The organism is Mycobacterium sp. NGS56, assembly GCF_059812425.1.
In genome coordinates this window covers 1-113,468 of the sequence record NZ_JCALCQ010000007.1, presented here as the reverse complement: position 1 = coordinate 113,468, position 113,468 = coordinate 1, and the positions used below count along the sequence as shown (strand labels likewise).

At 67.4% G+C, this 113,468-nt stretch carries 113 protein-coding genes, 3 tRNA genes and 3 pseudogenes (1 of these 119 running past the window's edge); 34 read left to right on the top strand and 85 right to left on the bottom strand.

Features of this window, described 5'->3' with window-relative positions; translation table 11 throughout:
- The 7 genes from AC5Y4F_RS17855 to secY form a co-directional block, all read right to left on the bottom strand.
- Positions 1–101: the 5' end (the start) of an FAD-binding oxidoreductase gene (locus AC5Y4F_RS17855; RefSeq protein WP_499997745.1), read on the bottom strand. The gene continues 1,240 nt to the left of window position 1, outside the view; only the first 101 of its 1,341 coding nucleotides appear in the window; it begins with the start codon at positions 99–101; its stop codon lies beyond the left edge, outside the window.
- Positions 102–110: 9 nt separating this feature from the next.
- Positions 111–1,301: a flavin-containing monooxygenase gene (locus AC5Y4F_RS17850; RefSeq protein ID WP_499997744.1), complete on the bottom strand. Its 1,191-nt coding sequence runs from the start codon at positions 1,299–1,301 to the stop codon at positions 111–113.
- 45 nt (positions 1,302–1,346) lie between these two features.
- A complete protein-coding gene (locus AC5Y4F_RS17845; protein ID WP_067929776.1) occupies positions 1,347–2,066 on the bottom strand; it encodes an anti-sigma factor family protein in 720 nt (239 codons plus the stop codon).
- A 31-nt stretch (positions 2,067–2,097) separates the two neighbouring features.
- Positions 2,098–2,643, bottom strand: coding sequence for a sigma-70 family RNA polymerase sigma factor (locus tag AC5Y4F_RS17840; RefSeq protein ID WP_082947394.1), 546 nt, complete (start codon positions 2,641–2,643; stop codon positions 2,098–2,100).
- 185 nt (positions 2,644–2,828) lie between these two features.
- Positions 2,829–3,629, bottom strand: a complete 801-nt coding sequence (map, locus tag AC5Y4F_RS17835) for a type I methionyl aminopeptidase (RefSeq protein ID WP_067929778.1) — start codon at positions 3,627–3,629, stop codon at positions 2,829–2,831.
- 2 nt (positions 3,630–3,631) lie between these two features.
- Positions 3,632–4,177, bottom strand: coding sequence for an adenylate kinase (locus AC5Y4F_RS17830; protein WP_067929779.1), 546 nt, complete (start codon positions 4,175–4,177; stop codon positions 3,632–3,634).
- Positions 4,174–5,499 (bottom strand): preprotein translocase subunit SecY, encoded by a 1,326-nt coding sequence (secY, locus tag AC5Y4F_RS17825; protein ID WP_067929807.1) that lies wholly within the window; start codon positions 5,497–5,499, stop codon positions 4,174–4,176. Before secY ends, AC5Y4F_RS17830 begins: the two co-directional genes overlap by 4 nt.
- A gap of 291 nt (positions 5,500–5,790) precedes the next feature.
- Here secY and AC5Y4F_RS17820 point away from each other — a divergent pair, with 291 nt between their 5' ends.
- Positions 5,791–6,705 carry an SAM-dependent methyltransferase gene (locus AC5Y4F_RS17820; protein ID WP_499997743.1) on the top strand — a complete coding sequence of 305 codons (915 nt, stop codon included), beginning with the start codon at positions 5,791–5,793 and terminating at the stop codon, positions 6,703–6,705.
- A 3-nt stretch (positions 6,706–6,708) separates the two neighbouring features.
- On the opposite strand, the gene AC5Y4F_RS17815 is transcribed toward AC5Y4F_RS17820, so the two are convergent.
- Entirely contained in the window at positions 6,709–7,374 is a 666-nt protein-coding gene (locus AC5Y4F_RS17815) for a GNAT family N-acetyltransferase (RefSeq protein WP_499997742.1), read from the bottom strand.
- A gap of 9 nt (positions 7,375–7,383) precedes the next feature.
- Positions 7,384–8,754 carry a xylulokinase gene (locus AC5Y4F_RS17810; RefSeq protein ID WP_499997741.1) on the bottom strand — a complete coding sequence of 457 codons (1,371 nt, stop codon included), beginning with the start codon at positions 8,752–8,754 and terminating at the stop codon, positions 7,384–7,386.
- 30 nt (positions 8,755–8,784) lie between these two features.
- On the opposite strand from AC5Y4F_RS17810, the gene AC5Y4F_RS17805 reads away from it, so the two are divergent.
- The 4 genes from AC5Y4F_RS17805 (at position 8,785) to AC5Y4F_RS17790 (ending at position 12,449) form a co-directional block, all read left to right on the top strand.
- Positions 8,785–9,765: an NAD(P)-dependent oxidoreductase gene (locus tag AC5Y4F_RS17805; protein WP_499997740.1), complete on the top strand. Its 981-nt coding sequence runs from the start codon at positions 8,785–8,787 to the stop codon at positions 9,763–9,765.
- Positions 9,762–10,415: an L-fuculose-phosphate aldolase gene (locus AC5Y4F_RS17800; RefSeq protein WP_067929784.1), complete on the top strand. Its 654-nt coding sequence runs from the start codon at positions 9,762–9,764 to the stop codon at positions 10,413–10,415. The genes AC5Y4F_RS17805 and AC5Y4F_RS17800 overlap by 4 nt, the downstream gene beginning before the upstream one ends.
- On the top strand, positions 10,415–11,332 hold the full coding sequence (locus AC5Y4F_RS17795; protein WP_499997788.1) for an MBL fold metallo-hydrolase: 918 nt from the start codon (positions 10,415–10,417) through the stop codon (positions 11,330–11,332). The genes AC5Y4F_RS17800 and AC5Y4F_RS17795 overlap by 1 nt, the downstream gene beginning before the upstream one ends.
- 82 nt (positions 11,333–11,414) lie before the next feature.
- Positions 11,415–12,449: an NAD(P)H-dependent amine dehydrogenase family protein gene (locus AC5Y4F_RS17790; RefSeq protein WP_499997739.1), complete on the top strand. Its 1,035-nt coding sequence runs from the start codon at positions 11,415–11,417 to the stop codon at positions 12,447–12,449.
- Here AC5Y4F_RS17790 and AC5Y4F_RS17785 read toward each other — a convergent pair.
- Together AC5Y4F_RS17785 and AC5Y4F_RS17780 are read right to left on the bottom strand one after the other, a co-directional pair.
- Positions 12,446–13,678 (bottom strand): zinc-dependent alcohol dehydrogenase, encoded by a 1,233-nt coding sequence (locus tag AC5Y4F_RS17785; protein WP_499997738.1) that lies wholly within the window; start codon positions 13,676–13,678, stop codon positions 12,446–12,448. The two genes, AC5Y4F_RS17790 and AC5Y4F_RS17785, sit on opposite strands and share 4 nt — an antisense overlap.
- Positions 13,675–14,451, bottom strand: a complete 777-nt coding sequence (locus AC5Y4F_RS17780) for an SDR family NAD(P)-dependent oxidoreductase (protein WP_499997737.1) — start codon at positions 14,449–14,451, stop codon at positions 13,675–13,677. The genes AC5Y4F_RS17785 and AC5Y4F_RS17780 overlap by 4 nt, the downstream gene beginning before the upstream one ends.
- A 97-nt stretch (positions 14,452–14,548) precedes the next feature.
- Between AC5Y4F_RS17780 and AC5Y4F_RS17775 the strand changes: the two genes are divergently transcribed.
- From AC5Y4F_RS17775 to AC5Y4F_RS17765, 3 genes are read left to right on the top strand one after another with little or no spacing between them, the layout of a single operon-like run.
- Positions 14,549–15,499: a class I SAM-dependent methyltransferase gene (locus tag AC5Y4F_RS17775; RefSeq protein ID WP_499997736.1), complete on the top strand. Its 951-nt coding sequence runs from the start codon at positions 14,549–14,551 to the stop codon at positions 15,497–15,499.
- 11 nt (positions 15,500–15,510) lie between these two features.
- Positions 15,511–16,425, top strand: a complete 915-nt coding sequence (locus tag AC5Y4F_RS17770; RefSeq protein ID WP_499997735.1) for a class I SAM-dependent methyltransferase — start codon at positions 15,511–15,513, stop codon at positions 16,423–16,425.
- A 22-nt stretch (positions 16,426–16,447) separates the two neighbouring features.
- A complete protein-coding gene (locus tag AC5Y4F_RS17765; protein WP_499997734.1) occupies positions 16,448–17,377 on the top strand; it encodes a class I SAM-dependent methyltransferase in 930 nt (309 codons plus the stop codon).
- Here the strand turns inward: AC5Y4F_RS17765 and sppA are convergent.
- A complete protein-coding gene (gene sppA, locus AC5Y4F_RS17760; protein WP_499997733.1) occupies positions 17,351–19,123 on the bottom strand; it encodes a signal peptide peptidase SppA in 1,773 nt (590 codons plus the stop codon). The two genes, AC5Y4F_RS17765 and sppA, sit on opposite strands and share 27 nt — an antisense overlap.
- Before the next feature lie 39 nt (positions 19,124–19,162).
- On the opposite strand from sppA, the gene AC5Y4F_RS17755 reads away from it, so the two are divergent.
- A complete protein-coding gene (locus AC5Y4F_RS17755; protein WP_499997732.1) occupies positions 19,163–20,089 on the top strand; it encodes an LLM class flavin-dependent oxidoreductase in 927 nt (308 codons plus the stop codon).
- Here the strand turns inward: AC5Y4F_RS17755 and rplO are convergent, their stop codons facing one another.
- From rplO to rplN, 10 genes are all read right to left on the bottom strand, one after another.
- Positions 20,090–20,533: a 50S ribosomal protein L15 gene (rplO, locus tag AC5Y4F_RS17750; RefSeq protein WP_499997731.1), complete on the bottom strand. Its 444-nt coding sequence runs from the start codon at positions 20,531–20,533 to the stop codon at positions 20,090–20,092.
- The gene (gene rpmD, locus AC5Y4F_RS17745; protein WP_067929794.1) at positions 20,530–20,748 is read right to left on the bottom strand and encodes a 50S ribosomal protein L30; all 219 of its coding nucleotides are present in this window, start codon (positions 20,746–20,748) and stop codon (positions 20,530–20,532) included. The genes rplO and rpmD overlap by 4 nt, the downstream gene beginning before the upstream one ends.
- A complete protein-coding gene (rpsE, locus tag AC5Y4F_RS17740) occupies positions 20,745–21,428 on the bottom strand; it encodes a 30S ribosomal protein S5 (protein WP_067346345.1) in 684 nt (227 codons plus the stop codon). Before rpsE ends, rpmD begins: the two co-directional genes overlap by 4 nt.
- A 49-nt stretch (positions 21,429–21,477) precedes the next feature.
- Positions 21,478–21,846 carry a 50S ribosomal protein L18 gene (gene rplR / locus AC5Y4F_RS17735; RefSeq protein ID WP_082947397.1) on the bottom strand — a complete coding sequence of 123 codons (369 nt, stop codon included), beginning with the start codon at positions 21,844–21,846 and terminating at the stop codon, positions 21,478–21,480.
- A gap of 41 nt (positions 21,847–21,887) precedes the next feature.
- On the bottom strand, positions 21,888–22,427 hold the full coding sequence (gene rplF / locus AC5Y4F_RS17730) for a 50S ribosomal protein L6 (protein WP_066999330.1): 540 nt from the start codon (positions 22,425–22,427) through the stop codon (positions 21,888–21,890).
- 23 nt (positions 22,428–22,450) lie between these two features.
- Positions 22,451–22,849 (bottom strand): 30S ribosomal protein S8, encoded by a 399-nt coding sequence (gene rpsH, locus AC5Y4F_RS17725; protein ID WP_008260619.1) that lies wholly within the window; start codon positions 22,847–22,849, stop codon positions 22,451–22,453.
- A 140-nt stretch (positions 22,850–22,989) separates the two neighbouring features.
- Positions 22,990–23,175: a type Z 30S ribosomal protein S14 gene (locus AC5Y4F_RS17720; protein WP_067929796.1), complete on the bottom strand. Its 186-nt coding sequence runs from the start codon at positions 23,173–23,175 to the stop codon at positions 22,990–22,992.
- A 4-nt stretch (positions 23,176–23,179) separates the two neighbouring features.
- Positions 23,180–23,743, bottom strand: coding sequence for a 50S ribosomal protein L5 (gene rplE / locus AC5Y4F_RS17715; RefSeq protein ID WP_067122532.1), 564 nt, complete (start codon positions 23,741–23,743; stop codon positions 23,180–23,182).
- Complete coding sequence (gene rplX, locus AC5Y4F_RS17710; protein WP_067929797.1) at positions 23,743–24,060, bottom strand: 50S ribosomal protein L24; 318 nt, start codon at positions 24,058–24,060, stop codon at positions 23,743–23,745. The genes rplE and rplX overlap by 1 nt, the downstream gene beginning before the upstream one ends.
- Positions 24,061–24,429 (bottom strand): 50S ribosomal protein L14, encoded by a 369-nt coding sequence (gene rplN / locus AC5Y4F_RS17705; protein ID WP_003403649.1) that lies wholly within the window; start codon positions 24,427–24,429, stop codon positions 24,061–24,063.
- Between the two features lie 329 nt (positions 24,430–24,758).
- On the opposite strand from rplN, the gene AC5Y4F_RS17700 reads away from it, so the two are divergent.
- Entirely contained in the window at positions 24,759–26,072 is a 1,314-nt protein-coding gene (locus tag AC5Y4F_RS17700; protein ID WP_499997730.1) for an adenylate/guanylate cyclase domain-containing protein, read from the top strand.
- A gap of 15 nt (positions 26,073–26,087) precedes the next feature.
- On the opposite strand, the gene AC5Y4F_RS17695 is transcribed toward AC5Y4F_RS17700, so the two are convergent.
- The 15 genes from AC5Y4F_RS17695 to AC5Y4F_RS17625 all read right to left on the bottom strand — a co-directional run bounded on the left by AC5Y4F_RS17695 (position 26,088) and on the right by AC5Y4F_RS17625 (position 37,731).
- Positions 26,088–27,551 carry an HNH endonuclease signature motif containing protein gene (locus tag AC5Y4F_RS17695; RefSeq protein WP_499997729.1) on the bottom strand — a complete coding sequence of 488 codons (1,464 nt, stop codon included), beginning with the start codon at positions 27,549–27,551 and terminating at the stop codon, positions 26,088–26,090.
- An 88-nt stretch (positions 27,552–27,639) separates the two neighbouring features.
- The gene (locus AC5Y4F_RS17690; RefSeq protein WP_067936506.1) at positions 27,640–28,530 is read right to left on the bottom strand and encodes a formylglycine-generating enzyme family protein; all 891 of its coding nucleotides are present in this window, start codon (positions 28,528–28,530) and stop codon (positions 27,640–27,642) included.
- Between the two features lie 102 nt (positions 28,531–28,632).
- A complete protein-coding gene (locus AC5Y4F_RS17685) occupies positions 28,633–30,996 on the bottom strand; it encodes an arylsulfatase (protein ID WP_499997728.1) in 2,364 nt (787 codons plus the stop codon).
- Positions 30,997–31,084: 88 nt separating this feature from the next.
- Positions 31,085–31,462 (bottom strand): 30S ribosomal protein S17, encoded by a 378-nt coding sequence (gene rpsQ / locus AC5Y4F_RS17680; RefSeq protein ID WP_156750113.1) that lies wholly within the window; start codon positions 31,460–31,462, stop codon positions 31,085–31,087.
- Positions 31,459–31,701, bottom strand: coding sequence for a 50S ribosomal protein L29 (gene rpmC / locus AC5Y4F_RS17675; RefSeq protein WP_067936512.1), 243 nt, complete (start codon positions 31,699–31,701; stop codon positions 31,459–31,461). The genes rpsQ and rpmC overlap by 4 nt, the downstream gene beginning before the upstream one ends.
- Entirely contained in the window at positions 31,701–32,117 is a 417-nt protein-coding gene (gene rplP, locus AC5Y4F_RS17670) for a 50S ribosomal protein L16 (RefSeq protein WP_067936515.1), read from the bottom strand. The genes rpmC and rplP overlap by 1 nt, the downstream gene beginning before the upstream one ends.
- A 3-nt stretch (positions 32,118–32,120) precedes the next feature.
- The gene (rpsC, locus tag AC5Y4F_RS17665; protein ID WP_067936517.1) at positions 32,121–32,957 is read right to left on the bottom strand and encodes a 30S ribosomal protein S3; all 837 of its coding nucleotides are present in this window, start codon (positions 32,955–32,957) and stop codon (positions 32,121–32,123) included.
- Positions 32,957–33,526, bottom strand: coding sequence for a 50S ribosomal protein L22 (rplV, locus tag AC5Y4F_RS17660; RefSeq protein ID WP_067936520.1), 570 nt, complete (start codon positions 33,524–33,526; stop codon positions 32,957–32,959). The genes rpsC and rplV overlap by 1 nt, the downstream gene beginning before the upstream one ends.
- The gene (rpsS, locus tag AC5Y4F_RS17655; RefSeq protein WP_008260806.1) at positions 33,523–33,804 is read right to left on the bottom strand and encodes a 30S ribosomal protein S19; all 282 of its coding nucleotides are present in this window, start codon (positions 33,802–33,804) and stop codon (positions 33,523–33,525) included. The genes rplV and rpsS overlap by 4 nt, the downstream gene beginning before the upstream one ends.
- A 17-nt stretch (positions 33,805–33,821) precedes the next feature.
- Complete coding sequence (gene rplB, locus AC5Y4F_RS17650; RefSeq protein ID WP_007773586.1) at positions 33,822–34,664, bottom strand: 50S ribosomal protein L2; 843 nt, start codon at positions 34,662–34,664, stop codon at positions 33,822–33,824.
- Between the two features lie 81 nt (positions 34,665–34,745).
- The gene (gene rplW, locus AC5Y4F_RS17645; protein ID WP_067936522.1) at positions 34,746–35,048 is read right to left on the bottom strand and encodes a 50S ribosomal protein L23; all 303 of its coding nucleotides are present in this window, start codon (positions 35,046–35,048) and stop codon (positions 34,746–34,748) included.
- Positions 35,049–35,732, bottom strand: a complete 684-nt coding sequence (rplD, locus tag AC5Y4F_RS17640) for a 50S ribosomal protein L4 (RefSeq protein WP_156750114.1) — start codon at positions 35,730–35,732, stop codon at positions 35,049–35,051.
- A complete protein-coding gene (rplC, locus tag AC5Y4F_RS17635) occupies positions 35,729–36,382 on the bottom strand; it encodes a 50S ribosomal protein L3 (protein WP_067350602.1) in 654 nt (217 codons plus the stop codon). The genes rplD and rplC overlap by 4 nt, the downstream gene beginning before the upstream one ends.
- Positions 36,383–36,395: 13 nt before the next feature.
- A complete protein-coding gene (gene rpsJ / locus AC5Y4F_RS17630; protein ID WP_003873519.1) occupies positions 36,396–36,701 on the bottom strand; it encodes a 30S ribosomal protein S10 in 306 nt (101 codons plus the stop codon).
- A gap of 427 nt (positions 36,702–37,128) precedes the next feature.
- A complete protein-coding gene (locus AC5Y4F_RS17625; protein ID WP_197520608.1) occupies positions 37,129–37,731 on the bottom strand; it encodes a TetR/AcrR family transcriptional regulator in 603 nt (200 codons plus the stop codon).
- A 143-nt stretch (positions 37,732–37,874) separates the two neighbouring features.
- Between AC5Y4F_RS17625 and AC5Y4F_RS17620 the strand changes: the two genes are divergently transcribed.
- Positions 37,875–39,464, top strand: coding sequence for an MFS transporter (locus AC5Y4F_RS17620; protein ID WP_067936528.1), 1,590 nt, complete (start codon positions 37,875–37,877; stop codon positions 39,462–39,464).
- Here AC5Y4F_RS17620 and mftG read toward each other — a convergent pair.
- From mftG to mftA, 7 genes are all read right to left on the bottom strand, one after another.
- Entirely contained in the window at positions 39,458–40,897 is a 1,440-nt protein-coding gene (gene mftG, locus AC5Y4F_RS17615) for a mycofactocin dehydrogenase MftG (RefSeq protein WP_067936529.1), read from the bottom strand. The two genes, AC5Y4F_RS17620 and mftG, sit on opposite strands and share 7 nt — an antisense overlap.
- Positions 40,898–40,905: 8 nt before the next feature.
- On the bottom strand, positions 40,906–42,318 hold the full coding sequence (mftF, locus tag AC5Y4F_RS17610) for a mycofactocin biosynthesis glycosyltransferase MftF (protein ID WP_067936532.1): 1,413 nt from the start codon (positions 42,316–42,318) through the stop codon (positions 40,906–40,908).
- Positions 42,315–43,046 carry a mycofactocin biosynthesis peptidyl-dipeptidase MftE gene (gene mftE / locus AC5Y4F_RS17605; protein WP_499997727.1) on the bottom strand — a complete coding sequence of 244 codons (732 nt, stop codon included), beginning with the start codon at positions 43,044–43,046 and terminating at the stop codon, positions 42,315–42,317. Before mftE ends, mftF begins: the two co-directional genes overlap by 4 nt.
- A 164-nt stretch (positions 43,047–43,210) precedes the next feature.
- Positions 43,211–44,398 carry a pre-mycofactocin synthase MftD gene (mftD, locus tag AC5Y4F_RS17600; RefSeq protein WP_067936538.1) on the bottom strand — a complete coding sequence of 396 codons (1,188 nt, stop codon included), beginning with the start codon at positions 44,396–44,398 and terminating at the stop codon, positions 43,211–43,213.
- A 2-nt stretch (positions 44,399–44,400) separates the two neighbouring features.
- Positions 44,401–45,612: a mycofactocin radical SAM maturase gene (gene mftC, locus AC5Y4F_RS17595; RefSeq protein ID WP_067936540.1), complete on the bottom strand. Its 1,212-nt coding sequence runs from the start codon at positions 45,610–45,612 to the stop codon at positions 44,401–44,403.
- Positions 45,609–45,935, bottom strand: a complete 327-nt coding sequence (mftB, locus tag AC5Y4F_RS17590) for a mycofactocin biosynthesis chaperone MftB (protein ID WP_197520607.1) — start codon at positions 45,933–45,935, stop codon at positions 45,609–45,611. The genes mftC and mftB overlap by 4 nt, the downstream gene beginning before the upstream one ends.
- On the bottom strand, positions 45,920–46,009 hold the full coding sequence (gene mftA, locus AC5Y4F_RS17585; protein ID WP_067936546.1) for a mycofactocin precursor MftA: 90 nt from the start codon (positions 46,007–46,009) through the stop codon (positions 45,920–45,922). The genes mftB and mftA overlap by 16 nt, the downstream gene beginning before the upstream one ends.
- Positions 46,010–46,110: 101 nt before the next feature.
- Between mftA and mftR the strand changes: the two genes are divergently transcribed.
- Together mftR and AC5Y4F_RS17575 are read left to right on the top strand one after the other, a co-directional pair.
- Entirely contained in the window at positions 46,111–46,704 is a 594-nt protein-coding gene (gene mftR, locus AC5Y4F_RS17580; RefSeq protein ID WP_067936587.1) for a mycofactocin system transcriptional regulator MftR, read from the top strand.
- A complete protein-coding gene (locus AC5Y4F_RS17575) occupies positions 46,701–47,747 on the top strand; it encodes a DUF2332 domain-containing protein (RefSeq protein ID WP_499997726.1) in 1,047 nt (348 codons plus the stop codon). The genes mftR and AC5Y4F_RS17575 overlap by 4 nt, the downstream gene beginning before the upstream one ends.
- A gap of 54 nt (positions 47,748–47,801) precedes the next feature.
- On the opposite strand, the pseudogene AC5Y4F_RS17570 reads toward AC5Y4F_RS17575, so the two are convergent.
- Positions 47,802–48,062: pseudogene (locus tag AC5Y4F_RS17570) on the bottom strand (aldo/keto reductase); the annotation flags it as partial.
- 197 nt (positions 48,063–48,259) lie between these two features.
- Here AC5Y4F_RS17570 and AC5Y4F_RS17565 point away from each other — a divergent pair.
- Positions 48,260–49,087, top strand: coding sequence for an inositol monophosphatase family protein (locus AC5Y4F_RS17565; RefSeq protein ID WP_499997725.1), 828 nt, complete (start codon positions 48,260–48,262; stop codon positions 49,085–49,087).
- Between the two features lie 21 nt (positions 49,088–49,108).
- Here AC5Y4F_RS17565 and AC5Y4F_RS17560 read toward each other — a convergent pair whose 3' ends face one another.
- The 9 genes from AC5Y4F_RS17560 to AC5Y4F_RS17520 form a co-directional block, all read right to left on the bottom strand.
- Positions 49,109–50,296, bottom strand: a complete 1,188-nt coding sequence (locus tag AC5Y4F_RS17560) for an NAD(P)/FAD-dependent oxidoreductase (protein WP_067936554.1) — start codon at positions 50,294–50,296, stop codon at positions 49,109–49,111.
- Positions 50,297–50,321: 25 nt separating this feature from the next.
- Positions 50,322–51,149, bottom strand: coding sequence for a mycofactocin-coupled SDR family oxidoreductase (locus AC5Y4F_RS17555; protein ID WP_067936557.1), 828 nt, complete (start codon positions 51,147–51,149; stop codon positions 50,322–50,324).
- Between the two features lie 90 nt (positions 51,150–51,239).
- A complete protein-coding gene (locus tag AC5Y4F_RS17550; protein WP_067936560.1) occupies positions 51,240–52,088 on the bottom strand; it encodes an SHOCT domain-containing protein in 849 nt (282 codons plus the stop codon).
- Between the two features lie 90 nt (positions 52,089–52,178).
- The gene (locus AC5Y4F_RS17545) at positions 52,179–52,940 is read right to left on the bottom strand and encodes a PE family protein (RefSeq protein WP_067936562.1); all 762 of its coding nucleotides are present in this window, start codon (positions 52,938–52,940) and stop codon (positions 52,179–52,181) included.
- A gap of 162 nt (positions 52,941–53,102) precedes the next feature.
- Positions 53,103–54,293, bottom strand: coding sequence for an elongation factor Tu (gene tuf, locus AC5Y4F_RS17540; protein WP_067936564.1), 1,191 nt, complete (start codon positions 54,291–54,293; stop codon positions 53,103–53,105).
- Positions 54,294–54,456: 163 nt separating this feature from the next.
- Positions 54,457–56,562: an elongation factor G gene (fusA, locus tag AC5Y4F_RS17535; RefSeq protein ID WP_067936567.1), complete on the bottom strand. Its 2,106-nt coding sequence runs from the start codon at positions 56,560–56,562 to the stop codon at positions 54,457–54,459.
- An 85-nt stretch (positions 56,563–56,647) separates the two neighbouring features.
- The gene (rpsG, locus tag AC5Y4F_RS17530) at positions 56,648–57,118 is read right to left on the bottom strand and encodes a 30S ribosomal protein S7 (protein ID WP_007767793.1); all 471 of its coding nucleotides are present in this window, start codon (positions 57,116–57,118) and stop codon (positions 56,648–56,650) included.
- On the bottom strand, positions 57,118–57,492 hold the full coding sequence (gene rpsL, locus AC5Y4F_RS17525; protein WP_007767794.1) for a 30S ribosomal protein S12: 375 nt from the start codon (positions 57,490–57,492) through the stop codon (positions 57,118–57,120). The genes rpsG and rpsL overlap by 1 nt, the downstream gene beginning before the upstream one ends.
- Positions 57,493–57,750: 258 nt before the next feature.
- A complete protein-coding gene (locus tag AC5Y4F_RS17520) occupies positions 57,751–58,395 on the bottom strand; it encodes a TetR/AcrR family transcriptional regulator (protein ID WP_067936569.1) in 645 nt (214 codons plus the stop codon).
- Positions 58,396–58,591: 196 nt separating this feature from the next.
- On the opposite strand from AC5Y4F_RS17520, the gene AC5Y4F_RS17515 reads away from it, so the two are divergent.
- From AC5Y4F_RS17515 to AC5Y4F_RS17505, 3 genes are all read left to right on the top strand, one after another.
- On the top strand, positions 58,592–58,969 hold the full coding sequence (locus AC5Y4F_RS17515; RefSeq protein WP_067936572.1) for a DUF3060 domain-containing protein: 378 nt from the start codon (positions 58,592–58,594) through the stop codon (positions 58,967–58,969).
- Between the two features lie 42 nt (positions 58,970–59,011).
- Entirely contained in the window at positions 59,012–59,503 is a 492-nt protein-coding gene (locus AC5Y4F_RS17510; protein WP_067936575.1) for a DUF3060 domain-containing protein, read from the top strand.
- Between the two features lie 170 nt (positions 59,504–59,673).
- Positions 59,674–60,402, top strand: a complete 729-nt coding sequence (locus tag AC5Y4F_RS17505; RefSeq protein ID WP_067936593.1) for a DUF732 domain-containing protein — start codon at positions 59,674–59,676, stop codon at positions 60,400–60,402.
- A gap of 19 nt (positions 60,403–60,421) precedes the next feature.
- Here the strand turns inward: AC5Y4F_RS17505 and AC5Y4F_RS17500 are convergent, their stop codons facing one another.
- From AC5Y4F_RS17500 to AC5Y4F_RS17455, 10 genes and pseudogenes are all read right to left on the bottom strand, one after another.
- Complete coding sequence (locus AC5Y4F_RS17500; protein ID WP_499997724.1) at positions 60,422–61,189, bottom strand: crotonase/enoyl-CoA hydratase family protein; 768 nt, start codon at positions 61,187–61,189, stop codon at positions 60,422–60,424.
- Complete coding sequence (locus AC5Y4F_RS17495; RefSeq protein ID WP_067931461.1) at positions 61,186–61,905, bottom strand: PaaX family transcriptional regulator C-terminal domain-containing protein; 720 nt, start codon at positions 61,903–61,905, stop codon at positions 61,186–61,188. The genes AC5Y4F_RS17500 and AC5Y4F_RS17495 overlap by 4 nt, the downstream gene beginning before the upstream one ends.
- A 2-nt stretch (positions 61,906–61,907) precedes the next feature.
- Positions 61,908–62,846, bottom strand: coding sequence for a crotonase/enoyl-CoA hydratase family protein (locus tag AC5Y4F_RS17490; RefSeq protein ID WP_067931459.1), 939 nt, complete (start codon positions 62,844–62,846; stop codon positions 61,908–61,910).
- Positions 62,843–64,471: an acyl-CoA dehydrogenase family protein gene (locus AC5Y4F_RS17485; protein WP_499997723.1), complete on the bottom strand. Its 1,629-nt coding sequence runs from the start codon at positions 64,469–64,471 to the stop codon at positions 62,843–62,845. The genes AC5Y4F_RS17490 and AC5Y4F_RS17485 overlap by 4 nt, the downstream gene beginning before the upstream one ends.
- A gap of 48 nt (positions 64,472–64,519) precedes the next feature.
- Positions 64,520–64,749, bottom strand: a pseudogene (locus tag AC5Y4F_RS17480) (hypothetical protein); the annotation flags it as partial.
- A 42-nt stretch (positions 64,750–64,791) separates the two neighbouring features.
- Positions 64,792–65,547, bottom strand: a complete 756-nt coding sequence (locus tag AC5Y4F_RS17475; protein WP_067931452.1) for a deoxyribonuclease IV — start codon at positions 65,545–65,547, stop codon at positions 64,792–64,794.
- 147 nt (positions 65,548–65,694) lie between these two features.
- Complete coding sequence (locus AC5Y4F_RS17470; protein WP_067931450.1) at positions 65,695–69,645, bottom strand: DNA-directed RNA polymerase subunit beta'; 3,951 nt, start codon at positions 69,643–69,645, stop codon at positions 65,695–65,697.
- Positions 69,646–69,704: 59 nt separating this feature from the next.
- Entirely contained in the window at positions 69,705–73,211 is a 3,507-nt protein-coding gene (gene rpoB / locus AC5Y4F_RS17465; protein ID WP_499997722.1) for a DNA-directed RNA polymerase subunit beta, read from the bottom strand.
- 400 nt (positions 73,212–73,611) lie between these two features.
- Positions 73,612–74,622, bottom strand: a complete 1,011-nt coding sequence (locus tag AC5Y4F_RS17460) for an ABC transporter ATP-binding protein (protein ID WP_067931446.1) — start codon at positions 74,620–74,622, stop codon at positions 73,612–73,614.
- Between the two features lie 171 nt (positions 74,623–74,793).
- A complete protein-coding gene (locus tag AC5Y4F_RS17455; protein WP_499997721.1) occupies positions 74,794–76,275 on the bottom strand; it encodes a carotenoid oxygenase family protein in 1,482 nt (493 codons plus the stop codon).
- A gap of 71 nt (positions 76,276–76,346) precedes the next feature.
- On the opposite strand from AC5Y4F_RS17455, the gene AC5Y4F_RS17450 reads away from it, so the two are divergent.
- Entirely contained in the window at positions 76,347–77,030 is a 684-nt protein-coding gene (locus AC5Y4F_RS17450) for a TetR/AcrR family transcriptional regulator (RefSeq protein ID WP_067931467.1), read from the top strand.
- A gap of 49 nt (positions 77,031–77,079) precedes the next feature.
- Here AC5Y4F_RS17450 and rplL read toward each other — a convergent pair whose 3' ends face one another.
- The 6 genes from rplL to AC5Y4F_RS17420 form a co-directional block, all read right to left on the bottom strand.
- Positions 77,080–77,475: a 50S ribosomal protein L7/L12 gene (gene rplL, locus AC5Y4F_RS17445; RefSeq protein WP_007767831.1), complete on the bottom strand. Its 396-nt coding sequence runs from the start codon at positions 77,473–77,475 to the stop codon at positions 77,080–77,082.
- A 45-nt stretch (positions 77,476–77,520) separates the two neighbouring features.
- On the bottom strand, positions 77,521–78,150 hold the full coding sequence (gene rplJ, locus AC5Y4F_RS17440; RefSeq protein WP_499997720.1) for a 50S ribosomal protein L10: 630 nt from the start codon (positions 78,148–78,150) through the stop codon (positions 77,521–77,523).
- A gap of 246 nt (positions 78,151–78,396) precedes the next feature.
- A complete protein-coding gene (locus AC5Y4F_RS17435; protein WP_067931439.1) occupies positions 78,397–78,837 on the bottom strand; it encodes an anthrone oxygenase family protein in 441 nt (146 codons plus the stop codon).
- 33 nt (positions 78,838–78,870) lie between these two features.
- Positions 78,871–79,791 carry an ROK family protein gene (locus AC5Y4F_RS17430; protein WP_499997719.1) on the bottom strand — a complete coding sequence of 307 codons (921 nt, stop codon included), beginning with the start codon at positions 79,789–79,791 and terminating at the stop codon, positions 78,871–78,873.
- 5 nt (positions 79,792–79,796) lie between these two features.
- Positions 79,797–80,414 (bottom strand): DUF7158 domain-containing protein, encoded by a 618-nt coding sequence (locus tag AC5Y4F_RS17425; protein ID WP_499997718.1) that lies wholly within the window; start codon positions 80,412–80,414, stop codon positions 79,797–79,799.
- Positions 80,411–84,607, bottom strand: a complete 4,197-nt coding sequence (locus AC5Y4F_RS17420) for a glycoside hydrolase family 38 N-terminal domain-containing protein (protein ID WP_499997717.1) — start codon at positions 84,605–84,607, stop codon at positions 80,411–80,413. The genes AC5Y4F_RS17425 and AC5Y4F_RS17420 overlap by 4 nt, the downstream gene beginning before the upstream one ends.
- A gap of 88 nt (positions 84,608–84,695) precedes the next feature.
- On the opposite strand from AC5Y4F_RS17420, the gene AC5Y4F_RS17415 reads away from it, so the two are divergent.
- The 7 genes from AC5Y4F_RS17415 (at position 84,696) to AC5Y4F_RS17385 (ending at position 91,669) form a co-directional block, all read left to right on the top strand.
- Positions 84,696–85,289, top strand: a complete 594-nt coding sequence (locus AC5Y4F_RS17415; protein WP_067931465.1) for a DinB family protein — start codon at positions 84,696–84,698, stop codon at positions 85,287–85,289.
- A 41-nt stretch (positions 85,290–85,330) separates the two neighbouring features.
- Positions 85,331–86,674, top strand: a complete 1,344-nt coding sequence (locus tag AC5Y4F_RS17410; protein ID WP_067931430.1) for an ABC1 kinase family protein — start codon at positions 85,331–85,333, stop codon at positions 86,672–86,674.
- Entirely contained in the window at positions 86,674–87,591 is a 918-nt protein-coding gene (locus AC5Y4F_RS17405) for an alpha/beta fold hydrolase (RefSeq protein WP_067931428.1), read from the top strand. The genes AC5Y4F_RS17410 and AC5Y4F_RS17405 overlap by 1 nt, the downstream gene beginning before the upstream one ends.
- A gap of 88 nt (positions 87,592–87,679) precedes the next feature.
- Positions 87,680–88,540, top strand: a complete 861-nt coding sequence (locus AC5Y4F_RS17400; RefSeq protein ID WP_067931427.1) for a cyclopropane mycolic acid synthase family methyltransferase — start codon at positions 87,680–87,682, stop codon at positions 88,538–88,540.
- Between the two features lie 221 nt (positions 88,541–88,761).
- A complete protein-coding gene (gene mmaA4 / locus AC5Y4F_RS17395) occupies positions 88,762–89,658 on the top strand; it encodes a hydroxymycolate synthase MmaA4 (protein WP_067931425.1) in 897 nt (298 codons plus the stop codon).
- A gap of 91 nt (positions 89,659–89,749) precedes the next feature.
- Positions 89,750–90,448 (top strand): YciI family protein, encoded by a 699-nt coding sequence (locus AC5Y4F_RS17390; RefSeq protein WP_499997716.1) that lies wholly within the window; start codon positions 89,750–89,752, stop codon positions 90,446–90,448.
- Between the two features lie 3 nt (positions 90,449–90,451).
- Entirely contained in the window at positions 90,452–91,669 is a 1,218-nt protein-coding gene (locus AC5Y4F_RS17385; RefSeq protein WP_499997715.1) for an RNA polymerase sigma factor, read from the top strand.
- 25 nt (positions 91,670–91,694) lie between these two features.
- Here AC5Y4F_RS17385 and rplA read toward each other — a convergent pair whose 3' ends face one another.
- The 12 genes from rplA to AC5Y4F_RS17325 form a co-directional block, all read right to left on the bottom strand.
- Positions 91,695–92,402: a 50S ribosomal protein L1 gene (rplA, locus tag AC5Y4F_RS17380; protein ID WP_067931419.1), complete on the bottom strand. Its 708-nt coding sequence runs from the start codon at positions 92,400–92,402 to the stop codon at positions 91,695–91,697.
- Positions 92,403–92,478: 76 nt separating this feature from the next.
- Complete coding sequence (rplK, locus tag AC5Y4F_RS17375) at positions 92,479–92,907, bottom strand: 50S ribosomal protein L11 (RefSeq protein WP_066907205.1); 429 nt, start codon at positions 92,905–92,907, stop codon at positions 92,479–92,481.
- A gap of 47 nt (positions 92,908–92,954) precedes the next feature.
- A complete protein-coding gene (gene nusG / locus AC5Y4F_RS17370) occupies positions 92,955–93,752 on the bottom strand; it encodes a transcription termination/antitermination protein NusG (protein WP_499997714.1) in 798 nt (265 codons plus the stop codon).
- A gap of 61 nt (positions 93,753–93,813) precedes the next feature.
- On the bottom strand, positions 93,814–94,263 hold the full coding sequence (secE, locus tag AC5Y4F_RS17365) for a preprotein translocase subunit SecE (RefSeq protein ID WP_499997713.1): 450 nt from the start codon (positions 94,261–94,263) through the stop codon (positions 93,814–93,816).
- Positions 94,264–94,357: 94 nt separating this feature from the next.
- A tRNA-Trp gene (locus AC5Y4F_RS17360) sits at positions 94,358–94,430 on the bottom strand.
- Between the two features lie 144 nt (positions 94,431–94,574).
- The gene (gene hadC, locus AC5Y4F_RS17355) at positions 94,575–95,075 is read right to left on the bottom strand and encodes a (3R)-hydroxyacyl-ACP dehydratase subunit HadC (RefSeq protein ID WP_067931415.1); all 501 of its coding nucleotides are present in this window, start codon (positions 95,073–95,075) and stop codon (positions 94,575–94,577) included.
- A 3-nt stretch (positions 95,076–95,078) separates the two neighbouring features.
- The gene (gene hadB / locus AC5Y4F_RS17350) at positions 95,079–95,507 is read right to left on the bottom strand and encodes a (3R)-hydroxyacyl-ACP dehydratase subunit HadB (RefSeq protein WP_067931413.1); all 429 of its coding nucleotides are present in this window, start codon (positions 95,505–95,507) and stop codon (positions 95,079–95,081) included.
- Positions 95,494–95,973, bottom strand: coding sequence for a (3R)-hydroxyacyl-ACP dehydratase subunit HadA (gene hadA / locus AC5Y4F_RS17345; protein WP_067931411.1), 480 nt, complete (start codon positions 95,971–95,973; stop codon positions 95,494–95,496). Before hadA ends, hadB begins: the two co-directional genes overlap by 14 nt.
- Before the next feature lie 47 nt (positions 95,974–96,020).
- Positions 96,021–96,188 (bottom strand): 50S ribosomal protein L33, encoded by a 168-nt coding sequence (gene rpmG / locus AC5Y4F_RS17340; RefSeq protein ID WP_003898538.1) that lies wholly within the window; start codon positions 96,186–96,188, stop codon positions 96,021–96,023.
- A gap of 46 nt (positions 96,189–96,234) precedes the next feature.
- Positions 96,235–96,308: transfer RNA gene (locus tag AC5Y4F_RS17335), tRNA-Met, on the bottom strand.
- A 51-nt stretch (positions 96,309–96,359) separates the two neighbouring features.
- Positions 96,360–96,432: transfer RNA gene (locus tag AC5Y4F_RS17330), tRNA-Thr, on the bottom strand.
- Positions 96,433–96,584: 152 nt separating this feature from the next.
- Positions 96,585–96,791 carry a type II toxin-antitoxin system VapB family antitoxin gene (locus tag AC5Y4F_RS17325; RefSeq protein WP_067931409.1) on the bottom strand — a complete coding sequence of 69 codons (207 nt, stop codon included), beginning with the start codon at positions 96,789–96,791 and terminating at the stop codon, positions 96,585–96,587.
- A 90-nt stretch (positions 96,792–96,881) separates the two neighbouring features.
- Here AC5Y4F_RS17325 and AC5Y4F_RS17320 point away from each other — a divergent pair, with 90 nt between their 5' ends.
- From AC5Y4F_RS17320 to AC5Y4F_RS17300, 5 genes and pseudogenes are all read left to right on the top strand, one after another.
- Positions 96,882–97,595 carry an MBL fold metallo-hydrolase gene (locus AC5Y4F_RS17320; RefSeq protein WP_067931407.1) on the top strand — a complete coding sequence of 238 codons (714 nt, stop codon included), beginning with the start codon at positions 96,882–96,884 and terminating at the stop codon, positions 97,593–97,595.
- 69 nt (positions 97,596–97,664) lie between these two features.
- Positions 97,665–98,515 (top strand): annotated as a pseudogene (locus AC5Y4F_RS17315) (DUF8453 domain-containing protein).
- The gene (locus AC5Y4F_RS17310; protein WP_067934918.1) at positions 98,512–99,207 is read left to right on the top strand and encodes a crotonase/enoyl-CoA hydratase family protein; all 696 of its coding nucleotides are present in this window, start codon (positions 98,512–98,514) and stop codon (positions 99,205–99,207) included. The pseudogene AC5Y4F_RS17315 and the gene AC5Y4F_RS17310 overlap by 4 nt, the downstream one beginning before the upstream one ends.
- Positions 99,208–99,267: 60 nt before the next feature.
- The gene (locus AC5Y4F_RS17305) at positions 99,268–101,715 is read left to right on the top strand and encodes a molybdopterin oxidoreductase family protein (protein WP_499997712.1); all 2,448 of its coding nucleotides are present in this window, start codon (positions 99,268–99,270) and stop codon (positions 101,713–101,715) included.
- Positions 101,712–102,191 (top strand): hypothetical protein, encoded by a 480-nt coding sequence (locus AC5Y4F_RS17300; protein WP_067934922.1) that lies wholly within the window; start codon positions 101,712–101,714, stop codon positions 102,189–102,191. The genes AC5Y4F_RS17305 and AC5Y4F_RS17300 overlap by 4 nt, the downstream gene beginning before the upstream one ends.
- Before the next feature lie 90 nt (positions 102,192–102,281).
- Here the strand turns inward: AC5Y4F_RS17300 and cynS are convergent, their stop codons facing one another.
- Together cynS and AC5Y4F_RS17290 are read right to left on the bottom strand one after the other, a co-directional pair.
- A complete protein-coding gene (cynS, locus tag AC5Y4F_RS17295; protein WP_499997711.1) occupies positions 102,282–102,755 on the bottom strand; it encodes a cyanase in 474 nt (157 codons plus the stop codon).
- 94 nt (positions 102,756–102,849) lie between these two features.
- Complete coding sequence (locus AC5Y4F_RS17290) at positions 102,850–103,365, bottom strand: nitroreductase family protein (protein WP_067934925.1); 516 nt, start codon at positions 103,363–103,365, stop codon at positions 102,850–102,852.
- 121 nt (positions 103,366–103,486) lie between these two features.
- Here AC5Y4F_RS17290 and recC point away from each other — a divergent pair, with 121 nt between their 5' ends.
- Genes recC through recD form a run of 3 tightly spaced genes read left to right on the top strand, consistent with a single transcriptional unit; the run spans position 103,487 to position 111,800 of the window.
- Positions 103,487–106,783 (top strand): exodeoxyribonuclease V subunit gamma, encoded by a 3,297-nt coding sequence (gene recC / locus AC5Y4F_RS17285; RefSeq protein WP_499997710.1) that lies wholly within the window; start codon positions 103,487–103,489, stop codon positions 106,781–106,783.
- A complete protein-coding gene (gene recB, locus AC5Y4F_RS17280) occupies positions 106,783–110,085 on the top strand; it encodes an exodeoxyribonuclease V subunit beta (RefSeq protein ID WP_499997709.1) in 3,303 nt (1,100 codons plus the stop codon). The genes recC and recB overlap by 1 nt, the downstream gene beginning before the upstream one ends.
- Positions 110,082–111,800 carry an exodeoxyribonuclease V subunit alpha gene (recD, locus tag AC5Y4F_RS17275; protein ID WP_499997708.1) on the top strand — a complete coding sequence of 573 codons (1,719 nt, stop codon included), beginning with the start codon at positions 110,082–110,084 and terminating at the stop codon, positions 111,798–111,800. The genes recB and recD overlap by 4 nt, the downstream gene beginning before the upstream one ends.
- Here recD and AC5Y4F_RS17270 read toward each other — a convergent pair.
- A complete protein-coding gene (locus tag AC5Y4F_RS17270; protein WP_067934932.1) occupies positions 111,787–112,356 on the bottom strand; it encodes a phospholipase D-like domain-containing protein in 570 nt (189 codons plus the stop codon). The two genes, recD and AC5Y4F_RS17270, sit on opposite strands and share 14 nt — an antisense overlap.
- Positions 112,357–112,508: 152 nt before the next feature.
- Between AC5Y4F_RS17270 and AC5Y4F_RS17265 the strand changes: the two genes are divergently transcribed.
- Positions 112,509–113,243, top strand: a complete 735-nt coding sequence (locus AC5Y4F_RS17265; protein WP_067934933.1) for a TVP38/TMEM64 family protein — start codon at positions 112,509–112,511, stop codon at positions 113,241–113,243.
- Positions 113,244–113,468: the final 225 nt, after the last annotated feature.

Below are 113,468 nucleotides of genomic sequence, written 5' to 3'. Positions count from 1 at the left end.
AACCGTTCTGGCACAAGACCGTTCCATACGGTATCGAGGCGGGCCGCTTCGTAGCCCGCTTCGCCGCGGAAGAAGGTGTGTTCGGTGGTGAGCAGAGCCATTCGCGTTCCTTAAACCGCCGCCAGTTGTTCGCTGTTCTGCGACTGCCTGAGATAGCCCGCCACCTTCGCGGCCAGGGGCGTGGCGGCCAGCCGGATCGCCCGCAGCGGACCGTTCGGCGGAATCCCGTATCCGATTGCGAACATTCCCTCGCCGACGTGGCAGGCGAAGCCGCCGCGCGGGTTGCCGTGCTCGTCGAGGACTCCGAGGTGGCCGACCATACCGCGCAGGTTCGTCTCGAACCCGGTCGCGGTGATGATCACCTCGGGCGTCACGGACGTGCCGTCGGCGAGGACGACGGAGTCGGGTTCCAGCCTCGTGACGGCGCCGACGACTTCGACGCGCCGCGCTCGCACCACGCTGACCAGTCCGTCCGCCAGCGTGGGAATGCGGCCCCGTGTCTCGACGGTCGCTTTGAGACCGACCGTTGGCCGCTGAAAACCGTAGGGGGACAGGTCGCCCCACATCAGGCCAGTCACTCGGGCGATCAGCGGATCGACCATGCGGGCGGGCACTCGCGCGGACAGCTCGAGGAAAATGTCCGACGGGAACCCTCCGACGGCTCGCCGCACCAGGTGCGGCGGTGTGCGCACCGCCAGCCAGATCCGACGGGCACCGTCGTTGGCCAGCTGCACCGCGATGTCGGCCGCGGAGTTACCCGCCCCGACGACGAGGACGTCTCGGCCCCGGTAGGGCCACGCGTTGACGAACTCCCCGGAGTGAACGATCTCACCTTGAAAGCTTTCCAGCCCCGGCCAGCGTGGGGCGGTCGGCGCGCCATAGTTACCCGTGGCGAGAACTATTGTCCGGCTTGTGATCTTGCCCGACGATGTGTCGAGCTGCCACACTGCGCCATCCCGATCGATCGAGTGGACTTCGCACCCGAGCAGGACCCGGATCTGTTGCCGCACGACGTAGCGATCGAAGTAGCGGACCATGTCCTCCTTGGTGGGCCACCGGCCGGCACTCAACGGGATGCGTTGTCCCGGTAGGTGAGACAAGAAGCCGGTCGTGTTCAGGCGGAAGTCGTCATAGCGTGTGCGCCAGGAGATCGCCGGGGCCGCCGCGCGGTCGAGCACGAGCGCTTTGACACCGTGCCGATGATCAAGTTGCCGCGCGACGGCCAGACCCGCGGGCCCGGCTCCGATGACAACGGCATCGGCGCTGTCCCGAAGCCCGGGCGCGAGGTGGGTCCTTGGCATGCCTGTGTAACGACACGCGAGGGCGTACGGTTCACCGCCCCGTGTTTACAGCGAACGCTGCAACAAAACCTGTCCGGTGTCGGCGGCAACCACCTGCACGGCGGCGATCTGGTCGACCGGAGTCGAGATGGCACCCGCGGGCGTCGCCGTGTGGCCGGGCACGGCCACCCATGTCGCCAGCCGGGTCTGGCTGCCGTCACGCCCCAACACGACCATCGCGAGCGTGTCATGGTGGGCGTTCAGCGGAGCCAGGCACACGCAGCGCAGGTTGATCGACGTCCCCCAGTGTTGGCTGCTGACGGCGACCGTCGACGTCAGCAGGCTGGTGTTCACCTGCGCCATCGGCTCCGACGACGCAGTCACCTGCTGGGGCGGCGTCGACGACCACCCGTGCAGACCGACGAACACCGCGATGGCCAGCACCGCGGCCGCGGCCGTCGACGCCACCCAGGTCACCACCCGGCTGCGGCGCCGGCGCCAACGAACCGTCGACAAAAGCGACGGCAGCAATTCGGCAGACATCTCCGGGGCCGGACCGGATTGGTCGATCGCGGCCACTTCGTCACGGTCGAGCTGTGACAGCAGGGCCGGCACACCACTGAGATCTGCGACGGCGGACCGGCAGGCCGGGCAGTGCGCCATGTGCGTCTCGAATTCGCGGCGCTGCGCGGCCGACAGAGACCCCAACACGTATGCGGCATCCCACATCGCGTAACCGTCTTCGGGAGGGCCGACATCGCGCACCGGCGTCCTCATTTCATCCATTTCTTCTCACCCCTCGAGTATTCGGAGCCCCTCATCGGGTAACCCCAAGTTCTTGCAGAGTGAGCCGCAACGCGCGCACAGCATAGTGTAGTCGCGACTTCACCGTTCCCTCTGCGATACCGAGGTCTGCAGCAGTCTGTGCGGTGGTCCAACCGCGGTAATAGGACCGTTCGATCACCGCTCGGTGCTCGGCGGACAACTGGGCCATCGCGTCCGCTATGAGCAACCGGTCCAGCGCCGCATTGACCTCGTCCGGCGTGGACTGTTCGGGCGCACCCGAGACGTCTGTGGAGGCGACGACGTTGCGAAACCGCGCGCTGCGCCGGTCGTCGATGATCATGTTCCGGGCCACGGTGAACAGCCAGGCCCGCGCCGAGCGCTCGGAGTCGCCGATGACCTCGGGATGTTGCCATGCCCGCAGCAACGTTTCCTGCACCACGTCCTCGGACTGGCTCGCGTCCCCCGTCAGCCGCAGCGCGTAGCGCCACAGCACCGCGGCGTGTTCGTCGTAGAGCGCCTTCATCAGAGCGACTTCGGCAGCTCCGGACGCTCTCCCAGTTCCAGCCACACGAGCCACTCGATCACCTCCTGCCGGGGAAACGAGGCGAGTGGGTGCTCGGTTCAATGGCCGTTCAATGGCCGTTTCAATGGCCGTTTCAATGGCCGTTCAATGGCCGTTCAATGGCCGTTCAATGGCCCCGACCCGCTGCGCCCGGCTTCGCCGCGCTTGCGATCGCGGCTGGTTCAAGGTTAGACCGACCACTAAGCCGCGGTCAGGATGCGTGGCCCGGCGTCGGTGACGGCGACGGTGTGCTCCCAGTGCGCCGCCCGCGACCCGTCGGCCGTGGTGACCGTCCACTTGTCGTCGAGCACCACGGTCTTACCGGTTCCGAGCGTCAGCATCGGTTCGATGGCCAGCACCGAGCCGGCGGTCAGCAGGGGGCCGCGTCCCGGCGAACCCTCGTTCGGCAGGAACGGATCCATGTGCATCTCGCGGCCGATGCCGTGGCCGCCGTAGCCCTCGACGATCCCGAACGCCCGCGAATGGCGGGCCTCGGCGTCGCGCGTGCCCATCTCGATGGCGTGCGATACGTCGGTCAGCCGGTTACCGGGCACCATGGCCGCGATCCCGGCCTCCAGCGATTCCCTGGTCGCCTGCGACAGCGCTTCGTCGGCGGCATCCAGCTTCCCCACTCCGAAGGTGATCGCGGCGTCACCGTGCCAGCCGTCGAGCACCGCGCCGCAGTCGATCGATACGAGGTCACCGGGCGCCAAAACCTCGGCGGCCGAGGGAATCCCGTGCACCACGCGCTCGTTGACCGACGCGCAGATCGACGCGGGGTAACCGTGATAGCCCAAAAACGACGGCACCGCGCCGGCGTCCCGGATCACCGATTCGGCGATTTCGTCCAGGCTCAGCGTCGACACCCCGGAGACAGCGGCCGCGTGGACCGCCTGCAACGCGGCCGCCACCACCGCGCCCGCCGCGGCCATCGCGTCGAGTTCGCCGGCACTGCGCTGCGGCACCACCTTGCGACCCCGCAGCCGCGCCCGGGGGTTCATCCCTACTTGCCCAGCGACCGCAGCGCGCGGGCGAACACTTCGTCCATGGAGCCGACGGCGTCGACCGTCTTGAGCTGGTCGCTGTAGTAATCCAACAGCGGAGCCGTTTCGGCACGGTAGATCTTCATCCGGTTGAGAATGACCTCGTCGGTGTCGTCGGCGCGCCCGCGGCCCTTCAGCCGCTGCAGCAACTCGTCCTCGGAGACCCGGAATTCCAGCACCGCGTCGATGTCGGTGCCGCGGCGTCCCAGCATCTCGTGCAGCGCTTTGGCCTGCTCGATCGAGCGTGGATACCCGTCGAGGATGAAACCGTTGGCCGCGTCCGATTCGTTCAGCCGGTCGTCGACGAGCTGGTTGGTCAGCTCCGAGGGCACCAGGTCACCGGCGTCCAGGTAGCGCTTGGCCTCCAAGCCGAGCTTGGTGCCGTTCTCGATGTTGCTGCGGAACAGCTCTCCGGTGGAGATCTGCGGGATCCCCAGCTTTTCCGAGAGCTTCTGGGCCTGCGTCCCCTTGCCCGCCCCCGGCGGGCCCAGCAAAACGACTCTCACTTGAGGAACCCTTCATAGTTGCGCTGCATGAGCTGGCTCTCGATCTGCTTGACCGTATCCAATCCCACGCCGATCATGATCAAGACCGCGGTACCGCCGAACGGCAGATTCTGCACCGCTCCGCTGTTGCCGATCTGCAAGAACAAGTTGGGCAGCACCGAAATTGCGCCGAGGTAGATCGAACCCGGCAGGGTGATCCGGCTCAGGACGAAACGCAGGTAATCCGCGGTCGGCTTGCCCGGCCGAATGCCGGGAATGAACCCGCCGAACTTCTTCATCTCGTCGGCACGCTCGTCGGGATTGAACGTGATCGAGACGTAGAAGTAGGTGAAGAAGATGATGAGGCCGAAATAAATGGCGATGTACACCGGATCGCTCGGGTCGGACAGGTAGGTGCCGACGAACTTGTCCCACCAGGTGTTGCCCACGCCGCCGGCGCCGCTCCGGATCAGCTGGGTGATCAGGTGCGGGATGTAGATCAGCGAGGACGCGAAGATCACCGGAATGACGCCGGCCTGGTTGACCTTGAGCGGCAGATACGTCGACGTGCCGCCGTACATCCGGCGACCGACCATGCGCTTGGCGTACTGAACCGGGATCCGGCGCTGGCCCTGCTCGACGAACACCACGCCGACGATGATGACCAGCGCGGCGACCAGGACGGCGGCGAAGATCATCCCGCCACGGCTGTCCAGGATCGTCTTGCCCTCGGCGGGGATGCGCGCCGCGATGCCCACGAAGATCAGCAGCGACATGCCGTTGCCGATGCCGCGCTCGGTGATCAGCTCACCCATCCACATCACCAGCGCCGCACCGCTGGTCATCACCAGCACGATGACGACCAGCGTGAAAATGCTCTGGTCGGCGATGATGTCCAGCGAGCAGCCCTGCAACAGCCCCCCGTTGGCCGCCAGGGCCACGATGCTGGTGGCCTGCAGGACCGCCAGCGCGATCGCCAGATAACGGGTGTACTGCGTCATCTTGGCCTGGCCGGATTGGCCTTCCTTACGCAGCTCCTCGAACCGAGGGATGACCACGGTGAGCAGCTGCACGATGATGCTGGCGGTGATGTAGGGCATCACCCCCACCGCGAACACCGTGAGTTTGAGCAGCGCACCACCGGAGAACAGGTTGATCAGCGAATAGATCTGCCCGGCCGCGCCCCCGCTGGCCTCTTTGATGCATTGCTGGACGTTCGGATAGTTGACGCCGGGGGACGGTAGCGCGGCGCCGACCCGATACAAGACGACGATGCCAAGCGTGAAGAGGATCTTCCGTCTCAGGTCGACTGTCCGCAACGATGAGATGAAAGCGGAAAGCAACTCTTCCTCCTGCGCAGCCGGGGTTTCCTGCATCACGCGCCCAACACCCGCAGGCCAGGACGTACGGCCGACTTCTTCTACAGCGCGTCAAACCGTGTACGAGACTAACAGCTGGTCCGCCCATGTCCGGTCAGGGCCTTTGCGTCGGCGCTTTCGAGGGCCCGCGCGGCGCCGGGCAGCGGGTGTCCGCGCCACCGCCGCGACGCGGGCGGACCAACACAGGAAGCCGTCAGCCGCCGGGCGTAAAGTCCGTCGTGACTCGTTGCATTTGCTAAGTAAGTTGGGAGCAGCATGACGCGCACTGACCAGGACAGCTGGGACTTGGCCTCGAGCGTGGGTGCCACGGCCACGATGGTCGCCGCGGCCCGCGCACTGGCCAGCAAGGCCACCAACCCGATCATCAACGACCCGTTCGCCGCGCCCCTGGTGCGCGCCGTCGGCCTGGACTTCTTCCGCCGCCTGGTCGACGGTGAGGTCACCGAACCCGAGGGCCGGGAGGGCCGCGTCAAGGATCTGGGCCTAGAGACCGACTCCATGGCCGTGCGCACCCGCTTCTTCGACGACTTCTTCCTCAATGCCGCCCGCGACGGGGTTCGCCAGGCGGTGATCCTGGCGGCCGGCCTCGACGCCCGCGCCTACCGGCTGAGCTGGCCGCCCGGGAGCGTGGTCTACGAGGTCGATCAGCCCGCCGTCATCGAGTTCAAGAGCACCACCATGTCCAGCCTGGCCGCCGCGCCCACCGCCGAGCGGCGCACGGTCAGCGTCGACCTGCGCGACGACTGGCCGGCCGCGTTGCGCGACAGCGGCTTTGACGTGACGCAACCGACTTCGTGGAGCGCCGAGGGACTGCTGATGTACCTCCCGCCCGACGCCCAGGACCGGCTCTTCGACAACATCACCTCCATCAGCGCTCCCGGCAGCATGCTGGCCACCGAATACCACCCCGCGACACCGGGCACGACGATGTCGCAACGCGCCCAGGCGTTCAACGACCGGTGGGCCAGGGTCGGCTGCGACATCGACCTGTCCGGGCTGTTCTTCGAAGGCGAGCGCAGCGACGTCGTCGACCACCTCACAGGCACGGGCTGGGCGGTCACCGCCCGTCCGCGCCGCGACCTGTTCGGCGATTACGGCCTGAAATTCCACGACGACGAGGCGATGGCGCAGTTACCCAACATCGTCGCCGTCACCGCCGTTCTGCGATAACGCTCAGCGGGGTTCGGCCGCCGGTGCGCGCACGACCATGGGCACCGCGGGAAAACACCACGCCATCTCCGAGCGCGACTTGCGCAGCGCGGCGGTGCCGTAGCCACGCTTGCGGTGCTCGGGGTGAATCCAGATCCGGACGTCGACCTCGCCGCGGACCAGCTCGCCGAACACCATGCCGACCTTCTCGCCGGAGTCGATGGCCACGAACCACGCGGCCTCTTCGTCGTCGACCCGGCGCAGCGCGGCTTTGATCTCGTCGTCCACGTTGCCGGCGGGTCCACCCGAGCCGTCGCCCGCAAAGCCGATGTCCTCGGTGCGCGCGGCGAAGATGTCGCGGTCGGCCACGGCGGAGAAGGGCCGCAGCTCCAGCGTCTCGCCCAGGCTCGCCGGACGCTCGCCCAGGGTGAAGCTGAGCTGTTTGTTCAGGTCTTCGAGTTCGGCGAGGATTTTGCGACGCGAGTCGACGGTGAGCTGATCGAACGACATGCTCATCACCGCTTCGGCGGCGACGTGCGAGGTGTCGAGCAAGCGGACGATGGCCTCCACCGCTGCCGCCTTGTTCTCCGATTCCACGACGACGTCAGCGATTTCGTGCCGTCGTTCAAGGGCTTTCAACAGTGCGTCCGCGATTTCGCGACGGGCGGCTTTGCGGTCTTGGTCGGTCATTGCACCAGCCTAGAACGCCGGCGGTGTCACCGCGCTACCTCCGCGGTCTCCCAGCTGCTGGAAGCGCTGATAGCGTTCTTCGACCGCACTCGCCCAGGCGGGGTCGGGCTCGACGATGCGCTCAATGCGCGCCCATCGGGCGGCATCGGCGATGGTCGTCTCCAGGCCGACCGCCATGCGCGCCAGGAAGGCCGCGCCCAACGCGGCCCCTTCCGCTATTCCGAACACCTCGACAGGCCGCCCGGTGGCGTCGGCGATGGCCTGCAGCCAAGGCCCCACTCGCGTGCCGCCGCCGGTGGCCACGATGCGCGATGCCGGCGCCCCGCCGAGTTCGATGATCCGGCGGACCACGAAGCCGGACGCCTCGTAGGCGGCGCGCCGCAGCGCCGCCGCGTCGTGGGTCAGATCCAGGGCCTCGAGCATCCCCCGACGGTCCCGGTCGTAAAACGGGCTGCGCTCACCGCGCAGATAGGGTGCCCACACCGGAATGCGTCCCGGTTCGACGGCGGTCGGGTCCGCCGCTGCCACAACACGATCCACCCAGTCCAGAAACAGCCCACCTGCGTTGCTGGCCCCGCCGATCTGGCTCTTGCCGGGCGTGGTGTGCGGAATGGTCCACAGGCCGGGCATCTGCCGGGCCTGTGCGATGGTCGTCCACACGATCAGCGTGGTGCCGCACATCACCAGCACGTCTCCGTCGTCGTCGGCGCCGGCGACGATCTGTTCGCACAGCGCGTCAATGGCGCCGGTGGCCAACGCGACGTCGGTGCCGCGCACCTGGCCGACGACGGCTCCCATGCTCGCCACCCGCGGCATCTGCTCGACGACCGCGCCGCGCTCGGCACAGGCTTCGGGATTCCAACCGGTCCCGTCGAACAAGGGGAACGCCGTGGCGGCGGTGGCGATGTCGATCACCGACTGGCCCGACAGCGCCTGGTTGGCCACCGCCGGCGCGGGCCAATAGCCGGCGGCGCCGGGCGCCTGCTGAGCCGTCCAGCGCAAGAACTCCGCGGCCTCGCCGAGCGCGGGCAGCGGCTGCGCTTGTTGTTCCGGGCCGCCGGGCGTGCGGCCCCGGCCGTCCCCGTAGAGAAGTCCCGGCGTGATGGGCGTTCCGCTGTCGTCGACTGCCGTCATCGACGGCACCATCGCCGCGACGGCCGCCGCGGCGATGCCGGGTTGGTGGACCAGCTCGTCCAGCGCAGCCGACGGGCCACGCCGCCACGCCGCCTCGGCGTCGTGCTCCAACCGGTCGGGTGCCGGTACGCGCAGCTCATGCGGGATGCGCACGCGCTGCGTCACGTTGCCGTCCGCGTCGGCGGCTATCGCCTTGACCGCGGTGCTGCCGACGTCGATGCCGATTGTGACGTCTTTGCGTGACACGGGCGTCACCGTACGCCAGCATTGGCACTCGTGGCGTCTAAACCGCGCGCGTTGGTGACCGCCCCGATGCGGGGGCCGGGCTTCACCAAACTGCGCGACCTGGCCGACGTGGTGTACGACCCCTGGATCGAGCAGACCCCGCTGCGCATCTACGGTCCCGAGCAGCTGGCCGAGCGGATCACCGGCGAATCCGCCGAAATCGTGGTGGTGGAAAGCGATTCGGTGCGCGGCCCGGTGTTCGAGAGGGGCGTGCGGGTGATCGCATCCACCCGCGGCGACCCCAACAATGTCGACATCCCGGGCGCGACCGCGGCCGGGATCCCGGTGCTCAATACACCGGGCCGCAACGCCGATGCCGTCGCCGAGATGACGGTGGCCCTGCTGCTGGCCGCCACCCGCCACGTGCTGACCGCGGACGCGGATGTACGCAGCGGCAACATCTTTCGTGACGGCAGCATCCCGTATCAGCGGTTCCGCGCCGCCGAGGTCGCCGGACTGACCGCCGGGCTGGTAGGCCTCGGTGCCGTCGGCCGCGCGACGCAATGGCGGTTGTCCGGACTGGGCCTGCGGGTCATCGCGCACGATCCCTACAACCCCGACGCCCGCCACAGCCTCGACGAGCTGCTGAGCGAGGCCGACGTGGTCTCGCTGCACGCCCCGGTCACCGACGACACCGCCGGCATGATCGGTGCACGGGAGTTCGCCGCCATGCGCGACGGCGTGGTCTTCCTCAACACGGCGCGCGCCCAGCTGCACGACACCGATGCCCTGGTCGACGCCCTGGCGGCGGGCAAGGTGGGCGCCGCGGGGCTCGACCACTTCGCCGGCGAATGGCTGCCGGTCGATCACCCGCTGGTGCGGATGGGAAACGTCGTGCTGACCCCGCATATCGGGGGCGCCACCTTCGACACCGAGGCGCGGCAGGCGCAGATGGTGGCCGACGACCTGGAGGCGCTGCTGGCCGGCAGGGCGCCCGTTCATATCGTCAACCCGGAGGTGCTGGGCCCATGAAGTACGTCGACAATCCGGAAAGCGCCGTGCTGGAAGCCGCCAAGGACATGCTGCGCCGCGGCCTGGTGGAGGGGACGGCAGGAAACATCTCGGCGCGACGCGCCGACGGCAGCGTCGTCATCACCCCGTCCTCGGTGGACTACCGCGACATGCAGCTCGACGATCTGGTGCTCATCGACGCGGACGGCTCGGTGCTGCGTGCGGCCGAGGGTCGATCACCGTCGTCGGAGATGCAGCTCCACCTGGCCTGCTATCGGGCCTTCGACGACATCGGCAGCGTCATTCACAGCCATCCGGTATGGGCGACCATGTTCGCCATCGCCCACGAGTCGATCCCGGCGTGTATCGACGAGTTCGCGGTGTACTGCGGCGGCGACGTCCGGTGCGCCGACTATGCCGCATCGGGCACGCCCGACGTCGGAACCAACGCCGTGCAGGCGCTCGAGGGCCGCGGCGCCGCGCTGATCGCCAACCATGGCCTGGTGGCGGTGGGGCCGCGACCCGACAAGGCCCTGCATATCACCGCCCTCGTCGAACGGACCGCCCAAATCGTCTGGGGCGCACGGGCACTCGGTGGCCCGGTGCCGATTCCCGCAGATGTCAACCGCAACTTCGCATCGGTCTACAGCTATCTGCGCGCCAACACATGATGCGTCCGGTTCGGTTCGGCCGCGCCGGCGTGACGCGGGTACTGGAACTCCAATTCGACTTGGGAACACGCTTTTTCCCGCAGACGCCGACGTCGGGTTGGCGGGACAACGCCGACCTGCTGGTGCCGGACTTCTTCGATCCCTGCACCGATCAGTGGCACATCGCGATCCAAAGCTGGGTCATCGAAGTCGACGGGTTGACCGTCGTCGTGGACACCGGTGTCGGCAACGATCGCCAACGCCCGCACATGCCGCCCCTGGACCACCTGAACACCGGCTTCCTGGCCGCGCTGCGGGCCGCCGGCATCGACCGCACCGACGTGGACGTGGTGGTCAACACCCACGTCCACTCCGACCATGTCGGATGGAACACCATGCTGGACAACAACGTCTGGGTGCCGACCTTTCCCAACGCCCGATACCTGGTGCCGGCCGCCGACTACCGCCACTTCGCACCCGATGGGGCCGCGGCGAGGCAAACGCCACGCAGCGACGAAGAAGCGGCTCAGCAGCGCGGCGACCAGCTCGTGTTCGCCGACAGCGTGTTACCCATCGACGAAGCCGGACAACTCGTCCAATGGTCCGAGGACTATCGGATCAGCCCGTCACTGCGGCTGCGCCCAGCCCCCGGGCACACCCCCGGCTCCGCGGTGCTGTGGCTAGATGCCGGTGTGCCGGCGGTTTTCGTCGGCGATCTCACCCACAGCCCGCTGCAGTTGCGCCGGCCGGCCGACGCCTGCGCTTTCGACGTCGACGCGCCCGGAGCCGCGGTCACCCGCAGGCGAATCTTCGCCGAGGCCGTTCAGGCGAAGGCCGCCATGATCCCGGCGCACTACCCCGGTCGCGGGGGCGCCACGATCCGCGCGACCGAGGACCGGTTCGACATCGACCAGTGGCTCGACATCGAATCAGTTTGAGCCACAATAACTCTCGACGCGCCCCACCCAGCGGCCCGCGATTCCCGCTCGCGGCCGGGCGGTGGGGTCTACGGTGTGAGGCATGGCGTCATACCGCGTAGTCCAGTGGTCAACAGGCAACATCGGCAGTCGAGCGCTCGGCGTCCTGCTGGACCGTGACGGCTTCGACGTGGTGGGGGTTCACGCCTTCGGTTCGGACAAGGTGGGGCGCGATGCGGGTGTGCTGGCCGACCGCGCCGCAGTCGGTGTCGGCGCAACGGCCGACGTCGACGCGTTGATCGGGCTGCGCCCGGACTGTGTGAGCTACATGCCCCGCGTCATCGACTACGAGCTGGTGATCAGGATGCTGCGCTGCGGCATCAACGTCGTCACGACGGGAGATTTCCTGACCGGCACCCACCACCCGGTCGAACTCCCGGCGCTCGAGGAGGCGGCGCACCAGGGATGCGCGACATTCCTCGGCACGGGATTCGAGCCAGGCTTCATCAACGTCGTCGCCGGATTCCTCACCGGCGCCTGCCGAACGGTCGACAGCGTCAAGCTCGTCGAAACATTAGACTGCACAACCTATCCCGTACAGGACGTGTGGAAGGTGCTCGGATTCGGCAAACCACCCCGGGAGCGGGTGACCCAGCTCGACCCGGAGACGCAACGGTACGGCCTCGGCTACTTCGAGACGCTGGACATGATTGCCGCCATGCTGGGCACCGAGCTCGACTCCAAGGAGGCATTCGTCGAGCCCGCTGTGCTGACAAGGGATTTGGACCTGGGCTGGGTGGACTATGCCGCCGGCACCGCCGGGGGGCAGCGCCGCACCTATCGCGGCTATCGTGGCGGCCGACCGGTGGTCGAGCTGGCCATCTGCTGGACGATGAGCGACGACGCGCTGGACCCGAAATGGACCGACCCCAAGGGATTCAGTGTGGTCATCGAAGGTGAACCACGTGTCGACGCGACCATCCGGTTCGGCTTGCCCGGACAGGACGTGATGACCGTGTTGATGGACAGCACCGCCGTCGCGGCGGTCAACGCCATACCGTTCCTTTGTGAAGCTCCGCCGGGTGTGATCACCCCGATCGACCTGCCGATCACCGGATCCCGAGGGGCACTCGCCTAGCGCTGGTCGATCCCCACCTTCACCGCGCCGCTCTCGCCCTGGTTGGCGATCGCCAAGAAGGCGTCCCGCCACCGGTCTAGCCCGAACGTATGGGTGAGCATGGGGCGCAGGTCCACCCGTCCAGCGGCGGCCAGGTCGAGGTAGTGGGCGATGGCGTGCTTGCGCTGCCCGTCGACCTCTTCGACGCCGAAGGCGTTCGAGCCGACGTACGAGATCTCCTTGAAGTAGAGCGGGCTGTCCTCCCACCGCCCGGGCGCGTGAACACCGGCCTTCACCAACGTTCCTCGCGACCGCAGGACCCGGACGCCGACTTCGAAGGTCTCGGGCTTACCTACGGTGTCGTAGACGACGTCGACCGCGCCGGGGTGAGCCATCGGCAACCCCTGCAAGGGCTGGCGCAGCCGGCCACCGCCCCAGGCGACCAGTTCCTCGATGACGGCCAGGCGCGGTTCGTGCGCAAGGATTTTCGCGGCACCGAACCGGCGGGCCAGCTCGGCCTGCGCGGCGAACCGCGCCACCACCGCGACGGCCACGTCGGGATATAGCGCCCGCATGATCGCGACCGCGCACAATCCCAGCGAGCCGGCCCCGTACACCAGCGCGGCGCCCGAGCGCGGCGGCGGGTGGCGGTTGATGGCATGCAGCGACACCGAGAACGGGTCGGCGAACACGGCAAGCTCGTCGGGAATCGACTCCGGCACGGCGAACAGCATGCTGTCGTGGGCGGGCATCAGCTCGGCGTAGCCGCCCGTCACGTCGGCCGACACCCCGGTGTGGATGCCGGGCTTGATGTCGCCGTCGGTGAAGCTCCAGCACAGGCTGTAGTCGCCGGCTTCGCATGCGGGACAGCGTGGTTGGATGCCGCGCGGCCCGCAGGACAGCCACGGATTGAGCACCACCCGCTCCCCCACCTGCAGCCCCTGGGCCTTGGGGCCCAGCGCCACCACGTCGGCGACCACCTCGTGGCCCATGACTTGCGGGAACGAACAGAACGCCGCCATGGCGTTGTCGGTGTCGCCCCCGCCGAAATCCATCAGGATCTGCTTGGAATCCGACCCGCAGATGCCGGTCAGTCGCGGCCGGGTGATCACCCAGTCCTCATGGGGCAGTTCCGGATCCGGCAGATCGCGCAGGGCGGTCGGGGTGTGCGCCAGGTTCTGGGTCAATCGGTTGGCGTCGTCGCGAACCTCGAACGGCTCCGGCGGCACGCCGTACACGAGTGCCTTCATCGGAACGCCATCCCCGCCGCCCCGGCGATGAACGCGTCCAGGTCGGCGTTCTTGGCGTCGATCACGGCCTTCATGTCGGGCAGGTAGTGCTCGAAGCGCTCACTGCCCAGGGCCGCGATGATGCCGTCGGCCACCACGTGCGGGGCCACCTTCGGTCCCTGATAGAGCGGTTCCTCGCTGCCCGGGTGGTCCCAGATCTCGGTGTCGACCGGTCCCGGCTCGATCAGTTTCACCGAGATCGGCGTGTCGTGCAGGTCCACGGCTATCGCCTCGCTCCAGCCGCACAATGCGAATTTGCTCGCACAGTAGGCGGATTCGTGGACTATGCCCAGCCGGCCGCCGACGCTGGACACGTTGACGATCATGCCCGAACCGCGGCCCAGCATCCGCGGCAACAGCGCCAGCGTCAGGCGCATGGGCGCGAAGAAGTTGACCGTCATGACCTCTTCGGCCTCGCCCGGGTCGAGTGCGATGACGCTGCGCCGCTTGGGCATCGCGGCGTTGTTGATCAGTATGTCGATGCCGCCGAGCCCATCCCAGGCCCGCCGCGCCAAATCACCCAGCGCCGATGTGTCGGCCAGGTCGGCCACGAACATTTCCGATCCGGGTGAGGTGCGCCGGCACTCGGCCAGCACCTCGCCCAGCCGATCCCGCCGACGCGCTAACAGCCCCACTACCGCGCCCCGGGCGGCCAGCGCTCGCGCCAGGGCCGCACCCAATCCCGACGAGGCACCCGTGATGAGCACCCGTTTACCAGCCGCCGCGTACGCCATCAGTAAAGGTTGCCGCGAATTCTGGGAAGCGTACAGTGGGTGAAGCTTGTTATATTGGCTAAATATTAGATTGGCTACTTCCGATAGGGGCACAAACATGACTTCCACCAGGTATGAAGGCGACACCTGGGACCTGGCGTCCAGCGTCGGCGTGACCGCGACGATGGTCGCGGCGGCCCGCGCCATGGCCACCCGCGCCGACAACCCATTGATCAACGACCCGTTCGCCGAGCCGCTGGTCAAGCTGGTCGGCGTGGACCTGCTTTCCCGGTTGGCCGGCGGCGAGCTGGATCCCGCCGAGTTAAATGACGCGCACGACGGTGCCGCGGGGTCCGCCGGGGCGATGTCCCGGATGGCAGACAACATGGCGGTCCGCACCAAGTTCTTCGACGAGTTCTTCCTGGGCGCGACCAACGCGGGCGTCAAGCAGGCGGTGATCCTGGCCTCCGGGCTGGACGCCCGCCCCTATCGGTTGGCGTGGCCGGCCGGAACGGTGGTCTACGAGGTGGACCAGCCACAGGTCATCGAATTCAAGACTCGCGCACTGGCCGACCTGGGGGTCGCCCCCACCGCCGAGCGGCGAGTGGTGGCCGTCGATCTGCGCGACGACTGGCCGACCGCGCTACGCAACGCCGGCTTCGACCCGTGCCAGCCCACCGCGTGGAGCGCCGAGGGCCTGCTGGGCTACCTGCCGCCAGAGGCGCAGGATCGCCTGCTGGACACCATCACCGAGCTCAGCGCGCCGGGCAGCCGCCTGGCCACCGAAAGCGCACCCAACCCCGAGCCCGGCGACGAGGAGAAGATGAAGGAGCGCATGCAGACGATCTCCGAGCGCTGGCGTGCGCACGGTTTCGAGCTGGACATGGCGGGGCTGGTCTACTTCGGCGACCGCAACGAGGCGGCCCCGTACCTGGCCGATCGCGGTTGGCGGCTTAACAGCGCCAGCATCCGAGAATTGTTCGTGGCCAACGGGCTTGACCCGCTCACCGACGACGACATGCGCATGGGTGAGATGCTGTACACCAGCGGCACGCTCGGCGAGAAATAGGAGCCGGGAGGATGACCACCACTACTGGACGCACCGACGGCGACAGCTGGGGTCCGGCGCACAGCGTGGGAGCGACGGCCACCATGGTCGCCGCCTCGCGCGCCGTGGCGTCGCAGGGATCCGCGCCTCTGCTTGACGATCCGCTGGCCGAGCCGCTGGTGCGTGCCGTCGGGCTGGACCCCTTCATCCGCATCATCGACGGCGAAATCGACTTCGAGGACGACCCGCTGTTCAACCGCAAGGCGCGCGCGGAGCAGATCACGGTGCGCACCAGGTTTTTCGACGACTTCTTCACCGGCGCAACCAAAGGCGGTGTGCGGCAGGCGGTGATCCTGGCTTCCGGACTGGACACCAGGGCCTACCGGCTCTCGTGGCCGCCGGGCACTCTCGTCTACGAGATCGACCAGCCGGAGGTCATCGCCTTCAAGACCGACACGCTGGCCGGCCTCGGTGCCGCTCCGACCGCCGAGCGCCGTACCATCAGCATCGACCTGCGCGACGACTGGCCGGCCGCCCTGCGCGAGGCCGGATTTGACGTCACCCAGCCGACCGCGGTCAGCGCCGAGGGGCTGCTCCCCTACCTGCCTCCCGACGCCCAGGACCGCCTGTTCGACAACATCACGGCGCTCAGTGCGCCGGGCAGCCGGCTGGCGACCGAACACGTGCCCGACCCGCACGCGTTCTCCGACGAGCGCCTGGAGCGCATCTCCCAGCGCTGGCAGCGGTTAGGCTTGAATATGAGCGCCGCCGACCTGTTCTACCGGGGCGAGCGCAGCGTCGTCGTCGACTACCTCACCGAGAAGGGCTGGCAGGTAACGGCGACGCGCGCCCGGGAATTGTACGCCCACAATGGTTTCGAGTTCCCCGAGGACGAGATGACGGCCACCTTCGGTGAGCTGAGCTACGTCACCGCCACCCTCAAGTAATGCTGGGGTTAGGGTTCTGACTATGTCACGCACTCACGATGATGAGTGGGACCTGGCGTCGAGTGTCGGCGCGACCGCAACCATGGTCGCGACCGGGCGTGCGATGGCGACCAAGGATCCCCGCGGTTTGATCAACGATCCGTTCGCCGAGCCGCTGGTGCGCGCGGTCGGGGTGGATTTCTTCACCAAGATGATGGACGGCGAACTCGATGTGGATGGGATCGAGAATGCCTCGCCGGTGCGTATCCAGTCGATGGTCGACGGAATGGCCGTGCGCACCAAATACTTTGACGATTACTTCGCCGAGGCCACCGAGGGCGGGGTGCGCCAGGTGGTAATCCTGGCGGCCGGCCTGGACGCGCGCGCCTACCGGCTGCCGTGGCCGGCCGGCACGATGGTCTACGAGATCGACCAGCCGCGGGTGATCGAGTTCAAGAGCACCACCCTGGCCGACGTGGGTGCCGAGCCGACCGCATCGCGGCGCACCATCCCCATCGATCTGCGAGCGGATTGGCCCGCCGCGTTGAAGGCGGCGGGATTCGACACGGCGGCCCCGACGGCCTGGCTGGCGGAGGGACTGCTGATCTATCTGCCGCCGGAGGCCCAGGATCGGTTGTTCGACAACATCACCGCACTCAGTGCGCCCGGCAGCACCATCGCCACCGAATTCGTGCCCGGGATCGTGGATTTCGACGCGGAACGGGTGCGCGAGATGTCCGGCTCATTCCGGGAGCACGGCGTCGACATCGACATGGCGTCGCTGGTTTACGCCGGCGAACGCAACCACGTCGTCGACTACCTGTCCAGCATCGGATGGCGGGCCGAAGGGGTGACCCGTACGGAACTCTTCGAGCGCAACGGCATCGAAGTACCCGCACCGGAGAACGACGACCCCCTCGGTGAGATCGTCTTCATCAGCGCCACGTTAGAGCCGCCCGGGTCCCACCCATAGCGCGCTAGCCCCACCGTAGGACCGTTCGGCGTTGTCCACGATGCCGGCGAGGGTTCGGCTTAGCAGCGCGCCGAGCGCATCGGGCAGCGATGCCGCGCCAGGTTGCGAGGAGGCCCGGGGCCGCAGCAGGTCCAACAGCGATGCGCCCGGGTAGGTCACGGTGCGCACGTCGGTGTCCTCGTCCAGTCCGGCAAGGATTTTCGCCCGCCGCACGGCGGTTCGGAAGCCCCCCAGTTCGTCGACCAGGCCCCGCTCGCGTGCGTCTGCGCCGGTCCACACCCGGCCCCGAGCGACGCGTTCGACGGCGTCGGTGGTCATGTTGCGGCCGTCGGCGACCCGCTCCAGAAAGTCCCCGTACACCTGGTCGGCTTCGGCCTCGCGGTGAGCGCGCTGTTCCGGGGTGAACGGCGACTCGATCGACCACGCATCGGCATTGGCGTTGGTACGCACGGTTTCCAGCCCGACGCCCAGCCGCTCCAGCAGATCGCGAATCACCAGCTTGCCGGTGAACACGCCGATCGAACCGGTGACCGTTGCGGGGCTGGCCACGATCGCGTCGGCGGCCACCGCGATGTAGTAGCCGCCGGATGCGGCGACCGCACCCATCGACGCCACCACCGGCTTGCCGCGTTTGCGAGCCCTTTTCACTTCGCGCCACAGGGTTTCCGATGCGGTGACCGAGCCTCCGGGGCTGTTGACTCGAAGCACGATCGCGGACACCGATTCGTCGGCTGCGGCTTCCCGCACTGCCGCGGCGATGGTGTCGCCGCCGACGGTGGAGGCGCCGAACGGCAGGAACTGGGGCCCGCCACGGCCGTCGACGATCTCGCCGTCCACGTTGATGACCGCCACCGTGGGCTTGGCGCGGCGGCCGGGAACCGGGGGCACCGGCGGCGCCAGCCGCGACCTGGCCGCGCCCGCGTAGCGCGAAACGTACAGCCGCGGTGGTGTTGTATCGGAAACATCCTCCGCTCCAACCATTTCCGCGATACGTTCGTAGGCTTCGTCCCGGAAGCCGATCCGGTCGACCAGACCAGAGGACACGGCGTCCTCGCGCAACAGTGGGGCACGATCGGCGAGCGCGTCGAGCCCGGCGGCGTCGAGCTTGCGTGATTCCGCCACCTCTTGCCACACCTGCTCTTGCAGGCTCTGCAACATCCGGGTGACGGCCTCGCGATGGGCCTCGGTGAAGCCGTGCTCGGTGTATCGGTTCACCGCAGACTTGTATTCACCCCGCGCGACGAATTGGGGTTCGATGCCGGCCTTGTCGAACGCATCGCGCAAAAACGTGGCATTGCTGGCGAATCCGATCAGTCCCACGCTTCCGGCCGGCTGCATCCAGACCTCACCGAAGGCCGAAGCCAGGTAGTACGACAACGTGCCCGGGTAGGTCTCGGCCCAGGCCAGCGACGGCTTCGCGGCGGTGAAAGCCACGACCGCCGCACGCAGCTCCTGCACCGCCGCCGCCGGCGACGGCGTGAGTTGCACACGGGCGATCAGCCCGGCCACCCGCGGATCCTCGGCCGCCCGGTAGATGGCGGCCACGATGTCGCGCAGCGCTGTCGGTCGGCTCCCGCCGCTGATGATGGTCAGCGGGTCAAAGCCCGACGTCTCCGGTGGCATGGCGCGCAAATCCAATTCGAGCACGCAGCCGTTGGGCACGCCGTGATGGCGTGCGGTATCGACCCGTCCGGCCAGGGCCCGAACCTCGTCGACGCCGGGGATCGAAGGAAGGAAAGCGAACATGTCTGCAGACTACCGATGCACGGGCCGTACGGTGGTCGGGTGAGCTTTGCCATCGCGATCCCGCAGTTCGACTACGACGGCTTCGACCCAGCGGGGCTACGCGCTTTTCTCGCGCGCGCCGAAGAACTCGGATTCGAGGGCGGCTGGCTGCTCGAGCAGATCATCGGGCCCGCGCCGCTGCTCGCGCCGCTGGAGCTGCTGGCGTACTGCGCGGCCTGCACCGAGCGGTTGCGCCTGGGCGTCGCGGTCCTGGTGACGTCGTTGCACGACCCGCTGCAATTGGCCTCGGCCGCCACCGCTGTCGATCGACTGAGCCACGGCAGGCTCGACATCGGTGTCGCTCCCGGCGGCGGCAGGCGGAAATTCGCCGCCTTCGGCGTGGACAAGGACACCTTCATCTCGTACTTCACCGAGGGCCTGGAGCTGATGAAGGCGGCGTGGTCCGACGAGCCGAGGGTGACGTTTCACGGTCGATTCCGCGACGTCGACGACCTCCCGATCCAGCCCAAGCCGGTTCAGCGGCCGCACCCGCCGATCTGGTTCGGGGGCCAGGCGCCCAAGGCGCTGGCCCGCGCGGTGCGGCACGGCGACTCATTTTTGGGCGCGGGCTCCTCGACCACCGAGGCGTTCGCCAAGGCGGTGGCCGTCCTGCGCCGCGAGCTCGACGAGCAACGGAAGGACCCCGCGAACTTCACCATCGGCAAGCGGGTCTACCTGATGGTCGACGACGACGCCGCCAGGGCCCGCGAACGCGTGCTCGACGGGCTGGACCGCATCTACGGACGCATGCCCGGCGTGCAGGATGTACCGGTGTCCGGCACACCCGATGACGTGGTGCGCGGGTTGCGTGAGGTCATCGATGCCGGGGCGAAGATGGTGCTACTGAATCCCGTCGGCACCGATGTCGGCGAGAACCATGAGCAGATGGAACGCCTTGCCGCGGAAGTGATTCCGCAGCTGACCTAGCTAGGACAGCTCCGTCGCCGAACCGCCTGCGGCGGTGATCTTCTCGCGTGCACTGGCGCTGAACTTGTGCGCGGTGACCTCGACCTTGACCGTCAGCTTGCCGTCACCGAGGACCTTGACCAGCGAGTTGCGGCGAACCGCGCCTTTGGCCACCAACTCGTCCACGCCGATCGAACCCCCTTGCGGGAAAAGCCGATTGAGGTCGCCGACGTTGACAATCTCGTACTCGGTGCGGAACCGGTTACGGAAGCCCTTCAGCTTCGGGAGCCGCATGTGGATCGGCATCTGGCCACCCTCGAAGGTCACCGGCACGTTCTTGCGTGCCTTGGTGCCCTTGGTGCCGCGACCGGCGGTCTTGCCCTTGGAGCCCTCACCGCGACCGACGCGGGTACGCGCGGTCTTCGAACCGCGCGCGGGCTTGAGATCGTGGAGCTTGATCGTCATTTCGTGCTACCTCCGGTGCCCTTGGCCGTCGCCTCGGCCGGCTCCACCTCGACGAGGTGGCTGACGACCGCGATCAGGCCGCGGGTCTGCGCGTTGTCCTCGCGGATCACCGAGTGGCGAATCCGCCGCAGGCCCAGGGTGCGCAGGGACTCACGCTGCTTCCAGCGGGCCCCGATGGTGCTGCGCACCTGGGTGATCTTCAGTTGACTGCTCATGGTTGCGCCCCCGAAGTCTGGGCCTCTCGTGCCGCCGCACTGGCCATCGCGTCACTTTCGCGGCGCGCCTTGAGCATTCCGGCCGGCGCGACGTCCTCGATGGGCAGACCGCGACGAGCGGCCACTTCCTCGGGGCGCTGCAGCAGCTTGAGGGCGGCGACGGTCGCGTGCACCACATTGATGGCGTTGTCACTGCCCAGCGACTTCGCCAGGATGTCGTGCACGCCGGCACATTCCAGCACCGCACGCGCGGCGCCACCGGCGATCACGCCGGTACCGGGGCTGGCCGGGCGCAGCAGCACCACGCCGGCGGCCGCCTCACCCTGCACCGGGTGGGTGATGGTTCCGCGGATCAGCGGCACCCGGAAGAAGCCCTTGCGGGCCTCCTCGACGCCCTTGGCGATGGCCGCGGGAACTTCTTTGGCCTTGCCGTAGCCGACACCGACCATGCCGTGACCGTCGCCGACGATCACCAATGCGGTGAAGCTGAATCGCCGACCACCCTTGACCACCTTGGAGACACGGTTGATCGCGACAACCCGCTCCAGGTAGTTGCTCTTGTCGCCGTCGCGGTCGCGGCCGCCACGACCGCCGTCGCCACGGCGACCGCGGCTGTCGCGGTCACCGCGCGAGTCACGGCTGTCGCCGGCGCCTTGTCCGCCGGTCGGCTGCTCCGCCATTATGCGGTCCTTCCAGTCGTGTTCAATCTCTTCGTCATTCCGCTGTTCATCAGAATTGCAATCCGTTCTCGCGTGCGGCATCGGCCAGCGCCGCGATCCGTCCGCCGTAGGTGTATCCGCCACGGTCGAAGACCACGCTGTCGATGCCGGCGGCCTTGGCGCGCTCGGCGATCAGCTGGCCCACCCGCACGCTGCGGGCTTTCTTGTCTCCCTGCAGGCTTCGCACATCGTCCTCGATCGACGACGCGGCCGCGACCGTGGTCCCGTTCTCGTCGTTGACCAGTTGCACGTGAATGTGTCGCGCTGACCGATTGATCACCAGCCGCGGACGCTGCGGGGTACCGGCGATCTTTTTGCGCAGCCGCGCGTGCCGACGCAGCCGAGAGATGCGCCGGGTCGCAGAAACGCTCTGCCCCAGCGGCTTTCGCGCGGTGGTGCCAGCTTGTGTTTGCGCCATGATTACTTACCTGTCTTTCCGACCTTGCGGCGGATCTGTTCACCCTCGTAACGCACACCCTTGCCCTTGTACGGGTCGGGGCGGCGCAGACGGCGGATGTTCGCCGAGATCTGGCCGACCTTCTGCTTGTCGATCCCGGTGATGGAAAACTTCGTCGGCGACTGGACGGCGAACGTGATGCCGTCCGGAGCCTCGATCACCACAGGGTGGCTGTAGCCCAGCGCGAACTCGAGGTTGGAGCCCTTGAGCTGCACGCGGTAACCGACGCCGAAGATCTCCATCTTGGTGGTGTACCCCTGCGTCACGCCGGTGACCAGGTTGGACACCAGGGTGCGCGACAGTCCGTGCAGCGAGCGGTTGCGCCGCTCGTCGTTCGGACGGGTGACCACGATCGCGCCATCGTCGTTGCGCGACACGGTGATCGGCTCGGCCACTGTCAGATCGAGGACGCCCTTGGGCCCCTTCACCGACACCTTCTGACCATCGATCGTCACGTCGACTCCGGATGGAACCGGAACCGGCTGCTTACCAATGCGAGACATAGTGTTTCGTTACCTCCCCGCCCTTACCAGACGTACGCGAGGACTTCGCCGCCCACGCCCTGTCGGGCTGCCTGGCGGTCGGTCAACAGGCCCGAGGAGGTGGAGATGATCGCCACTCCCAGGCCGCCGAGCACGCGCGGCAGATTGGTGGATTTCGCGTACACCCGCAAACCGGGCTTGGACACGCGGCGCAGGCCGGCGATGCTGCGCTCCCGGCTCGGCCCGTACTTGAGCTGGACGATCAGCGACTTGCCGACCCGGGCATCCTCGGTCCGGTAGTCGCTGATGTAGCCCTCGCTCTTGAGGATCTGGGCGATGTTTGCCTTCAGCTTCGAGTGCGGCAACGTCACCTCGTCGTGATACGCCGAATTGGCGTTGCGCAGCCGGGTCAAGAAGTCTGCGATCGGGTCCGTCATCGTCATCGAGCGCCACTCCTCTTCATCGCTGCGCTCTGCATCGTCGTTGTCGCAGTCATGACAGTGTCTGTCACCTTCCTCGCGGTGGTTCCCGGTCCGGGCCTGCCGCGCACCTTTTCTCCGGTTGGTCTTGGGGGTTCGGGCTGTTACCAGCTGCTCTTCTGCACACCGGGCAGTTCGCCCGCGTGCGCCATCTCGCGCAGGCAGATCCGGCACAGGCCGAACTTGCGGTAAACCGCGCGCGGGCGGCCGCACTTGTTGCAACGCGTGTAGCCGCGCACCGCGAACTTCGGCTTGCGTGCGGCCTTGTTGACCAGTGCCTTCTTAGCCATGTACTCAGTTCTCCTTGAAGGGAAAGCCGAGAGCCCGCAACAGCGCTCGTCCTTCGTCGTCGTTCGTCGCCGAGGTGACGACGTTGATGTCCATGCCGCGGACCCGGTCGATCTTGTCCACGTCGATCTCGTGGAACACCGACTGCTCGGCCAGCCCGAAGGTGTAGTTACCGACACCGTCGAACTGTTTGGGCGAAAGCCCGCGGAAGTCGCGGATACGGGGCAGCGCGATCGAGGTGAGCCGGTCCAGGAATTCCCACATCCGGTCACCGCGCAGGGTGACCCGCGCACCGATCGGCATGCCCTCACGCAGTTTGAACTGCGCGATGGACTTGCGCGCGCGACGGATCTCGGGGCGTTGCCCGGTGATCAGACTCAGGTCGCTGACCGCGCCGTTGATTAACTTCGCGTCCCGCGCCGCATCGCCGACACCCATGTTGACGACGACTTTGGTCACCGTCGGGATCTGCATGACGTTGGCGTAGCCGAACTGCTGCTGCAGCGAATCACGAATCTCGCTGCGGTAGCGCTCTTTCAGGCGCGGCTGAACTTTTTCTGCAGTACTCATCAGATGTCCTTGCCATTGCGCTTGGAGATACGGACCCGCTTGCCGGTCTCGTCGTCGACCCGGTAACCGACGCGAGCGGGCTTACCGTCCGAGTCGACGACCATCACGTTGGAGACGTGGATTGGGGCTTCCTGGGTGACGATGCCGCCCGACCGCGCTCCGCGCTGGTTGGTCGAAATCGCGGTGTGCTTCTTGATCCGGTTGACGCCCTCGACCAGCACGCGGTCACGCTCCGGGTAAGCCTGCAGGACCTTGCCTTTGGCGCCCTTGTCCTTGCCGGCGATGACCAGCACGGTGTCGCCTTTACGGACCTTCATTTACAACACCTCCGGGGCAAGCGAGATGATCTTCATGAACCGCTTCTCGCGCAGTTCGCGGCCCACCGGCCCGAAGATGCGCGTCCCGCGCGGGTCGTTGTCGGGCTTGATGATCACCGCGGCGTTCTCGTCGAACTTGATGTAGCTGCCGTCGGGACGGCGGCGCTCCTTGACCGTGCGCACCACGACGGCCTTGACGACATCCCCACGCTTGACGTTGCCGCCGGGAATGGCGTCCTTGACGGTGGCGACGATGACATCACCGATGCCGGCGTAGCGTCGCGACGAACCGCCGAGCACACGGATGCACAAGATCTCCTTGGCGCCGGTGTTGTCGGCGACCTTCAGTCGCGATTCCTGCTGAATCACTCGATCTCCTGACCTGGTTGCGTGTGCACGGCAGGAGAACCCACCGGGGTGAGCATTCGGCGGGCATGGCCCACCAAAAAACCTGACGTGCGCGGTCTTCGTCACCGAAGGGCACGCGGGGCCGATTCGCACCGGCCGAGGTCTGCCCAAGGCAACCCCTAGAGTCTAGGGGACGACCAGCTCAGAGCCAAATTCTGCGCGAAGCCGGATGAGATGGGGAGCATCGTGCTCCGCTGAAGGCGTCGAATCGCCCAGGATCACAATCATGGCACCCTCTTGAACAGCGAAAACGCCTGGTGACGCCCTCCTTCGGGAACTACACTTCCGCCATGTTCTCGGAGACGCGTTATGCGATGAACGGGGACTTGCGCGTCGCCTACCGGGCGTCGGCACAGGGCGAGCGCGACATCGTGTTCGTCCCGAACTGGTTCACATGCTGCGAGACCTTTCCGGAGCTGCCGTCGATCCAGGGTTGGATCGACGCGATGACATCGCTCGGTCGGCTGATCTTCTTCGACCAGCCGGATACGGGAGCCTCCGATCCCGTCAGGTCGGGCGCGCAGCCGACCTTGGAGCAATGGGCCGACAGCATCACGGCGGTGCTTGACGATCTCGGAAGTCGCGAAGCGGTGCTCCTGGCAAGCGACGGCGGGTCCGCGACAGGGGCGCTGTTCGCAGCAACACATCCGTCTCGCACAAGCGCACTGGTCATGCTTGAGGGCTACGCGGATCCGGTGGCTGAGCGCGATACAGGGACCCAGAGAGTCCTGGCAGGCATGGTCGCCACGTGGGGAACGGGCGCGTCCGTACATGCAGTCAATCCGGACATGCCATGGAACGAGGAGATTCGGGCGACATGGGCGCGACACGAACGCCTGGCGGCGAGCCCAGGGACCGTTGCTCTCCGCCAACGGCTCGTGACCGAAGTAGACGTGCGGGCCGTGCTTCCCACGATCCGTGTTTCAACGCTCGTCCTCCATCACACTGACGACCCGATCATCCCGGCTGCTAGGGGCAAATACGTCGTCGATCACATGCCGGGCGCGAAATACGTTGAGCTGCCGGGACATAACCTGTACCACTTCGTGGAACCGTGGCGCGAGTCGTTTCAGGTAATCGCCGAGTTCATCACAGGCCAGCAGCCCGACGTGCCGGACGACCGGGTTCTCGCCACCGTGTTGTTCACCGACATCGTGGACTCGACTCGCCGGGCTGCGGAGATGGGCGACCGCGACTGGCGCGCGCTGCTTGATGCGCACGACGCGATTGTGCGGTCGCAGCTTGCCCGCTTCCGTGGCCGTGAGGTGAACAGCACGGGTGATGGTTTTCTGGCGATGTTCGACGGTCCGCAGCGAGCGATCCGTTGCGCCATGGCAATTCGCGATGCCATGCAGGCCCTCGGCATCCAGGTGCGCGCCGGTCTGCACACCGGCGAGTGCGAGGTCCGCGGCGATGACATCGGCGGGATCGGTGTCCACATCGGCGCGCGCGTGAGTGCGCAGGCCGGGCCGAACGACGTACTGGTGTCTAGCACGCTGCGCGACTTGGTGATCGGGTCGGGACTCGAGTTCGAGGACCGCGGCGCGCACCAACTCAAGGGGGTCCCGGGCGAGTGGCGTCTGTTCGCCGTTGCGTCCGCGTAAACGGTTGCCCGGCAATCAGAATGGCGGTGGATCCCCGTCGCCGTCGGCGGGGGGTGCTTGACCGAAGTACACGGCCTCGCGTTCTCGAAGTTTCGGTTGCCGGGCGTCGTGGTTTTGCCTGCGTTCGGTGGCGATCCGTGCGGCGCGATTTTGGGCGCGGGTGCGCGTGCGTCGGGGCATCATGGCGGTGCGCTCGGCGCAGCCCTCGGGTTTGGGTGCGACGGGTGCAGGCGCGTTGCCGGTGGGCGCGCATAGGGACGGAAACAGCAGCGCGCTGCCCGGGGTGGTGATGTAGGTATGTCCGTCAGGCAGCGTCCAAATCACGGTCCCATCCGGTAACTGTCGGTCGCGCCAGCCCCAAAACGTTTTCAAAAGGTGGTGTAGACGGCACAGCGCCTTGAGGTTCGAGGCGTGCGTAGCGCCGCCCTGGGCGTACGGGATCGTATGGTCGAGATCGCATTCGGTGGCCGGACGGTCACAGCCCGGGGCCCGGCACGTCAGATCGCGGCAGCGCACAAAGTCCGCCAGCTTGACCGAAGGGACGTAGCGGGATTCGGCGTCCGCCGGTGCGGTCAGCGGTACCAACCGTGCCGACTTGGCCAGCTCGGCCACTACCTCGGCCGGGATAAGACCCTCAACGCCGGGCAACACAGCCGGGGTGGACCCGCGACCCTCGAGGCTGGCTTGCTCGGCGACCACGTGGATCACCACGTTGCTCTTGAGCGCCACCGGGTCCGCAGCGCAGTCACCCCGCCCGCAGCCACACACCAGTCGCTGGGCACCGGCGGCCAACGCCCCCAACGCATCCGCGCGCCGCTGTGTGGCGGTCCGGGGATCGGAGGCGCACACGGTGGCCGCCAACGCATCAAGGCGGCGGTTCAAGGCCTGACCATCGGTGCCAAACACGCTGGCGCTCACATACGCCATTCCCGACTCGTTGGCCAGCACATCCACGTAGCGATCGCTGACCGCGTCCTTGGCGCGACGCACCGCGTCGGCATCGACCAAGGCGACCACCCGGTCCACCGCGGCGGCTAAGCCGCCGCGGGTCAGCGAGAGGCGCCGCGACACCAGCGCCGCAACCTGCGCATCGACGCGGGCCAACACCTCGGCATCCGTGACCAGGTCGGTGCGGAACACGATCGTCTGAAACGCCCGATAGTCGAGGTGGCCGGCCCGAAACGCCTTACCGACCTCCGGCAGCCGATCCCGCATCGCCATCGCATAGCGCAAATAGCTATGGCCCATCGCCACGCTGCATCCCAGCGCCGCACCCACCTGTGCGGCCACCGCATCCCACGCATCGGCCGACCAGTCCGCGCACTCCCCCGACTGCCGGCAGCGCAGGACCAGCAACTCACCGACGGCGACCAGCCGCTCGGCGGCCGCCTGCGCCTCCGCGCGCCCGGCCTCACGCGCCCGGTTCAGCAGCGCCGCCGACTCCGGCGTCTCCCGCGAGGCAGACCACCACTCGAACATACGTTCGATTATGCCAGCGGGGTACGACAACCTCCGTCGCCCTGCTGCATCTACGCGACGATGTACAAAGTCATCACGTGACCACTAGCTAGCGCGACGGCAAGTCCGCCACGCAGCGAAACCCGATGTGCGTCGTCGCGGAGTCCTGTGACTGCGGTGACCGGGCGGCAGGACGGTAGCGGTGGCAGTACTCCGGCGCGCACAGGTGGCTGCCGCCCTTCAACGTCTGGTTGACGGACGGATCGGCGGGACCCGACGGAGCACAGCAGGATTTGGGCGGCTCGTCGAGCCGGTGATGCGCGCCGTACTCGGTGGCCGTCCACTCCCACACGTTGCCGATCATGTCGAGGAGTCCAAAGGCGTTGGGGGCGAACGTCCCAACGGGCGATGTTCCCACCCAGCCGAGCGCCCCCTCATTGCGGTACGGGAAGTCGCCCTGCCAGGTGTTGGCCATCAGTCGGCCATCGCTGGTGGCCTCGTCGCCCCACGAGTAGGTCCTTGTGGATCCGGCCCGGGCCGCATACTCCCACTCGGCCTCGGTCGGCAGCCGCCGGCCGGCCCAGCGCGCATAGGCCGCCGCGTCCGGATACGCCACCTGCACAACCGGATGGTCGTCGCGTTCCGCGACGTCGCTGCCGGGGCCGAACGGGTGGCGCCAGCTCGCTCCCGGCACCCACTGCCACCACTGCCGCCAGTCGCGTAGGTCGACCGGCCCGGGTGTCGGCCGGAAAACCATTGCGCCGGGGCACAAATCGTCTGGGTTCGCTCCCGGGTACAGCGCCGGGTCGATCGGCTGCTCGGCCACCGTCACATACCCGGTGGCGTCGACGAAGTCGGCGAACTGTGCGTTGGTCACCGGGTGTCGTTCCACCGCAATCCGACCCACCACCACGGTGTGGATCGGCGCCTCTTCGGGGTAGAAGCTGGTCGACCCCATGCGGAATGACCCGCCCGGCAGGTCAATCAGCTCGCTCAGCACCCCGCCAGGCTACGCCGTGAGCGTGGAGAGGGCCGTACGATGGGCCGTCGGCGCGATGTTTGCACGGCCGAACCCCTGCCGAACAATTAGCGCGCCGCCGCATCAGTCTCGTGAAAAGGCAAGCGCGATTTCGGCTTCCACGTCCACATAGGGCCGGCCGGACAGGTCAACGGTGACCGCGGTGATGGTGCCGCCGGTGAATGCGAACGGCGCCTTATAACGGCTGGACACTCCCGACCCCCCGTTGCGCCCGACCGTGATACCTGCACCGGCCAGCCCAAAGGTTCCGGGGTGGGTCGTCACCCCCGTCAGCGTGCCGACCACCTTGTCGTCGATGAAGAGCGTGACGTCACCCAGCGGCGTGTGACTGTTCTCGACCGTCCCGGTCCGCGAATAGCCGGCACCGAACAGATGTCTGCCCAGGGGCACGGCGTTCGACGACGAGACCTCCTGCTGGCGCTCGCCGAGGAAGTTGTACACGTAATGCAGTCGGCCGTCCTGGATGAAAAGCACATGCCCGCCGTGCGCGCCGCCCTGCTTGAACAGCACACCCTCGGCGCCGGTGGTATCGACGGTCACCTCGGCCAGCACCGAGAACGACCGGCCGCGGATTTCGGCGCCGGCACCGATGCCCACATCGGCGCAATCGGGATAGTAGATGTAGCTGTTCCGTTCGCTGACCAGATACGGCCGCGACCGCCCGAGCGTCTCCAGGATGTTCAGATCCGACAGCGGCAACCCGTTGTACTTGGCCGCCTCCGCGAACCACAGTGCCTTGAGTTCTTCTAATTTGTCCGGGTTTTCGGCCGCGAGGTCGTGGCACTGGCTGCGGTCGGCCTCGATGTGGAACAGTTCCCAGCGGTCGGCGTCGAAATGCGACCAGCCGGCCGGGGTGGCCGCGTGTACGGTGTTGGCGAACCAGCCCTGGTGCCAGATCCCGCGCGTGCCCAGCATGGTGTAGAACTGGGTGCTCTTGCCAGTATCGGCGCCCGGATCGGCCAGGGCCGCTTTGAAACTCACGCCATCCAGCGGTTTCTGGGCAATGCCCTTGACGGTTTCCGGCGGCGTCATCCCCAGCAGCTCGTAGACGGTCGGGGTGATGTCGCAGACGTTGACGTAGTTGTCGCGAACTTCCCCGTGCGCGGCAATGCCGTTGGGCCACGAGATGATTGCCGTGTCGGCGATGCCACCCTCATGGGAGGCGTAGCGCTTGTACAGCTTGTAGGGCGTGTTGAACGCCATCGCCCATCCGATCGGGTAATGGTTGTAAGTCTTTGGGCCGCCGAGGTATTCGTACAGCTTCATGCTTTCTTCGACGGTGTCGATGTAGCCGTTGAAGAACTTGCCCTCGTTGACCGACCCGTTCGGTCCGCCCTCACCGCTGGCGCCATTATCGGAAATGACCACGATGATGGTGTTGTCCAGCTGGCCCGACTCCTCGAGATAGTCCAAAACCCGGCCGATCTGGGCGTCGGTGTAGCTCAGGAACCCGGCGAACACCTCGGCCATCCGGGAGAACAGCCGCTTCTCTTCATCATTCAGCGAATCCCAGGGGCGCACCGTGTCCTGCAGCGGCCAGGGCTCACCGCCCGGCCCCTGCACGTCCAGATACGGGTTGATCGGGGACAATTCGGTGTCGGCCGGCACGATGCCCAGTGACTTCTGCCGCTCCAGCACCACCTCGCGGTAGCGCTCGTAGCCCATGTCGAACTTGCCGGCGTACTTGTCGGCCCATTCGGAGAAGACGTGGTGCGGCGCGTGCCCTGCGCCGGGGCACACGTAGGAGAACCAAGGTTTGTCCGGCGCAATCACTTTGGCGTCGCGGATGAATTCGATCGTCTTGTCTGCGATGTCCTTCGACAGGTGGTAGCCGTCCTCCGGGGTGCCGGGCGCAGTCACCGGGTGGTTGTCGTAGACCAGGTCCGGATACCACTGATCGGTCTCCCCGCCCATGAACCCGTAGAACCGCTCGAAGCCGCGCGAGGTCGGCCAGTGCCGCTTCGTCGAGGCGAGGTTCGATTCCTCGAGGGGCGTCAGGTGCCACTTGCCCACGCAGTAGGTGTTGTATCCCCGTTCGGCGAGAGCCTCGGAGAGCAGGGCGGTTTCGAACGGGATGCGACCGTTGGAGTTGGGAAAGCCCTCGGTGAACTCCTCGATGGTGGCCATGCCGACGGTCGTGGCGTTGCGGCCGGTGAGCAACGACGCCCGGGTCGGCGAACACAGCGCGGTGGTGTGGAATTGCGAGAGCCTGATGCCACGCTCGGCGATGCGCGACATGGCGGGCATTTCGACCAAGCCGCCGAAGCAGTCCCAGGTCGCGATGCCCGTGTCATCCCACACCAGGTACAGGACGTTGGGCGCGTTCTCGGGCGCGGTCGGTGCGGCGTAGGGCCCCCAGTCGGGTTCGGAATCCCGGATGTCGAGCTCGATCTTGCCTGTGAACGACTGCCCCGACCCAGCCACCATCGTCAGCCTCGCTCTCGTAACGGACTTGCCGAACGTGCGTGCAGACTACACCCGAGACCGGGCGTTTAGGTGCTGGTACCGAAAGGGCTTACTTCGCCTTTTCCAAAATTTCGACGAGCCGCCAACGTTTGGTCGCCGACGTCGGGCGGGTCTCCATCAACGAGACGCGGTCGCCGATACCGGCGGTGCTGTTCTCGTCGTGCGCCTTGACCTTGGTGGTGGTCCGGATGATCTTGCCGTACAGCGAGTGACGCACGCGGTCTTCGAGCTCGACGACGATGGTCTTCTGCATCTTGTCGCTCACCACGTAGCCGATGCGCACCTTGCGGCGGCCCCGCACCTTCGGGTTGGCCGGAGTGTTCTTGGGGCCCTTGTCCTTCGACGCGGCCTCGGTTGCGGCCTTTCTAGGGGCGGCCTTTTTGGCGGCAGCCTTCTTGGGGGCAGCCTTCTTGGCTTCTGCCATCACGATTCCTTACCGTCGGGACCCTCGGGTCCACTAGCCAAGCCCAGTTCTCGTTCGCGCAGCACGGTGTAGACGCGCGCGATCTCCTGACGCACCGTGCGGAGCCGGCGGTTGTTGGTGAGCTGTCCGGTCGCCATCTGGAAGCGCAGGTTGAACAGCTCTTCCTTGGATTCGCGCAACCGCTCGGTCAGCTCCTCTTCGGTGAGCTCACGCAGTTCACCAGGCGAAGTTCCCACTGCCATCAGAACCGATCCTCTCGAGTCACGATGCGTGCCTTGATCGGCAACTTGTGGATTGCGCGGGTCAGCGCTGCCCGGGCGGTCTGCTCGTTGGGGTAGCTGAGCTCGAACAGCACCCGGCCCGGCTTCACGTTGACCACCCACCACTCCGGCGAACCCTTACCCGAACCCATCCGGGTTTCGGCGGGCTTCTTGGTCAGCGGCACGTCGGGGAAGACGTTGATCCACACCTTGCCGCCACGCTTGATGTGCCGGTTGATGGCGATACGAGCGGACTCGATCTGCCGGTTGGTGACGTAGGCGTGCTCTAGAGCCTGGATGCCGTAATCACCGAAGTTCACCGCCGTTCCGCCACTGGCGATACCGCGCTGACGGGGATGGTGTTGCTTGCGATGTTTAACCCTGCGGGGAATCAACATGATTCAGCTCTCCGTGCTCTGTGGTTCTGCAGCGGGTGCCGACTGGGTCGCGGCGGCCGCACCCTCGTCGGCGCTCGCGGCGGCGCGGCCGGCCTCGGTGCCGGTGGCGGTGGTGCCCGACGCGCCGCTGCGGCGCGGCCGGGTACCCGACGGACGCTCGCGGCGCGACCGCTCGGCGCCCGCCGGAGCGGCGGCGGCCAATTCGCGCTTCCCGCCGACGATGTCGCCCTTATAGATCCACACCTTCACGCCGATCCGGCCGAACGTGGTCTTCGCTTCGTACAGGCCGTAGTCGATGTCGGCGCGCAGCGTGTGCAGCGGCACCCGGCCCTCCCGGTAGAACTCCGAGCGGCTCATCTCGGCACCACCGAGACGGCCGGAGCACTGCACCCGGATCCCTTTGACGTTGGGCTGACGCATCGCGGACTGGATGGCCTTGCGCATCGCACGGCGGAACGCCACGCGGTTGCTCAGCTGCTCGGCCACGCCCTGGGCCACCAACTGCGCCTGGGACTCCGGGTTTCGGACCTCGAGGATGTTGAGCTGCACCTGCTTGCCGGTCAGCTTCTCCAGGTCGGCACGGATCCGGTCGGCCTCGGTGCCGCGACGGCCGATGACGATGCCGGGACGCGCGGTGTGGATGTCCACCCGGACCCGGTCGCGGGTGCGCTCGATCTCCACGTCGGCGATCCCGGCCCGCTCCAGGCCGGTCGAGAGCAGCCGCCGGATCGCGACGTCTTCCTTGACGTAGTCCGAGTACTGCTTGTCGGCGTACCAGCGTGACTTCCAGTCGGTGGTGATGCCCAGCCGGAAGCCGTGCGGATTGATCTTCTGGCCCACTAGTCTGAGCCTCCCTTCGCGTCAGAGGTCTCAGACGACTTGGCCTCGGCTTTCGGTGCGGCCTTCTTCGCGGGCGCTTTGGTGGCGGCCTTCTTGGCCGGTGCCTTATTGGCCGGCGCTTTCTTGGCGGGTGCCTTCTTGGCGGGTGCCTTCGCGGCGGCCTTGCTCGCCTCGGCACGGCGGGCCCGGGTCGACTTCGCCGACCCCTGGTCCTTGCCCGGCCGGCTTTCCACCACCACGGTGATGTGGCTGGTGCGCTTGCGAATACGGAAGGCGCGGCCCTGGGCGCGCGGGCGAATGCGCTTGGCGGTGGGCCCCTCGTCGGCGTAGACGGTGGCGACCACCAGGGTGGACGGGTCCAGCCCATTGTTGTTCTGCGCGTTGGCCGCGGCGCTGGCGATCACCTTGGCCACCGGCTCACTCGCGGCCTGCGGCGCCCAGCGCAAGATGTCCAGCGCGTCGGTCACCGAGCGGCCGCGCACCAGGTCGATCACCCGGCGCGCCTTTCTCGGCGACACCCGCACGAACCGCGCTTTGGCCACCGCCGATGGGAATTCCGTTGTGGTCATCGCCGTTTGGCCTTCCGGTCGTCCTTGATGTGTCCCTTGAAGGTGCGGGTGGGCGCGAATTCACCAAGCTTGTGACCGACCATCGACTCGGTGACGAACACCGGGACGTGCTTGCGTCCGTCGTGGACGGCGAAGGTGTGGCCGATGAAGTCAGGAATGATCGTCGAACGTCGCGACCATGTCTTGATCACCTGTTTGGTGTTCTTCTCGTTCTGCGTGTCCACCTTCTTGAGCAGGTGGCCATCGACGAACGGGCCCTTCTTCAGGCTGCGTGGCATGTGCTACTCCTGACTTCCTAGCGACCGTGCTTCTTGCCGGTGCGCCGGCGTCGGACAATGAGCTTGTTACTGGCCTTGTTCGGGTGGCGGGTGCGGCCCTCGGGCTTGCCCCACGGGCTCACCGGGTGGCGACCACCCGAGGTCTTACCCTCACCACCACCGTGCGGGTGGTCCACCGGGTTCATGACCACGCCACGGACCGAAGGGCGCTTGCCCTTCCACCGCATCCGGCCGGCCTTGCCCCAGTTGATGTTCGCCTGCTCGGCATTGCCGACCTCGCCGACCGTGGCGCGGCAGCGCACGTCGACGCGGCGGATCTCACCACTGGGCATCCGCAGCGACGCGTAGGTGCCCTCCTTACCGAGCAGCTGGATGCTCGACCCGGCCGACCGTGCCAGCTTGGCGCCACCGCCAGGTCGCAGTTCCACGGCGTGGATCACGGTACCGGCCGGGATGTTGCGCAACGGCAGGTTGTTGCCCGGCTTGATGTCCGCGTTCGGCCCGCACTCCACCACGTCGCCCTGCGAAAGACCCTGCGGCGCAATGATGTAGCGCTTCTCGCCATCCAGGAAATGCAGCAGCGCGATGTTGGCGGTCCGGTTGGGGTCGTACTCGATGTGCGCGACCTTGGCGTTGACGCCGTCTTTGTCGTTGCGACGGAAGTCGATCACGCGGTAGGCGCGCTTGTGGCCGCCGCCCTTGTGGCGGGTGGTGATGCGGCCGTGCGCGTTCCGACCGCCGTGGCCGTGCAGCGGGCGCACCAGTGACTTCTCCGGGGTGGAGCGAGTGACCTCGGAGAAATCTGACACACTCGAGCCGCGACGGCCGGGGCTCGTCGGCTTGTACTTACGAATTGCCATGTCTAATCAGGTTTCCTCTCGCGGCGGCTCGGTTGGATTGCCCAACTCCTCCTCATCGCTTCGCTCTGCATCGTCGTCCGGCTAGGCCGGTGCCCCGAACAGATCGATCGGTTTGCTACCCGGCGCCAGCGTGACGATGGCCCGCTTGGTGCCCTTGCGCTTGCCGAATCCGGTCCTGGTGCGCTTCCGCTTACCTTGCCGATTCGCGGTGTTCACCGACGCGACCTTGACGGAGAAGATCTTCTCGACCGCGATCTTGATCTGCGTCTTGTTCGAGTCGGGGTGCACCACAAACGTGTACACGTTGTCGTCGAGCAACGAATAGGACTTCTCCGAGATGACCGGGCCCAGAATGATGTCGCGGGGGTCAGTGATGGTCGCCATCTACGCCGATACCTCCACATCGTTGTCGGCGGCACCGCCGGTGGCCCCGGCGATGTAGGCATTGAGCGCCTCCACGCTGAACACCACGTCGTCGGAGCGCAGCACGTCATAGGTGTTGAGCTGGTCGGGGGCCAGGACGTGCACACCCGGCAGGTTGCGCACGCTCTTGGCGCCGGCCTCGTCGCTGCGCCCGATCACAACCAGCACCTGCTTGCGGTCGGTCAGCGTGCCCAGGAAGGCCCTCGCGTTCTTGGTGGACGGCGTTTGACCCGAGACCAACTCGGTGATCGCGTGGATGCGGCCGTTGCGCGCCCGGTCGGACAATGCGCCGCGCAACGCCGCGGCGATCATCTTCTTGGGGGTGCGCTGGCTGTAGTCGCGGGGCTTGGGGCCGTGCACGATGCCACCCCCGGTGAACTGCGGAGCGCGCGTCGAACCCTGTCGGGCCCGGCCGGTTCCCTTCTGCCGGTACGGCTTACGGCCACCGCCGCGGACGTCGCCGCGCGTCTTGGTCGAGTGCGTGCCCTGGCGCGCCGCCGCCCGCTGCGCGGTGACGACCTGGTGCATCAGCGCGATATTGGCCGGAGCGTCGAACAATTCGGCCGGCAGCTCGATCGAGCCCTCGACCTTGCCGGCCGGCGTCTTGACGTCGATCTTGAGCTTCTTGGAGCCTTCTGCCATCACTTCTCACCTCGTTTGACCGCGCTGCGGACAACGACGAGTCCACCGGTGCGGCCCGGGACCGCGCCCTTGATCAGCAGCACGCCGTTCTCGGTATCGACCTTGTGCACCAACAGGTTCTGGACGGTCACGCGGTCGCTACCCATCCGGCCCGACATCCGGGTGCCCTTGAACACCCGGGCGGGGGTGGCGCAACCGCCGATGGAACCCGGACGGCGGTGCACCGCCTGGGCACCGTGACTGGCGCCCTGACCACGGAAGCCGTGGCGCTTCATGGTGCCGGCGAAGCCCTTGCCCTTCGAGGTGCCGGTGACGTCGACGTAGGCGCCGTCGGCGAAGATCTCCGCCGTCAGCTCCTGGCCGACCTCGTAATCCGCGGCCGCCTCGGGGTTCTCCAACCGCAGCTCGGCCAGAAACCGGCGCGGGTTCACGCCCGCGGCGGCGTACTGACCGGTCACCGGCTTGTTGACCTTGCGGGGACTGATCTCGCCGTAGGCCAGCTGCACGGCGCTGTAGCCGTCGCGCTCGGGGGTACGAATCCGGGTCACCACATTCGGGCCGGCCTTGACGACCGTCACCGGCACAACCCTGTTGTTCTCGTCGAACACCTGCGTCATGCCCAGCTTGGTACCCAGAATGCCTTTTCTTGCCATGAGTCTGGATCTCCTACTGGATGTTGACGTCGACACTGGCCGGAAGGTCGATGCGCATCAGCGCGTCGACGGTCTTCGGCGTCGGGTCGAGGATGTCGATCAGCCGCTTGTGGGTGCGCATCTCGAAATGCTCCCGCGAGTCCTTGTACTTGTGCGGAGAGCGGATGACGCAATACACGTTCTTCTCGGTCGGCAGCGGCACCGGACCTACAACACTGGCACCCGTGCGGACGACGGTCTCGACGATCTTGCGCGCCGACGCGTCAATAGCCTCATGGTCGTAGGCCTTAAGCCTGATGCGGATCTTCTGTCCCGCCACGCTTCTCCTACCCTCGCTCCTGTTGAGGCCCGGGTATCCGGGCTCAAATGTCCTCAGTGCCACCGGCGCGCCGATCGGGCCGGCCAACTCTGGGCCGATCGAGCGTTGCGCCGGATATTGCGCCGCTGTTTACCTGTCGTGGTCCACCGGCCCCCGCGGTCGGGCGTGTCACCCTCACGCAGCCTCATCCGCGATCGAAATTCGTCGCTCTCAAAGGATGGGACCGGACGCCCGTTTGGACGCTGGTCGTATGCCCGACCAGGCGCGAACCCGGCTCAAGGCAACCTGAACAGTATGCCTTAGATCGTGGCCCGAACAAAATTCGGCCGCGATCTCGGGCCGAATCTGCCGCACCCGACCCGAGGGCGGTAGCACCGGGCGGTAAACCAGCTGGTCAGAGGGCTTGAGGCGGCGGGCGGTGGGACGCTTAGGCCCCAGCCGATTCGATGTCGGCCGTGCCCGCCCCGCCGCACTGCACATGTAAGAAGCCGTCCACGGCCGCCAGGGCGCACTGCCGGTAGTCGAAGTCGGGCAGCGTGGACAGGCGGCCGAGCACCAGCGGGCCGATGAGCAGGGCGATCGCCCGCGACCGGTCCACCTCTCCCAGCTGGGCGGCGGCCTCCGGACTGTCGAAAATGGCGTCGAAGGGCTCCGCGTACTGCTGGGCGATGCGCTCGCGCAGGGTGGTGATCGCCGCGCTGTCGGCGTTGGGGCTGTGCCGTGGCTCGGGCAGACCCTCCAAATCGCGTCCCAGCGCGAGCCAGGACATGGCGGTCATGAGCGTAGGAGCCTGGGCCACGGATTCGGCCTGGGCCAGCACCACGGCGACCAGGCGCTCGCGCAGCGAACCCTGCGCCGGCGGGGTGGGCGATGCTGGGATCAAGCTGTTGAAAGCGGCTGCCAGTAAGTCGTTTCCGCTCGGGAAGTGGCGATACAGGGTTGCCCTGGCTACGTTGGCGGTGCGGGTGACGGCGTCGACCGTCACCGCGCTGGGACCCCCGGCACGCAACAGCGTGACAGCGGCGTCCAGCAGCCTGGCCCGCGACCTCGCGGGGCGCGGGTCGGACGTCCCGGCCGTAATTGTGACCCACCTCCTGTTTGAGAACGAGACTATCGGTCTACCTACAAGACTATTGGTCTCGAAACGCCGCACGCTCCAAGGAGGCGCATCGCATGGTCGAAACCCTGGTCCGGTCTGACCAGCGTACTGACGCGCTCGGGGTCGGCGACAGCTTCCGGGCCCGAAACTGGACGCTGGCCGTCGCCTGCATGGCGGTAGCCCTGGTGGTGGCGTCGATGACCGCGCTCAACACCACGCTCGGCGACCTCGCGGTGGCCACCTCGGCCACCGCATCGCAGCTGAACTGGGTGGTCGACGGATACACCGTCGCATTGGCCTGTCTGCTGCTGCCGGCCGGCGCGATAGGTGACCGCTACGGCCGGCGCGGTGCGCTGCTGGCCGGGCTGCTGGTGTTCTCGATCGGCTCGATGGCACCCGCGCTGCTGCACAGTCCGTCTCAGATCATCGCCGGCAGGGCGGTGGCTGGGATCGGCGCCGCATTCGTCATGCCCGCCACGCTGTCGCTGCTGACGGTGGCCTATCCAAAAGACGACCGCACCAAAGCCGTTGGCATCTGGGCCGGGACGGCCGGTTCCGGCGGCGTCCTGGGCATGCTCGGTTCTGGTCTGTTGCTTCGCTTTTGGGACTGGCACGCCATCTTCTGGTCGCTGGGCATCGCCGGCCTGGCGATTCTCGCGCTGGCCTGCACCGTCGCCAAGTCCCGCGACGCGGGCGCTCCCCGGATCGATGCGCTTGGCGCGATCCTGATCGGCGCGGCGGTCGCCATCGCCGTGGCCGCCATCCTGGAAGCGCCCGGCCGCGGCTGGAGCGACCCGGTGGTGTGGGGCGGACTCGTCGTCGGCGCGGTGATTGCAGCGGGATTCGGCGCCCTCGAGCTGCGCATGGCGTGGCGCGGCAGGCAACCACTGCTGGATGTGCGGTTGTTCGCCGACCCCAATTTCGCCACGGGGGTGACCGCGATCGTCATCCTGTTCGGCGCCACCTTCGGGTTCTTTTACATCGGGATGCAGTACGTGCAGCAGATCATGGGCTACTCCGCGCTCGCGACCGCGATCGCCTTCGGGCCGTTCATGGTGCCGCTGGGCATCTTCTCGGCCCTGTCGTTCTGGTATGTGCCCAAGCTGGGGCTGCGGTTGGTGTTGTTCGTCGGCACATCGCTGATGGCGGTTGGATTCGGGTGCATGCACGGGCTGGACCTACATTCGACGTATTTCGAATTCGCCTGGCCCACACTGATTCTCGCCACAGGTATTGGAATATGCACGGCACCAACCACTTCGGCGATCATGGGTGCCGTTGCCGACGAGAAGCAGGGCGTCGCCTCGGCCGTGAACGACACATCACGGGAAATGGGCGGCGCATTGGGCATCGCCGTGGCCGGATCCATCCTGGCCGGCCGCTACTCGCACGAGCTTGGGCCAATGCTGGCGGGCTTTCCCGCACCGGTGCGCGCTCAGGCCACCGACTCGCTGGCCAAGGCCGTGGAGATCGCCGGCCGGCTCGGGCCCCAGGGGCGGCAGCTGGCCGACATCAGTAAGTCCGCGTTCCTGGCCGCGTTGCACGCCTCCACCATCACGATGGCCACGATCGTCGCGGTCGCCGCCGTGGCGATCGGGGTGTGGGCTCCCGGCCGCGACGGTCGCCAGCTACGCCCGGTGCGGCGCCTGCTCGCGCGTCACTGAACGAACTCCGCGGCCCGGTGCCCGATCATCACAATCGTGGCGTGCGGGCCGCGGCTGGTGATGGCGGGGAGGATCGAGCCGTCGATCACCCACAGGTTGTCGATGCCGAACACCCGGCACCGGGGGTCCACGACGGCATGCGGGTCGCCGTCGGCGCCCATCGGTGCGGTACCGCAAAGATGTTGCGAGGTCGACCAGACCACGGCCGCGGCATCGATAGTGCCGCCGGACAATTCGCGGGCCAACTCGCTTCCCCTGCGCAGCGCCGCGACGTCGTCGGGCTCGCTGTCGTAGCGGTGTTCGATTCGCGGCGCCACGTCGGGATCGGCCGAGACCAGCGTCATGCGCCCGCGCGCCCGCGGCTGCATCAGTGCGACCCCGATATGTGGCCAGTCGGCATGCCCGGCGGTGCCGTCGCCGGTCATCGCCACGAATCCGCCCGTGTACGGCCTGATCTCGAGGTCGTCGGCCGTGCTGAGCACCACCTCGAGCACCGGCCGTCCGGGCGCCACCGTCCAATCGGTGGGCAACACCCACTCGGCATGATCGCTGAACGACGTCCCCACGGGCAGCGCCACCACCACCGGAACCCCGGCGCCGGTCAGCATCGGTTCATCACCGATGCCCGAGGCCATGAGGAGGTGCGCCGTTTCAATCGACCCGGCGCACAACACCACCCGGTCGGCGGTCAAGGTCATCCGCCCGTGTGGACCGATCGCGTCGACGCCCACCGCAACGGTGCCGGCGAAACGCAACCGGACCGCCCGGGTCCGTGCACGCAGGTTGAGATTCGGCCGGCTCAGCGCCGGGATCAAATATCCCGCGCCGGAGCCCCGCCGCACACCATCGACGATATTGAGTGGGACCGCTCCGATTCCCGAAACCTGGTCTGGCGCAGCATCATTGAGGTCTGCTATCCAGCCGAACCCGGCGCGCTCGGCGGCGGCGATGAATCGCTCTGTGGTGCCGGTCATTTCGTGCGTGCGGCGCACCTGGATGGGACCGCTGTCGCCGTGGGCGGGGCCATCGAAGTCCAGGTCGGTCTCGATGGCGCGGAAGCTGTCCAGGACCTCGGACCACCCCCAGCCCTCGACGGCGATACGATCGAAGTCGTGCGGCAACCCGCGGCAGAAGTAGCCGCCGTTGACCGCGCCAGATCCGCCTACCGTGGCCCCGCGCACCAGGGGATGCTGGCGAGCGGGCTGCTCGGTGAGGCGGGTTTGGTAGCGCCGGACCAGCGGGCTTTTGACGCCGATCGGCAACTGCAAACCGTTGGCAGTCTGGGCCAGCAGTACCGGGTCGTCGAGCGCCGGACCCGCCTCGAGGACCGTCACCGTGCACCGCGGATCGGTGGAGAGACGTTCCGCAACAACCGATCCTGCACTGCCGGCGCCGACGATCAGCACATCGCTGTGCGAGGCGGCTGTGGTCAAGGCGGTGGTTAAGTCCGGATTTGGGGTTTCAGGGCGCGCGCGTTGCGCTCCCGTAGCACACCCCACCACAAGCCGAGCCCATACGCCAGGTCGTCGACGCGTTTGAGCACCAGGTAGGTCGGCAGTCCGATCGGTTCCACATCGTCACCGATGGCGTCGCGGCGGCGAAGCCAGTCGACCACCCCGTCCATGACGGCCGCGACCACAACGACCCGCCTGAAGTGACGCGACATGGCCGCGGCCACCAACGCCAGCGGCCAGTAGTGCCGGCACAGCGCCGACGCCAGCTGCAGCGCAGCCGACCACAGGCCTCGGCCCGCAATCGTCGCGACATCGGCCATCGAGGTCTCGGCGCTGCGCATCGCCCGCGCGATCCGGTGACCGGTCAGCACGGCGAAGACGATGGACACCAGCCGCGACAGGGTGGACCCGAACGCCATCAGGATCCACGTCATCAGTGCCCAGCCGGAAATCACCACCGGCGCCGTCTTGTCCGGGTGGCGTACGGATAACGGGGCCGCCGAGCCGCCGTAAAACGCTTTGCGCGCAAGCCAATCCCGTAACTCGGTGCGGTGGTCGTGAGCGACCAGCGCGATCGGCTCGTAGCGCAGCCGTGCGCCCGCCTCGATGAGCCGCCAGCACAGATCGACGTCCTCACCGGACTGCAGGGTCTCGTCGAACCCGCCGACCCCCCGGATCGCCGAGCACCGGCAGATGATCGCGGCGCTGGGCACGTAGGACACCGTGCTGTGCGGCAATACCGGCGCCTCGCGCTCGCCGAGGTCGAGCGAGGAGTGCACCGCCTCGTAGCGCGCCACCGCGTTCTCGCTGTGCGACAGGCCGACGATGCGGGGCGCGACCAGGCCGACCGTGGGATCGCAGAAATGACCGAGCAGGGCCTCCAGCCAGCCCCGGCGCGGTGCGACGTCGGAATCCAGGAAGGCGACGAAGTCCGTCCGGCAGGCCCGCAGACCGGTGTTGCGGGCCGCCGCCGGGCCCCTGCTGCGGTGGTGGCGCAGCACCTCGATGTCACAGTGCGCGCCGACGAAGTCCTGCGGTTCGACCGGCGGCAGCGAGCCGTCGTCCACCACGACGACGCGCAGGCCACGCAGTGAGCTGACCAGGCGGCGCACACCAGAAAGGTTGTCCCGCACCGGAATTACCACTGTCACGTCGTGGTGCGACGGACCACCCGCTGGCCGCGGATGCGCCACCGTGGCGTCCAGCAGGGTGCGGGCGAGTTGGGCGCTGAGGTCGTCGCGCACCTTCAGCCGGCCGTCCGAGAGCATGTCCTGGGCGGCGGGGGCCAACTTGAGCAGCCGGGTCGGCGAACCGCCGAGCAGCGCCGAGCCGTCGCCGAGCACCCGCACGCGGCGGTCGACCTGAACGGCGAACCCGTCCGGCAACCGGGGCGCGGTCATGTCAGCATCCCGTCGGGCCCGGGCCGCCACCGGATGATCCGCCGGATACACCCGTGCACCATCTCGGTGAAGATCCGCTTGCCCTCGGCGGCGGTGGCCGTGGTCGGGTCGCCCAGCACGCCGACCGGGCTGACCGCCGCGACTCCCCCGCGCCGCATCGGCCCGAGCAGCTCGGGCAGTGGTGCGGTGTTGCCGGCCACCCACCGATCGCTGCGCACCTCGGCCGGCGAGATGTGCAGCAACAGTGATGTTTCGGTATGGCCGGCGTGGGCGTCCCCGCCGGCGGACAGGCAGGGGCACCAGCCGGCGTCGCGGCCCTCGGCGCGCAACTTGGCCACCGCCGCGCGGCACGCCCCGGTGTTGCCGCCGTGACCATTGACGAAGACCAGCCGACGGGCCCAGCCGGCCGCCGACCTGCCGTACTCGACCAGCAGCAGCGTCAGCGCCTCGGTGCCCAGCGAGATCGTTCCGGCGAAACTTTGGTGCTCGCCGCTGGCGCCATAGGCGATGGGCGGCGCCACCAGCCACTCGTGGCCGAGGCGCGGCGCAGCGTCGCCGGCGACCGCCGTCGCGATCCGGGTGTCGGTGTCCAGGGGCAGGTGCGGACCGTGTTGTTCGGTCGACCCCAGCGGAACCAATACCGACGCCGACATGCTTGATAGCTGGCTCGACGTCGCGGTTCCCAAGTCGCCGAGTACGGACACTCGGTGATGGTAGGACGAATTCACCTGGCGTGCACCAATTGTTGAAGCTTGAAAATAACTTTTTTTCTCCGGCCATTCACCGGGCGTTCGAATCGTTGGCTCGTCCGTCACGGTTACCCCGCCCGTACCACGATTTGCGCAGCCGTCACTTAATCCGGATTTATCCGCCCGGGATGGCCAGGCTTTCGCTACGCGCCGCCCGGGGCCACGCCCAGCGCCCGGGCGAAGCCGGGCGGCACCAGAATGTGGTCGGGTCCGAGATCGCGCACCGAGGACAGCCCGAGGCCCATTAGCGCCGAGTCGATACCGCCGCGCAAGATGTCGAGGACGTTCTCCACACCCGGCTGGCCGGCCGCGGCCAGCCCCCACAGGTAGGCGCGGCCGATCATCACCGCACGCGCTCCCAGCGCCACGGCCTTGACGACGTCGCTGCCGCGCCGGACACCGCCGTCGAGCAGCACCTCGATCTGATCGCCGACGGCTGCGGCCACCGCGGGCAGGGCGCGGATCGAGGCCGGCGTGCCGTCCAGATTGTTGCCGCCGTGGTTCGACACCGAAATGGCCGAAACCCCGGCATCCACCGCCTTTTTCGCATCATCGACGCGCATGACCCCCTTGAGCATGAACGGCCCGCCCCACAGTTCGCGCAGCCAGGCGATGTCCTCCCAGGTCGGCGGCGGGGTGCCCATCCACTCCCCGTACGCCTGAAAGAAAGGCGGGCCGGGCTCGCCCCGGCGGCCCTGGTTGGGCACCCGCAGCTCCGGTGGCCGCATGGTCTTCGCCCATTGCAGGAACCAGCGCGGCTTGGTGATGACCTCCGGGCTCATCTTGACGATGGTCTTGAAGTTCATCTTCTCCGGGATCGCCGGGCTGCCCCAGTCCCGGCCGTGCGAGAAGCTCCAGTCGGTGGTGACGATCAGCCCCACCGCCCCGGCCGCGCGGGCGCGCTCGACCCGCGCGGCGATCGCGTCGCGGTCACCCAGCCAGTACACCTGGAAGAACAGCTTGGGGTTCGCCGCGATGACCTCTTCGATCGGCTTGCTGGCGAACGAAGACAGCCCCATGGCGGTGCCGCGGGCGGCGGCGGCCCGCGCCACGGCGACCTCACCATCGGGGTGCACCGCCTGTACGCCCGTCGGTGAGATCAGCACCGGCAACGAAATGTCTTGTCCCATGACACTGGTCGACAAATCACGCTTCTCCTGCGCACCGATGACGTGCGGCGCGAACCCGAGCTCGCTGAACGCTGCCACGTTGTCGGAGACCGTGACTCCCTTTTCGCTGGCCGAAATCAGCGACGAATAGGCAGATTTCGGCAGCCGGCGCTTGGCGCGTTGCTGCGCGATGGCGACGGTTTCAAACCATGCGTCCGCCATGGTTACACCGGGCTTTCGTTACACATGCGGGCCGGCGGCGCGGCGGGCGTGACCGCCGGCGGTCGCAGCGACAACGTGAGCGGCACCGGTTGGCGGATGCGCTTGCCGCGGGAGTGATCGGCCCGGGGGCGCGGCGCCTCGCGGTCATGCGCCAGCGCCGTCACGCTGTGGCCCTGGACGCATTCGGGGTCCGGTCCATCCAGCGGCAGGCCGGTGAAGAATTTGGCGGCCATGCATCCACCGCGGCAGCTGTCGTAGTGCCCGCAACTGCCGCAGGCGCCCGCCGACTGGGGTTCGCGCAGCTCGCGGAACAGCGGGGCGTTTTTCCAGACGTTGGAGAAACCGCTGTCCGACAACACGTTTCCGGCCAGAAAGCGGTCGTGGATGGCGAACGGGCAGGCGTAGACATCCCCGACTGGGTCGATCAGGCACACGACGCGACCCGCGCCGCACATGTTCAGGCCCGCCAGGGCGCCGGATTGGCCGAGCGGGGCCAGGTGGAAGAAAGAGTCGCCGGTGAGCACCCGCTCACCCTTGGCGACCAGCCAGTCATACAGCTGGACCTGCTGGTCGGCGGTGGGGTGCAGCTCTTCCCAGACATCGGCGCCACGCCCCGATGGGCGGAGCCGGGTGATCCGCAGCGTGGCGCCGTAACGGCTTGCCAGGGCTGCGAATTCGTCGAGCTGGTCGACGTTGTGCCGGGTGACGACCACCGAGATCTTGGCGTCGGAGAAACCGGCGCCGGCAAGGTTTTCCAGCGCGCGTATCGCCATGTCGAACGAGCCGGGTCCGCGGACGGCGTCGTTGACCTCGGCGGTGGCGCCGTCCAGCGAGATCTGGACGTCGACGTAGTCGCTGGCCGCCAGCCGCGCGGCGACCTCGGGTGTGATCCGGACGCCGTTGGTGGAGAACTTCACGCCGACGTGGTGTTCGGTGGCATAGTCGACCAGTTCCCAAAAGTCGGGACGCACAGTGGGTTCCCCGCCACCGATGTTGACATAGAACACCTGCATGCGTTCCAGCTCATCGATGATGTCCATGCATTGGCGGGTGGACAGTTCTCGCGGATCCCGCTTGCCCGATGACGACAGGCAGTGCACGCAGGCCAGGTTGCAGGCGTACGTCAGCTCCCAGGTGAGGCAGATGGGCGCGTCCAGCCCGTGCTCGAACTGCTCGATCAGCCGCGGCACGGGCGACTGCGATGGTGCGGTCATTGATGGTCCTCCCGGGGCACCAGCATGTTGGACTCGACGAGCACACCCAGCGCATGCAGATACGGCGCCTGCGCCGCGTCGTCCACCCCCGCCGCGCGGCAGGCGGCCCGGATGTCGGCATGGTCGGCCAGCGACTGCACCACGTCAAGGATCGTGCGGTTCTTCAGAAACGACAGCTTGCGGGTACCGAAGTGGTAGAGCAGCGCGCCGAACGGTTCCGGCCGAACCGCCACCTGCGGGTGCAATCGCCAGCCGCGATCAGGATCGAACGAGGTTACCGTCCGTGCCTGCGCGGGCGCGGCCACGGTCAGTAGACCCCGCACATGCCGTCGATGGACACTTCTTCGACCAGGGTCTCGTTCACGAGTGCAGGGTCGGTTTCGGTCTCGTGGTCCACGGGGCTTGCCTTTCGTCCGGTCTTGACAACGATGGGGTCTGAGTCACACTCGGCGCCAGAATATGGCATCGAGTGCCGAAATGGAAGGGCAGGGTCCGATGGTGCCGCATCCGCGGGTGGGCAGGCGCCGCTCGACCACCCCTCACCACATCACCGACGTGGCCATCGACATGTTCACGGCACGCGGTTTCGCCGACGTGAGCGTCGACGACGTCGCCCAGGCCGCCGGTATATCCCGGCGGACCTTGTTCCGGTATTACGCGTCCAAGAACGCCATTCCCTGGGGCGACTTCGACAACCACCTTGCCCACCTACGTGATTTGCTCGACAACGTCGGTGTTGACGTGCGCCTGGGTGATGCGCTGCGCGCTGCGCTGTTGGCATTCAACACGTTTGACGAATCCGAGATGGCCCGGCATCGCCGGCGCATGCGGGTGATCCTGCAAACCGCTGAGCTGCAAGCGTATTCGATGACGATGTATGCGGGCTGGCGCGAGGTGATCGCCGGGTTCGTGGCACGTCGCCTGGACTGCAAGATCACCGATCTGGCGCCCCAGACCGTCGCCTGGACGATGCTCGGGGTGGCCTTGTCGGCCTACGAACACTGGCTGAGCGATGAATCCGTCCCGCTGCCGGTCGCCCTGGGCCAAGCCTTCGACGTCGTCGGCGCCGGGCTGGACGGGTTGAGCCGGTGACGCCCGAGCACCTGGTACACACCCTGCGGTCACAGGGCAGGTTCTGCGCCTCGTCGGGCTCACGGATGTATGGCGAGCTGTTCGAGTTGGTGGCCGGCGACGTCGAAGCCGGCGGCGTCTTCGCGACCGTCTTGTCCGGGCGCGAAGACGCGCCGTCGCGCGACGCGGTGCCGCTGAGGTTGCTCGGCGGGCTGCACAGGCTGGTGCTCGACGGCCGGGCGGAGCGGTTGCGTCGCTTTTACCCCAGCACCGGGGGTGCCTGGGATGCCAGATCCGCCTGGCCGGAGATCCTGGACACCGCCGCCGGTCACGTCGACGTGCTGCGCGCGGCGCTGTGCCAGCCACCGCAGACCAACGAGGTGGGCCGATCCGCCGCCCTGATCGGCGGACTATTGCACATCAACCACGGATTCGACTTGCCCGTAAGGCTTTTCGAGATCGGATCGAGCGCGGGGTTGAACCTGCGCGGGGATCACTACAGCTACGGCTTCGCCGGTGGCCGGTGGGGGCCGCCCGACTCGCCGGTGACCATCGAGGATGCGTGGCGCGGCGCCCTCCCGCCGCGGCGGGAATTGCGGATCGTCGCGCGGCATGGGTATGACATCGCGCCCATCGACGTGCGCGACGCCGACGGGGAGATGACCGTGCTGAGCTATGTCTGGCCCGACCAGGGCGCCCGGCTGGTGCGGCTGCGCGGCGCCATCGAGGTCGCCCGCCGGGTCCCGGCCTCGCTCGAGCGCCGGACGGCGGCCGACGCGGTCGCCGGCCTGACGCTGGCCGACGGTGCGCTGACCGTCCTGTGGCATTCGATCACCTGGCAGTATCTGTCCTATGACGAACGCGGCGCGGTGCGCGCACACGTGGACGCGCTCGCTCGACGCGCCGAGGCGCGCTCGCCGTTCGCCCACCTCACGATGGAGCCCGCGCGTGCCGGGCCGCGAGCACCGATCAAGTTCGTGGTGCGGGCCCGCGTCTGGCCGCAGGGCGAGCCGCGGGTGCTGGGCGAATGCCATCCGCACGGCCCGCCGGTGGATTGGCGATAAACCGGCGCGGCCGAATGCCGAAGCGCCGTCCGGCGTTTCAGCCGCCGGATGGGACTAGGTCCCCATGAAAGTCATCGGATCGTGCAGCACGCGGGTGCCGTCATGCAATCCTTCGATGGCCTCCATGTGCTCGGGGTCCAAGGTGAAGTCGAACACGTCCAGGTTCTGGGCGACGCGTTCGGGTTTGGACGACCGCGAGACCACGACGTTGTCCAGCTGCAAGTTCCACCGGAGCAGCACCTGCGCGGGCGTGCGACCGTACTGGGCGGTCCAGCACAATGCCTTTGGCGTTGCCGGTGATGGCAATTGTGTGACGCTGGATACAGTGCCGCACCCTTCGGTCTTCGAGACGTTGAAGTTCGGGAGGTGTATCACCGGAGCGAAAAGCTCGATGATCTAAGTGCTTTCGATCTCCGGTATCTGACGGGGCGCGCGCGAGGCGGACTCGCCGATCCTTTATGCTCGACGAACGCCGAACGCACGCCAACGCTGGAAGCGAGGCAAAGCCGTCTATGAAGACTATGCAAGCACTTGTCGAAATTGCTTGGCAGGCAACACAAATCGGTGCTACCACCCTCAAGAAGTCGCAGCCACGATCGGTACTGCACAAGGGTGACCGCGATACGGTCACCGACGTCGACCTGGCAATCCAGCGCGATATCGCCACCTACCTCGCGCAGGTCACGCCCGATATCGCGCTGCTGGCCGAAGAATCCGAACATCAGCCGCACATCGAAACATCCGAGTGGCTGTGGGTTCTGGACCCGATCGACGGGACGTCCAACTTCGTTCACGGCCTGCCGCTGTGCGCGGTATCGCTTGCCCTCCTGCATGCCGGTCGCGCCGTGGTGGCCGTCACCCACGCTCCACTGCTCGGCAGGACGTACCACGCCGTCGAAGGCAAACGCGCGTTCGTCAACGGGCAACGAATCACCGCCAGCGCAACCGACAGCCTCAGCGGCGCCATCGTGTCCCTCGGCGACTACGCCGTGGGTCACGATGCCGGCCGGCTCAATCAGCACCGGCTGGCGCTCACGACCGAGCTGGTGCCCCGCGTCGAACGAATCCGGATGATCGGCGCGGCAACCCTCGACCTCGCCTTCGTCGCCGAGGGCGCCCTGGACGCCTGCGTGATGATGTCCAACAAGCCCTGGGACACCGCGGCGGGGACGCTGATCGCCCGCGAGGCCGGGGCGCAGCTCACCGACGCGCAGGGCAGCCCGCACACTTACAGCTCGGCGTCCACGATCGTCGCCGCACCCGGTATCGCCGAGCAGCTCGCCACGGTGATCCGCAACACCGAGGTCCCCGGCGACCGGTACGCGACCGCCGTCGGCTAGCGCCGGGTGCGAAAGTCCGCGTCAGCCTAGTACTTCGGCGATGGGCACGGCCGCGGCGATCTTCGCACGAACCTTCATGACCTTGCCCGGCATCCCGCCGCCGACCACCCCGACCAGCGCCCCGTCACGTTCGTAGTAGGCCAGGAACTTGCGGCCGTCATCCTCGACGAGGTGGACGATGTCGTCGGCTTCGGGCTCACCGAGGCACTGGATTTTGACGTCGTATTGGTCGCTCCAGAAGTACGGGACGACGACCACCGACGGCACGTCCTGACCCAGCAGCGCAGGGACGACCACCCGTGCCTGATCGGCGACATTGCTCCAATGTTCCACGCGCCCTTGGTGTCCCGTCGCGTCACGCCACGATGCAACGTCCCCGAGCGCCCACACATTCGGCGCACTGGTGCGTCCGGCTTCGTCGCAGATGACGCCGTTGTCGACCTCGACGCCGCTGCCCTCGAGCCAGTCGGTCGCCGGGCGCGACCCGATGCCTACCACCACGATGTCGGCCGGCAGTTCGGTGCCGTCGCTCAACACGACCGCCTCGACGTGTGAATCGCCGCGCACCTGCGCCACCCCGACGCCGAGGCGAACGTCGACCCCTTCGGCGCGGTGCAGCCGGGCCACCAGCTCGCCGATCTGCTCGCCGAGCACAGCGGCCAGCGGCGTCGGCTGCGGCTCCACCAGCACCACGTCCACACCCAGGCTGCGCAGGCTGGCCGCGACCTCACAGCCGATGAAGCCGGCGCCGATGATCACTGCGCGCTGCGCCGCGGACGCGTGCTCGCGCAGCGCCAAGCTCTCGTCGACTGACCGCAGCACGCGGATGCCTTCGAGATCCGGCAGCGCCGGAATGCGCCGCGGCACCAGGCCGGTGGCGATGACCAGTTCGGCATAGCCCACCGTCGTCCCGTCGTCCAGAGTCACCGTCTGCGCCACCGTGTCCAGGCTTCTCGCGGCCGACCCCAGCCGCAGGGTGATGTCGTTCTCGTCGTACCATTCGCGCGGTTTGAGCGCGGTGTCGTCGACCTCCTTGCGCAGTACCTCTTTGGATAGTGGCGGGCGGTCGTAGGGCGGGTGAACCTCGTCGCTGACGATCGTGATGGGTCCGGAATACTGGGCTTTCCGCAGCTGCTCGGCGGTGCGGGCCGCGGCCAATCCGCCGCCGACGATCACGATCCCGCCGTTGGCGCTTTCGTCACTACTCACGTGGAGTTCTTAGCACGATCGCCGGTCAGTACTTTAGGGCACCCTTATCCACGGGGATCTGCGTTCCGGTGAGTGTGCCCGAGCCATCGCCGGCCAGCCACGCCACCACATCGGCCACTTCGTCGGCCGCCATGAAGCCGTTGGGCTGCACGGGCATTGGCGGAAAACTATGGACGAAGCTCGGGTGCCTGGCGAAGATCTCCATCATCGCCTCGGGTTCGATCATCGGGGTGTCCACCGAATACGGGTGGATCGAGTTGACCCGGATGCCGAATTCGCCAAGCTCGACGGCGAGCGTGTTGGTGAGCGCCGTGAGTCCGTGTTTGCTCGCCGAGTAGTGGCCGTTGCCCGGGGTGGCCTTGATGCCCGCCGAGGAGCTGACCACGATGATCGAGCCGCCGTTTCCCGCCTCGATCATCGCGGGCACCGTGGCGCGCAGCGTGCGCCAGGTGCCGGTTAGGTTGACGCCGATCACCGTGTCCCACTGCTCGTCGGTGAGCTCCCAAATGCGACCCCAGCTCAGCACTCCGGCGTTGGCCACCACGACGTCGAGCCGCCCGAACTGCTCGATCCCGTCGGCGACCAGATCCCGCAGCGCGGCGTCGTCGCGGACGTCGACCTCGCGCCGTAAGGCCTTGCGTCCCTCGTTCTCCACCAGGCGGGCGGTCTCGTCGAGGTCCTCCCGGGTGGCCGGCGGGTACGTCACGCTGGCGGACGCCGGCGCGCAGATGTCCAGCGCGATGATGTCGGCGCCCTCGCGGGCCAGCCGCACCGCGTGCGAGCGACCCTGCCCGCGGGCGGCCCCGGTGATGAATGCGACCCGTCCCTGCAGTGATCCGGCCTGTCCAGTCACGTGTAACCCCTTCGACCGCCGATAGACCAAGCCAGGCTAGCAGCGCAACTGAAACGTGTTCTAATTCGCCCGGCGGCGCCGGACGAGCTCTTAGATCTCGGAAATGATCGACGCGCGCCGACTGGTGTATTCGGCGTCGGTCAGCGCCCCACTGGCGTGCAAGTCCTTCAGCTCTTGCAACCGCGCGGCGATCGACGGTTCCGGCGGCGTGACGACCGCCGCCGCCGCAGGTGCCGCGCCGGGTGCGGCGGCCGCTGCCGGTTGCGCGGCCGGGGCCTGCTGTTCGACCGCTCGCCGCACCACCGCCTGGATCTGGGCACGCAGGGCCGGATTCGACCGGATGTCGACCATCTGGTTGAGCGCCACGTTGTTGGCCTTGAGGATCTGCAGGATCTCCATCAACGGGCCCGCCTGACCGCTCAGGTCGTAGGTCTTGTTGTCCTCGGCCACGGTGAACTGCGCCGGCACCAGGCCGTTGACCAAAGCGCTTCGCTCCCAGTCGATTCGATATTCGCTGGTGGTGGGGTTGACCAGGACCACCACCTTGCGGGCGTTGAGGTTGCCCAGCCGGGTGACGCTGGCGATCACCCGATCTTCGCTGTCGAACGGCAGGATCCCGGGGCCGGCGATGTGCAGACGCACCTTGACGACCTGCTGGTTGTTCACCCACGTCCCCGTCTCGCTGATCCCGGTGATCTGAGCGAGCGCCAAGACGCCGTTCTGCTCGAGCGCGGCCACCTTGGCCGACGACTTCGCCCCGTAGTTCGCCAACGCGAGCGCGACCAGCACGTCGGCCACGGTGATCAGCAGGCCGACGTAGAGCATCCACTGCAGCAGGTTGTCGAGCCCCAGGGTGAAGTAAACGACCAAGAAGATCGGTCCGACCAGGCCGCCGCACAGCAAAACCACCAACTGTGCCTTCAGGTAGCGCGCTAACACATGCCCCTCCTCGGCTTACTGCGAATCCGTGTCAGATTAGCGCCGCGGGAGTCGCGGCGCGTGCGGTACGCGCAAACCGCGTCAGGCCGCTTACAGCGGTTCGGGCGGCACCACCGGCACCCGCTTGACCGGCGTGCCCGCCGGTTGCGCCTGCTGCGCATCGGCCGCGGCCTGCGGCACGGTGCGCGCCGATACCGGCACCGTCGGGGCCGCAGAGGTCTGCGCCGGCACTCCGGTCAGCGGGGCGGCCGCGGGAGGGCCGGCCGGTGTCGCCACCGACGCCGCGGGTTGGACGACGGCCGCAGAATTCGCCGGAGTGTAGGCCGGCGTCGCCACCCGCGCCGCGCCGGCCGGCGTGGTGGCCGAGACCAGGGTCGCCGATCCCGCGGGAGCCGCGGCAGCCGGCGTGCCGGCCGGTGCCGGCGTCGCTGCTGCCGCCGCCGGCGCCACCGCCGCGGCCAGCGGTCCCGCCGGCGCGGCCGGCCCGGACGTACCTGCGGCAGCGGCACTCACCGCCGGCACCTGCGCGGCCACCGATGCCGGGGCCGCCACGGTGTGCAGGGGCGCGGCGTTGGCGGCCTCGGCGAACGCGTACTGCGCCGCACCGCCGTGCATCAGCTGGACGAACTGGCTGTGAAACGCGGTCGCCTGGGCGCTGAGCGCCTGATAGACCTGGGAGTGCGCATCGAAGAGGGCGGCGATACTCACCGACACCTCGTCGGCGCCGGGGGCCAGCACGCTGGATGTCGGACCCATGGCGGCGGTGTTGGCGGAGCTGATGGTCGACCCGATCCTGGCCAAATCCCCCGCCGCAGCCGCGACGAATTCGGGCGTCGCTTGCACGAACGACATCGGCCACCCCCCGCAACGCCACGGTCAGGAAAAATATGGGCAAATCCTAAACCAGGTGGCGTCGCTGCCGCATGCTGTCCCGCGCTTTGGTGCGGGCCGCGGTCTTAACGCGCAAAGCCCGGATTGCCGAGTCGGCAATCCGGGCTTTGCGATGCGTCGAAATTACTTGATGATCTTGACGACCCGGCCGGCGCCGACGGTGCGGCCACCCTCACGGATCGCGAACCGCAGACCGTCGTCCATGGCGACGGGCTGGATCAGCTTGACCGAGATGTTGGTGTTGTCACCGGGCATCACCATTTCGGTGCCCTCCGGCAGCGTCACCACACCGGTCACGTCCGTGGTGCGGAAGTAGAACTGGGGGCGGTAGTTGTTGAAGAACGGCGTGTGCCGACCGCCCTCGTCCTTGGACAGGATGTAGACCTGGCCCTCGAACTCGGTGTGCGGCGTGGTGGTGCCCGGCTTGGTCACGACCTGACCGCGCTCGACGTCCTCACGCTTGATACCACGCAGCAACAGCCCGACGTTGTCGCCGGCCTGCCCCTGGTCGAGCAGCTTGCGGAACATCTCCACACCGGTGACCGTGGTCTTGGTGCTGGACGGGCGGATGCCGACGATCTCGACTTCCTCGTTCACGTTGATCACGCCACGCTCGACACGACCGGTGACCACCGTGCCACGCCCGGTGATGGTGAAGACGTCTTCCACCGGCATCAGGAACGGCTTGTCGGTCTCGCGAACGGGGTCCGGGATCGACTCGTCGACGGCCTCCATCAGCTGCTCGACGGATTCCACCCACTTGGCGTCGCCCTCGAGCGCCTTGAGCGCCGAGACCCGCACCACCGGGGCGTCCTCGTCGAACTCCTGGGCGGCCAGCAGCTCGCGGACCTCCATCTCGACGAGCTCGAGCAGCTCCTCGTCGTCGACCATGTCGGCCTTGTTCAGCGCGACCAGGATGTAGGGCACGCCCACCTGACGCGCCAGCAGCACGTGCTCGCGGGTCTGCGGCATCGGGCCGTCGGTCGCGGCGACCACCAGGATCGCGCCGTCCATCTGGGCCGCGCCGGTGATCATGTTCTTGATGTAGTCGGCGTGACCCGGGGCGTCGACGTGGGCGTAGTGCCGCTTGTCGGTCTGGTACTCCACGTGGGAGATGTTGATGGTGATACCGCGCTGACGCTCCTCGGGCGCGTTGTCGATCTGGTCGAACGCGCGGGACTCGTTGAGGTCCGGGTACTTGTCGTGCAGAACCTTGGTGATAGCCGCGGTCAGCGTGGTCTTGCCGTGGTCAACGTGACCGATGGTCCCGATGTTGACGTGCGGCTTCGTCCGCTCGAACTTCGCCTTCGCCACTTCTGTGTCCTCCTGGACTAGTTGGTGCTTGTTAAAGCAGTGTTGGTGTTTTCAGTTGTGCCGCGTCCAAGGCATTCCAATGACCCGGCAAGATTACTCCGCTGGCCGCGCAGGCCGTTCGACTCCTTGCTCGTAAGCCTCGCTTACTCGCCGCGGTCTACGGTCACTGGCCCGTCGCTTTCGCGATGATCTCCTTCGACACGTTCGCCGGCACTTCGGCGTACGAGTCGAACACCATGGAGTAATTCGCCCGGCCTTGAGTCTTGGACCTCAGGTCGCCGACGTAGCCGAACATCTCCGACAGCGGCACGTGCGCCTTGACGACGCGTGCGCCGCTGCGCTCCTCCATGGCCTGGATCTGGCCACGGCGAGAGTTCAGGTCGCCGATCACGTCGCCCATGTAGTCCTCGGGCGTGGTGACCTCGACGGCCATGATCGGTTCCAGGATGACCGGCTGCGCTTGCTGCGCTGCCTTTTTCAGCACCTGTGAACCTGCGATCTTGAACGCCATCTCCGACGAGTCGACCTCGTGGAACGCCCCGTCGAGCAGGGTGACCTTCAAGTTCACCAGCGGGTAGCCGGCCAGCACGCCGTACTGCATCGCGTCCTGGGCTCCGGCGTCCACCGACGGAATGTACTCACGGGGGATGCGGCCACCGGTGACCTTGTTCTCGAACTCGTAGGTCGCGCCGTCTTCGCCGGTGAACGGCTCCAGGTTGATGATGACCTTCGCGAACTGGCCCGAGCCGCCCGTCTGCTTCTTGTGGGTGAACTCGACGTTCTGCACCGCACGCCGGATGGTCTCCTTGTAAGCCACCTGCGGCTTACCGACGTTGGCCTCGACCTTGAACTCGCGGCGCATGCGGTCCACCAGGATGTCCAGGTGCAGCTCGCCCATCCCGCCGATGACGGTCTGGCCGGTCTCGGAGTCCAGGTGCACCTTGAAGGTCGGGTCTTCCTCGGCGAGCTTCTGGATCGACAGCGACAGCTTCTCCTGGTCGCTCTTCGTCTTGGGCTCGATGGCAACCTCGATGACCGGGTCGGGAAAGGTCATCGACTCCAGCACGATCTGCTGGTTCGGGTCGCTCAGGGTGTCACCGGTGGTGGTGTCCTTGAGCCCGATCACCGCGTAGATGTGACCCGCCGAGGCGGTCTCCACCGGGTTCTCCTTGTTGGAGTGCATCTGGAACAGCTTGCCCAGCCGCTCCTTCTTGCCCTTGGTGGCGTTGATGACCTGGCTGCCGGAGTCGACCTTGCCCGAGTACACCCGGACGTAGGTCAGCTTGCCGAAGAAGGGGTGGGTCGCGACCTTGAACGCGAGCGCGGAGAAAGGCTCGTCGGTGGCCGGTTTGCGGGTGACCTCTTCGTCCTCCTTGCCCGGCAGGTGGCCGAGGGCCGGCGGCACGTCCAGCGGCGAGGGCAGGTAGTCGATGACGGCGTCCAGCATCGGCTGCACGCCCTTGTTCTTGAAGGCGCTGCCGCACAGCACCGGGTAGGCCTCCGAGCTGATGGTCAGCTTGCGGATGGCACCCTTGATCTCCTCGACCGTGAGCTCTTCGCCGCCGAGGTACTTGTCCAGCAGCGCCTCGTCGGTCTCGGCGACGGCCTCGAGCAGCTTGGTGCGGTACTCGTCGGCCTTCTCGGCCAGCTCGGCCGGGATCTCGATGGTGTCGTAGGTTTCGCCCAGCTTCGTCTCGCCGCGCCATACCTTGGCGTTCATCTCGACCAGGTCGACGATGCCCTCGAAGTCCCCTTCGGAGCCGACGGGCAGCTGGATCGGGATGGCGTTGGCGCCGAGCCGCTCCTCCATGGTCTTCACCGAGAAGTAAAAGTCGGCCCCGATCTTGTCCATCTTGTTGACGAAGCAGATGCGCGGGACGTCGTACTTGTCGGCCTGCCGCCAGACCTGCTCGGACTGCGGCTCGACACCCTCCTTGCCGTCGAAGACGGCCACGGCGCCGTCGAGGACGCGCAGGCTGCGCTCCACCTCGACGGTGAAGTCGACGTGCCCAGGGGTGTCGATGATGTTGATCTGGTTGTCTTTCCAGAAGCAGGTGGTAGCCGCGGAGGTGATGGTGATCCCCCGCTCCTGCTCCTGCTCCATCCAGTCCATGGTGGCGGCGCCGTCGTGCACCTCACCGATCTTGTAGCTGATACCGGTGTAGTAGAGGATGCGCTCGGTCGTCGTCGTCTTGCCGGCATCGATGTGCGCCATGATGCCGATGTTGCGGACCTTGGTCAGGTCGGTCAGCACGTCCTTCTGTGCCACAGAAGTCTTCCCACTCTTTCGATTGCTTGGTTGGTTCGCTGTCGGTTCACGCCCGGCCACCCTGCCGTTGGCGCTGTTGGGGTCCCTACCAGCGATAGTGCGCGAAGGCGCGGTTGGCCTCGGCCATCTTGTGGGTGTCCTCGCGCCGCTTCACCGCGGCACCGAGGCCATTGCTGGCATCCAGGATCTCGTTGGCCAGCCGCTCGACCATGGTCTTCTCGCGGCGTTGCTTGGAGAAGCTGACCAACCAACGCAGAGCCAGCGTCACGGAGCGATCCGGACGCACCTCGACGGGGACCTGGTACGTAGCGCCACCGACGCGGCGGCTGCGCACCTCGAGGGAGGGCTTGACGTTGTCCATTGCGCGCTTGAGCGTGATCACCGGGTCGGTACCTGTCTTTTCCCGGGCATTTTCCAGCGCTCCATAAACAATGCGTTCGGCCAGCGATTTCTTCCCGTCCAGCAGAACTTTGTTCACCAGCTGCGTCACCAGCTGCGACCCGTATACCGGGTCATTGACCAGCGGACGCTTGGGCGCGGGCCCCTTGCGCGGCATCAGCTCTTCTCCTTCTTGGCGCCGTAACGGCTGCGAGCCTGCTTGCGGTTCTTGACACCCTGGGTGTCGAGCGAACCGCGGATGATCTTGTAGCGGACACCGGGCAGGTCCTTCACACGGCCACCACGCACCAGCACCATCGAGTGCTCCTGCAGGTTGTGGCCTTCGCCGGGGATGTAGGCGGTGACCTCAACCTGGCTCGTCAGCTTCACGCGGGCGACCTTCCGAAGCGCCGAGTTCGGCTTCTTCGGGGTGGTGGTGTACACGCGGGTGCATACGCCACGGCGCTGCGGGCTGCCCTTCAGGGCCGCGGTCTTGACCTTGGCGACCTTGTCGCGGCGACCCTTGCGGACCAGCTGCTGAATGGTTGGCATCTACCGGCTTTCTGTGTTCGTGTTCGGCATACTTCGAGCGTTCTCAAGTCTGTGTACTGCAGTTATGTCCGGCCGCATCACCCCGCGCCCGGGTGTGTCGCATGCGCTGCGCACCGGACCTGGTCCGATGCTTCGTGGACACGCGAATTCGCCCGGCATCCACTCCCTTACGGTTAGGCGCCGTAAGCCGCCAGGCACGAGGGACCACAATACCCGCCGCCGGTCTCGCAGGTCAAAGCGACGGCGGCAGCGCGCGGGCTAGTGAAGGGCACCATCGGGGGCGGTGCGCCTCTCCATGCCCGCCGCCAGCCGCAGCACCATGTCGGAGAACAACGCGTCGGTGTCGATCTCGTCCATCACGCCGGTCATCTCCAGCAGAACGAAGCCGTGCAGGGCGGACCAGAATTCGAGGGACGCGTAAAAGGCCGCCTCGCCGTCCAAACCGTAGGAGGACAGCACGGCGATCACCGGTGCCGCCGCGCCGCGGGTCGCAGCCGTGTATTCCGGATCGTCGCCGCCCAACGGCATGCGGGTGAAGGCCGAGTAGCGGCCGGGATGGTGGTGGGCGTAGCTGCGGTAGGCACCGGCCATCACCAGCACCGCGTCATCGCGGGCACGGCCCTCGCCCACGCGGTTGAGCATCGTGATGATGTCGTCGATGACTCGAATCCGCACCGCGCGGCGCAGGTCTTCCAGGCTGTCGACGTGGTTGTACAGCGACGGCCCCTTGGTGCCCAGCTGCATCGCCAGCGCGTTGATGGTCAGCGCGTCCCAGCCCTCGCGATCCAAAAACGTCAGGGCGCCGTCGATGATCCCGTCCCGGCTCAGCTTGGCCGGACGGGAGGCGGGCCGTCCCGCGCGTTGGCGCCCGACCGCCGACGGCGGATCCGGTGGAGCTGCCATGGCGTCGCCCTTCGATCGCGTGAATGGATTGCGGTTAACTAATGACTCTAGTTGACGCCCGTTCAGACACTAATCCCATTGGCGGCGATGTGAGCGCCGGCAAAGGAATTCAAAGTCTGCCACCGGGCGCGCAAATGCACGTAATGTCATGCTTGCCTCGTTTCGAGCAGCCGACCCGTCCAAGAGGGGGCCCGCAGTGAAGTGGACGACTGTCGCCGGGTCACTGGCCACCTGTGCCATCACCGTCGTCGCCATTGCCGCCGGCCCGCCGCGCGTCGCGCAGGCCAAGAACGGTGACACCCACATCGTCGGACAGGACACCGAGCAGACGATCGACTGCAACGACGCCACGCTGATGGTCAACGGCACCGGCAACACCGTCACCGCGCTGGGCAACTGTTACGCGGTGACGGTGATGGGTTCGGGGAACACCGTTATCGCCGACTCGGTGTCACACGACATCACCGTGTACGGCTACAACGAGACGGTGTTCTACAAGGGCGGTCAGCCCGCCCTCTGGGACCGCGGCCGCGAACTGGGCATGACCAACCGGCTCCAGCAGGTGCCGGGCTAAACCACGGCACCCGACCATCATCCGATCAAGAATCGAGGAACCATGTCCGCCTACATCCGTAACCGTTCGCTGCGCCTGGCAGTGCTCGCCGTGACGCCGGCCGCCGCCGCCGTTGTGCTGGCCGGCTGCAGTTCGACGGCCAACCCGCCGGCGGGCTCTTCGACGACGACCACCACGAAAAGCAGCAGCGCAACGACCAGTGCCGGAGCCGCCCCGACGACGGGATCGAGCGGGGCCAGCACCACCGCTTCCATCGAGATCGGCAACACGATGAACTACGGATCGATGGGCACCACCACCACCCTGGACTGCGCCAGCGGCAAGTCGCTGAACGTCGGCGGGTCCGATAACACGCTGACCGTCACGGGCGCCTGCGAGACCGCCACCATCACCGGCGCCAACAACAAGATCACCTTCGACAAGGTGAACACCCGCATCACCGTGCTGGGGATGGACAACACCATCACCTACAAGGACGGTAACCCCAAGGTCGACGAACTCGGTTCGGGCAACACGATCAACAAGGGCGGCTGACCGGATTCGTTCGCCGGCATCGGTTTTCACCGGTGCGGCGGTGGTCGGCGCCGCGGAGCGGTCAGGATGCCCGCAGCTTTGCGGTTGCACCACAACCATTTTCTCTGCCGCTCGAGGTGCCGCGCGCAAAGGCGCGGCATATGATCGTGCCGGCAGAACGGAATCTCGCCATGTTCAGCACCAACCACGCCAGCGCCCTGGTCACGACGTTCGTGGTACTGACCGGCGTCGTCATGCTGCCCCGCGGCACGGCGACGGCCGACCCCAACCCCGACGACCAGTTCTTGGCACTGCTCGACCAAAAGCAAATCCCCGCCCTCGAGAATGTGCCGAGCCTCATCGCCACCGCCCACCGGATTTGTCGCCAACTCGACGGCGGAATGCCGGTCGACGGCGTGGTCGACGACATGAAGCAACGGGCGTTCAATGCCAATTCGGGCGGCGGCCCATACCCTCCCGACCGCGTCATGCGCACAGTTGCCCGATTCATCTCCGCCGCGGTCGAGGCCTACTGTCCGAACAATCAAGCGAAGATCGCTTCCATCTCGGCCATGGCGAATCCCGTGCCCGGATCGCAGGATTCGACGCAGCGGGGCACCGCGCACACGCGCGACGCCGCCCTGGCGCGGCAGTTTCCCTCGGGGGAGACCGGCCAGCCGGACCCACCGCAGCTCCCGCCGGCCCCGCCGCCGACGGTTCAAATCATGACGCCACCCCAGCCGGTGGTGAAACCGCCGCCACCGAAACAGCCGCCGCCGCAGCAGCAGGAGCCGCCGTCGGGACCGCAACAGGAGCCGCCGGCCGCGGCCGCGCCGGGGGGCCCTCCCGACGGCGGCGGTGGCGGGCGCGGTCCGGAGTCGCCGCCCACGCCGCCGGGCCGGGTGAGGCTGGCACCTTAACGCTGGAGCCGCGCGTGGTCTATCCGGCCGACGCGCCGTGTCGGCCCGCCCCCGCGGCGAACCGTGCGGCCCCCTCGTTCGCCTCGGCGGCGACGCGGGAGATGCTGGCGAATTCGAAGTAGAGCGCGTCGGATTCCGTTGTCCCCCACTGGTGTAGCGTCGAGAGCCGATCCGAGCGCAGGCATTGCTGCGGCAGCGCCGCCAGTTGCGCGGCCAATTCCTCGGCGGCCTGACGCGCCTGGCCCTTGGGGACTACTCGATTCGCCAACCCGATCGCCAAAGCTTCCTCGGCCTGGACGCCGCGGCCGGTAAGGATCATGTCCATTGCGCGGCTGTGTCCGATCAGCCGCGGCAGCCGCACGGTGCCACCGTCGATGAGGGGAACCCCCCAGCGCCGACAGAACACGCCGAACACGGCGTCCTCCTCGACCACCCGCAGGTCGCACCAGGTGGCCAGCTCCAGACCTCCCGCGACGGCGTGGCCGCTGACCGCGGCGATAACGGGTTTGGACAGCACCATCCGCGTCGGGCCCATCGGGCCGGGGCCGGTGCGATGCACGGCGTTGGCGTCGGGTGTGCCGAAGGCCTTCAAATCCGCTCCGGCGCAGAATGTTCCGTTATCGCCCCACAGCACCGCCACCGATGCGGTGTCGTCGCGGTCGAACTCCTCGAACGCCGAGTGCAGCGCGGCGGCCGTCGGGCCGTTGACCGCATTGCGCGCCGCGGGCCGGTTGATGATGACCGTGGTCACCGGGCCATTGCGCTCGATACGCACCGGATCAGTCATGTCGCCTCCGCAAATAGTGGTTCGCGCCGCCACAGCAGCTCAGCGGCGAAGTCGTGGTAGGCCGCGCGCAACCGGGCGCCGGGCCAGTCGGCCGGCAGCAACTCGTCGGGCAGCACCGGGTCAGTGAGCAGGTGCCGGACCGTCGCCGCGGCCACCAGAAAACGGCCCGGAATGTCTGGCGCCGCGGCCATCTCGTCGAGCAGCCGACGGCCGGCCCGGGCCCATGCGGGCAGGTCCCACAGCTGCGCGGCCAGCTCGGCGGGGTCGTCGTCGCGCGCCCGCAGCACCCTCGCCTGGGCCGTGACCTCGGGGCCGGGCTCCGCGTCGATGTTGTCGGGGCGCATCCACACGCCTTCCCGGAGTTCACCGAAGCGCTTGTCGTGCAGTGTCGACCGCAGTGCCGCGCGGGTGCGCGCGTCCTTCCCGACGCTGGTCACGATGAGCGTGACCCACTCCCCTTGCCAGGGTCGGACCCGCGGGTCGATGGCGTCGTCCTGCCGCCGCTGGCGGGCGAGTAGGCGATCCGAGAGCCGATAGCCGTCGGCGGAGCGAACCAGATCGCCGGCACCGACCATGCGGGTCAGCGCCACCCGCAGCGTCGACTCCTTGATGCCGAAATCGGAAGTGAGCTTTATCAATTCGTTGGCACGAGCGTGTGCGGGATGTGCGCCGAGCAGTACGCTGAGCACCACCGACCGTGCTGTCATATCCGGCATGGCTACACTCCGGATGCGCGACGGCCGTGGTCGCCGAAGGGCTCGTCGCGATGTCGTACCGCTTCCCGGAAACCGTGCTCGGTCGCGTCGGCGACGAAGGCGTGGCCCTCCGGGGTGTGCCGGGCGACGCCGTCGAACACGGTGCTGACCATGCGACTGGTGGCCACGCCCTGTTGCAGCAGCGCCGAATTCAGCGCCAGCTTCACCATGATCAACTGGTTTACGGGTACCGCGGCGATCCGTTCGACCAGCCGCTCGGTGCGCTCGTCGAGATCCTTGGCGTCCGGCGCCTCGACCGCCAGGCCCCATTCGGCGGCCTGCGCGCCGGTGATGCAGTCGCCGGTGAACAGCAGGCGCTTGGCGCGCTGGTCGCCGAGGCGGTGCGCCCACAGGCCCGCCGCCGGGACGCCCCAGACCCGCGTCGGCGGGTAGCCGATCTTGGCGTCGGCGGCCGCGATCACCTGGTCGGCGTGCAGCGCGATGTCCGTGCCCCCGGCCACGCAGTAACCGTGGATCTTGACCACCGTCGGCTTGTCGGCGTGCATCAGGCTGGAGAAGCCACGCACGAACCGGCTCATCATCTGGTAGTCGATCATGGGGTCCCACGGCTGGTCGGGTATGTGGTTGACCGCCTGGGTCTTTCCGCTGAGGACGGTGCCCGCGTAGGCGCCGGTCCCGCCGGCCGAGCTGGTGCGGTCGGCGTACGCGCTCAGGTCGAAACCGGCGCAGAAGCCCTCGCCGCGGCCCGCCACCAGGATCACGTGCACGTTGGGATCCAAATCGGCGCGCTCGACCAACGCCGAGAGCTCCAGCGGGGTGTCCGCGACGATCGCGTTGCCCTTTTCCGGCCGGTTGAAGGTGATCCGGGCGACCCTATCGGTGACCTCGTAGGTCATCGTCTTCAGGTCGTCGAAGTCGACCGGCCTGATCGCGTGGGTCATCCCTTTACCAGAGCACGCTCGAGGATTGGGGCCAGATCCAGGCCGGTGGGCATGGTGCCGTATGCCCCGCCCCACTGGCGGTCGAGACGGGTCGTCAGGAAGGCCTCGGCGACGGCGGGGTGGCCGTGGCGCACCAGCAGCGAGCCCTGCAGCGCCAGGCAGATGTCCTCGGCGACCTTGCGGGCCCGGTGCGCGATGGTGTCCAGATCGCCCAGGTCTGCCCGCAGGCGGTCGACGTGAGCACCCAGTCGCGGGTCGGCCGCGGCGCTCTCGGACAGTTCGGTGAACAGCACCTCGACGCATTCGGGGCGAGTTGCCATGGCGCGCAACGTGTCCAGCGCGCTGACGTTGCCCGAGCCCTCCCAGATGCCCATCAGCGGGGCCTCACGGAACAGTCGCGGCATGCCCGATTCCTCGACGTAACCGTTGCCGCCCAGGCATTCCAGCGCCTCGGCGGCGTGCGGGGTGGCGCGCTTGCACACCCAGTACTTGCTGGCCGCCAAACCGATGCGGCGCAGCAGCGCCTCCTGGTGGTCCCCGCGCAACGCCTTGTCGGTGGCGCCGGCCATCCGCATCGCGACGATGGTGGCGGCCTCGGCCTCCACAGCGAGGTCGGCGAGCACGTTGCGCATCAACGGTTGGTCGATCAGATACGCGCCGAACGCCTTTCGGTGCTGCGCGTGATGGATGGCGCGGGTCAGGCCGGTGCGCATGCTGGTGGCGCTGCCCAGGGTGCAGTCCAGGCGGGTGAGGTTGACCATCTCGATGATGGTGGGGACGCCGCGACCCTCCTCACCGACCAGCCACGCGATGGCACCGTCGTATTCGACCTCGCTGGAGGCATTGGCGTGGTTGCCGAGCTTGTCTTTGAGCCGCTGCAAAAACATTCGGTTGCGCGTGCCGTCGGGCAGCACCCGCGGCAACATGAAGCAGGACAGGCCGCCGGGAGCCTGCGCGAGCACCAGGAAGATGTCGCACATCGGCGCCGAGGTGAACCACTTGTGCCCGGTCAGGCTGTAGCTGCCGTCACCGTTCGGGGTCGCCTGCGTGGTCCCGGCGCGCACGTCGGAACCGCCCTGCTTCTCGGTCATCGACATGCCGGCGGTGATGCCCCGCTTAGTGGTGGCCAGTTTGAGTTCGGGGTCGTATTCACGGCTGGTCAGCAGGGGCTCGTAGACCGCCGCGAGCTCCGGGTTGTAACGCAGCGCGGGGACCACGGCGTAAGTCATCGAGATCGGGCAGGTGTGGCCGGGCTCGACGTTCCAAACCGACATCTTGGCGGCCCGCACCACATGTGCGCCCGGCCGGTCATCGGCCCACGGCGCGGCGTGGATGCCGCCGGCGATCGCCGTGCGCATCAGCTCGTGGTAGGCCGGGTCGTATTCGACCTCGTCGAGGCGATGACCGTATTTGTCGTGCGTGTGCAAAATGGGCCGGTTGCGGTTGGCGAGTTCACCCCACCGCTGGGCCTCGTGGCCGCCTGCGATCGCACCGACCTCGTTCACCTCCTCTGAGCCCCATTCCCCGCCCTCGCGGATCAGTGCCTCGACGAGCACCGCGGACGTTGCGGGGTTGTAGTTCTCCAGCGGAGGAACCTGGTTGGTGACGACATGCGTATCCGACATGCCCTCATGTTACATTTTTACGACAGTTGCACAAGAGGTGTAATACGACTACCGGCGATGAGCCGCGAAGAAGTCCCACAACCTCTGGCTGGCGAAGCTCGGCCATTCATGGCCGCCGCCGTCGATGGTGATGAGAACGACGCCGCGGTCAGCGGTTTGCGGCAGTCGGTCAGCTGCGTGCCGGCCACCGGACCGATCGCGGCGAAGATGTCGGTATCGCAGGCCAGCGTGGAGGACATGATCGCGCCGTTACTCATGCCGGTGCGACCAACACGAGCGCCCCGAAAAGCGTCGCGATCCGACCGGGCATGGGTTGTGGCTCAGCCGCTGGTGTTCTCCCGCAGGAAGGCGATGTCGTCCTTGCGGCCCTCGTCCGCGGTTTCGCAGATCACCGGCGCACCGGCGGCCTCGACCACCGCGACGAGCAGCGCCGGGTCGATCTGGCCGGTGCCGAAGTTGGCGTGCCGGTCGGCACCGGAGCCCGCCGCGTCCCTTGAGTCGTTGCAGTGCACCAGGTCGATGCGTCCGGTCAGGGCCTTGATCCTGTCGACGGCATCGATCAGGGCCTCGCCGGCGGCCCAGGCGTGACAGGTGTCCAGGCAGAAGCCAATTCCCTTGTCGCCGATGTGATCCCACAGTTTGCCGATGGTGTCGAAGTAGCGGGCCATCGCGTGGTCGCCGCCGGCGGTGTTCTCCAGATACACCTGCACGTCTGTCTTGAGGTAGTCCAGCGCTTTGACCCAGCGCTCGAAGCCGGCTTCCATGTCGTCGTCGTCGGCGTGGCCGCCATGCACGATGACCGCCGTCGCGCCGATTTCCGAGGCCGCGTCGCAGGTGTCCTGCAGGATTTTGCGCGACGGGATCCGGATGCGGTTGTTCGCCGAGGCGACGTTGATGAGGTACGGCGCATGGACGTAAATCGGCACGGCCGACGCTTTGAGCGCCTCGGCATCGTCGCGGGGTTTGGGTTTCTTCCAGCTCTGCGGGTTGCCGAGGAAGAACTGCACCACGTCGGCGCCGTCGGCTTGCGCCGCGGCCAGCGGGTCGTCGTTGCGGACGTGTGAACCGATGAGCACGTCGGCCAGTCTAGTTGGGCTACCTAACCGCCGGCCGAACGTGCGGCTGGCCGCACATTCGAGTCCGAACGTGCGGCTGGACGCACACTCGGTGGCGGGGCACACGAGAAAGCCCCGGGCAAGTGCCCGGGGCTTTCTCGTCGCTGACTAGCGGTAGTCGCTGTAGCCGTAGTCGTCCAGCGGCACCGCGGCACCGGTGGCCTGGCCGAAGTCCGGGCTGTAGTACTGATCCTCGTAGGACGGGATCGTGTACGCGGCCGCCCGGGCCTCCTCGGTGGGCTGCACCTGGATGTTGCGGTACCGGTTGATACCGGTACCGGCCGGGATCAGCTTTCCGATGATCACGTTCTCCTTCAGACCGTTGAGCTTGTCGCTGCGGCAGTTGATGGCCGCATCGGTCAGCACTCGCGTGGTCTCCTGGAACGACGCCGCACTCAGCCACGAGTCGGTGGCCAGCGACGCCTTCGTGATACCCATCAGGACCGGACGTCCGGCGGCGGGCTCGCCGCCCTCGGCCACCACCCGGCGGTTCTCCGCCTCGAACTCCGCACGGTCGATCAGCGAGCCGGGCAGGAACTCCGTCGAGCCCGAGTCGATGATGGTGACGCGGCGCAGCATCTGGCGAACGATCACCTCGATGTGCTTGTCGTGAATGGACACACCCTGAGCGCGGTAGACCTCCTGGACCTCGCGGACCAAGTGGATCTGCACCTCGCGGGGGCCCTGCACGCGCAGCACCTCATGCGGGTCGGCCGAGCCTTCCATCAGCTGCTGGCCCACCTCGACGTGGTCGCCGTCGGACAGCACCCGCTCGGAACCGTCTTCGTGCTTGAACACACGCAGCCGCTGCCGCTTGGAGAGCTTGTCGTACACGACCTCTTCGCTGCCGTCGTCGGGAACGATGGTGATCTTGTAGAAGCGCTCACCGTCCTCGAGACGCACCCGGCCGGTGACGTCGGCGATCGGCGCCTTACCGCGCGGGATGCGGGCCTCGAACAGCTCCTGCACCCGGGGCAGACCGCCGGTGATGTCCTCACCGACACCACCCTGGTGGAAGGTACGCATGGTCAGCTGCGTACCGGGCTCACCGATGGACTGCGCCGCGACGATACCGACGGCCTCGCCGATGTCGACCAGCTTTCCGGTGGCCATGGACCGTCCGTAGCAGGTCGCACACACGCCGGTGCCGGTGGTGCACGTCAGCACCGACCGCACCTTGATGTGCGTTATGCCCGCGGCCAGCAGCGCCTCGATCTCGGGGTCACCCAAGTCCTCGCCACGAGGAACAACGACGTTGCCGGCCTCGTCGACCGCGTCGGCGCCCAGAGTCCGTGCGTACGCCGAGGTTTCGATGTACGGGTCGCGGATCAAGGTGCCGTCCGGCTGACGCTCGGCCAACTCGACGGTGATGCCCCGCTCGGTCTCGCAGTCGTGCTCGCGCACGATGACGTCCTGGCTGACGTCCACCAGACGACGGGTCAGGTAACCCGAGTCGGCGGTACGCAACGCGGTGTCCGCCAGGCCCTTTCGGGCGCCGTGGGTGTTGATGAAGTACTCCAGCACGGTCAGGCCCTCACGGAACGACGACTTGACCGGACGCGGGATGAACTCACCCTTCGGGTTGGTCACCAGACCCTTCATGCCGGCGAGCGTTCGCGTCTGGGTGAAGTTACCCGTGGCACCCGAGTCCACGATCGTGATGATCGGGTTGTCGGCCGGGTAGTGCTCACGCAGCGCCTGACCGACCTCGTCGGTGGCTTCCTTCCAGATCTCCACCAACGCCTCGTTGCGCTCGTCGTGGTTCAAAGCACCACGCTGGAACTGCTTTTCGACCTTCTCGGCCCGCTCCTCGTACTGGTCGAGGATCTCCTTCTTGCGCGGCGGGACGAGCACGTCGGCCATCGAGACCGTGACACCACTGCGGGTTGCCCAGTAGAAACCGGCGTCCTTGAGCTTGTCCACGGTCTGCGCGACGACGATCATCGGGTAGCGCTCGGCCAGATCGTTGATGATCGAAGCCTGGACCTTCTTGTGCATCTGCTTGTTCACGAACGGATAGCCGACCGGCAGCAACTCGTTGAAAAGCACACGGCCCAAGGTGGTCTCAGCCATCCAGGCGTCGCCCGGCTGCCAGCCGTTGGCGCCGAAAAGCTCGGCCTCGATCTCGGCGGGCGGACGCAACTGGGTCAGCCGCACCTTGATCTTGGCCCGCACCGATAGCACGCCACGGTCGGACGCCATGATCGCCTCGGCCGGCGAGGAGTAAACCCCGACCTCGGGCTCGTCCTTGGCGGCCGCCTTGAATTCGCCCTTGTCCCCGTCCACCTCGGTGGTCAGGTAGTACAGACCGGTCACCATGTCCAGACGCGGCATGGCCAGCGGACGGCCGGACGCGGGCGACAGGATGTTGTTACTCGACAGCATCAAAATGCGGGCCTCGGCCTGCGCCTCGGCGCTCAGCGGTAAGTGCACCGCCATCTGGTCGCCGTCGAAGTCGGCGTTGAACGCCTCACACACCAGCGGGTGCAGCTGGATTGCCTTGCCTTCCACCAGCATTGGCTCGAAGGCCTGGATACCCAGCCGGTGCAGCGTCGGTGCGCGGTTCAGCAGCACCGGGTGCTCGGCGATGACCTCTTCGAGGACATCCCACACCTGGGGACGCTGACGCTCCACCATGCGCTTGGCGCTCTTGATGTTCTGCGCGTGGTTGAGGTCGACCAGCCGCTTCATCACGAACGGCTTGAACAGCTCCAGCGCCATCAGCTTGGGCAGACCGCACTGGTGCAGCTTGAGCTGCGGACCGACCACGATGACGCTGCGGCCCGAGTAGTCGACACGCTTACCGAGCAGGTTCTGGCGGAACCGGCCCTGCTTACCCTTGAGCAGATCGGAGAGCGACTTCAGCGGACGGTTACCCGGTCCGGTGACCGGGCGGCCGCGACGGCCGTTGTCGAACAGCGCGTCCACGGACTCCTGCAACATCCGCTTCTCGTTGTTGACGATGATCTCGGGCGCACCGAGGTCGATCAGCCTCTTGAGGCGGTTGTTGCGGTTGATCACGCGGCGGTACAGGTCGTTCAGGTCGCTGGTGGCGAACCGGCCACCGTCGAGCTGCACCATCGGGCGCAGTTCCGGCGGAATCACCGGGACGGCGTCGAGCACCATCCCCATCGGGGAGTTGCCCGACTGTTGGAAGGCAGCGACCACCTTGAGTCGCTTGAGCGCGCGAAGCTTCTTCTGCCCCTTGCCGTTCCGGATGACGTCCCGCAGGATCTCGGCCTCGGCGTCGATGTCGAAGTTCTCGATCAGCTTCTGGATCGACTCCGCACCCATGGCGCCGGTGAAGTACTCACCGAAGCGGTCGATCAGCTCGCGGTAGAGGTTCTCGTCGACGATCAGCTGCTTGGGAGCCAGCTTGGTGAAGGTCGTCCAGATCTCCTCGAGCCGGTCCAGCTCACGCTGGGCCCGATCCCGCAGCTGACGCATCTCACGCTCGCCGCCGTCGCGAACCTTGCGGCGCGCGTCGGCTTTGGCACCCTCGGCCTCCAGTTCGGCCAGGTCGGCCTCGAGCTTCTGGGCACGGGCCTCCAGGTCGGCGTCGCGCTGGTCCTCAATGGCCTTGCGCTCCACCATCATTTCGGCCTCGAGCGTCGAGAGCTCGTTGTGGCGCATCTCCTCGTCGACCGAGGTGATGACGTAGGCAGCGAAGTAGATGATCTTCTCGAGATCCTTCGGCGCCAGGTCGAGCAGATACCCCAGGCGCGACGGCACGCCCTTGAAGTACCAGATGTGCGTAACGGGCGCGGCCAACTCGATGTGGCCCATCCGCTCGCGACGCACCTTGGCGCGCGTCACCTCGACGCCGCAGCGCTCACAGATGATGCCCTTGAACCGGACTCGCTTGTACTTGCCGCAGTAGCACTCCCAGTCGCGAGTCGGTCCGAAGATCTTCTCGCAGAACAGGCCGTCCTTCTCCGGCTTCAGCGTGCGGTAGTTGATCGTCTCCGGCTTCTTGACCTCGCCGTAAGACCATTGCCTGATGTCCTCCGCGGTGGCCAGGCCGATACGGAGTTCATCGAAGAAGTTGACGTCGAGCACGTAACTCCCTTTCCCCTTGCGGGTTTAGTAACTGAAAAAACGCTTTGCGTGGAGTCAAGCTAGGCCAGGTCCTCGACGGACGCGGATTCGTTGCGGGACAAGTTGATCCCCAGATTCGCCGCCGCCCGCTCGAGGTCCTCGTCCTCGCCTTCGCGCAGCTCGATGGCCGCACCATCGCTGGACAGCACCTCGACGTTGAGGCAGAGCGACTGCAGCTCCTTGAGCAACACCTTGAAGGACTCGGGGATGCCCGGCTCCGGGATGTTCTCGCCCTTGACGATCGCTTCGTACACCTTGACCCGACCGACGGTGTCGTCGGACTTGATGGTCAGCAGCTCCTGCAGCGTGTACGCGGCACCGTAGGCCTGCATGGCCCAGCACTCCATTTCACCGAAGCGCTGGCCACCGAACTGCGCCTTACCACCCAGCGGCTGCTGCGTGATCATCGAGTACGGGCCGGTGGAACGGGCGTGGATCTTGTCGTCCACCAGGTGGTGCAGCTTCATGATGTACATGTAGCCAACGGTCACCGGGTACGGGAACGGCTCACCGCTGCGGCCGTCGAACAGCACCGCCTTGCCGTCGCCGTCGACCATGACCTCGCCGTCACGGTTTGGCAGCGTGCACGACAACATGCCGGCCAGCTCCTCCTCCTTGGCGCCATCGAACACCGGAGTCGACACGATCTGGTTCGGCTGCGCGTGCCGCAGCTCCTCGGGCAGGCTGGCCGCCCAGTCGGGTGAACCGTCGATGTTCCAGCCGGACTTGGCCACCCAACCCAGGTGCGTTTCCAGGATCTGGCCGATGTTCATCCGTCGCGGCACACCGTGGGTGTTCAGGATGATGTCCACCGGGGTGCCGTCCGGCAGGAACGGCATGTCCTCGGCCGGCAGGATCTTGCCGATGACGCCCTTGTTGCCGTGGCGTCCGGCGAGCTTGTCGCCGTCGGAGATCTTGCGCTTCTGGGCCACGTAGACGCGCACCAACTCGTTGACCCCGGCCGGCAGCTCGTCGTCGTCCTCGCGGGAGAACACCCGGATGCCGATGACCTTGCCGGACTCGCCGTGCGGCACCTTCAATGAGGTGTCGCGAACCTCGCGGGCCTTCTCACCGAAGATCGCGCGCAGCAGCCGCTCCTCCGGCGTCAGCTCGGTCTCACCCTTCGGGGTGACCTTGCCGACCAGGATGTCGCCGTCGCGAACCTCGGCACCGATGCGCACGATGCCGCGCTCGTCCAGGTCGGCCAGCACCTCGTCGGAGACGTTCGGGATGTCCCGGGTGATCTCCTCGGCGCCCAACTTGGTGTCGCGGGCGTCGATTTCGTGCTCCTCGATGTGGATGGAGGTGAGCACGTCCTCCTCGACCAGCCGGTTGGAGAGGATGATCGCGTCCTCGTAGTTGTGACCTTCCCACGGCATGATCGCCACGAGCAGGTTCTTGCCCAGCGCCATCTCACCGTTCTCGGTGCAGGGACCGTCGGCGATGACCTGGCCGGCCTCCACCCGCTCGCCGGCGTCGACGATCGGCGACTGGTTGGCACAGGTTCCGTGGTTGGACCGCTCGAACTTGCGCATCCGGTAGGTGTGCCGGGTGCCGTCGTCAGCCATAACGGTGATGTAGTCGGCGGAGACCTCCTCGATCACCCCGCCCTTGTCGGCCACGACCACGTCGCCGGCATCGATCGCCGCGCGCAGCTCCATACCGGTACCCACCAGCGGCGCCTCGCTGCGCACCAGCGGAACCGCCTGGCGCTGCATGTTGGCGCCCATCAGGGCACGGTTGGCGTCGTCGTGCTCGAGGAACGGGATCATGGCCGTGGCCACCGACACCATCTGGCGCGGCGACACGTCCATGTAGTCCACCTCGGACGAGGGCACGTACTCGACCTCGCCCGCCTTCCGGCGGACCAGAACGCGGGACTCTTCGAACCGTCCCCTGGCGTCGATCGGCGAGTTGGCCTGCGCCACGACGTGGCGGTCCTCCTCGTCGGCGGTCAGGTAGTGGATCTCGTCGCTGATCACACCGTCGACAACCTTGCGGTACGGCGTCTCGATGAACCCGAACGGGTTGACCCGCGCGTAAGTCGCCAGCGAGCCGATCAGACCGATGTTGGGACCCTCCGGGGTCTCGATCGGGCACATCCGGCCGTAGTGGCTGGGGTGGACGTCACGGACCTCCAGGCCGGCACGCTCACGGGACAGACCTCCGGGGCCCAGCGCCGAGAGGCGACGCTTGTGGGTCAGCCCGGACAGCGGGTTGTTCTGGTCCATGAACTGCGACAGCTGGCTGGTGCCGAAGAACTCCTTGATCGCGGCGACGACCGGCCGGATGTTGATCAGGGTCTGCGGCGTGATGGCCTCGACGTCCTGGGTGGTCATCCGCTCCCGGACCACGCGCTCCATCCGGGACATGCCGACCCGGATCTGGTTCTGGATCAGTTCACCCACGGTGCGCAGGCGGCGGTTGCCGAAGTGGTCGATGTCGTCGGTCTCCACCGGCACCTCGACGCCACCGGGAACCGTCATCGTCGACTGGCCCTCGTGCAGGCGCACCAGGTATTCGATGGTGGCGACGACGTCTTCCTCGGTCAGCGTCGACGACGTGATCGGCTCGCCCGCATGCAGGCCGAGCTTCTTGTTGACCTTGTAGCGGCCGACGCGAGCCAGGTCGTATCGCTTCTCCTTGAAGAACAGGTTCTCCAGCAGGGTCTGCGCGGACTCCTTGGTCGGCGGCTCGCCCGGACGCAGCTTGCGGTAGATGTCCAGCAGCGCCTCGTCGGTGCCGGCGGTGTTGTCCTTCTCCAACGTCGACATCATGATCTCGGAGAAACCGAACCGCTCCGTGATCTGCTCGCCGGTCCAGCCCAGCGCCTTGAGCAGCACCGTGACGGGCTGGCGGCGCTTGCGGTCGATGCGGACGCCGACGGTGTCGCGCTTGTCGACGTCGAACTCCAGCCAGGCGCCCCGGCTCGGGATCACCTTGACGCTGTGCAACAGCTTCTCGGTCGACTTGTCGATGGTCTCGTCGAAATACACACCGGGCGAGCGGACCAGCTGGCTGACCACGACACGCTCGGTGCCGTTGATGATGAAGGTGCCCTTCTCGGTCATCATCGGGAAGTCACCCATGAACACCGTCTGGCTCTTGATCTCGCCGGTGTTGTTGTTGATGAACTCGGCCGTGACGAACAGCGGGGCCGCGTACGTCATGTCCTTGTCTTTGCACTCGTCGACCGGCGCCTTGACCTCGTCGAAACGCGGGTCAGAGAACGACAGCGACATCGAGCCGGAGAAATCCTCGATCGGCGAAAGCTCGTAGAGCACCTCTTCCAGGCCACCCACCGGAGTCACATCCCCGCGCGCGGCGGCGGCCTCACGCCACCGCGGCGCGCCGATCAACCACTCGAAGGAGTCGATCTGCACGTCAAGCAGACCCGGAACCTCGAGCGGTTCGCGGAGCTTGGCGAAGGAAACTCGGTTGGGGGCTCCAGGCACGGAGCCGTTTGAGGAACTTCCGTTAGAGGAACTTTGTGGGCGATCCGTCTTGCTCTGGCGGAAATCTGCCAAGATGCATCCTTCCAGCACCTCGTGCGACTCACGAAGACCGGGACCACCGGCCAGCTCGCCGCGAATTGTGTCGGTTCGGCCGGCAGACGATCTGTCCGGATCTCACGCGCAACCAGAACTAAGCCGCTCAAGGGGCTCAGGCTTGGACCACGGTGTCAGGTGGCGGGTGAGGTGGGCAGGAGGTAGCCAGCGCAACGTCCAACAATAGCGCAGGACGGCGCATTCCTCAACTTCCCAGCATTAGCAGTCCAGGGACATCGGCGCTGGCTGGCGATCTCGACTTCCCTTGGGCCATTCAGGTACATGCTGCCCAACAGACTGGCCGGTTTATGGCCCGTCGTCAAGAGGGCGGGCCGGGAGTGTTACGCGGAGTTATCGCGAAACGCGCCGGCACCGCGCCCTAGTCGCCGACCTCGTGCGCCCGATACTTGTGGGTGCCTTCCATGTCGTCGATGATGGCGGCTTGCGCCTTCTGCGGCAGGGTATGCAGGATGTCGCGCACCCGCGCCTGGCGCCGGGCGACGGCCTTGCGCTCCGGCATGCCCGGCGACGCGACGATCTGCGGGGGCACACCCTCGATCTCCTCGACACCGCCGGCATGCTGTCCGGCGTCCAGTGCGGCCTGCTCTTCGGCCATGGTCGCCTCGTCCTTTTCCTCGGACATGCCGATCGGTCCGATCCGGCGACCGTTGAGGAACTGCCGCACGACGGGCTCGTCGCTGGTCAGCAGCACCTCGCGCGGGCCGAACATGACCAGCTTGCGGCGGAACAGCATGCCCATGTTGTCCGGCACGGTGCGGGCGATGTTGATGTTGTGCGTGACGATCAGCACCGTGGCGTCGATCTGGGCGTTGATGTCGAGGATCAGCTGGCTCAGGTAGGCGGTGCGGACCGGGTCCAGACCGGAGTCGGGCTCGTCGCAGAGGATGATCTGTGGGTCCATCACCAGGGCGCGGGCCAGGCTGGCGCGCTTGCGCATACCGCCGGAGATCTCTCCCGGAAACTTCTTCTCGTCGCCACCGAGACCGACCAGGGTCAGCTTCTCCATGACGATGTCACGGATCTCGCTTTCCTTCTTCTTGGTGTGCTCGCGCAGCGGGAACGCCGCGTTGTCGAACAAATTCATCGATCCGAACAGGGCGCCATCCTGGAACATCACGCCGAACAGCGTGCGGATCTCGTAGAGCTCCTTAGCCGTGCACTGCAGAATGTCGGTGCCGTCGATGACGACCGAGCCGCGCTCGGGCCGCAACAAACCGATCAGGGACTTCAGGAAAACCGATTTGCCGGTACCTGATGGTCCCAGTAGAACGCTGACCTCCCCGGCGGGGATTTCCAGCGTCACGTCTTCCCAGATTCTCGAGGAGCCGAAGGACTTCGTCAGTCCGTTCACCTCGATAGCGACGCCCATGGGAAATCCTTCCGTCGACAGTCGTGCCCGCCACCTGCCCTTTTATGTGGCATGAGTCACTGTAGCGCACGGTTGCCACACGGCATCAGGGATGCGGACGACAGCGGGCAAAATTGGCCGTCTTGAGACCACCCGCAAAGCCCGCACCGCATGACTTATTTGACGCACGTGTTAGCCAGCGGGCGCCCAGTTGCCGTGGAACCCCATGGGCACCCGCTGGGGCAGATGGACGGTGGCCACCTGCTCGAGCGTCTGCGCGTCTAGCAAAACCAATTTGCCTTCGTCGCTGTCGCGGTGATAGCCGAAGCCCATCAGGATGCCGTCGTCCTCGGCGCGGGCCGACGGGTTGGGCACAAAGGACATCTCGCCGAGTAAAAGGCCGGCATCGAGGGCCGCGACCTCGCGCGAGCCCGTCGCATAGTCGTGTTTGAACAGCCCTGCTCCCCCGCCGGCGAATTGCGCGCCGACGGTGTAGCCGAACCGGTGCGGTCCACCCAGCAACTCCTCGTTGATCCGCGGGAACTCCTGCGGCTGATCGTCACGCCGTTCGGTGCCGACCGCACCGGTGGTCAGGTTGATGGTCCAGCGGTCCAGCATCGGGGTGCTCTCTCCCGGGCCGCGCAGGTCGCGGTCGAACATGCGCGCATAACGCACCACGTCGAGCACCAAAACCTCTGCGTCACCGCGCATCTCGGAGTAGGCGTTGAGCGGGTGATAGACGTAACAGGGCTCGATGTCGAACCAGCGCACGTCCGTGTTTTCGCCCTCGCGTGGCATCACCCCGATGCGCGCCGGGTAGTTCGGGTTCCAGGCATAGGGCATCCGGTCGGAGTGCCGGGCGTCGCGGTTCATCCTGGCGTTGATCGGGCTCGGCACCCGCACCCGTCCGATCAGCGACTGCAGCACCAGACGGGCCGGCAACGCCAGCCAGGGCGGCACGTTGCGGGGCAGCACCTGCGCCGGATCGAAGGTCACCGGCAGGTCGTAGATCACGACGTACTTGTCGGTCAGCGAGAAGTCATGCATCATCGGCGAACCGCCGACCTCGATGTCGACCGTGCGGCGGGCGCGGCCGGTGACATCGATCACCGAATACTGCACGGTTCGTCCACGGGCGAACGAGTAAGAAACCGCGTGCAGTTCGCCGGAGCGCGGGTCGCGGTGCGGGTGGGCGGTGTAGCCGCCCGCCAGCGTGCCGTCGAAGTCGCACGTGCCGATTGTGTCCAGCTCCTCGGTGAGCTCGTAGTTGGCGACCCCGCCCTCGATTAACGCCAGGGTCCGTCCGGCGTGCCTCAACGCGTTGGTGTTGGCCCCCAGGTTCAGCATTCCGGCGCGCGGGTCGAGCCGGCCGGGCGCCGGCTCGCCGAGCGTGCGGCACACCCTCGGGCTGCGCACCCAGCGATTGCGATACCAGCGCGCCTGCCCGTCGCGCAGCGCTACCCCGTGCACCATGCCGTCACCGCTGAACCAGTGGTACACGGCCGGGTCCACCTCGGCGGCCGGGTTGGGCCCGTTGCGCAGGTAGCGGCCGTCGAGGTGTTCGGGGATGCGCCCGGTGACGCGCAGATCGTGCGCGGTGACTTCCGCGCGAACCGGCGCCATGAAGTCCTCGAGGTACGGGTTGCCAAGCTTGGCGCTTGTCGCGGTCGTCATCTCTGAACTCCTATAACATTGTTATTTCGGCGTTATTGGCACGCTACGCTCCCGATGGGAAGATGGCAACGATGACTTCAGACGTTCAGCGCAGCGTCCACGACGAGATGCTGCACGCGGCGGTCGGCCTGCTCGACGAGCACGGGCCCGACGCCCTGCAGACGCGCAAGGTGGCCGGCGCTGCGGGCACCTCCACGATGGCCGTGTACACCCACTTCGGCGGGATGCGGGGGCTGATCGCCGAGGTGGCCGAGGAGGGTCTTCGGCAGTTCGACGCCGCACTGACGCTGCCGCAGACCGCCGATCCCGTCACCGACCTTTTCGTCATCGGCGCGGCGTACCGCCGCTACGCCATCCGGCGCCCGCACATGTATCGGCTGATGTTCGGCAGCACCAGTGCGCACGGCATCAACGCGCCCGCGCACAACGTCCTGACGCTGACGGTCGCAGAGATCGAGCGGCGCTACCCCAGCTTCGCGCATGTGGTGCGCGGGGTGCACCGATGCATGCTGGCCGGCCGGATCAAACCGGCGGGATCCGTGAAGGACGGCGTCGACGATGCGTCCGTCGTGGCCACCGCGGCCCAGTTCTGGGCGTTGATCCACGGGTTCGTCATGCTGGAACTGGCCGGCTATTACGGCACCGACGGCGCCGCCGTCGCGCCGGTACTCACTGCGATGTATTCGAATCTGCTCGTGGCGCTCGGTGATTCAGCGGATCGGGTGAACGCGTCCGTGCGGTCGGCCAGGCGCTGAATGCGCGAAACCCCCGAGACGGCGATCCCGGGGGTTTGCGCGCAGTGACCTACTTGACGGTGACGGTGGCGCCGGCGGCCTCGAGCTTGGTCTTGGCCTCGTCGGCGGCCTCCTTGGCCACCTTCTCCAGCAGCGGCTTGGGAGCGCCGTCGACCAGGTCCTTGGCCTCCTTGAGGCCCAGGCCGGAGACGATCTCGCGGACCACCTTGATGACACCGATCTTCTTGTCACCGGCGGCCTCGAGGATCACGTCGAACTCCGACTGCTCCTCGGCGGCCTCGGCGGGTGCGCCACCGGCGGCGCCACCACCGGCGGCGGCAACGGCGACCGGGGCGGCCGCGGTGACCTCGAAGGTCTCCTCGAACTTCTTCACGAAGTCGGAGAGCTCCAGCAGGGTCATCTCCTTGAAAGCGTCGAGCAGGTCGTCGGTAGACATCTTTGCCATGGGTACGGGTCCTTCCTTGTTTTTCCTAGGTTCCGGGCTTGGTTGTTATTCGGCTTCGGCCGGGGTTTCCGGCGCCGCGGCGGGCGTTTCCGAAGCGGGTTCTGAGGTGGCCTCCGCAGCGGCCGCGGGCTCTGCGGCGGCGGCGGGAGCCGCCGGAGCTTCTGCGGCCTTCTTCTCTTGCAGGGCGGCCGCGAGCCGGGCGAACTGCGACGCCGGAGCGTTGAACAGCCCGGCTGCCTTGGCGAGGTTGCCCTTCATCGCCCCCGCCAGCTTGGCCAGCAGCACCTCGCGCGACTCGAGGTCGGCGATGCGCTCGACTTCGGCGACCGTCAAAGCACGGCCGTCCATGTAACCGCCTTTGATGACCAGCGCCTTGTGTTCCTTGGCGAAGGTCTTGATGGCCTTGGCGGCGTCGACCGCTTCCCCGGTGACGAATGCGATGGCCGTCGGGCCTACGAACAACTCATCGAGCCCCTCGACCCCGGCCTCCGAGGCAGCGCGCTTGACCAGCGTGTTCTTGGCCACCGAGTAGGTGGCCGCGCCGCCCAGCGAGCGCCGCAGTTCGGCCAGGTTGGCCACGGTCAGACCGCGGTACTCCGTGATAAGGGTGGCGGTCGATTCCTTGAACTGCTCGGCGATGTCTGCAACGGCGGTGGCCTTGTCAGCCCTGGCCATGCCTACCTCCTGAAGTGAAAGTCAATGCGACGTGTCGTCTCGATCCCCCGAGAACGACGAACGCCCCGGCGCAGAAGCGGCCGGGGCGTGAAAGACGCCGGCGCGAGCCGGCGCTGAGTGCCTCGTCCTCCTGCGTGGGCCGCCGGGATGCTCCCGGACCTTCAACCGATTGCTCGGTGACCGACGGTCTTCGGTGGATCGGCTAACAGAATAGCCTGACCGGCGCGGTCGGCCAAAACGGCGGCCTCAGGTGACGGCGAGGGCCAGCAGAGCAAACACCGCCAGCAGCAGGATCACCCGGGCCCGGTGCCGTCGATCCCAGCGGGCGGCGAGTTCGCGCGAGAGCTCACCGGTGCCCGGCCATTTCGCGATGCGATTGTTGATCGGCACCAGCAGGGTCACCGTCAGCAGTATCACCGCGACCATCAAGGCGGCGGCGATCCCGCACAGCCAGTCGCGCTGCTCGCCGCGCTCCTGGATGGCGAGGGAGGCCACCAGCAGCAGGACGACGGCATACCAGAACGGCATCGTCGTGCCCAGTGCTCGGGCGGCACCGGCGCGGGCCGCGCGGAACCCGTCGTCGGGCAGCCGGGCGATGAGCGGGTTGAAGAAGACCGCGACCGCCAGCTCCACGCCGACCATCAGCCCGGTGATCACGACCGCGAGCGCGTCGATGCTGTTGTTCATGGCAACGACCTTGGCATGACGCACCGCAGCGGGTCAGCTGAGGCCGGCGAGCCTCGCCGCGCCGATCAGACCCGCGTCAGCGCCGAGTGCGCCCGGCACCACCCGCAACCCGGCTAAGAAATCCAGGCCGGCGTATTCGGTGAGCTTCGCCCGCAGCGGGTCGAAGAGCAGCGACCCGGCTTGGGCGACGCCTCCCCCGATCACCACGAGATCCAGATCGCACACCGCGCCGACCGAGGCGATCATCGCGGCGAGCGCGTTGGCGCCCCGGTCGAATGTCTGCTGGGCCAGCGGGTCGCCGGCCGCCGCCGAGGTGGCCAGCTCGCGGGCGCCGGCGCCGGGCGGCGCGGACCAGCCGTTCTCGCGGGCCCTTCGCACCAGCCAGGGCCCGGACGCGACGGTCTCCACGCAACCGTGACCGCCGCAGGTGCAGGGCCGGCCGTCCAGCTCGACCACCACGTGCCCGACATGACCGGCGTTGCCGGTGCGCCCCGAGTAGGGGACGCCGTCGAGCACCAGTCCGCCGCCCACCCCGGTGGAGACCACCATGCCCAGCAGGAACCGGGTGTGAGGGCCCGCGTTTTTTCCCGCCCCGATCCAGTGCTCGCCCACGGCCATACAGACGCCGTCACCGGCGAGCACCACCGGCAATCCGGGCACCGCCGCGGCGACCTTGTCGCGCAACGGGAAACGATCCCAGCTGGGTATGTTGATCGGACTGACGGCTCCGCTGCGCAGATCGATCGGCCCGGCCGACGCGATCCCGACGGCGCCGACCGGAGCGTCCGCGGCCTGCAGCGCGTCGGTGATCATCGCTTCGACGACGGCCCAAACGTCGACGGCGGCGGAAGTGATCGGAGTAGGGCGGGTGGCGGTATACACCAGCTTTCCACCGGAATCCACCAGCGCAACAGCGATTTTGGTGCCGCCGATATCCAGGCAGAGGCGCAGCATTGCGGTCAGTGCCGGTGAGTGTTGTCGGGTTGGCGAGGGTCGCCGGGATGCTCGTAGCCGGGGGCCAGCTCCACCAGCGTGGCGCGGCGCTCGTCCAGCCAGAGCCGGAAGGTGCGCCGCCGTGCGGCACCGCGCAGATGCTCTTCGATCGCCGATCGCACGTCGTCCAGCGGGGGTGCCGCTGACGCCGTTGTGCGCCAGCCGTGTTCGCCCTGTTGCGGTGCGGCGAAGCGTAGTGGGTTGCGGGCGTGATAGGCGGCGACCTCGGTGCCGGCAACCCGCACCGCGGCGGTGACATCGGCGAACAGCGCACGGGCGCGCGGATCGGCCAGCGCGGCCGCGGCGACGCTGCCGATCTCCAGCCGGGCGGTCACGTCGGGCAGCAACTCGGCCTCGGACGGCGCGCCGCGTCCGCTCAGCCCGCGCGCGGCCGCCTCGGCGGCCACCAGCCGCTGCGTGACGATCAGTTGGGTCAGCCAGCGCCGCAGTTGACGGCCCTCGCTGGTGCCGCTGACCGGCAGGCCGCCCGCGCCGCGTCCGGCGCGCAGCCGTGCTTCGGCGGCGTCGAGGACGCCCGGCGAAACGGGCACGCCGGCAACGGTCGCTATCTGGTGAACGCTCATGTCACCGTCACCTTCACCGCCGGCGAATAGATCAATCGGCCGGCGCAGCCGATCCGCACCAGCGCCCACCACTGGCCGGGCTCCAGCCACGCCGGCGGTGTCAGCTGGAAGCCTAGGTCGACTGTGGCGCGGGCGGGTAGTACCGCGCCGAGCGCGCCGGGGCCCATCCATTCCCAGGTGCCCCAGGGGCTGATCAGGTGCGCCTCCAGAGTCAGGTCGGCCTCGGCGCGGCTGCCGACCGTAACGGCCAGGGCGCCCGCTTCGCCGGGTTCCAGCGTGACCTCGGTGGGACCGTCGGCGAGGTAGACCGGCTCACCGGCCGCCCCACCCACGGTCACCACGCAGACGTCCTCGACGGGCTGGCGCCAGGCGGCGGGAACCTCGTCGCCGGTGATTCGCAGCTCGGCGTGGACCGGGTAGAGGCCGGGTTCGGCGCGCGCCGGGACCGACACCGCGACGTCGGCGTGCAGGTAGCCGCCGCTGGGCAGGGTGAAGGGCAGCCCGGCGGGGGTGGCCGTCCAGCCGTCCGGACACCGGAGGCTGACTGTGCCGTGCAGCGTGGCATCGGTGCTGTCGCTGGCCGCGGTGAGGCGCAACGTCACCTCGCTGCCGGTCTCCGCGGTCACCTGGTTCGGATGCAGGTGGGCGACCGCCGGCAGCCCGCCGAGCGGCGCTGGGCCGCGATTGTGTAGCCAATACCGCGCGTAGAGCGGCTGCGCGGCCTCGGCGTCTGGAGCCAGGCCGGGGGCGCCGGGGGCGGCTTGGGTCGCGTCGACGCGGGCCAGCACGGTCGCCACCTGGTAGCCGTGCAGCTCGATCGAGGACACGGGCTCGGGGTGCTGCTCCAGCAGATCGGCGCGCCTCAGATCGCTCACCGTCGCGACGTCGGAGTCGATGACCGCGTCGGTGCCCCCGCCCGTGGTCTCCACCAGGCGCAGGGCCACCGCGTGCGGGTCCAGCGGCGCCGCGCTGCCCGCGGCCAGTGGGTTGCCGGCAGCCTTGAGCGCGGCCAGCGCTACGGACTCGGCGGGTTCGACGCGCAGCAGCGACCCCGCCGCCGGCAGCGCTCCCCCAGTCCGGCCCGGTGTGACGGCGAGCAGTGGCTGGGCGAACTGCGCGCTGCGGGCGGGGATCTCGGCTTGCCGCCAGTCACCCCGCCCGCTGACAAACGCGTAGTCGAATGTGTGGGTCCAGTGCTGCAGTTGGAAACCGGAGCCGTCCGGCGCGGCGCGGCGGGGGTCGTCGATCCAGATGCCCGACGGCCAGCCGGTGCAGGACCGCATCAGCGCGGTGTGCAGGGTGCCCTCGGTGTCGACGGCGAAGCTGGGCACCCCGCGGTTGAGTAGGGCGACGGTGCGGTCTTCGAATACGCCGGTTTCCGAGGGCGCTTGCTGCGTCACGGTGATCTCGGCGTCGCCGAGGTCGTCGGCGACGCCCGCGATCGCGGCCCGCAGGTCGTCCTCGTCGCGGCCGTCGATGACCAGCACCGGCAGCGCCCGCGGCGCACGCAGGTCGGCGTCGGGCACCCACACCGCATTCAACGGCGTCTCGGCCGGCACCCACACGCGGGCCCGCCCGGTCGTCGACAACTGGCGCTGAAGTTCTTCGGCGTGCGCCGGAGCGCCGGCCAGTACGGCGGCGACGAAGGCGTTGCGGGCGGGGCCACCCAGCCCGATGCGCACGTCAGGCAGATTGGAATCGACCTCGAGGTTGCCGTAGCGCGGCTTATCCGCGGCGCTGCAGGTGGCCGTGACACCGGCGCGAACCAGCGCGACCATCAGCCCGCGGGCCAGCGGCCCGGATGCCGCCTCCGTCGGCGACACCACCTCGGCGACCGACATCGCCCGCACGCCGGTGCCCGACACCCGGAGCCGGGCCGCCGCGGACAGGCCGAACCACCCGTACGCCGGATTGTCCAGGGCCCACAGGTGCTCGGCGGCGTCCACCGAGCGGGCGCCATCGTGCAGCAGCGCGAAACCGCGGCCGACGACGGCGTTGCCCACCTCGCTGACCGGCATGGCACCCGGCACCGGGCACGGCCAGCGCAGCCGGACCAACTGATCGGCGCCGCTGAACTCGTCGATCGTGGTGCGGCAGTCCACCCGTGCGACGCCGTGCCACAGGGTCAGGGTTTGGGTGTAGCGCAGCAGCGTGCCGATCCGGCCGTGCACCACGACCCGCTGACCGAGCGGCCCGTGGAAGGCCTGCACCCGCGCGGGGCCCTCGGACGAGCACACCACCGGGCCCTTGGGCAGCAGGTGCCAGGGGCCCTCACCCTGGTTCGGGTGCGCCGGATATTCCTCGTAGACGGCCAGCTCGTTGCCCACCGCGGACCCGGCGATCAGCTCGCGGCCATCCTGGATCAGCGAGGCGACTCCCCCGCCGCGCGCTGGGTCGACCTCGACGCGGTAGTGCTCGTTGGCGATCGCCGATCCCGCTACCGGTTCCCAGCCGGCCGGATCACCCCGTTCGGTCGCGTGCACCAACCGGTATGCCCGCCAACCCAGCGACGGGACCTCGCGCGCCAGCCAGCTGACCGTGCGTCCGTCGTGCTCGACGTGCGCCGCCAGCTCGACACCGTCGGAGTCGAGTACCCGGACCCGGGCGCCCAGCGGCGGGTCGAGGCGCACGGTGACGATGTCGGTGCGCCGGCAAGTCAGCGGGTTCCACACGATCACGTCGCCCTCGATCGCGCCGGACAGCAACGCCAGCGAGTTGTCGCGGGTCGCGCGGCCGAGCTCCCAGGCGTCGCGCCATCCGGTCAGCAGATCGAGGTACACCTGGTCGGATTCAGAGCCGGTGATGGCGTCATGGTGTGCGCCGTAAACCAGCTGCACCCAGGCCTTGGCCAGGGCGGCCTGCGGGTACGGGGACCCGGTCAGCAGCCCCGCGAACACCGCGAAGCGCTCGGCCTGCAGCACGGCGTTCTCGGCGGCCCGGTTGGCCTGCTTGGTGTCGATGTAGGACACGTCCTTGCCGGTGTAGATCGGGTTCATGTCCCGGGTCTGGGGCGATGGTTCTCGAGGCGCGCAGCGCCCGTGCGCAAGTTCGGCACGCACCGCCGCGAAGAATTCGCACGGCAGCGCGCACACGAACCGCGGCCAGGTGTAGCGGGCGGCCCAGTCGCGGTGGATCTCGGTCACCCATTTGTTCGGCGGGGTGTAGTCGGTGCCGACGGGCAGCAGCACGTTGTGCGTGAGCGCGACCTTCTTGAGCTGATCGAAGAGTTCGTAGGTCGCGTTCTCGGCCTCGCCGAGCGTCGCGGCGGAATCCATCCACCAGCCCGCCGAGTAGTGCGCGGGCATGTAGTGGGTGAGCAGGCCGCGGCCCGATGGCGAGATCCACTCGAACTCGCTGCAGAACTGCATCCGTTCGACGCCGCGAGGTTCGGGGCCGCAATCGGGGCCACCGTGGGCGGGACCCCACTGATGGTGCGGTCCCCTGGCCCACGAACTCGACGTCAGCCCCGCGTCGGCGGCCATCCCGGGGAACTGCGGATCGTGGCCGAACACGTCCAGCTGCCACGCGGTGGCCGGATTCGCTCCCACGACGTGGCGCTGAAAGCCCATGCCGTGCACCAGATTTCGAATCGTCGTCTCGGGGCTGGTGAGGTTGGTGTTGGGTTCGTTGTAGGTGCCGCCCATCACCTCGACGCGGCCCTGCTCGATGAACCGGCGGAGATCGGCCCGGTCTTCGGGCCGGGTGTCCCAGTACGGCTTGAGGTAGTCGACCTCGGCCAGGACGAACTTGTACTCGGGGTCACACCGCGCCATCTCCAGATGCGCATGCACCAGCTCGAAGCCGTTCTGCTGGCGTGCTCGCCCCGGCGGGTCCTCGGTCCATTCGCTGGTATAGGCGCCCTGGGTGTTCCACCACACCGGGTCGTAGTGGAAGTGACTGACCATGAACATGGTCCAGCCCGGTTCGGCCACGGTGAACTCGAACGCCAGCCGCTGACCACCCGCGTGCGCCCGCGCGGCCCGGCGCTGACCGGTAACGGCCTTGCGCACCCTTACCGCGACCTCGACCACCTCACGCCCCGGCTCGGCGGTCGCCCGCCCGAGCAGGCCGCGGCCCTCGACGCGGACCGGCGTGGGCTTCGCACACCCGGAAACGGTGACGCGGACCAGCTGCAGCGGCGCGTCCGGTGCGCCGACGAAGAGCTCGGTCGACTCGGCGTTGGTCAGCCGCATGCCGAAACCACCTGCATCCCCGCACCTTACGGCGGGGCGACACTGAGGATCGAGCTAACATCCGAGGGTGCCCGCCCTCGCCCCGCCGGTGTCCGACGAACGCGGCGCCCTGCGCGAATTCCTGGCGTATCACCAGAGCGCGTATTTCGCGGTGAGCCATGGCCTCACCGACGACCAGGCCCGGTCCGCGCCCTCGGTCAGCGCTCTGTCGATCGGCGGGCTGGTCAAGCACGCCACCGGAATGCAACGCAGCTGGATGGCGCGCGTGTCCGCCGCGCCGGGCGCGCCGCCGAAAGATCCCCGCCCGTTCGAGGAGATCGCCGCGGAGTTCGCCGATCAGCATGTGATGCGGCCCGACGAGACACTGGTCGGGCTGCTGGGCGCGTTCGAGGCGCAAAACGCGACGTCGCTGCGGCTGGTTGAGACCGCCGACCTGGACGCCGCGGTGCCGGTTCCGCATGACATCCCGTGGTTCCCCAAGGATCAGCGGGCCTGGTCGGTGCGCTGGGTGATCCTGCACGTCATCAATGAGCTGGCCCGGCATGCCGGGCACGCCGACATCATCCGGGAGACCATCGACGGCGCCACCATGTACGAGCTGATCGCCGCGCGGGAGGGCTGGGCGGTCGAGGGCTGGGTGCAGCCCTGGAAAAGCGGGAAAACCGGTGGGCGCCCGAGTTAGCGGATTGGGACTCATCCGTGCGGGTTTGGCACACTGCACTGATGAGCTCTACCAAACATAAGGGGGCCAAGCTCGACCGGGTGCCGTTGCCGGTCGAAGCGGCCCGGGTAGCCGTGACCGGTTGGCAGGTCACCCGCACCGGCGCTCGCATCCTCACCAAGCTGCCGGGCAGGGGTTCGTGGCAGCAGAAGGTGATCAAGCAGCTCCCGCAGACCTTCGCCGACCTGGGACCGACGTACGTCAAGTTCGGGCAGATCATCGCATCCAGTCCGGGGGCGTTCGGCGAGTCGTTGTCCCGCGAGTTCCGCGGCCTGCTCGACCGGGTGCCGCCGGCCGACTCCGACGAAGTGCACAAGCTCATCGTCGAAGACCTCGGGGGTGACCCCTCGGAGTTGTTCGCCAAATGGGACGAGACGCCGTTCGCGTCGGCGTCCATCGCGCAGGTGCACTACGCCACGCTGCACACCGGCGAGGAGGTGGTCGTCAAGATCCAGCGTCCGGGCATCCGGCGCCGGGTCGCCGCCGACCTGCAGATCCTCAAGCGTTTCGCCCAGGCCGTCGAGCTGGCCAAGCTGGGCCGTCGGCTCTCGGCTCAAGACGTGGTCGCCGACTTCTCCGACAACCTGGCCGAGGAGTTGAACTTCCGGCTCGAGGCCCAGTCCATGGAGGCCTGGGTGTCACACCTGCACGCCTCCCCGCTGGGCCGCAACATCCGGGTGCCGCAGGTGTTCTGGGACTTCACCAGCGACCGGGTGCTGACCATGGAGCGGGTGCAGGGCATCCGCATCGACGACGTCGCGGCGATCCGCAAGGCCGGGTTCGACGGTGTCGAGCTGGTCAAGGCGCTGCTGTTCTCGCTGTTCGAGGGCGGGCTGCGGCACGGGCTGTTCCACGGCGACCTGCACGCAGGCAACCTCTACGTCGACGAGGCGGGCCGCATCGTCTTCTTCGATTTCGGCATCATGGGTCGCATCGATCCCCGCACCCGCTGGCTGCTGCGCGAGCTGGTGTACGCACTGCTGGTCAAGAAGGACCACGCGGCCGCCGGCAAGATCGTGGTGCTGATGGGCGCCGTCGGCACCATGAAGCCCGAGGCCGAGGCCGCCAAAGACCTGGAAAAGTTCGCGACCCCGCTGACCATGCAGACGCTGGGCGACATGTCCTATGCCGACATCGGCCGGCAGTTGTCGGCGCTGGCCGACGCCTACGACGTCAAACTCCCCCGCGAACTCGTTCTGATCGGCAAGCAGTTCCTCTACGTCGAGCGGTACATGAAGCTGCTGGCGCCCAGGTGGCAGATGATGTCGGATCCGCAACTGACAGGCTATTTCGCGAACTTCATGGTCGAAGTCAGCCGCGAGCACTCCTCCGACGTCGAAGTCTGATGGAGGTCCGCACCGGGAACGCCACGGTCTTTGATCCCAACGGCGACTTGAAGCTGTACTACGAGGACATGGGCGACCTCGACGACCCGCCCGTGCTGCTGATCATGGGGCTGGGCGCCCAACTGCTGCTGTGGCGGACCGCCTTCTGCGAGCAGCTGGTCGGTCGCGGGCTTCGCGTCATCCGGTACGACAACCGCGACGTCGGCCTGTCGACCAAGACCCAGCACCGCAGCTCGGGTCAGCCGCTGGTGACGCGGATGGTCCGCTCCTTTCTGGGTCTGGGGAGCGAAGCGCCGTACAAGCTCGAGGACATGGCCGACGACGCCGCCGCCGTGCTCGATCATTTGGGCATCCAACAGGCGCACATCGTGGGCGCTTCGATGGGCGGCATGATCGCCCAGATTTTCGCCGGGCGATTCCCGGAGCGGACCAAAACGCTCGGAGTCATCTTCTCCAGCAACAATTCGGCGTTCCTGCCGCCGCCCGGACCCCGCCAATTGCTGGCGCTCATCAAGGGACCGGCGCCGAGCTCGCCGCGCGACGTGATCATCGACAATGCCGTCCGCGTGAGCAAGATCATCGGCAGCAGGCGATACCTGGCTCCCGACGAACAGCTTCGGACGGAGGCCATCGAAAGCTACGAACGCAGCTACTACCCGTGGGGCGTCGCCCGGCATTTCGATGCCGTCCTGGGCAGCGGCAGCCTACGCCGCTACAACCGCCGGACCACCGCACCCACCGTGGTTATCCACGGCCGGGCCGACAAGCTGATGCGCCCGTTCGGGGGGCGCGCGGTGGCACGGGCGATCGATGGGGCCCGATTGGTGACCTTCGACGGGATGGGTCATGATCTTCCACAGCAGTTGTGGGATCAGGTGATCGGCGTGCTGGCGAAAAACTTCAATGCGGCGCGCTAGCTAAATACATTTGATAGAAACGCATCTCCGTGATTTTCGGTCCGGGTCGCAGAGTTGTACGGTTGGCACAGAAGGGTGGGTGTCTCAAATGGCCAAGCTGAGGCCGTATTACGAAGAGTCGCAGGCAACCTACGACATTTCGGACGACTTCTTCGCGCTGTTCCTGGACCCGAACATGGTGTACACCTGCGCCTACTTCAAGAACGACGACATGACCCTGGAAGAGGCGCAGCTCGCCAAGATCGATCTGGCGCTGGACAAGATGAAACTCGAGCCGGGAATGACGGTGCTCGACGTCGGTTGCGGCTGGGGTGGGGCCGTGGTCCGGGCGGTGGAGAAGTACGACGTGAATGTCATTGGCATCACGCTGAGCCGCAATCACTACGCCCGCACCAAAGCACGGCTCGCGGCGGTCCCGACGTCGCGGCGCGCCGAGGCCCGGTTGCAGGGCTGGGAGGAATTCGACGAGCAAGTCGATCGAATCGTCAGCTTCGAGGCCTTCGACGCCTTCAAAAAAGAACGCTGGCCCGCGTTCTGGGATTGGGCTTATAAGACCCTTCCCGAAGGCAGCCGAATGTTGATGCACAGCATTTTCACGCATCCGCAGAACTACTGGCACGAGCACGGCATCACGATCACCATGTCGGATCTGCGATTCCTGCGCTTCCTCGGCAAGGAAATCTTCCCCGGCGGGAACATGTGCGGCGAACCCGACATCATCGACAATTCCCGAGCCAGCGGATTCTCGCTCGAGCACACCCAATATCTGCAGCCGCATTACGCGCGCACGCTCGACATGTGGGCGGCCAATCTTGCGGCCAACCGCGAACGGGCCATCGCCATCCAGTCCGAAGAGGTCTACGACCGCTTCATGCGCTATCTGACCGGCTGCGCGAACCTGTTCCGCAAAGGCATCTCCAACGTGGCGCAGTACACGCTCACCAAGTAAAGCCCGGCCGGCTGCGCCGACACACCCCGGCACACTGGGTCGGCGTGAATCAGTCCACCCCGGAAAGTAGACTTCAGCTCGGCGGTCGGGACCGCGACGCGCACTTACACCCTTTCGGATTCACGTCTCGCTGTTGGGTATCGTTGCAGGTCACGCGCGACCCTTTCGGTGCGTGCGCGGATCGCAGGAAGTGAACCTCCTCTGAGGAGAACAGGACGAAAATGGCTGAGCAACCGACTAGCCCGACGAAGACGCGGACGCGTTCGGAGGACATCCAGGCGCATTACGACGTCTCCGACGATTTCTTCGGCCTGTTCCAGGACCCGTCCCGGATCTACAGCTGCGCCTATTTCGAGCGCGACGACATGAGCCTGGAAGAGGCCCAGTACGCCAAGATCGACCTCAACCTGGACAAATTGGACCTCAAGCCGGGCATGACTCTGCTGGACATCGGCTGCGGGTGGGGCACCACCATGAAGCGCGCCGTCGAGCGGTTCGACGTCAACGTCATCGGCCTGACGCTGTCCAAGAACCAGCACGCCCGCGCTCAGGCGTTGCTCGGTTCCCTCGACAGCGAACGCTCTCGCCAGGTTCGGCTGCAGAACTGGGAAGACTTCAACGAGCCCGTCGACCGCATCGTGTCGATCGAGGCCTTCGAGCACTTCGGCCACGAGAACTACGACGACTTCTTCAAGCGGACCTTCGACATCATGCCCGAGGACGGCCGGATGACCGTTCAGAGCAGCGTCAGCTACCACCCGTACGACCTGGCGGCCCGCGGCAAGAAGCTGAGCTTCGAGACCGCGCGGTTCATCAAGTTCATCGTCACCGAGATCTTCCCGGGCGGCCGGCTGCCGTCCACCCAGATGATGGTCGACCACGGTGAGAAGGCGGGATTTGTTGTGCCCGAACCGCTTTCATTGCGCCCGCACTACATCAAGACGCTGCACATCTGGGGCGACACGCTCGAGTCGAACCGGGACAAGGCCATCGAGGTCACCTCCGAAGAGGTCTACAACCGCTACATCAAGTATCTGCGCGGCTGCGAGCACTACTTCGCCGAGGAGATGCTCGACGTCAGCCTGGTGACCTACCTCAAGCCGGGCGCAGCCGCCTGATTATTGGCGGCTGTCGGATTGGCGCTGCGCCGTTCGTCGAGTAGGTAGAGAGTGGAGCACGAGGCTTCGCTCACAACCGGAGGTGACGAACATGCAGTACTTCGCGCTGCTGATCAGTCAAGAGCAAGACCGCACACCCGACGACGCAGCCGCCGCGATGGCGGAATGGGAGAACTTCCACGCCAAAGCCGGCTCGGCGATCAAATCCGGAGATGCCCTGGCTCCAGCTGCCGCAGCTGTGGTCATCACCGGCGGCCCGGATGCGCCGGTGGTCACCGATGGGCCCTTCGCCGAGGCCGCCGAGGTGGCCTGCGGCTATTACGTGTTCGAAGCGGAAAACCTGGACGAGGCGCTGGCATTGGCGCGCGATATCCCGCTCGCCGCGTTCGGGGCGGTGGAAGTGTGGCCTACCGTCCATTCGATCGAGACGTCGCGCAAGCTGACCGGCAACGACTGGCTCGCGCTGCTGCTTGAACCGGCCGAATCCGCACACACACCCGGCACGCAAAAGTGGGAGGCGGTGGCGGCCAAGCACGCCGATCTCCACGCGGCCGCGGGCGATCACATCATCGGTGGTGCCGCGCTGCACGACCGGTCGACGGCGACGACCGTGCGGGTGCGCGACGGCGAGGTTCTGATCACCGATGGGCCATATGTTGAGGGCGCCGAAATCGCTACGGGCATCTACCTACTGGGCGCAGCCGACCGCGACGAGGCCGTCAAGATCGCATCGATGATCCCCGCCTCGACGGTGCAGGTTCGGCAACTGGCTGGAGTCTCGGGCCTGTAGCCCATGGTGAACCTGGACGGCGTCTTCCGCCGGGAATGGGGACCCGCCGTCGCCGCGCTCGCGCGGTGGTCCGGCGATCTGACCGTCGCCGAGGACGCCGTCCAGGAAGCCTGCGCCGAAGCGCTGCGCACCTGGCCGCGCGACGGAGTGCCCACCAACCCGGGCGGCTGGCTGGTGACCGTGGGCCGTAACCGGGCCCGCGATCGGCTGCGCCGCGAAACCGTGCGTCCCGGAAAGGAATTGGCGGCTGTGCTGGACGACATCCGGGCGCGCACCGATCACACCGACCCGCATCCGGTTCGCGACGACGAGCTGCGGATGATGTTCACCTGTGCGCACCCGGCGCTGGACCGATCGTCGCAGCTGGCGCTCACACTGCGGCTGGTGTCCGGCTTGACCGTCGGCGAGATCGCCCGCGCGCTGCTACAGAGCGAAGCGGCCATCGGTCAGCGAATCACCCGCGCCAAGCACAAGGTTCGGCACGCCAACATTCCGCTGCGGGTGCCGCCCGCCGAGTTGCTGCCCGAGCGCACGCCGCACGTGTTCGCTTGCGTCTACTCGGTGTTCACCGAGGGCTACTGGTCGACAGCGGGTCCGTCGGCCATCCGGGATGATCTGTGCGACGAAGGCATCCGGCTGGGCGCGGAGTTGTGCGCGCTGCTGCCCGGCGACCCGGAGGCGCACGCGCTGTCCGCCCTGATGCTGCTGCATGATTCGCGGCGCGCGACCCGGGTGGACGATACCGGGATGCTGGTGCCGCTCGAGGACCAGAACCGGCGCCGATGGGATCGTGGGCGCATTTCGCGCGGGCTCGATCGGTTGCGGCAGGCCCAGGGTTCGACGGGCGCCTACCTGCCCCAGGCGGTGATCGCCGCGGTGCATGCCACGGCACCGTCCTTCCAGGAGACGGACTGGGTGACCATCTGCGCCGCCTACGACCGCCTGTTCGCGCTGACCGACTCCCCAGTGGTGGCCGCCAACCGGGCGCTGGCCATCGGATTTCGCGACGGGCCCGATGCCGGCCTGGCCGCCTTGGACAAGGTGGCAGACGATCCGCGGCTGACCCGGGCCAATCTCGTCGCGCCCGTGCGCGCCGACCTGTTGCGGCGCGCAGGCAGACCCGCCGCCGCGCTCACCTGGTATCGAGTGGCGTTGCAGTCCAATGGATCTGACCCCGGCCGCGCGTTTCTGCGGCGGCGCATCGCCGAGTGCGGGGGTTAGCCCCCACTCGAGACGACTGGCGGGCTCAGCCCTCGGTGAAGTTGCGGGTGACGGCCGGGTCCACCGGGATGCCCGGCCCGGTCGTCGTCGAGACCACGATCTTGCGCAGGTAGCGGCCCTTGGAGGCGGACGGCTTGAGCCGCAGCACCTCGTCCAGCGCGGCGCCGTAGTTCTCGGCCAGGGCCTTCTCGTCGAACGAGGCCTTGCCGATCACGAAGTGCAGGTTGGCCTGCTTGTCGATGCGGAAGTTGATCTTGCCACCCTTGATATCGGCGACCGCCTTGGCGACGTCGGGGGTCACGGTGCCCGTCTTGGGGTTCGGCATCAGGCCGCGGGGACCGAGCACGCGGGCGATGCGACCCACCTTGGCCATCTGGTCCGGGGTGGCGATCGCGGCATCGAATTCCAGCCAGCCGCCCTGGATCTTCTCGATCAGGTCATCGCTGCCCACGATGTCGGCGCCGGCGGCCTGAGCCTGCTCGGCCTTATCGCCCACGGCGAACACCGCGACGCGGGCGGTCTTGCCAGTGCCGTGCGGGAGGTTGACCGTGCCCCGGACCATCTGGTCGGCCTTGCGCGGGTCGACGCCCAGCCGGATCGCCACCTCGACGGTCGAGTCCTGCTTGCTCGACGACGTTTCCTTGGCAAGCTTGGCCGCTTCCAGCGGGGTGTAGAGGTTGTCGCGGTCCACCTTCTCGGCGGCGGCCCGGTATGCCTTGCTGTTCTTGCTCACTTGCTGATCCAATCTGTGTTGGGTCGTGGTTGGAAAGCGGGCCGAAGCTGGCCCTCCCACGGTTGTGATGCGGGTATTACTCGACGGTGATACCCATCGACCGGGCGGTGCCGGCGATGATCTTGGCGGCTGCGTCGATGTCGTTGGCGTTCAGGTCGGCCTTCTTGGTCTCGGCGATCTCCTTGACCTGATCCCAGCTGACCTTGGCGACCTTGGTCTTGTGCGGCTCGGCCGATCCCTTGCCCACGCCGGCCGCCTTGAGCAGCAGCTTGGCGGCGGGCGGGGTCTTGAGCGCGAAGGTGAAGCTGCGGTCCTCATAGACCGTGATCTCCACGGGGATGACGTTGCCACGCTGGTTCTCCGTGGCAGCGTTGTATGCCTTGCAGAACTCCATGATGTTGACGCCGTGCTGACCGAGCGCGGGCCCGACCGGCGGCGCCGGGTTGGCCTGCCCCGCCTGGATCTGAAGCTTGATCAGCCCGACGACTTTCTTCTTCGGGGCCATGAGATTGTGTTGTTCCTTCCTGGTTTACGCCGGGCGTATGCGCCGGTTCAGAGCTTGGAGACTTGGCTGAAGGTCAGTTCGACCGGGGTTTCCCGGCCGAAGATCGACACCAGCACCTTGAGCTTCTGCTGTTCGCCGTTGACCTCGCTGATCGTGGCCGGCAGCGTCGCGAACGGCCCGTCCATGACGGTCACCGATTCGCCGACCTCGTAGTCGACCTCGATGGCCGGACGTTCCAGCCCGCCCACCTCCGCGGCGGCGGCCGTGGTGGGCGCCCCCTTGGCGGCCTTCTTCGTCGCGCCGCGCGGCAGCAGGAACTTGACCACGTCGTCGAGCGTCAGCGCCGACGGGCGCGAGGTCGCCCCGACGAACCCGGTGACGCCGGGTGTGTTGCGGACCGCGGCCCACGAGTCGTCGGTCAGGTCCATGCGGACCAGGATGTAGCCGGGGAGCACCTTGCGGTTGACCTGCTTGCGCTGGCCGTTCTTGATCTCGGTGACCTCTTCGGTGGGCACCTCCACCTGGAAGATGTAGTCACCGACATCGAGGTTCTGCACACGGGTTTCGAGGTTGGCTTTGACCTTGTTCTCGTATCCCGCGTAGGAGTGGATGACATACCAGTCGCCGGGCTTGCTGCGCAGTTCCGCCTTGAGCGCGGCGGCCGGATCGGCCTCTTCGACCGGCTCGTCGGGCGCCGCGGCGGCCTCGGCCGTCTCGTCGGTGGCGTCGTCCGCGGTCACCTCGGTGACCTCAGCGGCCGCGGAGGTGTCCGTGGCCTGCGCCTGCGCGGTTTCGTCCACGTCGACCGCTTCACCCGCGGACGGGTCACCGTCGAAGGTAGTCACGGTTTGAGTCCTCTCTGTCACATTCAAAAGCGGCGTCACATTCAAGAGCGGCGTCACTCGATCAGCCGAACACCAACAGCACCAGCTTGGTCAGGCCGAAATCCGCCAGGCCGACCAGCGCCACCATGAAGGCCAGGAATGCCAGCACAACGGAGGTGTAAGTGAGCATCTGTTTGCGGTTGGGCCAGATGACCTTCCGCATTTCCGCAACGACCTGCTTGAGGTAGTTGTAGACGAACACCAACGGGTTGACCCGATGGTCCCCGGCCTTTTTGGGCCTTGCGGCCTTCTTGGCTTTGGCGCCCTTTTTGGCCTTATCCGGCGTCAAGACCTCGGCATCGTCCGGCGACTCGGCGTCCTCGCCGCCCTCGACCACTCGCTGCCGGGACCGTTTGCCCGTCGGGCGCTGCGGCCGCGTCACCACGGCCGTCCGACCGGCGCTCGCGCGGCCGTCCTCTTCGTCAGTGCCGTCGCTTGCGGCGTCGTTGGCAACGTCGCCTTCGTCGCTCACCGCATGCTCCTTTGTTTGCTCGTACTTCGCGAACATCCCGCCTGTGGTGGGAACCGTCTTCCAGTGTCCACCATGCCAGGACGTTCGTCGTTAGCAGGGGCGACAGGACTTGAACCTGCAACCTGCGGTTTTGGAGACCGCTGCTCTGCCAGTTGAGCTACGCCCCTTCGCGGTTGGCAGGCCAACCTGCGCTTACCTACCGGGGCCTACATGACACGCGCGCCTTCCGATTGCTCGACTCACGGAAAGCGCGCTGATGCTGGGAAAACCCCGAGGACCGAGTGTACAACGGTGCGCGAGTCAGATACTAATTACGCTGTCCTGACAACCTGGCCCGACTCCGGGTCCCAGCGCAGGTTTTCGGACTGTTCGGCGTACTGGCTCATCAGCGTGGTGTAGGCCTCCAAGACCAGCTCACCCTGGTCGTTGGTGCAGATGTTCTTGGTGACGACGATGTCGGCGCCGAAGCGCTCGTCCACCGAGTGGATCTCCATCCGGGCCCACAGCCTGTCGCCGGCCTTGATCGGCTTGGCGAACACGAAGCGCTGGTCGACCTGGACGATCACCAGGGTTTCCATGCCGATGTCGACGTGCCGGAAGAAGTCCAGCTGTACCAGCTTGGCCAAGATCGTCGCGAAGGTCAGCGGCGCGACGATCGCGCTGTGGCCGAGTTCGACGGCCGCGTCCTCCCTGTAGTGGGCCGGGTGGTCGTTCTTGATGGATTGCGCAAACTGGCGGACTTGTTCACGGCCCACAACAAAGGAATCCGCATACCGCCAGATCATGCCGCGGATATCTGTCTTGAGCGCCATGAGCTATGCCAGAGTCGCGGACGCGATCGCCCTGCCGAAGATCTTCTTGCCGCCGGTGGTGGCGGTGAGCGCGATAGTCACGGACTTGGTCTCGGGATCGGCGGACTTCACCCGGCCGTTGAAGACCAGCTCGGCGCCCTTGCCGTCGTTGGGCACCGGCACCACGGCGGTGAACCGCACGTTGTATTCGGTGACTGCGCCCGGGTCGCCGATCCACGCGGTGACGTAACCCCCGCCGATGCCCATGGTCAGCATGCCGTGCGCGATCGCGGTGTCCAGGCCGACGACCTTGGCGATCTCGTCGTCCCAGTGAATCGGGTTGAGGTCGCCAGAGACGCCCGCGTAATTCACCAGATCTTGTCGGGTCAGCGGGTAGATCTTCTCAGGAAGTTGGTCACCCACCTTCACGGAGCTGAACTCACGCAGTGGCATCAGTAAATCCCTCTTTTCCATCCTCACCGGCACGGCCCGCCAGGGTCGTGTAGGTCTCTTGCACGACGTCGCCGGCGTCGTTGGTGACGACATTCTTGGTGACAATGATCTGGGTACCGTGCGACTCTCGCACCGAGTCCACGTAGACGTCGCAGTACAGCTTGTCGCCCGCCACGATGGGCGCCATGAATTTCAGCACCTGGTCGACCTGAACGATCTGTGCGTCGTGGACGGCGATGTTGGCGTGCTCGAAAAATGCCGTCTGCGCCTGGTAGCCGAACACGCAGATGAACGTCAGCGGGGCGACCAAGCCCTTATAGCCCAGTTCGGCCGCGGCCTTCTCCTCGAAGAACGCGGGGTCGTCGTTTTGCACGGCCACCGCGTATTCGCGGATCTTCTCCCGCTCCACCTCGTAATGATCGGGGTAGCGGTAGTGCATACCGACGATGCTGGAACTTAGCGGCACGGTTCTTAAACTACCTAGTCAATCGGAGTAAACGCCGCGGGGAGCCGCTAGCGCGTCTCTCGGTGCGCCTGGTGCTTACCGCAGTTGGGGCAGAACTTCTTCAGCTCCAGTCGGTCCGGGTCGTTCCGGCGGTTTTTCTTGGTGATGTAGTTGCGGTGCTTGCACACCTCGCATGCCAAGGTGATCTTCGGGCGTACGTCGGTACTGGAAGCCATGACGGTTCTCTCTCAATCCTCAAAACAAAGCTGTGCTGTTGTGTTGTAGCGATGGCCGGACTCGAACCGGCGACCTAACGATTATGAGTCGTTCGCTCTAACCGACTGAGCTACATCGCCTCTGGCACCCCTTCGGGGTCGGGGCCGCCCACGCCTGCTCGGCGTCCGCCGAGCCCCCTAACGGAATCGAACCGTTGACCTTTTCCTTACCATGGAAACGCTCTACCGACTGAGCTAAGGGGGCCGTTCACCCGCAGCGATCTCCTCCGCGCGGGCCTAAAAGAGGGTACAGCCTGGCCTGTAGCGGAACCAAACCACGGGTAGCGCAAGCGCAGGCCCGCGCCAGCGTTCGTAATCGTGCAAGTTACCCGGCAATCGACAAAGCCGCGGCAAACATCAGCCGCTCCCGCCGTTGCGCTGAGATTGCCAGGCACTGAGGTCGCTGAACTCGTCGTACTCGTCGTCCTGCTCGACAAAGTCGCCGTCGCTGAGCAATGTCCGCAACGCGAGGTTGATGGCTTCGCGCGCGTCGAGGAGATGGAAGCGGCGGATCGCCTCATCGATCAGATCGGCGTCGACCTCGATTTCGACCTTCTTCCTCATGCGCCAACAATACCCACGAGGCACCGCCCGAATCGGGTCCGATACGCCGGTGTCGGCGGCGCGTCGCGGTCGGGGTCCTACTCTGGTCTCGTGCCAGAGGACCGGCTGTACTTCCGACAACTGCTCTCCGGTCGCGACTTCGCCGCCGGCGACATGTTCGCGACGCAAATGCGCAACTTCGCCTACCTGATCGGCGACCGGCAAACCGGTGACTGCGTGGTCGTCGACCCGGCCTATGCCGCCGGCGATCTGCTCGACGCACTCGAGGCCGACGGCATGCACCTGTCCGGCGTGCTGGTGACCCACCACCACCCCGACCACGTGGGTGGGTCCATGATGGGGTTCGCCCTGCCGGGCCTGGCCGAACTGCTGGACCGGGCACCTGTGCCGGTACACGTCAACACCCATGAGGCACAGTGGGTTTCGCGAGTCACCGGAATAAGTCTTAGTGACCTGACCTCGCACGAGGATCATGACAAGGTCAGCATCGGCGACATCGAGATCGAGTTGCTGCATACCCCGGGCCACACGCCGGGCAGCCAGTGCTTTCTGCTCGATGGCCGCCTCGTCGCCGGCGACACGCTCTTCTTGGAGGGCTGCGGGCGCACCGACTTCCCCGGCGGGGACTCCGACGAGATGTACCGCAGCCTGCAGCGGCTCGCGACCCTGCCCGGTGACCCGACCGTGTTCCCGGGCCACTGGTATTCGGCGGAGCCCAGCGCGCCGCTCGCGGAGGTCAAGCGTTCCAACTATGTGTATCGGGCAGCAAACCTCGATCAATGGCGGATGCTGATGGGCGGCTGAGGCCGCATCGCCCATCATCACCATGCGGCGACGCGACCGCCCCTGTGATATAAGCGGAGGGTGGATTCCATGGGTTGGATCCAGGACAGCTGGCATGATGTCACGCACGTCGGGTCCGACACCTGGATAGCGTGGGCGGCGTGGGCGGCAATCGTCCTGGCAATCGTCACGCTGGTCTTCACCAACAGGCAGATCAACCGGAACCGCCGGGCGGCCGCGGAGCAGACGCGCCCGCAGGTCGCGATGTTCATGGAGCCGCATTCGGCCGACTGGCACGTGATCGAACTCGTGGTCCGCAACTTCGGACGCACCGCGGCCTACGACATCGGGTTCTCCTTTACCAATCCCCCCACCGTGGCCGAATACGAGAACGCCACCGACGGCTACGCCGATGTCGTCGAATTGCGGCTCCCCCGCGGGCTGCCCGTACTCGCGCCTGGCCAGGAGTGGCGCATGGTGTGGGATTCCGCGCTCGACCGTGCCGAGATCGGTAGCGGCATCGAATCGCGCTTCACCGGCACCCTGACCTACTACGACCGGCCGCATCGGGCCCGCGGCCGCCGGTTCTGGGAGCGCAAGCGTTCCCCGCTGCATACCGAGGTGGTGCTGGACTGGGACGCCCTGCCGCCCGTCCAGCGCATCGAACTGATGACCACCCATGACTTGGCCAAGAGGGAGAAGGAGAAACTGGAGCTGCTGCGCGGCCTGCTGACCTATTTCCACTACGTCTGCAAGGAAACCCGACCGGAGGTCTTCCGCAGCGAGATCGAACGGATCAACACCGCGGTTCGGGAAACCCAAGACAGATGGCGCACACGCCAACTCGACGAACCCACCGATGTCAGCCTGCGCTGGAGTCACGCAGAAGACCTGGGCAAACACCACAGCCAGCCCGCCTGACGGCAAGGAGTAACCGATGAGCGCCCCGGTCCACTACAGCACCACGGACTCCATCGCCGTCATCAAGATGGATGACGGCAAGGTCAACGCGCTGGGCCCGACCATGCAGCAGGCCCTGAACGACGCGATCGACCGGGCCGAGGCCGACGATGCCGGCGCGCTGGTGATCGCCGGGAACGATCGCGTGTTCAGCGGCGGCTTCGACCTGAAGATCCTGACTTCCGGCGAGGTGCAGCCCGCGATCGACATGCTGCGCGGCGGATTCGAGCTGGCGTATCGCCTGTTGTCCTATCCCAAGCCGGTGGTGATGGCGTGCACCGGGCATGCCATCGCGATGGGGGCGTTCCTGTTGTCGGCGGGCGATCACCGGGTGGCCGCGCACGCCTACAACATTCAGGCCAATGAGGTCGCGATCGGCATGGTCATTCCCTATGCCGCCCTGGAGATCATGAAGCTGCGGTTGACGCCGTCGGCCTACCAGCAGGCCGCCGGGCTCGCCAAGACGTTTTTCGGTGAAACCGCCCTGGCGGCAGGCTTCGTCGACGAGATCGTGTTACCCGAGGTGGTGATCGACCGCGCCGAAGAGGCCGCGCGGGAATTCGCCGGCCTGAATCAGCGGGCGCACGCCGCCACCAAATTGCGCACCCGCGCGGACGCCCTGGCGGCCATCCGCGCCGGCATCGACGGGATCGAAGCCGAATTCGGGGTGTGAGCCGTTCAAGCGCGCACGCCCCAGCCGGTTTCGCGGGCGGCTGCCGGGGAAGCCACCGGAATGGCCATAGATCGCATCGCGGACCCCTGGGGAACGCGGACTCCCTACGAACCCGGCACCCGCTGGCCGGAACGAGTCGACACCTACCTCGCCGACGGGGTGAGTGCCGAGTCGGTTGACCGCTGGGTGCAGTCAGCCGCGGTGTTGCATTCCAATGGCGACGGCCTGGACATCGCCGTCAAGGACGGGCGGATCGTGGGCGTGCGCGGACGCGCCGTCGACCGGGTCAACCACGGGCGGCTCGATCCGAAGGATCTCTTCGGCTGGCAGGCCAACGCCTCGGCCGACCGGCTCACCACACCGATGATCCGGGTCGGCGGCAAGCTGAAGCCGTGCGACTGGGACACGGCCATGCAACGGATCGTGGACCGCACCAAGGAGTTACTCGGCAGCTACGGCCCCAGCTCGATCGGGTTCTACACCTCCGGGCAGCTGTTCGCCGAGGCGTACTACACCCAAGGCGCGATCGCGCACGGCGCGATCGGCACCAACCACGTCGACGGCAACACGCGGCTGTGCACGGCGACGGCCGCCGAGGCGCTCAAGGAATCGTTCGGTTGCGACGGACAACCGGGTTCCTATACCGATGTCGACCATGCCGACGTCATCGCGTTGTTCGGGCACAACGTCGCCGAGACCCAGACGGTGCTGTGGGCGCGGATGCTGGACCGGTTGGCCGGGAACTCGCCGCCGGCGATCATCTGCGTCGACCCCCGGCTCACGCCGGTGGCCCGGCACGCCGCGGTTCACCTGGCGCCGCTGCCGGGCACCAACGTGGCGTTGATGAACGGGCTGCTACACGAGATCATCGATAACGGCTGGATCGACCAGGACTACATCGACACGCACACAGTCGGTTTCGACGAACTGCGCAAACGGGTCGAAGAGTTTCCGCCCGAGCGGGCCGCCGACATCTGCGGTGTGGCGGCCGACGACATCCGGCGCGCGGCGCGGCTGCTGGGCACGGCCAAGCGGTTGATGTCCACCGTGCTGCAGGGCTTCTACCAGTCCCACCAGGCCACCGCGGCGGCGGTGCAGGTCAACAACATTCACCTGGTGCGCGGCATGCTGGGCAAGCCGGGTTGCGGCGTGCTGCAGATGAACGGGCAGCCGACCGCGGAGAACACGCGCGAGTGCGGGGCCGACGGGGACCTGGCCGGCTTCCGCAACTGGTCCAACGACTCCCACGTCGCCGAGTTGGCGAAATTGTGGAACCTGGACGTGCTGCAGATCCCGCACTACGGGCCGCCGACGCACGCCATGCAGATGTTCCGCTACGCCGAGGAGGGCACGCTGCGGATGCTGTGGGTCACCGCCACCAACCCGGCGGTGTCGCTGCCGGAGCTATCGCGGATCCGCGACATCCTGTCGCAGGAACGGCTGTTCCTCATCGTCCAGGACATCTTCCTGACCGAGACCGCCGCACTGGCCGACGTGGTGCTACCCGCCGCCGCCTGGGCAGAGAAGACCGGCACCTTCACCAACGCCGACCGCACCGTGCACCTGTCCGAAAAGGCCGTGGAGCCACCGGGTTCCGCGCGCTCGGACCTCGACATCTTCCTGGACTACGCGCGCCGGATGGACTTCCGCGACTCCGACGGCCAACCGTTCCCACCCTGGACGGATCCGGAATCGGCGTTCGAGGCATGGAAGAAATGCAGCGCGGGCCGGCCATGCGACTACACGGGCCTGACCTACGACAAGCTGCGCGGTGGAAGCGGCATCCAATGGCCTTGCAACACCGAGCATCCCAACGGCACCGAACGGCTCTATGTCGATGCGAAATTCTGGGCGGCACCGGACTACTGCGAGGCATACGGCAAAGATCTGATCACCGGCGCGCCACTGCAGCCAGACGAGTACCGCTCGATGAACCCCTTCGGTAAGGCCATCATCAAGGCGGCCGAATACGTGCCCCCGCACGAGCAACCGAGCGCCGAGTACCCGTTCGCGTTGGTTACCGGCCGCACCGTCTACCATTTCCATACCCGGACGAAAACAGCTCGGGCACAACAACTTCAGCGGGCAGCCCCGGAGGTTTGGGTGGAGGTGTCCGAGCGGGACGCGCGGCGCCTGGGCATCGCCGAAGGCGATCTCGTCGAGGTGAGCACGCCGCGCGGCCGCGTGGTATGCGCCGCGCGCATCTGCGGCATCCGCGACGGAGTGCTGTTCGTGCCGTTCCACTACGGCTACTGGGACACCGATGGCAGGGCTCATCACCGGGCCGGCAATGAAATGACGCTCACGGATTGGGATCCGGTGTCCAAGCAGCCGATCTACAAGACGGCCGCCGCCCGGCTGCGCAAGGCGCGGGTAAACCCGCCCGACCGAAACGGGTACGCGCCGACGACCGCGGCGTCCACACCGGTCAACGGTTCGGTGCCCGCGACGGTGGGTGGCGCGTTGGCCGGGGTCACCGAAGTCGTCCCCGCGGGAGGCCGGCCATGAAGCTGAAGTTGGCGATCCGCGAGTTGCACCGCTCCGAACGCAAGCTGGCCCACGAACTCAGCGTGGTGGCGGCGCGTCACCGTAGTGACCAGGACATCCATCACCTCGCGCGCGATATGGCCGGCTGGTCGCGGCAACACCTCAGGGATCTGGCGCAGCACGGCCGCCACTACGGCCTGCGCCTATCCGCCGACCCGCATACCGGCGCTATCTCCGGTTTCCTGCAGTCGCGGCTGAGTGGTCTGTTGCGGCACCGGCCGGAGCCCGGCCTGGCGCTGCTCGCCGACCTGCGCCGGATTCACCGGCTGTCGGCGGGGGTGTCGCTGGATTGGGAGCTGCTGGCACAGGGCGCCCAGGCCGCGAAGGACTCCGAACTGCTGAGCCTGACGTCGCGCTGCCACCCCGAGACGTTGCGCCAGATGCGCTGGGCCAACGCGATGCTCAAAGAGCTCTCCCCGCAGGTCTTGATGAATTGAAACGGCGAACGCGGTGGCCGCCGCCGGGCGCCACCGCGTTCCCTTCGCCTCCTCGACGCTAGTTTGGCACGCGCGCGCCTCACCGTCACTTCACTTTGGCGTCTTGACCTGAGCGTCCGCCTCGACCCATTGATAGGGGAGGAACTTCCCGTCGAACGTCACCACGACCCGGTCGCCGGACGGGTGCGGCTTCTTCTGCACGTCGACGCTGAAATTGATCGCGCTCATGATGCCGTCGCCGAACTGTTCGGCGATCACCTCCTTGATGGCGCCGCCGTACACCTGCAGGGCTTCGTAGAAGCGGTAGATGGTCGGATCCGTGGGAACCGCGGTGGGCAGCCCGCCACGCATCGGAGCGGCCGCCAGCACCGGCACCACCGACTCGTCCAGCTTCAACCTTTCCGCCAGAACCTTGGCCTGCTCCGCCGGAAGCGGGTGCTGGCCGAGTAACGCCGCCGTGGTCCACACCAGTGGCCGGCCGATCGCGTCGGCCAGCTGTTGCCACGTCAGCCCCTGCCGGAGCCGGGCTAACACGACCTGTTCGGTGACTTCGGTTCTGTTCATAGCCCCAAGCATGCCCGCCCGATGTCACCCCCGCTCGGTGGCGGTGACCAAGCGCCTCGAGAACCAAGGCCCGCAAAGTGTTTCGCCGTCGTGGTCACCAGCGGCCGTGGTGGACGACCTCGGCAAACGGCCGCCGATTGGGCTTGCGGATCGGCGTGAGCGGGCGATCGGCCGGGTAGCCCACCCCGAGCAGGAAGGCCACCAGGTGACCATCGGGCACGCCCAGGATGGCACGCGCCTTGTCCTGGTCCCCCACCGACGAATGGCCCGTCCCGATCCCCAGGTCGGTGGCGGCGATCATCATCGCCATGGTGGCCTGGCCGACGTCGTAGTTGTCGGTGATCACCCGGCGCTCGTCGGGCGGCACCGGAACCACGATGGCGATTGTGGCCGCGGCCCCGGCGATGTGACCGGCGCCCCGCCAGACCGTGGACAGCTCGGCCAGCCGGTTGCGTTCGGTGACGATGACGAAATCCCACGGCTGGCGGTTCTTCGCAGACGGCGCGCGCCAGCCGGCCTCGGCGATGCGGTCCAAATCCTCGGCCGGTATCGGCTTCGGCTGGTACTCCCGGACATTGCGACGTGCGCAGATCGCGTCCCAAGCTTGCATGTGGGTCCCTTTCGTAACTGTTTGCGTGGATCAACCCCGCGCCGCGTGGCACCGATTCCCGGCGGGATCCGCACCGTAAGCGCCCATCCGCGTCGGTGGTCGGGTTTATCGTGACAGCGCAATGCCGCTTCATCTACACCGCGCCGAGCGCACCGACCTGTTGGCCGACGGTCTCGGCGCTCTGCTGGCCAACCCGCTGGCCGACCCGTTCGCGACTGAACTCGTCGTCGTCCCGGCGCGCGGCGTGGAACGCTGGCTCAGCCAGCGCTTGTCGCACGTGCTCGGCGCGCGCAACGGCGACGGGGTGTGCGCCGGGGTGGCGTTTCGCAGTCCGGGCTCGTTGATCGCCGAAATCACCGGCACGGCCGACAACGATCCGTGGTCGCCCGACGCCATGGCCTGGCCGCTGCTGGAGGCGATCGACTGCTCGCTGGACGAACCCTGGTGCCGCACGCTGGCCGCGCACGTGGGCCACTTCCACACCGGCGCGGAGGCCGAGCTGCGCCGGGGCCGCCGATACGAGGTGGCGCGGCGGCTGGCCGGCCTGTTCGACTCCTACGCGCGCCAGCGCCCACAACTGCTCATCGACTGGGGCAACGGCGAACCGGGTGATATCGACGTGGACCTGCGCTGGCAACCCGAGCTGTGGCGGGCGCTGGTTGCCCGGGTCGGCGCCGATCCGCCGCATACCCGCCACGCCAAGACCCTCGCGCGGCTGCGGGCGGCGCCCAGCCAGCTGCCGCCTCGGCTGTCGCTGTTCGGGCACACCCGGTTGACGCGCACCGACGTCGAGCTTTTGGAGGCGCTGGCCACCCACCACGACGTGCATCTGTGGCTACCGCACCCGAGCGAGGCGCTGTGGCGCGGGCTGGCCGGCACGCACGGCGCGGTTCGCCGGCGCGACGACGTCAGCCATCGCGCGGTGTCCCATCCGCTGCTCGCGACACTCGGACGAGACCTGCGCGAGCTGCAGCGCAGCCTGCCGACGGATCCGGCGACCGATGCCTATCTGGCCGGCGACGCGCGCCCGGACACGCTGCTCGGTTGGCTGCAGTCCGACATCGGCGCAAATGCCGTTCGCCCATCTGGCCGCACGATCCGAGCCGACGACCGATCGGTACAGATCCACAACTGCCACGGCCCGGCCCGCCAGGTCGACGTGCTGCGCGAGGTGCTGCTCGGCCTACTGCAGGACGACCCGACGCTTGCGCCGCGCGACATCCTGGTGATGTGCCCGGACATCGAGACCTACGCGCCGCTGATCATGGCCGACTTCGGCCTGGGCGACGTGGTGCGCGGCGCCCATCCGGCCCACCAGCTACGGGTCCGGCTGGCGGACCGCTCGCCGATCCAGACCAATCCATTGCTGGGTGTGGCCGCCCAATTGCTGGCCCTGGCGGCCGGCCGGGTGACGGCCAGCGAGGTGCTCAACCTGGCCCAGAGCCCACCGGTGCGCGCCCAGTTCGGATTCACCGATGACGATCTCGAGGCCATCACCCGCTGGGTCCGGCAGGCGAACATCCGGTGGGGGTTGGACCAGCAGCATCGACGTCCCTACCACGTCGATTTCGTGCACAACACATGGCGTTTCGGCATCGATCGGATACTGGCGGGCGTCGCGATGTCCGACGATTCGAACGCATGGATCGATGCGACGCTGCCGCTGGACGACGTCAGCAGTAACCGCGTCCAACTGGCCGGCCAGTTCGCCGAGTTCGTCGCCCGGTTGCAGCACGTCCTGGACTTGCTCGCCGGCACCAGGCCGCTAACCGAGTGGCTGGCCTCCCTCAGCGAGGGCATCGCGCTGCTGACTCGGGTCCGCGATGCGGACGAATGGCAGACCGGCCAGATGCAACGCGAGTTTGCTCAGACGATTGCGCAGGCCGGCTCCCGGGGCGCCACGGCGCTGCGGCTACCCGATCTTCGCGCCCTGCTCACCCGACTCCTGGCCGGCCGCCCGACCCGGGCCAACTTCCGCACCGGCACCCTGACGGTGTGCACCATGGTTCCGATGCGCTCGGTGCCACACCGGGTGGTGTGCCTGGTCGGCCTGGACGACGGGCTGTTCCCGCGGCTTGGCATCGTCGACGGCGACGACGCGCTGGCCCGATGCCCGATGACCGGGGAACGCGACATCCGTTCCGAGGACCGGCAATTGTTGCTCGACGCGATCGGCGCGGCAACGGACAAACTCGTCATCACCTACACCGGTGCCAACGAATATTCGGGCCAGCCGCGCCCGCCGGCGGTGCCGCTGGCCGAGCTCCTGGACACCCTCGACATGACCACCATGACCAAGGTGCGTGACCGAGTCGTCGTCGAGCATCCGTTGCAGCCGTACGACATTCGCAACGTCGTCCCCGGCAGGCTCGTGCCGGACGTGCCGTTCAGTTTCGACCCGACGGTGCTGCGGGCGGCGCGCGCGGCCAGCGGCGAGCACGGCGAACAGCCGAAATTCATCTCGGGGCCGCTGCCGTCTCCGCCGGCCGGCGACGTCATCCTGGCCGACCTCGTCGGCTTCTTCAAAGACCCGGTGAAGGGCTTCTTCCGCGCGCTGGAATTCACCCTGCCGCACGATGTCGACGGGGTGCAAGACGCCATGCCGGTCGACATCGACGGCCTCCAAGAGTGGACGGTCGGCGACCGGATGCTGGGCGACATCCTGCGGGGGATGACTCCGGACGACGCGCGGCAAGCGGAGTGGCGCCGCGGCACCCTGCCGCCGGGTCAGCTGGGCTGGCGCAAGGTCACCGAGATCCGCGACCAGGCCGCCCTGTTGGCGCGTGAGGCGCTTCATCATCGGCACAGTCAGGGCCACGCCGCCGCATACGATGTCGACATCGACCTGGGTGGCGGGCGACGACTGACCGGCACGGTGTCGCCGGTGTACGGCGACAGCCTGGTATCGGTGACGTATTCGCGACTGGACGGCAAGCATCTGCTCGAATCGTGGATCACGTTGCTGGCCTTGGTCGCCCATGATCCGGGCCGGGACTTCTCGGCGGTGTGTGTCGGCCGCATGCGCCGCGGCACCAGCACCCGGGTGGCGGGCCTGGGTCGGCCGTCCGACGCTGAGCAGGCCGTCAAGGAGCTGCGCGAGCTGGTGGCGATCTACGACGCCGGACGGCGCGAGCCGATTCCGTTGCCCATCAAGACGTCCTATGCCTGGGCGGCGGCCCGGTACGGCGGCGAGGACCCTTTGGCCGAGGCGCGATACCGCTGGAAGTCCGGTGACCGCTTCCCGGGTGAGGATCAGGCCCCGGCGCACGCAAGGGCGTGGGGCAGGGGTGCGGCACTGGAGGTGCTGATGGCGCCGGTGCGGCCGGGTGAGGAGTGCGACGGCGAGGACAACCGGCTCGGCGCCTACTCGGCCCGGGTCTGGCTGCCGATGCTGCGCGCCGAACGGAGACTCACCTGATGGAGCGCTTCGACCTGTTGGGTGCGCTACCGGCCGAGTGTTCCACCACCGTGCTGGAGGCCAGCGCGGGAACCGGCAAGACTTTCGCGCTGGCTTCCCTGGTGACGCGGTATGTCGCCGACGGCGCGGCGGCGCTCGACCAGATGCTGCTGATCACGTTTGGCCGGGCCGCCAGTCAAGAGCTACGCGAACGCGTCCGCTGTCAAATCGTCGATGCCGTACGAGCATTCGCCGATCCCTCGACAGTCGGCGACAACCAGGTGCTTGCGTACCTGCTGGAGGGCACCGAACGTCAGCGCGCGGCCCGCCAACAGCGGCTTCGCGACGCACTGGCCGGCTTCGACGCGGCCACGATCGCCACCACCCATCAGTTCTGTCAGCTGGTGCTGCGCTCGCTGGGCGTGGCCGGGGACACGGCGGCCAGCGTGACGCTGCTCGAAAGCCTCGATGACCTGGTGACCGAGATCGTCGACGATCTGTACCTGGCCCACTTCGGCCAGGAGCGCGACGACCCGGCGCTGCACTACCGCGAGGCGCTGCGGCTGGCACGCGCTGTCGTCAGCAATCCGTCGACCGAGCTGCGGCCGCGAGACCCGGATCCCGATTCGCGGGCCGCGGCCAGCGTCAAGTTCGCCAAAGACGTTCTGGCCGAGCTGGATACGCGCAAGAGGCGGCTGGGCGTCCTCGGCTACGACGATCTGCTGATCCGGTTGGCCGACGCGCTGGCCATTGACGACTCCCCGGCCCGGCTACGCATGCACCAACGCTGGCCGATCGTCATGGTCGACGAGTTCCAGGACACCGACCCGGTGCAATGGCAGGTGATCGACCGGGCGTTCAATGGGCGTTCCACCTTGATCCTCATCGGCGATCCGAAGCAGGCGATCTACGCGTTTCGCGGCGGCGATATCGTGACCTATCTGCGGGCCGCCGAGACCGCGGGCGGGCGCCAGACGCTGGACACCAACTGGCGCAGCGACTCCGCGCTGGTGCAGCGGCTGCAGGTGGTGCTGCGCGGCGCCCAACTCGGCGACCCCGCGATCGTGGTGAACGACGTCAACGCGCATCACCGCGGTCATCGGCTCGCCGGCGCACCGCACAACGATCCGTTCCGGTTGCGCGTGGTCGCGCGGAAGACGTTGGGGCGCCGCGGTGTTCAAAACCTGCCCATCGACCGGGTGCGGGAGCACATCGGCGCCGATCTCGCGTCCGACATCCGCGCGTTGCTGGCCAGCGGTGCGACGTTCGCCGGCAGGCCACTGCAGGCCCGCGATATCGCGGTGATCGTGGAGCGGCACCGCGACGCGCAGGCATGCTTCACGGCGCTCTGCGCCGCGGGTGTCCCGGCGGTGTACACGGGCAACTCCGACGTGTTCACCTCCGAGGCCGCCGAGGATTGGCTGTGCCTGCTGGAGGCTTTCGACCAGCCGCACCGGCCCGGGATGGTGCGTGCGGCCGCCGCGACGATGTTCTTCGGCGAGACCGCGGAATCGCTGGCCGCCGGCGGTGATGCGCTCACCGACCGGGTCGCGAAAACTCTGCGGGAGTGGGCCGGTCATGCCCGCGAACGCGGCGTCGCGGCCATCTTCGAGGCCGCTCAATTGCTGGGCATGGGCAATCGCGTGCTCGCCTGGCAGGGCGGTGAGCGACACATGACCGATCTGGCGCATGTCACCCAACTGCTGCAGGAGGTCGCGCACCGCAACCACTACAGCCTGCCCGCGCTGCGCGATTGGCTGCGCCGCCAGCGTGACGAGCGCAGCGGCGCACCGGAGCGAAATCGCCGGCTGGACAGCGACGCCGCGGCCGTGCAGATCATGACCGTCTTCGTCAGCAAGGGCCTGCAGTACCCGATCGTGTATCTGCCGTTCGCGTTCAATCGCAACACCCAGGACAGCGACGTCGTGCTGTTCCACGACGAGGACGGCAGGCGTTGCCTGCACGTCGGCGGCAAGGACAGCCCTGACTTCAAATCCGTTGAGCGGCTAGGGCGTAAAGAGGACGCCAGCGACGACAGCCGGTTGACGTACGTCGCGCTGACCAGGGCCCAGTCCCAGGTGGTGGCATGGTGGTCACCGGCGTATTACGAACCCAACGGCGGCCTCTCTCGGCTGCTGCGCGGCCGCCGGCCAGGTGAACCCGCGGTGCCGGACCGATGCGAGCCCGCCAAGATCTCCGACGACGACGCTATGGCCCGGCTGCGGGAGTGGGAGGCGGCGGGCGGGCCGGTCATCGAGGAATCGGTAGTGGCACCGGTCCCGTCGCTGGCCGCCGAGCCGATACCCGACCGCCTGGGCAATCGTCACTTTCACCGGGTCATCGACACCGGCTGGCGGCGCACCTCGTATTCGGGTTTGATCCGAGCGGCCCAAACCAGCGGGGTGAGCAGCGAACCCGAAATCGGCGAACTCGACGACGAGGTCGGCGACATCCCCTTGGTGTCAGCGGTAGCCGGGCCGGACGTACCCTCGCCGATGGCGGACCTGCCGGCGGGCGCCACATTCGGCACCCTGGTGCACGCCGTGCTGGAGACGACCGACCCGTTGGCCGCAGACCTGGCCGCCGAGCTCGAAACGCAGATCCGCGCGCACTCGGCGTGGTGGGCGGTCGCCGCGGCGCCCGAGGAGCTCGCCGCGGCGATGGTGCCGATGCACGATACGCCGCTGGGCCCATTCATGGGTGGGAGGACGCTGCGCCAGATCGGATTGCCAGATCGGTTGCGCGAAATGGACTTCGAGCTTCCCCTGGCGGGCGGCGATCGTGGTTCGACGGCGCCGGAAGTTCGGCTCGCAGATCTGGCGCCGCTGTTGCGCGAGCATCTGCCCGGCGATGACGTGCTGGCCTCGTATGCCGACCGGCTGGCCGAACCTGGCCTCGGTGATCAGTCACTGCGCGGATACCTCAGCGGCTCGATCGACGCCGTGCTCCGCATTCCCGACGGATCGGGGCATCGCTTTGTGGTGGTGGATTACAAGACCAACCGGCTCGGCGACCCGGAGCGGCCGCTGACCGCCGCCGACTACGACCGGTCAAGGATGGCCGAAGCGATGCTGCACTCGGACTATCCGCTGCAGGCGCTGCTGTATTGCGCTGTGCTGCACCGGTTCTTACGATGGCGGCTGAGCGATTACGATCCGAGCCGACATCTCGGCGGCGTACTCTACCTGTTCGTTCGGGGCATGTGCGGCGCACAGACGCCCGTGCTCGGCGGACACCTGGCGGGCGTCTTCGATTGGCGGCCGCCCTGGCCGTTGATCGTGGCTCTGTCGGATCTGCTCGATGCTCAGGGGGTGGCCGTGTGACGGTGGAAGCCATCTCCGCGGCCGGCCTGCTGCGCACGTTCAGCGATGCCGGCGTGTTAGAGCCCGCCGATATCCATGTGGCGCAACGGCTTACCGCGCTCACCGGCGAATCCGATGAACGGGTGGCGCTCGCGGTCGCCCTCGTGGTGCGCGCGCTGCGCGGTGGTTCGGTCTGCGTCGATCTGCGCGCGGTGCAGGCCCAGATCGAGGAAGCCGACCTGCCCTGGCCGGACGCCGACGACTGGCTGGCGGCGGTGCGGGCCAGCGCGTTGCTCGGGTCGCCGCCGGTGTTGCGATTGTTCGGCGACCTGTTGTATTTCGACAGGTATTGGCTCGAGGAAGAGCAGGTCTGCACCGATCTGCTGGCCCTTTCGGTGACCCCGGCGGCCGTCGAATCGACCAGCTATGAACGGCTTTTCGGCCCCGGCTATGAGGAACAGCGGGCGGCCGCCGAGATTGCCGTTGCGCAGGCTCTGACCGTGCTGACCGGCGGGCCCGGCACCGGTAAGACCACCACGGTCGCACGCCTGCTCGCCCTGCTGGTCGAACAGGCGGAGCGGGCCGGTCTGCCGAGGCCGCGGATTGCGCTGGCCGCACCGACCGGCAAGGCGGCGGCGCGGCTGGCCGAGGCGGTGGCCGTGGGAAGCGAGGAGCTGGCCGCCGCGGACAGGGCGCGGCTTACCGGCCTGCCGGGAACCACCCTGCATCGCCTCCTGGGCCCCCGGCCGGACACATCGGTGCGATTCAAACACAATCGGGCCAATCGACTGCCGCACGACGTCATCGTGGTCGACGAGACGTCGATGGTGTCGCTGACGATGATGGCCCGGCTGGTCGAGGCCGTTCGACCGGATACCCGGCTGATTCTGGTCGGTGACCCCGACCAGTTGGCCTCGGTGGAGGCCGGTGCCGTGCTGGCCGACCTGGTGGATGGGTTGGCCGCCCGCGACGACGTGCGGGTCGCGGCCCTGCACACGCCGCACCGATTCGGCACGTCGATCGGCGCCCTGGCCGAGGCGATCCGGGTCGGCGACGCGGACCGCGTCGTGCGGTTGTTGGCGGCCGGCGGCGAACACATCGAGTGGGTGAACTCCGAGCGGCCGACCGACCGGCTGCGGGAGGTGCTGGTCGCTCACGCGTTGCGGCTGCGCTCGGCCGCGCTGCTGGGCGCGGTGGCCGAGGCGTTGGGGACGCTGGACGAACACCGACTGCTGTGTGCGCACCGGGCGGGGCCGTACGGGGCGACACACTGGAATTTGCAGGTGCAGAGGTGGATTGCCGAAGCGACCGGCCAGCCGGCGTGGTCGCAGTGGTATGCCGGCCGTCCCCTGCTGGTGACGGCCAACGACTACGGGCTGCGCCTCTACAACGGTGACACCGGTGTGACCGTGGCCGCCGCGGACGGCCTTCGTGCCGTCGTCGCCGGCGCGACAGGACCGCTGGACTTCGCGACCAGCCGCCTGGGCGAGGTGGAGACGATGCACGCCATGACCATCCACAAGAGCCAGGGCAGCCAGGCCGACGAGGTGACAGTGCTGATACCGCCGGAAGATTCGCGATTGCTGACGCGGGAATTGTTCTACACGGCGGTGACCCGGGCGAAGACCAAGGTGCGAGTGGTTGGCCCCGAGGTGTCGATTCGCGCCACGATCGAACGCCGGGCGGTACGCGCCACCGGATTGCGGCAGCGGCTGCGGTCGGTCAGCCGACGATAGGTGCGCTACCGGATCGAGCCTTTGCGGCCATCTGCTTGAGCATGCTGTCGTGGATGATGTCGATGCGTGAGCGGGCCTCTGCGCACACGTACGGATCGCGGATCACGGTGAGCTGGTTGTCCTGTTTGGATTCTCCGCCGGTGCTCCAGTTGGTCGAACCCGTGACCACATCGACGCCGTCGATGATCACCATCTTCAGATGCATGATCGCCGACTTCTCGCTGTGCCCGATCGCGATGCTATTGCCGATCTTGTCGTTGAGCCATGGTGCGAGCAGCGGACGCTCGGCGAGTCCCGCGGCCTGCGTGGAGTCGAGACTCATTTGCACATAGACCTTTTCGTCGTTCAGCGCGGACTGCAGCACCGAGTTGAGCTCCGCGTCGTCGTAGCCGTACATCGCCACGATGATGGTCTTGCTGGCCGACGTCAACAAGGCCTTGAGTGCCTCGTGCACCTGGTCGACGGGACTGTAGAACGTTCGCGTGTTGTCGGGATAGCCTGGCGAAAACGGCGCCGCTTTGAACTTGTCCAGTTCGGTCAGCGAACTCAGTGCCATGGCGGTTGCTCCTTTACAACGCGGAGAGATCCAGCACCAAACTTCAACTCCGGCGATATGCGGCACTCTACGGTGATCACGCCCGCACCGCGGCGAGTTGGAAACAGCCGGGTGCGGTGAGCGCGCGGCGGTGCGGAACAATCATGGCCAACATGGACGACAGTGACGGTCCCCCACCACCATCGCGCCTGGTCCACATCGCGCGGCTCGCGGTGTTCGGCGGGTTTCTGGCCGTGGTCTTCTATCTGGTGGCCGTCGCGCGGGTGATCAACATCGACGAGATCCGGCGCATCGTGTCGGCGACCGGTCCCGCGGCACCGCTGACCTACGTCGTGCTCTCAGCGGTGGTGGGCGCGTTGTTCGTCCCGGGTTCGATTCTGGCGGCGGGCAGCGGGTTATTGTTCGGTCCGGTAGTGGGTGTCTTCGTGACGCTCGGTGCGACGGTGGGCACCGCGATCGTCGCGAGTTTTGTCGGCCGGCGAGCCGGCCGGGCCAGCGCCCGGGGCCTGCTCGGGGACAAACGTGCCGACCGCTTCGACGCGCTGATCGAGCGGCACGGGTTGTGGGCGGTCGTCGGGCAGCGCTTCGTCCCCGGCATCTCGGATGCGCTGGCTTCGTACACGTTCGGCGCCTTCGGCGTTCCCGTGTGGCAGATGGCGGTAGGCTCTTTCATCGGGTCGGCGCCGCGGGCGTTCGTCTACACCGCGCTGGGCGCCTCGATCGGCAATAGGTCGTCGCCGCTGGCCTACGCGGCGATCGCGGTGTGGTGCATCACCGCCATCGTCGGCGCGTTCGCCGCGCATCGCGGATACCGCAACTGGCGCCGGCATGGCCGTGCGGACGACGAGGGCAACGGCTCGCCCGAATCGGATGCCGCCGCCCGCTAGCGAACTTTGGCGGCTGACGGCGTCGAAAGCGCTGGCTGCCAATGTCATCCGGATTCATCGTGAGGGCGGCACAGGAGTGCGGCGGACTCGGCTCACAGATCGAGATTAGCGGTAAATGCAGCGGTGCGCGCATTCATTCAGGGCGCGGACGTCCGGGCGGTCCGGTTTTGTCGGTGGTGGTTGCGATGATGTGGTCATGTCGTTGACCGCATCCGCTGGCGCCGT

Bases quoted from the DNA above. Each gene is read 5' to 3' on its own strand.
- AC5Y4F_RS17850 (WP_499997744.1), bottom strand. From the start codon at position 1,301: ATGCCAAGGACCCACCTCGCGCCCGGGCTTCGGGACAGCGCCGATGCC.
- AC5Y4F_RS17845 (WP_067929776.1), bottom strand. From the start codon at position 2,066: ATGGATGAAATGAGGACGCCGGTGCGCGATGTCGGCCCTCCCGAAGAC.
- map (WP_067929778.1), bottom strand. From the start codon at position 3,629: ATGAACCCCCGGGCGCGGCTGCGGGGTCGCAAGGTGGTGCCGCAGCGC.
- AC5Y4F_RS17820 (WP_499997743.1), top strand. From the start codon at position 5,791: ATGACGCGCACTGACCAGGACAGCTGGGACTTGGCCTCGAGCGTGGGT.
- AC5Y4F_RS17815 (WP_499997742.1), bottom strand. From the start codon at position 7,374: ATGACCGACCAAGACCGCAAAGCCGCCCGTCGCGAAATCGCGGACGCA.
- AC5Y4F_RS17800 (WP_067929784.1), top strand. From the start codon at position 9,762: ATGAAGTACGTCGACAATCCGGAAAGCGCCGTGCTGGAAGCCGCCAAG.
- AC5Y4F_RS17795 (WP_499997788.1), top strand. From the start codon at position 10,415: ATGCGTCCGGTTCGGTTCGGCCGCGCCGGCGTGACGCGGGTACTGGAA.
- AC5Y4F_RS17790 (WP_499997739.1), top strand. From the start codon at position 11,415: ATGGCGTCATACCGCGTAGTCCAGTGGTCAACAGGCAACATCGGCAGT.
- AC5Y4F_RS17785 (WP_499997738.1), bottom strand. From the start codon at position 13,678: ATGAAGGCACTCGTGTACGGCGTGCCGCCGGAGCCGTTCGAGGTTCGC.
- AC5Y4F_RS17780 (WP_499997737.1), bottom strand. From the start codon at position 14,451: ATGGCGTACGCGGCGGCTGGTAAACGGGTGCTCATCACGGGTGCCTCG.
- AC5Y4F_RS17775 (WP_499997736.1), top strand. From the start codon at position 14,549: ATGACTTCCACCAGGTATGAAGGCGACACCTGGGACCTGGCGTCCAGC.
- AC5Y4F_RS17770 (WP_499997735.1), top strand. From the start codon at position 15,511: ATGACCACCACTACTGGACGCACCGACGGCGACAGCTGGGGTCCGGCG.
- AC5Y4F_RS17765 (WP_499997734.1), top strand. From the start codon at position 16,448: ATGTCACGCACTCACGATGATGAGTGGGACCTGGCGTCGAGTGTCGGC.
- sppA (WP_499997733.1), bottom strand. From the start codon at position 19,123: ATGTTCGCTTTCCTTCCTTCGATCCCCGGCGTCGACGAGGTTCGGGCC.
- rplO (WP_499997731.1), bottom strand. From the start codon at position 20,533: ATGACGATCAAGCTCCACGATCTCAAGCCCGCGCGCGGTTCGAAGACC.
- rpmD (WP_067929794.1), bottom strand. From the start codon at position 20,748: ATGAGCAGTCAACTGAAGATCACCCAGGTGCGCAGCACCATCGGGGCC.
- rpsE (WP_067346345.1), bottom strand. From the start codon at position 21,428: ATGGCGGAGCAGCCGACCGGCGGACAAGGCGCCGGCGACAGCCGTGAC.
- rplF (WP_066999330.1), bottom strand. From the start codon at position 22,427: ATGTCTCGCATTGGTAAGCAGCCGGTTCCGGTTCCATCCGGAGTCGAC.
- rpsH (WP_008260619.1), bottom strand. From the start codon at position 22,849: ATGACGATGACGGACCCGATCGCAGACTTCTTGACCCGGCTGCGCAAC.
- AC5Y4F_RS17720 (WP_067929796.1), bottom strand. From the start codon at position 23,175: ATGGCTAAGAAGGCACTGGTCAACAAGGCCGCACGCAAGCCGAAGTTC.
- rplE (WP_067122532.1), bottom strand. From the start codon at position 23,743: ATGAGTACTGCAGAAAAAGTTCAGCCGCGCCTGAAAGAGCGCTACCGC.
- rplX (WP_067929797.1), bottom strand. From the start codon at position 24,060: ATGAAGGTCCGTAAAGGCGACACCGTGCTGGTCATCGCCGGCAAGGAC.
- AC5Y4F_RS17700 (WP_499997730.1), top strand. From the start codon at position 24,759: ATGTTCTCGGAGACGCGTTATGCGATGAACGGGGACTTGCGCGTCGCC.
- AC5Y4F_RS17695 (WP_499997729.1), bottom strand. From the start codon at position 27,551: ATGTTCGAGTGGTGGTCTGCCTCGCGGGAGACGCCGGAGTCGGCGGCG.
- AC5Y4F_RS17685 (WP_499997728.1), bottom strand. From the start codon at position 30,996: ATGGTGGCTGGGTCGGGGCAGTCGTTCACAGGCAAGATCGAGCTCGAC.
- rpmC (WP_067936512.1), bottom strand. From the start codon at position 31,701: ATGGCAGTGGGAACTTCGCCTGGTGAACTGCGTGAGCTCACCGAAGAG.
- rplP (WP_067936515.1), bottom strand. From the start codon at position 32,117: ATGTTGATTCCCCGCAGGGTTAAACATCGCAAGCAACACCATCCCCGT.
- rplV (WP_067936520.1), bottom strand. From the start codon at position 33,526: ATGACCACAACGGAATTCCCATCGGCGGTGGCCAAAGCGCGGTTCGTG.
- rpsS (WP_008260806.1), bottom strand. From the start codon at position 33,804: ATGCCACGCAGCCTGAAGAAGGGCCCGTTCGTCGATGGCCACCTGCTC.
- rplB (WP_007773586.1), bottom strand. From the start codon at position 34,664: ATGGCAATTCGTAAGTACAAGCCGACGAGCCCCGGCCGTCGCGGCTCG.
- rplW (WP_067936522.1), bottom strand. From the start codon at position 35,048: ATGGCGACCATCACTGACCCCCGCGACATCATTCTGGGCCCGGTCATC.
- rplC (WP_067350602.1), bottom strand. From the start codon at position 36,382: ATGGCAAGAAAAGGCATTCTGGGTACCAAGCTGGGCATGACGCAGGTG.
- AC5Y4F_RS17620 (WP_067936528.1), top strand. From the start codon at position 37,875: ATGGTCGAAACCCTGGTCCGGTCTGACCAGCGTACTGACGCGCTCGGG.
- mftF (WP_067936532.1), bottom strand. From the start codon at position 42,318: ATGACCGCGCCCCGGTTGCCGGACGGGTTCGCCGTTCAGGTCGACCGC.
- mftD (WP_067936538.1), bottom strand. From the start codon at position 44,398: ATGGCGGACGCATGGTTTGAAACCGTCGCCATCGCGCAGCAACGCGCC.
- mftC (WP_067936540.1), bottom strand. From the start codon at position 45,612: ATGACCGCACCATCGCAGTCGCCCGTGCCGCGGCTGATCGAGCAGTTC.
- AC5Y4F_RS17565 (WP_499997725.1), top strand. From the start codon at position 48,260: ATGAAGACTATGCAAGCACTTGTCGAAATTGCTTGGCAGGCAACACAA.
- AC5Y4F_RS17545 (WP_067936562.1), bottom strand. From the start codon at position 52,940: ATGTCGTTCGTGCAAGCGACGCCCGAATTCGTCGCGGCTGCGGCGGGG.
- rpsG (WP_007767793.1), bottom strand. From the start codon at position 57,118: ATGCCGCGCAAGGGGCCCGCGCCCAAGCGTCCGCTGGTCAATGACCCG.
- rpsL (WP_007767794.1), bottom strand. From the start codon at position 57,492: ATGCCAACCATTCAGCAGCTGGTCCGCAAGGGTCGCCGCGACAAGGTC.
- AC5Y4F_RS17520 (WP_067936569.1), bottom strand. From the start codon at position 58,395: ATGGCAGCTCCACCGGATCCGCCGTCGGCGGTCGGGCGCCAACGCGCG.
- AC5Y4F_RS17510 (WP_067936575.1), top strand. From the start codon at position 59,012: ATGTCCGCCTACATCCGTAACCGTTCGCTGCGCCTGGCAGTGCTCGCC.
- AC5Y4F_RS17505 (WP_067936593.1), top strand. From the start codon at position 59,674: ATGTTCAGCACCAACCACGCCAGCGCCCTGGTCACGACGTTCGTGGTA.
- AC5Y4F_RS17500 (WP_499997724.1), bottom strand. From the start codon at position 61,189: ATGACTGATCCGGTGCGTATCGAGCGCAATGGCCCGGTGACCACGGTC.
- AC5Y4F_RS17495 (WP_067931461.1), bottom strand. From the start codon at position 61,905: ATGCCGGATATGACAGCACGGTCGGTGGTGCTCAGCGTACTGCTCGGC.
- AC5Y4F_RS17490 (WP_067931459.1), bottom strand. From the start codon at position 62,846: ATGACCCACGCGATCAGGCCGGTCGACTTCGACGACCTGAAGACGATG.
- AC5Y4F_RS17485 (WP_499997723.1), bottom strand. From the start codon at position 64,471: ATGTCGGATACGCATGTCGTCACCAACCAGGTTCCTCCGCTGGAGAAC.
- AC5Y4F_RS17460 (WP_067931446.1), bottom strand. From the start codon at position 74,622: ATGGGCGTCGCTATCGAGGTGAACGGACTGACGAAGTCCTTCGGCTCC.
- AC5Y4F_RS17455 (WP_499997721.1), bottom strand. From the start codon at position 76,275: ATGACGACCGCGACAAGCGCCAAGCTTGGCAACCCGTACCTCGAGGAC.
- AC5Y4F_RS17450 (WP_067931467.1), top strand. From the start codon at position 76,347: ATGACTTCAGACGTTCAGCGCAGCGTCCACGACGAGATGCTGCACGCG.
- rplL (WP_007767831.1), bottom strand. From the start codon at position 77,475: ATGGCAAAGATGTCTACCGACGACCTGCTCGACGCTTTCAAGGAGATG.
- rplJ (WP_499997720.1), bottom strand. From the start codon at position 78,150: ATGGCCAGGGCTGACAAGGCCACCGCCGTTGCAGACATCGCCGAGCAG.
- AC5Y4F_RS17435 (WP_067931439.1), bottom strand. From the start codon at position 78,837: ATGAACAACAGCATCGACGCGCTCGCGGTCGTGATCACCGGGCTGATG.
- AC5Y4F_RS17430 (WP_499997719.1), bottom strand. From the start codon at position 79,791: ATGCTGCGCCTCTGCCTGGATATCGGCGGCACCAAAATCGCTGTTGCG.
- AC5Y4F_RS17425 (WP_499997718.1), bottom strand. From the start codon at position 80,414: ATGAGCGTTCACCAGATAGCGACCGTTGCCGGCGTGCCCGTTTCGCCG.
- AC5Y4F_RS17420 (WP_499997717.1), bottom strand. From the start codon at position 84,607: ATGCGGCTGACCAACGCCGAGTCGACCGAGCTCTTCGTCGGCGCACCG.
- AC5Y4F_RS17410 (WP_067931430.1), top strand. From the start codon at position 85,331: ATGAGCTCTACCAAACATAAGGGGGCCAAGCTCGACCGGGTGCCGTTG.
- AC5Y4F_RS17405 (WP_067931428.1), top strand. From the start codon at position 86,674: ATGGAGGTCCGCACCGGGAACGCCACGGTCTTTGATCCCAACGGCGAC.
- AC5Y4F_RS17400 (WP_067931427.1), top strand. From the start codon at position 87,680: ATGGCCAAGCTGAGGCCGTATTACGAAGAGTCGCAGGCAACCTACGAC.
- mmaA4 (WP_067931425.1), top strand. From the start codon at position 88,762: ATGGCTGAGCAACCGACTAGCCCGACGAAGACGCGGACGCGTTCGGAG.
- AC5Y4F_RS17390 (WP_499997716.1), top strand. From the start codon at position 89,750: ATGCAGTACTTCGCGCTGCTGATCAGTCAAGAGCAAGACCGCACACCC.
- AC5Y4F_RS17385 (WP_499997715.1), top strand. From the start codon at position 90,452: ATGGTGAACCTGGACGGCGTCTTCCGCCGGGAATGGGGACCCGCCGTC.
- rplK (WP_066907205.1), bottom strand. From the start codon at position 92,907: ATGGCCCCGAAGAAGAAAGTCGTCGGGCTGATCAAGCTTCAGATCCAG.
- hadC (WP_067931415.1), bottom strand. From the start codon at position 95,075: ATGGCGCTCAAGACAGATATCCGCGGCATGATCTGGCGGTATGCGGAT.
- hadB (WP_067931413.1), bottom strand. From the start codon at position 95,507: ATGCCACTGCGTGAGTTCAGCTCCGTGAAGGTGGGTGACCAACTTCCT.
- rpmG (WP_003898538.1), bottom strand. From the start codon at position 96,188: ATGGCTTCCAGTACCGACGTACGCCCGAAGATCACCTTGGCATGCGAG.
- AC5Y4F_RS17325 (WP_067931409.1), bottom strand. From the start codon at position 96,791: ATGAGGAAGAAGGTCGAAATCGAGGTCGACGCCGATCTGATCGATGAG.
- AC5Y4F_RS17310 (WP_067934918.1), top strand. From the start codon at position 98,512: ATGAGCGCCCCGGTCCACTACAGCACCACGGACTCCATCGCCGTCATC.
- AC5Y4F_RS17305 (WP_499997712.1), top strand. From the start codon at position 99,268: ATGGCCATAGATCGCATCGCGGACCCCTGGGGAACGCGGACTCCCTAC.
- AC5Y4F_RS17300 (WP_067934922.1), top strand. From the start codon at position 101,712: ATGAAGCTGAAGTTGGCGATCCGCGAGTTGCACCGCTCCGAACGCAAG.
- cynS (WP_499997711.1), bottom strand. From the start codon at position 102,755: ATGAACAGAACCGAAGTCACCGAACAGGTCGTGTTAGCCCGGCTCCGG.
- AC5Y4F_RS17290 (WP_067934925.1), bottom strand. From the start codon at position 103,365: ATGCAAGCTTGGGACGCGATCTGCGCACGTCGCAATGTCCGGGAGTAC.
- recC (WP_499997710.1), top strand. From the start codon at position 103,487: ATGCCGCTTCATCTACACCGCGCCGAGCGCACCGACCTGTTGGCCGAC.
- recB (WP_499997709.1), top strand. From the start codon at position 106,783: ATGGAGCGCTTCGACCTGTTGGGTGCGCTACCGGCCGAGTGTTCCACC.
- AC5Y4F_RS17270 (WP_067934932.1), bottom strand. From the start codon at position 112,356: ATGGCACTGAGTTCGCTGACCGAACTGGACAAGTTCAAAGCGGCGCCG.
- AC5Y4F_RS17265 (WP_067934933.1), top strand. From the start codon at position 112,509: ATGGACGACAGTGACGGTCCCCCACCACCATCGCGCCTGGTCCACATC.